At 69.5% G+C, this 110,101-nt stretch carries 108 protein-coding genes, 1 tRNA gene and 2 pseudogenes (2 of these 111 running past the window's edge); 57 read left to right on the top strand and 54 right to left on the bottom strand.

What is annotated here, in order from left to right:
• The 9 genes from ACOCEP_RS05465 to ACOCEP_RS05425 form a co-directional block, all read left to right on the top strand.
• A protein-coding gene (locus ACOCEP_RS05465) for a uracil-DNA glycosylase (protein WP_482336100.1) crosses the window boundary here: on the top strand, positions 1-569 show its 3' portion. The gene continues 124 nt to the left of window position 1, outside the view; only the last 569 of its 693 coding nucleotides appear in the window; its start codon lies off the left edge, out of view; its stop codon occupies positions 567-569.
• A gap of 84 nt (positions 570-653) precedes the next feature.
• Positions 654-1,982 carry an NAD(P)/FAD-dependent oxidoreductase gene (locus ACOCEP_RS05460; protein ID WP_005155795.1) on the top strand — a complete coding sequence of 443 codons (1,329 nt, stop codon included), beginning with the start codon at positions 654-656 and terminating at the stop codon, positions 1,980-1,982.
• Positions 1,983-2,059: 77 nt separating this feature from the next.
• A complete protein-coding gene (locus ACOCEP_RS05455) occupies positions 2,060-2,551 on the top strand; it encodes an SLATT domain-containing protein (RefSeq protein ID WP_482336098.1) in 492 nt (163 codons plus the stop codon).
• A 23-nt stretch (positions 2,552-2,574) separates the two neighbouring features.
• Positions 2,575-2,648, top strand: a tRNA-Leu gene (locus tag ACOCEP_RS05450).
• A gap of 206 nt (positions 2,649-2,854) precedes the next feature.
• On the top strand, positions 2,855-3,343 hold the full coding sequence (locus tag ACOCEP_RS05445; RefSeq protein ID WP_482336097.1) for a hypothetical protein: 489 nt from the start codon (positions 2,855-2,857) through the stop codon (positions 3,341-3,343).
• 90 nt (positions 3,344-3,433) lie between these two features.
• A complete protein-coding gene (locus tag ACOCEP_RS05440; RefSeq protein WP_482336095.1) occupies positions 3,434-4,669 on the top strand; it encodes a sulfite oxidase in 1,236 nt (411 codons plus the stop codon).
• Position 4,670: 1 nt separating this feature from the next.
• The gene (locus tag ACOCEP_RS05435; RefSeq protein WP_482336094.1) at positions 4,671-5,177 is read left to right on the top strand and encodes a winged helix-turn-helix domain-containing protein; all 507 of its coding nucleotides are present in this window, start codon (positions 4,671-4,673) and stop codon (positions 5,175-5,177) included.
• A 40-nt stretch (positions 5,178-5,217) separates the two neighbouring features.
• Positions 5,218-6,054, top strand: a complete 837-nt coding sequence (locus ACOCEP_RS05430; protein ID WP_482336093.1) for an alpha/beta fold hydrolase — start codon at positions 5,218-5,220, stop codon at positions 6,052-6,054.
• Entirely contained in the window at positions 6,054-6,638 is a 585-nt protein-coding gene (locus tag ACOCEP_RS05425) for a DUF7010 family protein (protein WP_482336092.1), read from the top strand. The genes ACOCEP_RS05430 and ACOCEP_RS05425 overlap by 1 nt, the downstream gene beginning before the upstream one ends.
• Here ACOCEP_RS05425 and ACOCEP_RS05420 read toward each other — a convergent pair.
• Together ACOCEP_RS05420 and ACOCEP_RS05415 are read right to left on the bottom strand one after the other, a co-directional pair.
• A complete protein-coding gene (locus ACOCEP_RS05420) occupies positions 6,611-7,258 on the bottom strand; it encodes a response regulator transcription factor (protein ID WP_482339590.1) in 648 nt (215 codons plus the stop codon). The genes ACOCEP_RS05425 and ACOCEP_RS05420 overlap by 28 nt on opposite strands.
• Positions 7,259-7,288: 30 nt before the next feature.
• Positions 7,289-8,479 carry a sensor histidine kinase gene (locus tag ACOCEP_RS05415; protein WP_482336091.1) on the bottom strand — a complete coding sequence of 397 codons (1,191 nt, stop codon included), beginning with the start codon at positions 8,477-8,479 and terminating at the stop codon, positions 7,289-7,291.
• A gap of 223 nt (positions 8,480-8,702) precedes the next feature.
• Between ACOCEP_RS05415 and ACOCEP_RS05410 the strand changes: the two genes are divergently transcribed.
• Together ACOCEP_RS05410 and ACOCEP_RS05405 are read left to right on the top strand one after the other, a co-directional pair.
• Positions 8,703-9,254 (top strand): DUF4190 domain-containing protein, encoded by a 552-nt coding sequence (locus ACOCEP_RS05410; protein ID WP_465411224.1) that lies wholly within the window; start codon positions 8,703-8,705, stop codon positions 9,252-9,254.
• A 77-nt stretch (positions 9,255-9,331) separates the two neighbouring features.
• The gene (locus ACOCEP_RS05405; protein WP_482336090.1) at positions 9,332-10,459 is read left to right on the top strand and encodes an acyl-CoA dehydrogenase family protein; all 1,128 of its coding nucleotides are present in this window, start codon (positions 9,332-9,334) and stop codon (positions 10,457-10,459) included.
• Between the two features lie 99 nt (positions 10,460-10,558).
• On the opposite strand, the gene ACOCEP_RS05400 is transcribed toward ACOCEP_RS05405, so the two are convergent.
• The gene (locus ACOCEP_RS05400) at positions 10,559-10,981 is read right to left on the bottom strand and encodes a MerR family transcriptional regulator (protein ID WP_482336089.1); all 423 of its coding nucleotides are present in this window, start codon (positions 10,979-10,981) and stop codon (positions 10,559-10,561) included.
• A 129-nt stretch (positions 10,982-11,110) separates the two neighbouring features.
• Here ACOCEP_RS05400 and ACOCEP_RS05395 point away from each other — a divergent pair, with 129 nt between their 5' ends.
• The gene (locus ACOCEP_RS05395) at positions 11,111-11,908 is read left to right on the top strand and encodes a TIGR03084 family metal-binding protein (RefSeq protein ID WP_482336088.1); all 798 of its coding nucleotides are present in this window, start codon (positions 11,111-11,113) and stop codon (positions 11,906-11,908) included.
• Positions 11,909-12,006: 98 nt separating this feature from the next.
• Positions 12,007-12,648 carry a histidine phosphatase family protein gene (locus ACOCEP_RS05390; RefSeq protein WP_482336087.1) on the top strand — a complete coding sequence of 214 codons (642 nt, stop codon included), beginning with the start codon at positions 12,007-12,009 and terminating at the stop codon, positions 12,646-12,648.
• Here ACOCEP_RS05390 and ACOCEP_RS05385 read toward each other — a convergent pair.
• The 4 genes from ACOCEP_RS05385 to ACOCEP_RS05370 all read right to left on the bottom strand — a co-directional run bounded on the left by ACOCEP_RS05385 (position 12,645) and on the right by ACOCEP_RS05370 (position 16,967).
• Positions 12,645-13,850: a cytochrome P450 gene (locus ACOCEP_RS05385; RefSeq protein WP_482336086.1), complete on the bottom strand. Its 1,206-nt coding sequence runs from the start codon at positions 13,848-13,850 to the stop codon at positions 12,645-12,647. The two genes, ACOCEP_RS05390 and ACOCEP_RS05385, sit on opposite strands and share 4 nt — an antisense overlap.
• A gap of 35 nt (positions 13,851-13,885) precedes the next feature.
• Entirely contained in the window at positions 13,886-14,590 is a 705-nt protein-coding gene (locus ACOCEP_RS05380) for a TetR/AcrR family transcriptional regulator (RefSeq protein WP_482336085.1), read from the bottom strand.
• 109 nt (positions 14,591-14,699) lie between these two features.
• Positions 14,700-15,629, bottom strand: coding sequence for a CE1 family esterase (locus ACOCEP_RS05375; RefSeq protein WP_482336084.1), 930 nt, complete (start codon positions 15,627-15,629; stop codon positions 14,700-14,702).
• 105 nt (positions 15,630-15,734) lie between these two features.
• Positions 15,735-16,967, bottom strand: coding sequence for a glycoside hydrolase family 3 N-terminal domain-containing protein (locus ACOCEP_RS05370; RefSeq protein ID WP_482336083.1), 1,233 nt, complete (start codon positions 16,965-16,967; stop codon positions 15,735-15,737).
• Between the two features lie 238 nt (positions 16,968-17,205).
• Between ACOCEP_RS05370 and ACOCEP_RS05365 the strand changes: the two genes are divergently transcribed.
• Entirely contained in the window at positions 17,206-17,781 is a 576-nt protein-coding gene (locus tag ACOCEP_RS05365) for a TIGR03086 family metal-binding protein (protein ID WP_482336082.1), read from the top strand.
• A 5-nt stretch (positions 17,782-17,786) separates the two neighbouring features.
• On the opposite strand, the gene ACOCEP_RS05360 is transcribed toward ACOCEP_RS05365, so the two are convergent.
• Positions 17,787-18,200 carry a MerR family transcriptional regulator gene (locus tag ACOCEP_RS05360; protein WP_482336081.1) on the bottom strand — a complete coding sequence of 138 codons (414 nt, stop codon included), beginning with the start codon at positions 18,198-18,200 and terminating at the stop codon, positions 17,787-17,789.
• A 67-nt stretch (positions 18,201-18,267) separates the two neighbouring features.
• On the opposite strand from ACOCEP_RS05360, the gene ACOCEP_RS05355 reads away from it, so the two are divergent.
• Positions 18,268-19,326: an alkene reductase gene (locus tag ACOCEP_RS05355; protein ID WP_482336080.1), complete on the top strand. Its 1,059-nt coding sequence runs from the start codon at positions 18,268-18,270 to the stop codon at positions 19,324-19,326.
• Positions 19,327-19,354: 28 nt separating this feature from the next.
• Positions 19,355-20,680: an amidase gene (locus ACOCEP_RS05350; RefSeq protein WP_482336079.1), complete on the top strand. Its 1,326-nt coding sequence runs from the start codon at positions 19,355-19,357 to the stop codon at positions 20,678-20,680.
• A gap of 498 nt (positions 20,681-21,178) precedes the next feature.
• On the opposite strand, the gene ACOCEP_RS05345 is transcribed toward ACOCEP_RS05350, so the two are convergent.
• From ACOCEP_RS05345 to ACOCEP_RS05330, 4 genes are all read right to left on the bottom strand, one after another.
• Positions 21,179-22,357, bottom strand: coding sequence for a cell division protein DivIVA (locus ACOCEP_RS05345; protein WP_482336078.1), 1,179 nt, complete (start codon positions 22,355-22,357; stop codon positions 21,179-21,181).
• 118 nt (positions 22,358-22,475) lie between these two features.
• The gene (locus ACOCEP_RS05340) at positions 22,476-24,467 is read right to left on the bottom strand and encodes an SDR family oxidoreductase (RefSeq protein ID WP_482336076.1); all 1,992 of its coding nucleotides are present in this window, start codon (positions 24,465-24,467) and stop codon (positions 22,476-22,478) included.
• Positions 24,468-24,566: 99 nt separating this feature from the next.
• Complete coding sequence (locus tag ACOCEP_RS05335; protein WP_482336074.1) at positions 24,567-25,259, bottom strand: class F sortase; 693 nt, start codon at positions 25,257-25,259, stop codon at positions 24,567-24,569.
• Between the two features lie 11 nt (positions 25,260-25,270).
• A complete protein-coding gene (locus ACOCEP_RS05330) occupies positions 25,271-26,740 on the bottom strand; it encodes a SpaA isopeptide-forming pilin-related protein (protein ID WP_482336073.1) in 1,470 nt (489 codons plus the stop codon).
• A gap of 314 nt (positions 26,741-27,054) precedes the next feature.
• Here ACOCEP_RS05330 and ACOCEP_RS05325 point away from each other — a divergent pair, with 314 nt between their 5' ends.
• The 4 genes from ACOCEP_RS05325 (at position 27,055) to ACOCEP_RS05310 (ending at position 31,656) form a co-directional block, all read left to right on the top strand.
• The gene (locus ACOCEP_RS05325; protein WP_482336072.1) at positions 27,055-27,891 is read left to right on the top strand and encodes a Bax inhibitor-1/YccA family protein; all 837 of its coding nucleotides are present in this window, start codon (positions 27,055-27,057) and stop codon (positions 27,889-27,891) included.
• Between the two features lie 71 nt (positions 27,892-27,962).
• Positions 27,963-28,499, top strand: coding sequence for an LppU/SCO3897 family protein (locus tag ACOCEP_RS05320; RefSeq protein ID WP_482336070.1), 537 nt, complete (start codon positions 27,963-27,965; stop codon positions 28,497-28,499).
• A gap of 138 nt (positions 28,500-28,637) precedes the next feature.
• On the top strand, positions 28,638-29,906 hold the full coding sequence (locus ACOCEP_RS05315; RefSeq protein ID WP_482336069.1) for a YeeE/YedE family protein: 1,269 nt from the start codon (positions 28,638-28,640) through the stop codon (positions 29,904-29,906).
• Positions 29,907-30,123: 217 nt separating this feature from the next.
• Complete coding sequence (locus ACOCEP_RS05310) at positions 30,124-31,656, top strand: DHA2 family efflux MFS transporter permease subunit (protein WP_482336068.1); 1,533 nt, start codon at positions 30,124-30,126, stop codon at positions 31,654-31,656.
• A 99-nt stretch (positions 31,657-31,755) separates the two neighbouring features.
• On the opposite strand, the gene ACOCEP_RS05305 is transcribed toward ACOCEP_RS05310, so the two are convergent.
• The gene (locus ACOCEP_RS05305; protein WP_482336067.1) at positions 31,756-32,976 is read right to left on the bottom strand and encodes an acetyl-CoA C-acetyltransferase; all 1,221 of its coding nucleotides are present in this window, start codon (positions 32,974-32,976) and stop codon (positions 31,756-31,758) included.
• Positions 32,977-33,145: 169 nt separating this feature from the next.
• On the opposite strand from ACOCEP_RS05305, the gene ACOCEP_RS05300 reads away from it, so the two are divergent.
• From ACOCEP_RS05300 to ACOCEP_RS05280, 5 genes are all read left to right on the top strand, one after another.
• Positions 33,146-34,516, top strand: coding sequence for a cystathionine beta-synthase (locus ACOCEP_RS05300; protein ID WP_482336066.1), 1,371 nt, complete (start codon positions 33,146-33,148; stop codon positions 34,514-34,516).
• A 233-nt stretch (positions 34,517-34,749) separates the two neighbouring features.
• Entirely contained in the window at positions 34,750-36,150 is a 1,401-nt protein-coding gene (locus ACOCEP_RS05295; protein WP_482336065.1) for a hypothetical protein, read from the top strand.
• A 152-nt stretch (positions 36,151-36,302) separates the two neighbouring features.
• Positions 36,303-36,863, top strand: a complete 561-nt coding sequence (locus ACOCEP_RS05290; RefSeq protein WP_465411086.1) for a hypothetical protein — start codon at positions 36,303-36,305, stop codon at positions 36,861-36,863.
• Between the two features lie 43 nt (positions 36,864-36,906).
• Positions 36,907-37,506, top strand: coding sequence for a hypothetical protein (locus tag ACOCEP_RS05285; protein ID WP_482336063.1), 600 nt, complete (start codon positions 36,907-36,909; stop codon positions 37,504-37,506).
• 51 nt (positions 37,507-37,557) lie between these two features.
• Positions 37,558-38,715, top strand: coding sequence for a cystathionine gamma-synthase (locus ACOCEP_RS05280; RefSeq protein WP_482336062.1), 1,158 nt, complete (start codon positions 37,558-37,560; stop codon positions 38,713-38,715).
• A gap of 131 nt (positions 38,716-38,846) precedes the next feature.
• On the opposite strand, the gene ACOCEP_RS05275 is transcribed toward ACOCEP_RS05280, so the two are convergent.
• The 8 genes from ACOCEP_RS05275 to hppD all read right to left on the bottom strand — a co-directional run bounded on the left by ACOCEP_RS05275 (position 38,847) and on the right by hppD (position 48,267).
• A complete protein-coding gene (locus ACOCEP_RS05275; RefSeq protein WP_482336060.1) occupies positions 38,847-39,125 on the bottom strand; it encodes a hypothetical protein in 279 nt (92 codons plus the stop codon).
• A 73-nt stretch (positions 39,126-39,198) separates the two neighbouring features.
• Positions 39,199-40,104 carry a ferredoxin gene (locus tag ACOCEP_RS05270; protein ID WP_482336059.1) on the bottom strand — a complete coding sequence of 302 codons (906 nt, stop codon included), beginning with the start codon at positions 40,102-40,104 and terminating at the stop codon, positions 39,199-39,201.
• 20 nt (positions 40,105-40,124) lie between these two features.
• On the bottom strand, positions 40,125-40,568 hold the full coding sequence (locus tag ACOCEP_RS05265) for a hypothetical protein (RefSeq protein WP_482336058.1): 444 nt from the start codon (positions 40,566-40,568) through the stop codon (positions 40,125-40,127).
• Positions 40,568-41,014: a hypothetical protein gene (locus tag ACOCEP_RS05260; protein WP_482336056.1), complete on the bottom strand. Its 447-nt coding sequence runs from the start codon at positions 41,012-41,014 to the stop codon at positions 40,568-40,570. The genes ACOCEP_RS05265 and ACOCEP_RS05260 overlap by 1 nt, the downstream gene beginning before the upstream one ends.
• The gene (locus ACOCEP_RS05255; RefSeq protein WP_482336055.1) at positions 40,998-45,950 is read right to left on the bottom strand and encodes a WXG100 family type VII secretion target; all 4,953 of its coding nucleotides are present in this window, start codon (positions 45,948-45,950) and stop codon (positions 40,998-41,000) included. The genes ACOCEP_RS05260 and ACOCEP_RS05255 overlap by 17 nt, the downstream gene beginning before the upstream one ends.
• On the bottom strand, positions 45,950-46,264 hold the full coding sequence (locus ACOCEP_RS05250) for a type VII secretion target (protein ID WP_126737519.1): 315 nt from the start codon (positions 46,262-46,264) through the stop codon (positions 45,950-45,952). The genes ACOCEP_RS05255 and ACOCEP_RS05250 overlap by 1 nt, the downstream gene beginning before the upstream one ends.
• A gap of 32 nt (positions 46,265-46,296) precedes the next feature.
• Positions 46,297-46,854, bottom strand: coding sequence for a YbaB/EbfC family nucleoid-associated protein (locus ACOCEP_RS05245; RefSeq protein ID WP_192743466.1), 558 nt, complete (start codon positions 46,852-46,854; stop codon positions 46,297-46,299).
• 213 nt (positions 46,855-47,067) lie between these two features.
• Complete coding sequence (gene hppD, locus ACOCEP_RS05240) at positions 47,068-48,267, bottom strand: 4-hydroxyphenylpyruvate dioxygenase (protein WP_482336054.1); 1,200 nt, start codon at positions 48,265-48,267, stop codon at positions 47,068-47,070.
• 120 nt (positions 48,268-48,387) lie between these two features.
• Between hppD and ACOCEP_RS05235 the strand changes: the two genes are divergently transcribed.
• Positions 48,388-48,861 carry an Lrp/AsnC family transcriptional regulator gene (locus tag ACOCEP_RS05235; protein WP_482336053.1) on the top strand — a complete coding sequence of 158 codons (474 nt, stop codon included), beginning with the start codon at positions 48,388-48,390 and terminating at the stop codon, positions 48,859-48,861.
• On the opposite strand, the gene ACOCEP_RS05230 is transcribed toward ACOCEP_RS05235, so the two are convergent.
• From ACOCEP_RS05230 to ACOCEP_RS05220, 3 genes are all read right to left on the bottom strand, one after another.
• On the bottom strand, positions 48,858-49,661 hold the full coding sequence (locus ACOCEP_RS05230) for an MBL fold metallo-hydrolase (RefSeq protein WP_482336052.1): 804 nt from the start codon (positions 49,659-49,661) through the stop codon (positions 48,858-48,860). The genes ACOCEP_RS05235 and ACOCEP_RS05230 overlap by 4 nt on opposite strands.
• Before the next feature lie 127 nt (positions 49,662-49,788).
• On the bottom strand, positions 49,789-50,289 hold the full coding sequence (greA, locus tag ACOCEP_RS05225; protein ID WP_016337198.1) for a transcription elongation factor GreA: 501 nt from the start codon (positions 50,287-50,289) through the stop codon (positions 49,789-49,791).
• A 199-nt stretch (positions 50,290-50,488) separates the two neighbouring features.
• Complete coding sequence (locus ACOCEP_RS05220; RefSeq protein ID WP_482336050.1) at positions 50,489-50,944, bottom strand: DUF4307 domain-containing protein; 456 nt, start codon at positions 50,942-50,944, stop codon at positions 50,489-50,491.
• 145 nt (positions 50,945-51,089) lie between these two features.
• Between ACOCEP_RS05220 and mca the strand changes: the two genes are divergently transcribed.
• Positions 51,090-51,983, top strand: a complete 894-nt coding sequence (gene mca / locus ACOCEP_RS05215) for a mycothiol conjugate amidase Mca (RefSeq protein ID WP_482336048.1) — start codon at positions 51,090-51,092, stop codon at positions 51,981-51,983.
• Positions 51,984-52,307 carry a hypothetical protein gene (locus ACOCEP_RS05210; RefSeq protein ID WP_482336047.1) on the top strand — a complete coding sequence of 108 codons (324 nt, stop codon included), beginning with the start codon at positions 51,984-51,986 and terminating at the stop codon, positions 52,305-52,307.
• A gap of 72 nt (positions 52,308-52,379) precedes the next feature.
• On the opposite strand, the gene ACOCEP_RS05205 is transcribed toward ACOCEP_RS05210, so the two are convergent.
• Positions 52,380-54,872: a polynucleotide kinase-phosphatase gene (locus tag ACOCEP_RS05205; RefSeq protein WP_482336045.1), complete on the bottom strand. Its 2,493-nt coding sequence runs from the start codon at positions 54,870-54,872 to the stop codon at positions 52,380-52,382.
• Complete coding sequence (locus ACOCEP_RS05200; protein ID WP_482336044.1) at positions 54,869-56,236, bottom strand: 3' terminal RNA ribose 2'-O-methyltransferase Hen1; 1,368 nt, start codon at positions 56,234-56,236, stop codon at positions 54,869-54,871. The genes ACOCEP_RS05205 and ACOCEP_RS05200 overlap by 4 nt, the downstream gene beginning before the upstream one ends.
• 63 nt (positions 56,237-56,299) lie before the next feature.
• Between ACOCEP_RS05200 and ACOCEP_RS05195 the strand changes: the two genes are divergently transcribed.
• A complete protein-coding gene (locus ACOCEP_RS05195) occupies positions 56,300-58,318 on the top strand; it encodes a thioredoxin domain-containing protein (protein ID WP_482336042.1) in 2,019 nt (672 codons plus the stop codon).
• Here the strand turns inward: ACOCEP_RS05195 and ACOCEP_RS05190 are convergent.
• Positions 58,299-58,769: a hypothetical protein gene (locus ACOCEP_RS05190; protein WP_482336040.1), complete on the bottom strand. Its 471-nt coding sequence runs from the start codon at positions 58,767-58,769 to the stop codon at positions 58,299-58,301. The genes ACOCEP_RS05195 and ACOCEP_RS05190 overlap by 20 nt on opposite strands.
• A gap of 163 nt (positions 58,770-58,932) precedes the next feature.
• Here ACOCEP_RS05190 and ACOCEP_RS05185 point away from each other — a divergent pair, with 163 nt between their 5' ends.
• The gene (locus tag ACOCEP_RS05185) at positions 58,933-59,493 is read left to right on the top strand and encodes a hypothetical protein (RefSeq protein WP_482336038.1); all 561 of its coding nucleotides are present in this window, start codon (positions 58,933-58,935) and stop codon (positions 59,491-59,493) included.
• A 79-nt stretch (positions 59,494-59,572) separates the two neighbouring features.
• Entirely contained in the window at positions 59,573-61,459 is a 1,887-nt protein-coding gene (locus tag ACOCEP_RS05180) for an acyl-CoA dehydrogenase family protein (protein ID WP_482336036.1), read from the top strand.
• A gap of 5 nt (positions 61,460-61,464) precedes the next feature.
• Here the strand turns inward: ACOCEP_RS05180 and ACOCEP_RS05175 are convergent, their stop codons facing one another.
• Together ACOCEP_RS05175 and trhA are read right to left on the bottom strand one after the other, a co-directional pair.
• Complete coding sequence (locus tag ACOCEP_RS05175; protein ID WP_482336035.1) at positions 61,465-61,914, bottom strand: pyridoxamine 5'-phosphate oxidase family protein; 450 nt, start codon at positions 61,912-61,914, stop codon at positions 61,465-61,467.
• A gap of 230 nt (positions 61,915-62,144) precedes the next feature.
• Positions 62,145-62,786: a PAQR family membrane homeostasis protein TrhA gene (gene trhA, locus ACOCEP_RS05170; protein ID WP_037342457.1), complete on the bottom strand. Its 642-nt coding sequence runs from the start codon at positions 62,784-62,786 to the stop codon at positions 62,145-62,147.
• Between the two features lie 131 nt (positions 62,787-62,917).
• Between trhA and ACOCEP_RS05165 the strand changes: the two genes are divergently transcribed.
• Positions 62,918-63,694 carry an isoprenyl transferase gene (locus ACOCEP_RS05165; protein WP_061986121.1) on the top strand — a complete coding sequence of 259 codons (777 nt, stop codon included), beginning with the start codon at positions 62,918-62,920 and terminating at the stop codon, positions 63,692-63,694.
• Between the two features lie 61 nt (positions 63,695-63,755).
• Here ACOCEP_RS05165 and ACOCEP_RS05160 read toward each other — a convergent pair whose 3' ends face one another.
• On the bottom strand, positions 63,756-64,004 hold the full coding sequence (locus ACOCEP_RS05160) for a hypothetical protein (RefSeq protein WP_482336033.1): 249 nt from the start codon (positions 64,002-64,004) through the stop codon (positions 63,756-63,758).
• Between the two features lie 727 nt (positions 64,005-64,731).
• Here ACOCEP_RS05160 and phoH2 point away from each other — a divergent pair.
• Complete coding sequence (gene phoH2, locus ACOCEP_RS05155; protein WP_340688566.1) at positions 64,732-66,018, top strand: RNA 5'-3' helicase PhoH2; 1,287 nt, start codon at positions 64,732-64,734, stop codon at positions 66,016-66,018.
• 51 nt (positions 66,019-66,069) lie between these two features.
• On the opposite strand, the gene guaB1 is transcribed toward phoH2, so the two are convergent.
• Positions 66,070-67,509: a GMP reductase gene (gene guaB1 / locus ACOCEP_RS05150; protein ID WP_482336031.1), complete on the bottom strand. Its 1,440-nt coding sequence runs from the start codon at positions 67,507-67,509 to the stop codon at positions 66,070-66,072.
• A 35-nt stretch (positions 67,510-67,544) separates the two neighbouring features.
• Here guaB1 and ACOCEP_RS05145 point away from each other — a divergent pair, with 35 nt between their 5' ends.
• Positions 67,545-68,015: a DUF309 domain-containing protein gene (locus ACOCEP_RS05145; protein ID WP_482336030.1), complete on the top strand. Its 471-nt coding sequence runs from the start codon at positions 67,545-67,547 to the stop codon at positions 68,013-68,015.
• Here the strand turns inward: ACOCEP_RS05145 and ACOCEP_RS05140 are convergent.
• On the bottom strand, positions 68,001-68,405 hold the full coding sequence (locus tag ACOCEP_RS05140; RefSeq protein ID WP_482336029.1) for a winged helix-turn-helix transcriptional regulator: 405 nt from the start codon (positions 68,403-68,405) through the stop codon (positions 68,001-68,003). The two genes, ACOCEP_RS05145 and ACOCEP_RS05140, sit on opposite strands and share 15 nt — an antisense overlap.
• Between ACOCEP_RS05140 and ACOCEP_RS05135 the strand changes: the two genes are divergently transcribed.
• The gene (locus tag ACOCEP_RS05135) at positions 68,397-68,771 is read left to right on the top strand and encodes a YybH family protein (protein ID WP_482336028.1); all 375 of its coding nucleotides are present in this window, start codon (positions 68,397-68,399) and stop codon (positions 68,769-68,771) included. The two genes, ACOCEP_RS05140 and ACOCEP_RS05135, sit on opposite strands and share 9 nt — an antisense overlap.
• A 74-nt stretch (positions 68,772-68,845) precedes the next feature.
• Positions 68,846-70,075 (top strand): NADH:flavin oxidoreductase/NADH oxidase family protein, encoded by a 1,230-nt coding sequence (locus tag ACOCEP_RS05130; protein ID WP_482336026.1) that lies wholly within the window; start codon positions 68,846-68,848, stop codon positions 70,073-70,075.
• Here the strand turns inward: ACOCEP_RS05130 and ACOCEP_RS05125 are convergent.
• Positions 70,019-70,720 (bottom strand): Pr6Pr family membrane protein, encoded by a 702-nt coding sequence (locus ACOCEP_RS05125; RefSeq protein WP_482336025.1) that lies wholly within the window; start codon positions 70,718-70,720, stop codon positions 70,019-70,021. The genes ACOCEP_RS05130 and ACOCEP_RS05125 overlap by 57 nt on opposite strands.
• A gap of 117 nt (positions 70,721-70,837) precedes the next feature.
• On the opposite strand from ACOCEP_RS05125, the gene ACOCEP_RS05120 reads away from it, so the two are divergent.
• The 3 genes from ACOCEP_RS05120 (at position 70,838) to ACOCEP_RS05110 (ending at position 72,543) form a co-directional block, all read left to right on the top strand.
• Entirely contained in the window at positions 70,838-71,647 is an 810-nt protein-coding gene (locus ACOCEP_RS05120; protein ID WP_482336023.1) for an NBR1-Ig-like domain-containing protein, read from the top strand.
• 87 nt (positions 71,648-71,734) lie between these two features.
• A complete protein-coding gene (locus tag ACOCEP_RS05115) occupies positions 71,735-72,169 on the top strand; it encodes a hypothetical protein (RefSeq protein ID WP_482336022.1) in 435 nt (144 codons plus the stop codon).
• Positions 72,166-72,543, top strand: coding sequence for a hypothetical protein (locus ACOCEP_RS05110; RefSeq protein WP_482336021.1), 378 nt, complete (start codon positions 72,166-72,168; stop codon positions 72,541-72,543). The genes ACOCEP_RS05115 and ACOCEP_RS05110 overlap by 4 nt, the downstream gene beginning before the upstream one ends.
• A gap of 55 nt (positions 72,544-72,598) precedes the next feature.
• Here the strand turns inward: ACOCEP_RS05110 and ACOCEP_RS05105 are convergent, their stop codons facing one another.
• Entirely contained in the window at positions 72,599-74,116 is a 1,518-nt protein-coding gene (locus tag ACOCEP_RS05105) for an ATP-dependent DNA ligase (RefSeq protein WP_482336020.1), read from the bottom strand.
• Between the two features lie 165 nt (positions 74,117-74,281).
• Positions 74,282-75,124, bottom strand: coding sequence for a helix-turn-helix transcriptional regulator (locus ACOCEP_RS05100; RefSeq protein ID WP_482336018.1), 843 nt, complete (start codon positions 75,122-75,124; stop codon positions 74,282-74,284).
• Positions 75,125-75,604: 480 nt separating this feature from the next.
• Here ACOCEP_RS05100 and ACOCEP_RS05095 point away from each other — a divergent pair.
• A pseudogene (locus ACOCEP_RS05095) lies at positions 75,605-76,435 on the top strand (DMT family transporter); the annotation flags it as partial.
• Here the strand turns inward: ACOCEP_RS05095 and ACOCEP_RS05090 are convergent.
• Positions 76,433-76,888 (bottom strand): SRPBCC family protein, encoded by a 456-nt coding sequence (locus ACOCEP_RS05090; RefSeq protein WP_482336017.1) that lies wholly within the window; start codon positions 76,886-76,888, stop codon positions 76,433-76,435. The pseudogene ACOCEP_RS05095 and the gene ACOCEP_RS05090 overlap by 3 nt on opposite strands.
• Positions 76,889-76,931: 43 nt before the next feature.
• Here ACOCEP_RS05090 and ACOCEP_RS05085 point away from each other — a divergent pair, with 43 nt between their 5' ends.
• Entirely contained in the window at positions 76,932-77,513 is a 582-nt protein-coding gene (locus ACOCEP_RS05085) for a TetR/AcrR family transcriptional regulator (protein WP_482336016.1), read from the top strand.
• On the opposite strand, the gene ACOCEP_RS05080 is transcribed toward ACOCEP_RS05085, so the two are convergent.
• Complete coding sequence (locus tag ACOCEP_RS05080; protein WP_482336014.1) at positions 77,510-78,907, bottom strand: class II fumarate hydratase; 1,398 nt, start codon at positions 78,905-78,907, stop codon at positions 77,510-77,512. The genes ACOCEP_RS05085 and ACOCEP_RS05080 overlap by 4 nt on opposite strands.
• 113 nt (positions 78,908-79,020) lie before the next feature.
• Here ACOCEP_RS05080 and ACOCEP_RS05075 point away from each other — a divergent pair, with 113 nt between their 5' ends.
• Positions 79,021-80,010, top strand: coding sequence for an NAD(P)/FAD-dependent oxidoreductase (locus ACOCEP_RS05075; RefSeq protein ID WP_482336013.1), 990 nt, complete (start codon positions 79,021-79,023; stop codon positions 80,008-80,010).
• 63 nt (positions 80,011-80,073) lie between these two features.
• On the opposite strand, the gene ACOCEP_RS05070 is transcribed toward ACOCEP_RS05075, so the two are convergent.
• The 6 genes from ACOCEP_RS05070 to ACOCEP_RS05045 all read right to left on the bottom strand — a co-directional run bounded on the left by ACOCEP_RS05070 (position 80,074) and on the right by ACOCEP_RS05045 (position 84,561).
• On the bottom strand, positions 80,074-80,853 hold the full coding sequence (locus ACOCEP_RS05070) for a S1 family peptidase (protein ID WP_482336012.1): 780 nt from the start codon (positions 80,851-80,853) through the stop codon (positions 80,074-80,076).
• A gap of 9 nt (positions 80,854-80,862) precedes the next feature.
• The gene (gene glpX / locus ACOCEP_RS05065; RefSeq protein WP_482336010.1) at positions 80,863-81,933 is read right to left on the bottom strand and encodes a class II fructose-bisphosphatase; all 1,071 of its coding nucleotides are present in this window, start codon (positions 81,931-81,933) and stop codon (positions 80,863-80,865) included.
• An 84-nt stretch (positions 81,934-82,017) separates the two neighbouring features.
• Complete coding sequence (locus ACOCEP_RS05060) at positions 82,018-82,239, bottom strand: exodeoxyribonuclease VII small subunit (protein ID WP_126737489.1); 222 nt, start codon at positions 82,237-82,239, stop codon at positions 82,018-82,020.
• A complete protein-coding gene (locus ACOCEP_RS05055; protein WP_482336008.1) occupies positions 82,236-82,637 on the bottom strand; it encodes a hypothetical protein in 402 nt (133 codons plus the stop codon). The genes ACOCEP_RS05060 and ACOCEP_RS05055 overlap by 4 nt, the downstream gene beginning before the upstream one ends.
• Entirely contained in the window at positions 82,634-83,899 is a 1,266-nt protein-coding gene (gene xseA, locus ACOCEP_RS05050; protein ID WP_482336007.1) for an exodeoxyribonuclease VII large subunit, read from the bottom strand. Before xseA ends, ACOCEP_RS05055 begins: the two co-directional genes overlap by 4 nt.
• Entirely contained in the window at positions 83,896-84,561 is a 666-nt protein-coding gene (locus tag ACOCEP_RS05045) for a lipid droplet-associated protein (protein WP_482336005.1), read from the bottom strand. Before ACOCEP_RS05045 ends, xseA begins: the two co-directional genes overlap by 4 nt.
• A gap of 151 nt (positions 84,562-84,712) precedes the next feature.
• Between ACOCEP_RS05045 and ACOCEP_RS05040 the strand changes: the two genes are divergently transcribed.
• Positions 84,713-85,726, top strand: coding sequence for a 4-hydroxy-3-methylbut-2-enyl diphosphate reductase (locus ACOCEP_RS05040; protein ID WP_482336004.1), 1,014 nt, complete (start codon positions 84,713-84,715; stop codon positions 85,724-85,726).
• Positions 85,727-85,816: 90 nt separating this feature from the next.
• On the opposite strand, the gene ACOCEP_RS05035 is transcribed toward ACOCEP_RS05040, so the two are convergent.
• Both ACOCEP_RS05035 and rmuC read right to left on the bottom strand, forming a co-directional pair.
• The gene (locus ACOCEP_RS05035; protein ID WP_482336002.1) at positions 85,817-86,710 is read right to left on the bottom strand and encodes a DUF6542 domain-containing protein; all 894 of its coding nucleotides are present in this window, start codon (positions 86,708-86,710) and stop codon (positions 85,817-85,819) included.
• Positions 86,711-87,177: 467 nt separating this feature from the next.
• A complete protein-coding gene (gene rmuC, locus ACOCEP_RS05030) occupies positions 87,178-88,092 on the bottom strand; it encodes a DNA recombination protein RmuC (protein ID WP_482336000.1) in 915 nt (304 codons plus the stop codon).
• Between the two features lie 178 nt (positions 88,093-88,270).
• Between rmuC and ACOCEP_RS05025 the strand changes: the two genes are divergently transcribed.
• Together ACOCEP_RS05025 and ACOCEP_RS05020 are read left to right on the top strand one after the other, a co-directional pair.
• Positions 88,271-89,422, top strand: a complete 1,152-nt coding sequence (locus ACOCEP_RS05025) for an exonuclease SbcCD subunit D (RefSeq protein ID WP_482335998.1) — start codon at positions 88,271-88,273, stop codon at positions 89,420-89,422.
• On the top strand, positions 89,419-92,370 hold the full coding sequence (locus tag ACOCEP_RS05020) for an AAA family ATPase (RefSeq protein WP_482335997.1): 2,952 nt from the start codon (positions 89,419-89,421) through the stop codon (positions 92,368-92,370). Before ACOCEP_RS05025 ends, ACOCEP_RS05020 begins: the two co-directional genes overlap by 4 nt.
• 67 nt (positions 92,371-92,437) lie before the next feature.
• Here ACOCEP_RS05020 and ACOCEP_RS05015 read toward each other — a convergent pair whose 3' ends face one another.
• Both ACOCEP_RS05015 and ACOCEP_RS05010 read right to left on the bottom strand, forming a co-directional pair.
• A complete protein-coding gene (locus tag ACOCEP_RS05015) occupies positions 92,438-92,938 on the bottom strand; it encodes a methylated-DNA--[protein]-cysteine S-methyltransferase (protein ID WP_482335995.1) in 501 nt (166 codons plus the stop codon).
• Positions 92,938-94,395 carry a DNA-3-methyladenine glycosylase 2 family protein gene (locus ACOCEP_RS05010; protein WP_482335994.1) on the bottom strand — a complete coding sequence of 486 codons (1,458 nt, stop codon included), beginning with the start codon at positions 94,393-94,395 and terminating at the stop codon, positions 92,938-92,940. Before ACOCEP_RS05010 ends, ACOCEP_RS05015 begins: the two co-directional genes overlap by 1 nt.
• A gap of 105 nt (positions 94,396-94,500) precedes the next feature.
• Here ACOCEP_RS05010 and ychF point away from each other — a divergent pair, with 105 nt between their 5' ends.
• Positions 94,501-95,583: a redox-regulated ATPase YchF gene (gene ychF / locus ACOCEP_RS05005; RefSeq protein WP_073844780.1), complete on the top strand. Its 1,083-nt coding sequence runs from the start codon at positions 94,501-94,503 to the stop codon at positions 95,581-95,583.
• Positions 95,584-95,884: 301 nt separating this feature from the next.
• Positions 95,885-96,352, top strand: coding sequence for a hypothetical protein (locus ACOCEP_RS05000; protein WP_482335993.1), 468 nt, complete (start codon positions 95,885-95,887; stop codon positions 96,350-96,352).
• On the opposite strand, the gene ACOCEP_RS04995 is transcribed toward ACOCEP_RS05000, so the two are convergent.
• Positions 96,340-96,708 carry a hypothetical protein gene (locus ACOCEP_RS04995; protein WP_482335991.1) on the bottom strand — a complete coding sequence of 123 codons (369 nt, stop codon included), beginning with the start codon at positions 96,706-96,708 and terminating at the stop codon, positions 96,340-96,342. The two genes, ACOCEP_RS05000 and ACOCEP_RS04995, sit on opposite strands and share 13 nt — an antisense overlap.
• A 42-nt stretch (positions 96,709-96,750) precedes the next feature.
• On the opposite strand from ACOCEP_RS04995, the gene ACOCEP_RS04990 reads away from it, so the two are divergent.
• The 4 genes and pseudogenes from ACOCEP_RS04990 (at position 96,751) to ACOCEP_RS04975 (ending at position 100,670) form a co-directional block, all read left to right on the top strand.
• Entirely contained in the window at positions 96,751-97,278 is a 528-nt protein-coding gene (locus ACOCEP_RS04990; RefSeq protein WP_482335990.1) for a hypothetical protein, read from the top strand.
• A pseudogene (locus tag ACOCEP_RS04985) lies at positions 97,275-99,241 on the top strand (DUF6357 family protein). The gene ACOCEP_RS04990 and the pseudogene ACOCEP_RS04985 overlap by 4 nt, the downstream one beginning before the upstream one ends.
• The gene (locus tag ACOCEP_RS04980; protein ID WP_482335989.1) at positions 99,238-99,597 is read left to right on the top strand and encodes a hypothetical protein; all 360 of its coding nucleotides are present in this window, start codon (positions 99,238-99,240) and stop codon (positions 99,595-99,597) included. Before ACOCEP_RS04985 ends, ACOCEP_RS04980 begins: the two are co-directional and overlap by 4 nt.
• A gap of 11 nt (positions 99,598-99,608) precedes the next feature.
• The gene (locus ACOCEP_RS04975; RefSeq protein ID WP_482335988.1) at positions 99,609-100,670 is read left to right on the top strand and encodes an ankyrin repeat domain-containing protein; all 1,062 of its coding nucleotides are present in this window, start codon (positions 99,609-99,611) and stop codon (positions 100,668-100,670) included.
• Positions 100,671-100,709: 39 nt separating this feature from the next.
• Here the strand turns inward: ACOCEP_RS04975 and ACOCEP_RS04970 are convergent, their stop codons facing one another.
• Both ACOCEP_RS04970 and ACOCEP_RS04965 read right to left on the bottom strand, forming a co-directional pair.
• Positions 100,710-102,071: a M20/M25/M40 family metallo-hydrolase gene (locus ACOCEP_RS04970; protein ID WP_482335987.1), complete on the bottom strand. Its 1,362-nt coding sequence runs from the start codon at positions 102,069-102,071 to the stop codon at positions 100,710-100,712.
• A 91-nt stretch (positions 102,072-102,162) separates the two neighbouring features.
• The gene (locus ACOCEP_RS04965; protein ID WP_482335986.1) at positions 102,163-102,537 is read right to left on the bottom strand and encodes a hypothetical protein; all 375 of its coding nucleotides are present in this window, start codon (positions 102,535-102,537) and stop codon (positions 102,163-102,165) included.
• Positions 102,538-102,675: 138 nt separating this feature from the next.
• Here ACOCEP_RS04965 and ACOCEP_RS04960 point away from each other — a divergent pair, with 138 nt between their 5' ends.
• Genes ACOCEP_RS04960 through ACOCEP_RS04950 form a run of 3 tightly spaced genes read left to right on the top strand, consistent with a single transcriptional unit; the run spans position 102,676 to position 103,612 of the window.
• On the top strand, positions 102,676-102,879 hold the full coding sequence (locus ACOCEP_RS04960) for a hypothetical protein (RefSeq protein WP_016337139.1): 204 nt from the start codon (positions 102,676-102,678) through the stop codon (positions 102,877-102,879).
• On the top strand, positions 102,876-103,256 hold the full coding sequence (locus ACOCEP_RS04955; protein ID WP_482335984.1) for a type II toxin-antitoxin system death-on-curing family toxin: 381 nt from the start codon (positions 102,876-102,878) through the stop codon (positions 103,254-103,256). Before ACOCEP_RS04960 ends, ACOCEP_RS04955 begins: the two co-directional genes overlap by 4 nt.
• 17 nt (positions 103,257-103,273) lie before the next feature.
• Complete coding sequence (locus ACOCEP_RS04950) at positions 103,274-103,612, top strand: winged helix-turn-helix transcriptional regulator (protein ID WP_482339587.1); 339 nt, start codon at positions 103,274-103,276, stop codon at positions 103,610-103,612.
• 377 nt (positions 103,613-103,989) lie between these two features.
• On the opposite strand, the gene ACOCEP_RS04945 is transcribed toward ACOCEP_RS04950, so the two are convergent.
• Positions 103,990-104,280: a 4a-hydroxytetrahydrobiopterin dehydratase gene (locus ACOCEP_RS04945; RefSeq protein ID WP_482335982.1), complete on the bottom strand. Its 291-nt coding sequence runs from the start codon at positions 104,278-104,280 to the stop codon at positions 103,990-103,992.
• Between the two features lie 75 nt (positions 104,281-104,355).
• Here ACOCEP_RS04945 and ACOCEP_RS04940 point away from each other — a divergent pair, with 75 nt between their 5' ends.
• Genes ACOCEP_RS04940 through ACOCEP_RS04930 form a run of 3 tightly spaced genes read left to right on the top strand, consistent with a single transcriptional unit; the run spans position 104,356 to position 108,091 of the window.
• Positions 104,356-105,408: a thiamine ABC transporter substrate-binding protein gene (locus tag ACOCEP_RS04940; RefSeq protein ID WP_482335981.1), complete on the top strand. Its 1,053-nt coding sequence runs from the start codon at positions 104,356-104,358 to the stop codon at positions 105,406-105,408.
• 47 nt (positions 105,409-105,455) lie between these two features.
• Positions 105,456-107,033, top strand: coding sequence for an ABC transporter permease (locus tag ACOCEP_RS04935; RefSeq protein WP_482339585.1), 1,578 nt, complete (start codon positions 105,456-105,458; stop codon positions 107,031-107,033).
• Positions 107,033-108,091 (top strand): ABC transporter ATP-binding protein, encoded by a 1,059-nt coding sequence (locus ACOCEP_RS04930; RefSeq protein WP_482335980.1) that lies wholly within the window; start codon positions 107,033-107,035, stop codon positions 108,089-108,091. The genes ACOCEP_RS04935 and ACOCEP_RS04930 overlap by 1 nt, the downstream gene beginning before the upstream one ends.
• A 19-nt stretch (positions 108,092-108,110) precedes the next feature.
• Here the strand turns inward: ACOCEP_RS04930 and ACOCEP_RS04925 are convergent, their stop codons facing one another.
• The 3 genes in view from ACOCEP_RS04925 to ACOCEP_RS04915 are tightly spaced (each overlapping or abutting the next) and all read right to left on the bottom strand, a layout consistent with a single transcriptional unit that may run on beyond the window.
• Complete coding sequence (locus ACOCEP_RS04925) at positions 108,111-108,989, bottom strand: ABC transporter permease (protein ID WP_482335979.1); 879 nt, start codon at positions 108,987-108,989, stop codon at positions 108,111-108,113.
• Complete coding sequence (locus ACOCEP_RS04920) at positions 108,986-109,981, bottom strand: ABC transporter ATP-binding protein (protein ID WP_482335978.1); 996 nt, start codon at positions 109,979-109,981, stop codon at positions 108,986-108,988. The genes ACOCEP_RS04925 and ACOCEP_RS04920 overlap by 4 nt, the downstream gene beginning before the upstream one ends.
• Positions 109,978-110,101: the end of a LolA family protein gene (locus ACOCEP_RS04915; RefSeq protein ID WP_482335977.1), read on the bottom strand. 962 nt of this gene lie beyond the right edge of the window; only the last 124 of its 1,086 coding nucleotides appear in the window; its start codon lies beyond the right edge, outside the window; its stop codon occupies positions 109,978-109,980. Before ACOCEP_RS04915 ends, ACOCEP_RS04920 begins: the two co-directional genes overlap by 4 nt.

Here is a 110,101-nt window from a genome sequence, read left to right as displayed (position 1 = left end):
ACTGGGCCCGGCCCGTGCCCGGCTTCGGCCCGCCGGACGCGTCGCTGGCGATCGTCGGCCTCGCCCCTTCGGCACATGGCGCGAACCGGACCGGCCGGCTGTTCACCGGCGACCCTTCCGGCGACGTTCTCTTCAAGGCGCTTCACCGCGTCGGGGTCGCGTCGCAGCCGACGTCGACCCATATCGGTGACGGTCTCGAGCTCCGCGGGACCCGGATGGTCTCCCCGGTGAGATGCGCGCCACCCGCCAACAAGCCCACACCTGAGGAACGGGAAACCTGCCGATCGTGGCTCGCGGCCGAACTCACGTTGCTGAAGCCGACGCTCAAGGCCGTCGTGGTGCTCGGCGCGTTCGGCTGGCAGGCACTGCTGCCGGTGCTCGCGGAGGCGGGCTGGCCGGTGCCCGCGCCACGCCCGAAGTTCGGCCACGGAACCGAACTGGAACTCGGCGACCTGCGGCTTTTCGGCTGTTATCACGTGTCGCAACGCAATGTCCAGACCGGTCGCCTGACCCTCGACATGGTGTGCGACGTCCTCGCCTCCGCGACCTCGGCGGCCGGCCTGAACTGAATCGGTGCGGAAACCGTGGCGACGCTGGTCACAGCCGGATGGGGTCTCCGAGCGATCTCAGCAGATGGGTGCGACTATAGAAATATGGCTGGTGTTAAGTCGGAACCGACACGGATCCTCGTCCTCGGTGGTGGGTACGTCGGGCTCTACACGGCGTACGGGCTCCAGAAGATGCTCCGGGCCAACGAAGCGTCCGTGACGGTCGTTGATCCGCAGCCGCACATGACCTATGCCCCCTTCCTGCCCGAGGCGGCGGCCGGTGCGATCGAACCGCGGCACGTGGTCGTGCCGCTGAGGCGCGTGCTCAAGCGCTGCCACGTGCTCACCGCGCGCGTGACGAAGATCGAGCACGAGCGCAAGGCCGTGACGGTCGAGGCCGCCGACGGGCACGTCGAGCAGCTGAACTACGACGTCCTCGTGGTCGCGCTCGGCGCCGTCGCGCGCATCCTGCCGATCCCGGGCCTGGTCGAGGAAGGCATCGCCTTCAAGACCATCGGCGAGGCGATCTACCTGCGCAACCACGTCATGACGAAGCTGGACGAGGCCGCCAGCACGCTCGACCCCGAGCAGCGCAAGCGCCTGCTGACGTTCACCGTCGTCGGCGGCGGGTTCGCCGGTATCGAGGCGCTCGCCGAACTCGAGGACATGACCCGGTTCGCGGTGGAGAACTACTACCCGAACCTCAAGGTCGAGGACATCCGCTGGGTGCTCGTCGAGGCCGCCGGGCGGATCCTTCCCGAGGTGCGCGAGACGCTCGGCGTGTACACCGTCGAGCAGCTCGAGAAGCGCGGCATCGAAGTCTATTTGTCGACAGCGGCGAAGTCGTTCGAGAACGGCCACGTCGTGCTTTCGGACGGCACCGAATTCGACACCGACACGATCATCTGGACCGCCGGTGTGAAGGCGAACCCGGTGCTCGCCAGCTCGGACCTGCCGCTGGACAAGCGCGGCCGGGTCGAGGCCACCGCCGCGATGCAGGTCGTCGGGCACCCCGACGTCTGGACCGCCGGTGACAACGCCGCCGTGCCGGACCTCTCGCGCACCGAGCAGGACCCGACCGCGACCTGCCCGCCGAACGCGCAGCACGCCGTTCGCCAGGCGCGTCTGCTGTCGAAGAACATCATCAAGGTGATCCGCGGCGGCAAGCCGAAGGACTACTACCACAAGAACCTGGGCGCGGTGGCCAGCCTCGGCCTGCACAAGGGTGTCGCCGACGCGCTGAACCTGAAGATCAAGGGCTTCCCGGCCTGGCTCTTCCACCGCGCGTACCACCTCAAGGCGATGCCGACGTGGAACCGCAAGATCCGCATCCTGTTCGACTGGATGCTCGGTGGCCTGTTCCGGCGTGAGGTCATCTCGCTCGGTCAGATCAACAACCCGCGCGAGGAGTTCGACAGGCTGTCGAAGTCCTGAGTTCGTAACGCCGTGAAGGCCTCCTTCCCTACGCTCAAGGTAGGGAAGGAGGCCTTCACGGCGTCTAAGGTTTGCTGGTGCAGGCATTCCGGAAGTCCGTACCCGCCGTCCCGCTCGCCACCGGCCTGACTCCGGCCGAACTGGCGAAGCACGTCTTGGAGAGGATCGAGCGCGACAACGCGCACGCCCGTTCCAGGAAGAGGCGCTTCCGCTGGCGCGCCGTGTCCATCAGGGTCTTCCTGCTCGCGCTGTCCGCTGCGTCCACGATCATCCTCGGCCTGCAGAACCTCAACGGCTGGACGGGGGTGGCGTTCGCCCTCGTGGCCGTGACGACCGTCGTCGGCGCGCTCGAGCCCTTCTTCGCCTGGCGCTCGCTGTGGGTCCTGATGGAGGAGGTGCAGTTCCGGCTCTACCGGCTGCGCGACGAGCTCAGCTTCTACCTCGCGTCGACCCCGCCGGACCGGATCGATCCCCGGCTGATCACCGAGAAGTTCGAGGAGTACCAGGCCGTCTGGAACGAGCTCGGCCTCCGTTGGCTCGAATATCGGCGTACTGAAGCCGCGAACTGAAGGGTATCGCCTAGGCTGTCGGTGCCCCGGTAGCCCAACTGGCAGAGGCAGTCGACTTAAAATCGACACAGTGCGGGTTCGATCCCCGTCCGGGGCACGTACGGCATCCACACAGTGCTCGGCGCTCGTGGGGAGGGCCTCGCGCAGTGCGGCAGACGGGCCAGGGGCCGAAGTGAGTGAACCGGCGAACCTCCGCGGCCGTTTGCGCCTGGACGAAAACATGTTGTTTCCCTGATCGCGCCGGGAGACGGTTGCTGATGCCGGTATCAGGCAGGCAATTGTTCTCGAAAGGGCGGTTTTGCCGTGCGCACTCGTTCGCGATCGATTCTGGCGTTGGTCGCCGGGCTGTCGATGATCATGGGGCTGTCACTTCAGGGGGCCGCCTCGGCGGTGGCTTCTCCCGGAGACGTCTCCGCGAAGGCCGACTGCTTCGTGTCGGACCCCGACAGGTTCAATGGCAAGAAATGGCGCGGAATCACGAACTCCGGGATGCAGACGCCGATCGGCTGGTTGCCCGACGGACATGCGGACTTCGCGGAGCACGGTGAAATCCTCACCGTGGTCGATAAGCACTCGAACGGGCGCCGCGTCGTCGTGGATTTCGATATCTGCTACGACGGCAAATGGCGGGAGTACAAGAACTACGACAGCGGCAAGGACGAAGGAGCCAATGATGTGAACCGATACAATTTGGCGTTCAAGGACGGTCGCAGTCTGCGCATGCGGGTATGTCAGGCCGACGGCAGCGGCGGGCTCAGGGACTGCGGCGCCATCACCTACATGGTGGCCTGAGCGGCGCACCGATGTGGCGCGGTCAGGCCACCGGTTCCGCTCTGTGGACGGCCTGGTCCACACGGACCGCCGCTGCCGACAATGACCCACATGACCGGAACCGGCCTGACCGACGAAGCCACCTACGACCGCACTCGGATCGAGCAATGGCGGGCGGGGAAGGCGTTGTCGCGGCGCGGGATGCTCCGGCTGACGGCCGGCGGCTCACTCGCGCTGACGGCGTTCGGCGCGCTTCCGTCCGGGACGGCGTCGGCGGCGACACCGATCGTGAAGCCGCTCCCACCGGAGATCTTCGAGGTCTACGGCACCAACGCGGAGACGCGCTGGGAGGCGCTGAGCGGCCAAGGCTATCTGACCCCGGTCGAGCGCTTCTTCGTGCGAAACCACACCGCCACCCCGACGATCGACGTCGGCACTTGGCGGCTGAAGCTCTTCGGGAGCGGGCTGCGTGGCGGGCCGGTCGAGTTCAGCTACCGAGACTTGCTCCGGTTGCCGTCGGAGACGATCACTTCCGCCATCGAATGCGCGGGCAACGGACGGAGCTACTTCACCAGCCAGCAAGGGCAAACGGTGTCGGGCACGGCCTGGAAGCTCGGCGCGATCGGCGTCGCGCGCTGGCGCGGGGTCCGGCTTGCCACGGTGCTGGCCAAGGCGGGCTTGACGCGGCACGCGGTGGACGTCCTGCCGGAGGGGCTGGACGCCGACTACGTCACCGGCGGGGTGAACCTCGGAAAGGTGCGCCGTCCACTGCCGGTCGAGAAGGCATTGCAGGACGTTCTGCTGGCCTACGAGATGAACGGACGTCCGCTTCCGCCGGATCACGGCCATCCGGTGCGGCTCGTCGTACCGTCGTGGGCCGGGATCTCGTCGATCAAATGGCTGGGGCGTATCGAAGTCTCGGACACGCCGCTGGTGTCGCCATGGAACACGCAGTACTACCGGCTGCTCGGGCCGGACTACCCGGCCGACGGCACGCTCGTGACCCGGCAGGTGGTCAAGAGCGCGTTCGAACTGCCCTGGAACGCCGAGTTCGCGGCCGGTGGCAGGCAGGTGCTGCGCGGGCGCTCCTGGTCGGGCAACGGCCGGATCCGGCGGGTCGACGTCGATACCGGCAGTGGTTGGCGGCAGGCGAAGTTCGTGGGCGCGGCCGCGGATCGAGGGTGGCAGCGCTGGGAGATCCCTTGGCGTGCCGGTGATCCCGGGAACCACACGCTTCGAGCCCGGGCCACGGACATCACCGGTGTCACCCAGCCCGACGTCACCCCGCACAACACCCAGGGCTACCTGTTCGACGCCGTCGTCCGGCATCCGGTCCGGGTGGTGTGAGATGACGCAGTCGATCGCGGTGAGCGTCGAGCCGACCGTCGAGCTGACTCTGGCGTTGCGGGTGAGCACGGACTCCGAACACGCCGCCACGATCGCCGCGCGGCTGCTCGAGTCCTTTGAGGACACTGTCGGCGTGACCTTGACGGCGCGGACCGTCCGGACCGGCCAGGTCGTCGAACTCGCCGGACGCCGGCGGTCCGGTGAGTCCGCCCCGCCGCTGCGCATCGAGCCGGATTCGCGGCGGGTGCTGCTGCGCGGCGAGGTACTGGAGTTCACCAGGCTCGAGTTCGACCTGCTGCTGTTCCTGAGCCGGAACCCGGACCGCGTCTTCGACCGCGGCACGCTGATGGAACAGGTCTGGGGCCTGTCCGGCGGCAACGGGCGGACCGTGGACGTCCACGTCCGCAAGATCCGGGGCAAGCTCGAACCCGTGCTGACGCCGATCGCGACGGTGCGCGGGGTCGGCTACCGGTTCGACGGGGGCGGCCAGGTGCTCATCGCGGGCTGAGCCGTCATCCGGGCAAAGCCGGGATGACAGGATACGAACCGTGACTCCGACTTACGTTCTCGTGCACGGTTCCAGCAGCGCCTCCTTCACCTGGGGCCCGCTGCAACGCGAGCTCGCGCTGCTCGGCCATCGCACCCTGGCCGTCGACCTCCCCGGGCACGGCTTCGCCGCCGGTTTCCACGCCGCTTACCAGGCGCCGCAAGACCTCGAAGCGCTGGCCACGGCGCCGTCGAACCAGGCGGGGGTCACGCTGGCCGAAGCCGTCGAGCAGGTGGTGGACGTCGTGCGCAAGGTCGCCGAGCACGGTCCGGTCGTGCTGGTGGGGCACAGCCGCGGCGGGCTCGTGCTCACCGGCGTCGGCAACGCCGTCCCCGAACTGATCGACCGGATCGTCTACATCTCGGCGTGGTGCTGCGTCGACGCGACGGTGGGCGAGTACATGCAGGGACCCGAGTACGCGAGCAGCGCGCTCAACGACGTCGGCGGGGTCGTCGTCGCGAATCCCGCCGAGCTCGGCGCGCTCCGGATGAACTGGCGTACGGCCGATCCCGCGCTGCTGGCCGCGTTGAAGAACGCGATGCTCGAAGACGGTACCGAGCAGGAGTTCTTCGCCTACCTCAACACCCTCGAGCCGGACGAGAGCCTCGACGCCGGAACCGAACTCGCCGTCGCGGCCACCTGGGGCCGGATCCCGCGCACCTACGTCAGGCTCACCGAGGACCGGTCGATGCCGCTCGCGCTGCAGGACCGGTTCGTCAAGGAGGCGGACGCGCTCACCCCGGACAACCCGACCGACGTGCGGTCGCTCGCGAGCAGCCACGTCCGGTTCCTCATCCATCCGCGGGAGGCGGCTTCCCTCCTCGCCGAGTTCGCGTGATGTCGGACGTGTTGTTCACCAAGGGGCATCTGGTCACGTTGCTGATCAGCTCCGCGATCGGCGTGGGATTCGGTGCGGGGTGGTGGTTCTTCGGTGCCTCCTCCGTTCCCGGCGGATCGACGCCGCTGGTCGTCGTGGGCCTCGCCGCGGTGCTGGCGCTGGCGGGCCGGCTCGTCCTGATCGCCCGCAGGGGAGCGGGGCTGCCCGCGGGCGGAGGCCGGGAAGAAAGCCCGTTCGGCAAACGCTATGGGATCGCCGTGCTGCTCATGCTGGTGGGGATCTTCGCCGGAGCACGGGTGCTTTCGGCGGTCTTCGAAGTTCCTGAAGCCGTGCCCGCGTGGGTGCTCTTCGTGGTCGGCCTGCATTTCCTGCCGTTCGCGAAGTTGTTCGGCTCACGGCGTTTCCTGGTGTTGAGCGCCCTGTTGTGCGCTGTCGCCGGGCTGGCCGCCGTGCTCGCGATCGCGGGCTGGGCGGCGGCCTGGCAGCTCGTGCCGGGGTTCGGCGGCGCCGTCGTCCTCTGGGGGACCGTCGCCGCCGGGTTGCTCGCGACGGACGTTCAGGGAGCGACGAGCCCGGCTTCGTAGGCGAAGATCGTCAGCTGGACCCGGTTGGTCGCGTCGAGTTTCGCGAAGATCCGGGTGATGTGGGTCTTCACCGTCGCTTCGCTCAGGTGCAGGGCCGCGCCGATCTCGGCGTTGGTCCAGCCCTGCGCGACGGCGGTGACGATCTCCCGCTCGCGTCCGGTCAGGGTGCTCAGCCCGGTTCGCGCCCGGTGACGGCGCGGGCTCGTCCTGGTCGCGACGAAATGCCCGATGAGTTTCCGGGTCGTCCGCGGCGAAAGCATCGCCTCACCCGCCGCGACCACCCGGACCGCGTCGATGATCTCCTGCGGCGAACCCTCTTTCAGCAGGAACCCGCTGGCGCCCGCGCCGAGCGCGTCGAAGACGTACTCGTCGAGGTCGTAGGTGGTCAGCACGAGGACCTTCGGCGGATTCGGCAGCGCGGTGACGGCGGCGGTCGCGGTGAGCCCGTTCATCCGCCGCATCCGGATGTCCATCAGCACGACGTCGGGCGCGTGCATGGTCACCTTCGGCACGGCTTCGTCCCCGTCGCCCGCCTCCGCGACGACCTGGATGTCGCCCGTGCTGGACAGGATCATCGACAAACCGGTTCGTACGAGCGGGTCGTCGTCGACGAGCAGCACTCGCAGTGGGCGCTGGTTCACCCGGACAGGTTAGTGGTGTCCCCACGGTAGCCAAGCCCGGACGGCGAATGTGCCCTCCTCGGTGGGGCCGGCGCTGGCGTTCCCTCCGGCCAGCGTGACCCGCTCACCGATCCCGGTCAGCCCCGCGCCGGCACCGGGTGGCTTGCCCGGGGCGGCCGTCGCGGGCACCGGATTGACCACCTCGACGGTGAGCCCGTTCCCGGGACCGCCGCGGACCGACACCTCGGCCGGCGCGCCCGGCGCGTGTTTCAGGATGTTGGTCAGCGATTCCTGGACGATCCGGTACGCGGTCGTGCCGAGCAGCGCCGGCGCGCCGCCCGCGTCGTCGAGCAGGATCGTCACGTTGACGCCCAGCCCGGCCCGCCGCGCGTTGGCGACCAGTTCGGGAAGGTCCGCCAGCGTCGGTTGCGGCGGCTCGGGATGCGAACCGTCCTCACCGAAACCCTGGCCATCGCGCAGGACACCGATGACCTGCCGCAGATCTTCGAGTGATTGGCGGGCCGTCGTGCGGACGGTTTTCGCGGCTTCGGTCGTCGCGGGCCCGTTGCTGACCTCGAGCGCGCCCGCCTGCAGCGATAGCAGGGAAAGCCGGTGCCCGAGGACGTCGTGCATCTCGCGCGCGATGCGGGTGCGTTCCGCGCGGCGGGTCATTTCGGCGCGGAGCTCCGCTTCCTTGGCCTCGCGGATCGCGATCGTGCCCTGCATCCCGCGGACGACGCCGACCGTGAGCGGTACGGCCGTCATCACGACGGCGACCGTCAGCGTCCCCATCAGCTGTACGGCGGAGAACTGCTTGCCGACGATCTGCCCCGCGACGGTCACGTCGGGATGGCGGTTGGCGTCGCCGAACAACGCCCACGCCGTCGCGAGGTAGACCAGGACGGAGCCGGTCCACAGGAGACGGTCGCGGCGGTGCGCGGCCAGCGCGGCGAGGGCGACCAACGCGGCCAGCGCGTCGGAGCGGAAACAAAGCGGCGGAACCAGGGCGATGCCGAGGACGAGTTCCGGCCATTTGTGCCGCCAGCAGAGCATCACCGCGGCCGCGATCCCGGTGAGGAAACCGAGCGTGGACCACCACGTCGGGACGAACGATCGCGTCGCCGGAAGGTAACCCTGGGCGCTGAAGACGAAAATGCTGCTGATCACGCACGCCGCGACCGCCACCACGGTGAGCACCACACCGAGCACACGCCTTGCCATGCGCCGAGCGTACGCAGGCCCGCTTGGCCGGCCGCATCAGCGGAACCGGTCCTTCACGACGCGTGGATTACGACTTTCGTCGTACCGGGTTCACGCGCCGAGGACGACGCGGACACTTCGCGATCGCTGGTTGTATGCCGCCTCGTTCATCCCTTTGGAAAGGAAAACCCCCGTGACCCAGCAAACCCCCTACACGCCGGCCCCGCAAGCCCCCGCCGGTCCGATGCCTCCCCGCAACGGCATCGGCGTCACGGGCTTCGTCCTCGGCCTGGTGGGGCTGGTCTTCTCCCCGATCCCGTTCGTCGGCGTCATCGCGTGGCCGCTGGTGATCCTCGGCCTGATCTTCTCGATCATCGGGCTGATCCGCGTCAAGAACGGGAAGGCCTCCAACAAGGGCCTCTCCATCACCGGTATCGCCTTGTCCGCGCTCGGGCTCGTGGTCTGCGTGGTGTGGATCTTCGTGTTCAACGCGGCGGTCAACGAGGTCAACAACGAGATCAACCGCACCGCGAAGGTGTCCTACGAGGTCACCGGTGACGCCACGAACGTCGAGGTCATCTACGGCGAGGTCCTGAACCCCGCCACCGAGACCGTCCCGGCGCTGCCGTGGAACAAGGAAGTCGAGAACAAGGGCGTCTACAAGGGCGGGACGCTCACCGTGACCACCGGCGAGACCGGTGGATCCGTCACCTGCAAGATCACCGTCGACGGCGCGGTCGTCTCGACCAAGACCGCTTCGGGCGAATTCGCCATGGCCGCCTGCACCGGAGTGTGACGGCCGGACCGTGAAAGGCCTCCTTCGCCATTCTCGGGGTGGCGAGGAGGCCTTCGCGATTCCGGCATGATGCGATCATGACCGAGCCCGTCCACCCGTTCGACCCGCCCGCCCACGAACGCCACTGGATCGAAACCGTCACCGAACTCGCGACGGACTTCGCCGCGAGCGCCGCCGAATTCGACGACACGGCCGAGCTGCCGATCGCCAACCTTCGCGCCTTGCACGCGACCGGGCTCGACAGGGCGACGTTGCCCGCGGAGCTCGGAGGCGAGGACCTCAGTTATCGAAGCTACGGTGAGATCGTCCGGATTCTCAGCGCCGCCTGTTCGTCCACCGCGTGTGTCTGGGTGATGCACATCGGCGCCGCGGCCGGGCTGGCGCAGTTGTCCGCTCCCGATGTGGGGCGCTTCTACGCCGAAGAACTCATCGGCGGGAAGCGGTTCGCCAACGCGCTGTCGGAACCGAGCAGCGGCAACATGTTCCTGATGCCGCAACAGGTCGCCGAACCCGTCGACGGCGGATACCGGCTCACGGGCGCCAAACGGTTCGTCTCCGGCTGCGAGGCCGCGGATCACTTCCTGGTCAACGCGCTCGTCGGCGGCGTGCCCACGTTCTTCGGTGTCCCGCCGGACGACACGATGACCTTCGTGCCCATCTGGGACACGATGGGGCTGCGCGCCAGCCGAAGCCAGCTCGTCTCCTTCGAAGGGACCCTCCTGCGGGAGGATCGCCGGTGCCCGCCCACGACCGTCCAGCGGCCGAACCACATCGCGGCGGGTCTCGCCTTCCTGTCCTTGGGGATCGCCGACGCGGCGGAGCGAGCGCTGATCGCGCACGCCCGGAGCCGGGTCATCCCCGCGACCGGGGAGCCGCTCGCCGGAATGCAATGGCTGCGATTCGAAGTCGCGGACGTCCATTCCCGCCTCGAAGCGTCGCTCATGTACGCCAGGAACATGGCGTGGCTGGCGGACCGGAACTCACCGGAGTTCCTGCCCGCGACCATGACGGCGAAGCTCCTCGCGAACGACATCGCCCGCGAGGTCGCCCAGCTGGCGCTGAAGGCGGGCGGTGGTTCGGGCTTCCTCCGCACTTCGCCGATCCAGCGGTTGTTCCGGGACGCGCAGGCGGGCGGTCTGATGGCCTATTCGGCCGAAGTCAGCAAAGACCGGATCGGGACGACCGTGCTCCTGCCGCAGGAGTGACCGGCCGGGTGACGTCAAGCCCGGCCGGGCCCGCCGAAGCGGGTCAGCAGCAGCCGCTGCCGCAGCAGTCGCAATCGCACCAGTCGTCGTTCCGCATGATCATCCACCTCCTTTCTCGGGGGTACAGCCGGGCGGGCACCAGGCACCGGGAACCGGATCGGCGCAGGTGGCACCGGACATCCCGGACAGCATGGAGGTGAGCTCGGCGTGCAGTTCGCCGAGCCGCGCCCTCTCCGCTTCGATCTCGGCGAGATGGCGTCGCAGCAGGGTTTCGGCGGGTTCGCACGGGCACACGCCGGTGTCGCGCACGCTCAGCAGGTCACCGATCTCCGTCAGCGTCAGCCCGAGCCGCTGGGTGCCGCGGATGAACCGCAGCCGGTCGATGACGCCCTCGTCGTAGCGCCGGTGGGCACCGGACGTCCGCGCGGGCGTGGGCAGCAGGCCGATGCGCTCGTAGTAACGCACGGTGTCCGGCCGCACTCCGGCGCGGGAGGCCACTTCGGACATGGTCAACGGCGTCATGCCACGAGCGTAGAACTTGGACCCGGCTCCAGAATCAACCTCGGATTTCGACGGGGCTCACGAAGAGAAGACGACGGCCGGACGCGTCCGCATCATTCGAGAGGGTGGAAACGGCGAGAGGACGGCACGGTGACTGACTTCCGGAACGTGATCAGGGACCTCACCACGGAGGCTGAACAGGTCGACGCCCTGGTGGCCGGCCTCGACGACGCGGGATGGGATCTTCCGACGCCCGCGGCGGGCTGGTCGGTCAAACACCAGATCGCGCATCTCGCGTTCATCTTCAAGATCGCCGGGTTGTCCGCGGGCGAGCCGCAGACGTTCGCCGAAGTCATGAAGCGGTCGATGGCCCGCGGTTTCGACGCCGCCGTCAACGCGGCCCTCGACGACTACCTCGGTGACCCCAACGAGGTCGTGCTGAGCCGCTGGCGGGCCGAACGCGACGCCGGTATCAAGGCGCTCGCCGCGGTCCCGGCGGACCAGGTCGTCCCGTGGCTGGTCAACCCGCTGCCGCCGGCCATCCTCGCCTGCGCCGGGATGATGGAACTGTTCGCGCACGGCCAGGACGTGGCGGACGCGCTGGGTGTGCGGCCGGAGCGGACGGACCGGCTCGCGTACCTCGTCGGCTTCGCCGTCCGGGTGCGGGACTTCGGCTACGAAGCGCGCGGCCTGACCCCGCCGGAGCAGGAGTTCCGGTTCGAGATCACCTCGCCGTCGGGTCAGGTGTGGACGTTCGGCCCCGAGGACTCGCCGGAGCGGATCACCGGAAGCGCGGAGGACTTCTGCCTCCTGGTCACGCGGCGCCGTCACCGCGACGATCTCGACGTCCGCGCCGAGGGAGCGCTGGCGGACCAGTGGCTGGACATCGCGCAGGCGTACCGCGGCCCCGCGGGCGAGGGACGCTCGCCGGGCCAGTTCGGCCGTTGAGGGTTCCGTCATTTTCGCGGTGATGGGGCATCCTGGAAGTCGCGAGCGACTCGCACTCGGTGCGATCGTCGACGCACCGGGGGTCTAGGAGGCGAATCGTGACGCGAGTGTGGCTGATCAGGCATGGGGAAAGCGAGTCCAACGCGGGACTTCCCGGCGGGGAGCCGGGGACTTCGGCGCTGACCGAACTCGGCAGGCGTCAAGCCGTCGAAATCGCGGATTCGCTGGCCGAGCCGCCCCGGTTGATCGTGACGTCGCCGTTCCTGCGGGCGCGGCAGACCGCCGAGCCGACGATCGAACGGTTCCCCGGCGCGGACCGTGAGGAGTGGCCTGTCCAGGAGTTCACCTTTCTCGGCGAACTCCATGGACAGGTCACCACCACCGAGACCCGTAAGCCGTACACGGAGGCCTACTGGGCCCGTGCCGATCCGCACCACGCGGTGAACGGCGCGGAATCCTTCGCGGCGCTCTTCGCCCGGACCCAGGATTTCCTGGCGCGGCTGGGAGAACGCGAACCCGGGCCGATCGCGGTCTTCACGCACGGGCTCTTCATCCGTGCGGTCATGTGGTCGTTGCTGACCGGGATCACCACGCCGGACAGTGAGGCCATGCGCGGATTCCGCACGTTCGCCGACACCTACCTCGTGCCGAACGGCAACATCACCGAACTGCGGTACACGCCCGGGAAGCGGGCCCCGCGAGTGGTGGTCCCGCTCGCCTCCCGGTACGCGGATCGCTAGGACTTCAGCGACAGCTGGAGCTTGTTCACCCCGGTCATGTTCGGGCTCGGGATGAACGACGGCGGAGCGGCCGGATCGGTGCGCAGATCCGGGAACCGGTCCAGCAGGACGTTGAGCGCCGTCTTGCCTTCCAGCCTGGCGAGCGGGGCGCCGATGCAGAAATGGACCCCGCGCCCGAAGGCGAGGTGGGGGTTGTGCGCCCTCGACGGATCGAAGGTGCCCGGATCCGTGAACGTCCGCGGATCCCGGTTCGCCGCCGCGACCCAGACGCCGAGCATGCTGTCCGGCGGGATCGTCTTGCCGCCCAGTTCGACCTCGGTCGTCGTGGCGCGGGCGACGAGCGCGAACGGGCTGAGGAACCGCAGCGATTCCTCGATGGCGGCGGGCAGCAGGGTCCGGTCCTCGCGGACGCGCCGGTACTCGTCCGGATGGGAATCCAGGCACAGCACCGTGTTCCCGAGCAGCATCGTGGTGGTGATGTGCCCGGCGAGCAGCAGCACGTTCGCGAAGTTGACGACCTCGTTCTGCGTGAGTTTCGCGCCGTCGACCTCGGCTTCGACGAGTTTGGTCAGCAGGTCCTCGCGCGGGTTCCGCCGCCGGTCGTCGACATGTCCGGCGAGATAGTTCGTCAGGTTCTTCACCTGCGCGGCCGTTTCCGCGGCGGCCTTCTTGTCCTCCTCGGTCTGCTTGATCAGCGACCGCTGCTGGCTGTTGCCCAGCAACGTGTCGACCCACTCCTTGAACAGGTCGCGATCGCTCGCCGGGATGCCGAGCAGTTCGGCGATGACGATCACCGGCAGCGGGTACGCCAGATGGGTCACCAGTTCCATCGAGTCCGCGCCGTCGACGGCGTCGAGGAGTTCGTTCGTCAGCGCGGCGATCCGCGGTTCGAGATCCGCGACGACCTTCGGTGTGAAGGCGTGGCTCACCAGCGTGCGCAGTTTCTTGTGGTCCGGCGGGTCCATCACGAGCAGATTGCCCTCGACGAACAGGTCCTTGTCCGGCGAGAGGTCCTCGGGGATCAGCCGGGTGGTGTCGGAGGAGAACACCTTGGGATCACTCAGGGTCTTCAGCGCCTCGGCGTGGCCGTAGACGTTCCACATGCCCGTCTCGGGATCGAAACGGACCGGCTCGGCCGGGAATTCCCCTCGAAGCCAGAACTGGCCTTCGTGGACACCCCAGTTTTCGGCGATCGTGGTCATCGCTTGCCCCCTTCTTCAGTGGTGGAGAGCCCGGGTCAAGCGGGCTCCTCGGAGCCGTCCTTCCGGTAGATCCAGGCGCGATAGGACGAGATCAGCTCCCGGAACGCCTGGATCACTTCGGCCGCGGTGGCGGCCACGTTCGCCGGGGACGGCGGCTCCGGCGGCTCGAACGCCGTCCGGATGATGTGCGCGAGAGCGTCGGCCTTCTCCTCGGTTTCGAGGCCGGCGCCGTCGGCGATGAAGCTGTCCATCAGGTAGAACCCCAGCGACGAGGCGCGCAGGGAGAACAGCAGGTTCGGGATGTCGTCGCGCAGCAGGCCCCGGTCCGTCATCGTCTTCAGGTACCGCTCGGTCACGACCGCGTCCTGATCCTGCAAGGGATGTTTCTTCAACCGGCCCAGCAGTTCGGTGTTGCCGGTGATGAGCGCGCCGAGCAACGGGTTCCGCTGGGTGTGGAGGAAGACCGCCCGATGGAACCGGTGCGGGACGACTTCCGCCGGGTCTTCGTCCAGCCGGGCGAGGAGGTTCTCGGCGGCCAGGAGGGATTCGCGCAGGAGCAGCGCGTGGAAGAGGGTTTCCTTGGTGGGCCAGTGCAGGTAGATCGTGCCCTTCCCGATGCCGGCCTGGCTCGCGATGTCCTCGATGGTCACCTTGCGATAGCCCAGCCGCGTCAGCAGGACGCCGGCCGCGTCGAGGATGCGATCGGCGCGGCCGGCGGTGCGGTCCGGACGTTCTGCCACGTGCGCTCCCAGTTTTCTGACTTTGTGACCAGATTTGCTCATCTGGTCACCCGGTCAGTTCGACGGTAGCGCCGGGTGGCCCGGTCCGGCAAGGGAAATCGACGAGTTCTTAACGCAGCCGGTGGGTGAGCAGGAACTTCCAGATCACCGGGGTCGCGTCGATCACGGTCGGAGTGGCGGAGTCGTTGTTCGGCGCGGTGCTCGGCCAGACGTGCCCGGCGCCTTCGATCCGGTAGTGCTGAAGTGCGCAGCCGAGCCAGCGCTGAACGGTGACGTCGGTTTTCGGCGAAGAGCGGATCGGGTCCGGGAAGCAGCCGTTCCGGTCCGCCCACGCGGAGAGCCAGTCCGGCAGCGCGGGCAGGCCCTTGGCGGGATTCCCGGTGTAGGGGATCGTCTTGTCGGCCGTTCCGTGGAAATCGAGAATGGGCGCGGGACGCGACGGGTGGCATGCGCCGCCCTGCGGGTAGAACGCGCCGGCGACGGGGGCGAACGCCGCGATCCGGCCAGGCATCCGGCAGGCGAGGACGCCGACGAACCCGCCGCCGTTCGACTTGCCCGTCGCGTAGATCCGCCGGGAGTCGACGCACAGTTCACGCTGGAGCGTGTTCAGCAGATCGCTGGTGAAGAGCACGTCGTCGGCGTCCGCCGAATACGGCGCGCCGGTCCACGCCGATTCGCCGTCCGTTCCCGGGAGCCCTTGCGGATAGACCGAAATGGCGTCGTAGGCGGAGAATCCGGACAGCTCCTCCTGATACTTCGACGTGCGTTTGTGCCCGTGGAACGACAACACCACCGGGTACGGCCGGGACGGCCGGTAGCCGGCCGGAACGTGCACCGTGTACTCGCGGACCAGGCCGCCGGACGTCAGCGTCCGCGCCGTCGTCGTCCCGGCGGGAACCGGGGACGGACGATGGCAGCCGGTCGTCCGCACCGGATGATCGATCGCCGCCGAGGCCGCCGGGGCGGCGACGAGGCTGAGTCCGGCGGCGGCGGTGGCCGTGAGCGCGAGGCGACGCAGGAACTTCGTGGGACCAGGCACGCGATCCTCCTTGATCGGGCGGCAGGGCGGTGATCAGGGTCACTCGTGCCGTCGGCCTGGTCAGCATTGTGTTCATTGAGTTTTCGGACCGGCGGTATCCGGCCGTCAGCCGCAGGCGCGTTTCGCCGTGAGCACCCGGGTCAACGCCTCGTCGACCCGGGCGGCCGGAAGGTCGCCGGACGCAAGCGCTTGCTCCAGGGTGGTCAGCACCGTCCCGACGTTGCCGCCGGAGGACCACAGCGCCTGATCGGCGCCCGCCTGCAGCGCCTTGAGCACGGCCGCCGGCAGCGGGTACTGCGCCGTGATCGCCTTCATCGCCCCGAGATCGTCCGTGATCACCGGGCCGTCGAACGCGTAGTCCTTCCGCAGCAGCCGGTACGCCGGTGCCGACAGGGTCGACGAGGTGCCGCCGGTCAGATCGGGTACGTCCAGGTGGCCGACCATGACGCCGATCTCGCCGTATTCGCCGATGTCGCGGTACGGCACCAGGTCGACCTTGCGCAGCGACGCCAGCGGTGGTGTTCGCACCAGTCCCTTGTGGGAATCCCCGGTGGCGTGCCCGTGCCCGGGGAAGTGCTTCAGCACCGGCTGCACCCCGGCGTCCCGAAGGCCCTGCGCGAACGCCAGGACGTACTTGCGCGCGACCTCCGGGTTCGCGCCGAACGATCGGTCACCGACGATGTCGCGGTCCGGCTGGTCGGTGATGTCGGCGTCGGGCGCGTAGTCGACGGTGACGCCGCGGGCCCGCATCTGCCGCCCTCGCTCGGCCGCCTTCGCCCGCACCTGCGCCGGCGTCAGGGTCGAGGCCATCTTCCGGGCGCTCGGCATCTCGCCGTCGAGGGCGTCGATCCGCTGGACGCGGCCGCCTTCCTCGTCGATCGCGACCGAAACCGGGACCTTCGCGGCGCGCTGCACCTCGTCCAGAGCCTGGTTCTTCAGCAGGGCCGTCTCGTTGCCGCCGAGGAAGATGCCGCCGACCTGCTGGTCGCGCACCAGCTTCACCGCGGCCTGCGGATCACCGGCGTTCACGCCGACCACCACCAGCTGGGCCAGCCGTTGCCGAGGGCTCATCCCGGCGATGACGGCTTCGCAGCCCGAAGCGGGCGTCTGCTCCGCCCTCGGCGAGGGCGCGGGCTCGCTGGAAGGCCGGCTTGAAGCCGCGCTGCTGCCGGGTGGAGTCACGGATCCCGCCGGCTGAGCGGAACCGGCCTCGTCGTTCGCCGTGCCGCACTGCACGCTGGTGGCCAGGACAGCGGCGGCTCCCAGGATTACGGCCGCCCATCGCTTCGTCGTCTTCGGTCGCCCGGAGTTCATCGGCTCGTTTCGTTCGTCGTCCATGCCGCTGTCGACGGTAACCCCAGTTGCCCTTTCGTACGCGTTCGCGTGCCCCTTCGGTACGCGACCATCCCTCTGGTCACGCGGTTCCGGTGCTTGACAAAGTCGATTCGACCAGCATAAATTACCGTTCGGTTATGGAACTTTGAGGTTATCTACTGCGGTCATCGCGCGAGCGGAAAGGAACAGCACGATGGGACGAGATCTCCGAGGCGAGGGCCGCTCTGGTGGAGGAGGCGTGATGACCGCCATCGCGGACCGTTATCGAACCCGCGCCGACGCCTTCGAGACCAAGGTCGCCGCGGTCCGGGCCGGGCAGTGGGAGAACCGGTCTCCGTGTGAAGACTGGAACGCCCGGGACGTCGTCGGCCATATCGTCGACATGCACGGCGCGATGCTGCGCCCCTTCGGGCGTGGTCTCGGGCCGGCGCCGTCACTCCGGGAAGACCCGCTGGGCGCCTTCCGTGCCGCGCGGGCCGACGTCGAAGCCGTCCTCGCCGACCCCGTTCTCGCGGCGACGGAACACGAGACTCCGATGGGGAAGATGACCGCGGAGCAGCACATCGACCAGGTCGTCAGCGCCGACATGGTGATCCACGGCTGGGATCTGGCCAGGGCCACAGGGCAGGACGACACGATCGATCCGGCGGAAGTCGCCCGGATGTGGCCCTCGGCGCGGGAGATCCCCGATCAGATGAGGATTCCCGGAGCGTTCGGGCCCGGCATCGTCGTCTTCGGACCGGAAGTGGAGGTGCCCGAAGACGCACCTTTGCAGGAAAGGCTGCTCGGGCTGATGGGCCGGGACCCCTACGCCTGACCAGGTCAGGCGTGGATACCGCGGTGCCGCCGGGCGGGCCGGGAAGGCACCGGTACCTCGGCGGTGTCGGTCCCCTTGGCGGCGGCCAGCACCCGTTCCAGCACCGACAAGGACGTGGTGAGCAGGGAGATCTGGTTCTGGATGCGGGCCTTGGCGATCTCGAGTTCGCCGGTCATCTCCGGTGAGGGCACCAAATGCGTGTGGTCCCCGGAAACGCCGGGAAGGAGTTCCGCGATCTTGCCGCTGCACAACCCCGCCGAATAGAAGAGCTGGATCTGCAGGACCCTGGCGACGTCCTCTTCGGCGAAGGTCCGATAGCCGTTGCCGCATCGAGCGGGACTCAGCAGGCCCTCCGTTTCGTAGTACCGCAACGAGCGGACGCTCACCCCGGTTCGCTTCGCCAGTTCCCCGATCCGCATGAGTCCACAGTAGCCGCGGGAACCGAGGTTGACCGTGACGTCGGCGTCAGGGTTTAGCTTCGCGTTCATGAGGTTGCTCGAAGCATTCCGCGGTACCGCGATCCGGCTGCCGAACCGGATGGCGATGGCCCCGATGACCAGGGGACGCGCGGACGATGTCACCGGCGTGCCGCATCCACGGACGGCCGAGTACTACGCGCAACGCGCGAGCGCCGGGTTGATCGTGAGTGAAGGCGTCTGGGTGAACCGGACCGGCAAGAGCGGCCCGGGCATTCCCGGGCTCGCGACGGAGCGACAGGCCGAGGCCTGGCGTGCGGTGACGTCGGCCGTGCACCAGGAAGGCGGCCGCGTCTTCGCGCAGCTCTGGCACGCGGGCCGGGTCTCGCACCCCGGTGTGATGGGCCGGACGCCGGTGGCGCCGTCGGCGGTCCGGCAGGCGGGGCGGATCTTCTCGGCCGGCGGCTGGACGGACACGGTCGAACCTCGCGCGCTCGGCGAGCAGGAGATCGGCGAGATCGTCCGGGACTTCGCCGCGGCCGCCCGGAGGGCCGTCGAGGCGGGATTCGACGGCGTGGAGCTCCACGGTGCCAACGGCTACCTCATCCAGGAGTTCCTCGCCGGCAACACCAACCGGAGAGAAGACCGGTACGGCGGTTCGGTCGCCGCCCGGCTTCGGTTCCCGCTCGAAGTGGTGGCGGCCGTGGTCCAGGAGATCGGTGCGGCCAGGGTCGCCCTGCGGATCTCGCCCGGAAACCCGGAGAACGACATCGTGGAAGACGACTGGAAGGAGGTATACGCACGGCTGGTCGCGGAACTACGCCGGTACGAGCTCGCGTACCTGCACGTCATCGACACTCCCGACGTCGAGGCGCTGTCGTATCTGCGGCCTCTGTGGCCGGGGACGCTCATCGCGAATCTGCGGTCCGAGGAGCCGACCACCCAGGCCGAGGGGGAATCCCTGATCGAGTCCGGACTGGCCGACGTGGTCGCATTCGGCAGATTGTTCATCGCGAACCCGGATCTGCCCGCCCGGTTCGCTCTCGGTGCCCCGCTGGCCCGGGCGGACCACGCCGTCTACTACGGCGCCAGGCTCGACGGCTACACCGACTTCCCGGCGCTCGCCTGATCTTCGCCGCCCGTTCTACAGTGCGGGGATGGTCAAGACGGCAGTGGAAATCGCGGCGGCTGTGCGTGCCAAGGAACTCGATCCGGTCCAGGTGACCCGGGAGGCGCTGGCCCGGATCGCGGCGGCGGACGGGGTGATCGGTGCGTTCCGGCGGGTGCGGACCGCGGAGGCGCTCGCCGAGGCGGCCGCCGTCGCCGAAAGCGCGGACCTGGCGGATCTGCCCTTGGCCGGGGTGCCGGTCGCGGTCAAGGACGTCGCGCCGATCGCGGGTGAGTACGCCTCGTGGGGGTCGCGCGCGGGTTCGTCGACGTTGTCCACAGAGGACGGTGAGATCGCCCGGCGGCTGCGTGCGGCCGGAGCGGTGATCGTCGGCCTGACCCGGGTGCCGGAGCTGTGCGTCTGGCCGTCGAGCGACGATCCGGACGGGACGGCGCGCAATCCGCGCAACCCGTCCTACGCGGCCGGCGGTTCGTCGGGCGGGAGCGCCGCGGCCGTCGCGGCGGGGCTGGTGCCCATCGCGCACGGTACGGACGGCCTGGGGTCGATCCGGCTGCCGTCCGCGATGTGCGGGATCGTCGGTCTGAAACCGGGGAGGGGCGTGGTCCGGGTACCGGGGGAGGACGGCTGGTTCGGCCTGTCCACACACGGTCCGATGACGACCACCGTGGCCGACGCCGCGGTGCTGATGTCCGTCCTCGCCGAACAGCCCGCGCTGGCGGACCTCGCCGCCCCGAAGCGGTCCCGCATCGCCCTGTCGACTCAGGTTCCGTTGACGAGGGCGCCGCTGCCGCGCGCGTTCAGCCGGGCCGTCGCGCGAGCCGGAGAGCTTTTCCGCGCGGCCGGGCACACCGTCGCTCCCGGCACGCCTCGTTACAGCGCCGGAGCGATCGGCGGCCTCCTGGCGCGCTGGGTCGCGGGTCCGGCCGAACAAGCGGCCGAGTTCGATCTCGCCGCGCTCCAGCCCCGGACGCGGACCCACGTCCGGCTCGGGCGCCTGATGGCCGACCGCGTCCGGGAGAGCACCCGCGAGCGCTGGCTGGAGCGTGCCGAAGAGTTCTTCACCGACCACGATGTCCTGGTCACGCCCATGATCGCGACGCTTCCGCTCAAGGCTCGCACCTGGCATGAAAGCCGGTGGATCGCGAACGTGCTGCCGTCCGTGCGGGTGGCAGGGTTCGCGGGCCTGTGGAATCTCGCGGGCTATCCGGCGATTTCCGTGCCGGTCGGGACGCATCCTTCGGGTATTCCGGCCTGCGTCCAGCTCGTCGCCGCGCCCGGCGGGGAAGTCCTACTCCTGGGGCTCGCTGCCCAGCTCGAAGCGGCCAATCCCTGGCCGCGCACGACCGCCTCCTGACAGCGCTCAAGGGACCTTTGCTGTCGCGCGGTGGGGACGTTGTGTGTCTCTGTTTCCGCACACTTCTTGCTCTGTGTAGTGGTGTTGGCTGAGTGTGTGGGTGTTGGTGTGTTGGGTGGCCGAATTCAAGGGACCTTTGCTGTCGGCCGGTGGGGGTGTGTGGAGATAGGGACGTTGAGTGTCCCTATTTCCACACACCCCTTGCTCTGTGTAGCGGCGTTGACTGACCGTGTGGATTTTGGTGCGTTGGATGACCCGAAATCCACACGATCACCTGGGGACAGAGCGCAAGGGACCTTTGCTGTCGCGCGGTGGGACGTTGAGTGTCTCTGTTTCGCACACTTCTTGCTCTGTGTAGCGGCGTTGGCTGAGTGTGTGGGTTTTGGTGCGTTGGATGACCCGAAATCCACACAGTCACCTGGGGACAGAGAGCAAGGGACCTTTGCTGTCACTCTCCAAAGAGAGCGATAGCAAAGGTCCCTTGCTACTTCCTGCAGGTCAGGAGCCGGTTTTGGCCGGTGAAGGCTTCTGCCCGTTCGTCTTCGGGCCGGTCTCGTTCTTCGGCGCGGCGGCGGCGGGCGCCGAAGGAGCGGGCTTGGGAGCAGGTTTCGCGGAGGCCGGAGCGGCGCCCGGAGCGGCCGCCGGAGTGGCGCCCGGAGCGGCCGACGGAGTGGCGCCCGGAGCGGCCCCCGGAGCGGAGGCCTTCGAGGCGGACGGCTCGGCAGGCTTGGCCGCCGGCTTCTTCTCCTCGGCCTTGCTGTCGCCACCGACGAGCTTCGAAGCGTGCGGGATCACCGACTCCTCGGGAAGCGCCGCGAGCATCGCCTCGCTGCCCTTCAGGACCTCGTCGGCCTGCATGAGGCTCTTCCGGGCCTGCTCGCGGATCTCCGCCAGCCGCTCGACCTTCCGCTGGGCGGCGGTCGTGCGCTGGGCGGCCGTCGTCGTGGCCTCGTCGAGCCGGCGCTTGGCCTCGGCCGTCGCCTCGTCGATGCGGCGCTTCGCTTCCGCGGTGGCCTCGGCGATCCGGCGTTCGGCCTGGTTCTTGCTGGCCGTCTGCTGGTCGGCGATGTGCTTCTCGTGCGACGCGCGCTGAGCCGCGATCGTCTGCTCGAACTCGCGCTCGATCTTCCGGCGCTTGCGCTCGGCCTCGTTGTCCAGCAGTTCCCGGCGCTGGGCGGCCTCGACGGTCAGCCGCTGGACCTCGGCCCGCGTCTCGGCGAGCGCGGACTCGTGCTCCGAGTGCAGCGCGTCCGCCTGCTTGTCCAGCTCGGCGACAAGCCGCGTGTAGCGCTCGCGGAGCTTCTTCGAAGCCTCGCTCGACGAAGCCCAGTGCTTCTCGGCGGCGACTTCGGCACGCTTCGTGATCTCCTCCGCGCGCGCCTGCGCGAGCGTGACGGTGCGCTGCATCCGCTCGTCGAGGTCTTCGAGCCGCTCCGGCGGCTTCTTCAGCTCCTCGATCCTGGCGTTCAGCTTCGCCACCTCGTGGCGGACGGTTTCGAGTTCGCGCGTGGCCGAGGTCGCCTGCGCGATCGCGGCGTCGCGGTCGGTGATCACGCGATGCAGCTGGGCTTCGAGATGATCCAGATACTGGCGCACTTCGTTCCGGTCGAAGCCGTGCCAGGCCTGGGTGTACTCGCGCCGCAGGGGCAACAGGCCGTTGTCTCGCTCGGGAACCATGGCCACGACGGTACCTGCGTACGCGGGGTCGCCGTTGTCAGGCTTGGTGATTCACCGACGTGTGTCGGCTCTCAGCTGCGATCCCTCACCTGAACGGCCGCCACCCGTGTGCGCAGTGTCACCAATGGAAGCCGCGGCTGAGCCGGGCGAGCGCCATCGCCGCGCGGGACAGATGCTGTTCGCCCTTCCCGATCTTGAGCCCGCCTTCGCCGCCCGCGGCCGCGGAGTCCGGGAACACCCGGAATCCTTGGTAGGCCACGGCATCCGTGAGTCCCGGCGTGAGCGTGTACGCGAGCCCGATCGCCTGCCCGGCGGGAGTGCCGATGTGCTTCGGGCGCTCCCGGAGCGCCTTCAGCACCATGTCCGCGGCCTGATCCGGGGATTTGGTCGGGAACGCGTCGTAGATCTTCGTCGGCCGGATCATCGGCGTGCGCACGAGTGGCATGTGGATGGTCGTGAAGGTGATTCCGTCGCCGTGGGTCTCGGTCGCGGCGATCCGGGAGAAATAGTCCAAAGCGGCCTTCGACGCCGCGTACGCCGAAAAGCGCGGCGCGATTCCCTGGACGCCGATCGACGAGACGTTGACGATATGCCCGAACTTCCGCTCGGACATATGCGGCAGCACCGCGAGGATCAGCCGCACCGCGCCGAAGTAGTTGATCGCCATCGCGCGTTCGTAATCGTGGAACCGGTCGTACGACAGTTTGATCGACCGCCGGATCGACCGGCCGGCGTTGTTCACGAGCATGTCGATCCGGCCGTGCTCGGCGAGCATCGCGTCGACGGCCTTGTGCACCGATTCCTCGTCGGTCAGGTCGGCCGGGTACACCGACGCCGTGCCGCCCGCGGCGATGATCTCGTCCCGCACTTCTTCGAGTTCGTGCTGCCGCCGTGCCACCAGCAGCGGCACCCCGCCCGCGGCCGCGACCTTGATCGCGGTCGCGCGGCCGATACCCGAGGACGCGCCGGTGATGATCACGCGGCGGCCGTCCAGTTCGCCGCGCGGACCGTGCTTGCGGGCGCGGAACGGGTCCAGGTGCTCGCGCCAGTAGCGCCACAGGGTGGGCGCGTAGTCCTCGATCCGGGGCACCTCGACACCCGAACCGATGAGTGCCTTGCGCGTCGACGCCGACGAGAACACCGACGGGAACGCCATGGTCTCCAGCAGCACCGGCGGGATCCCGAGCCGTTCCAGCACGGCGTCCCGCGCGATCGTGAAACCGGGGATGTGCTCGCTCAGTTTCACCAGGTTGACGATGCCCTTGGACACGCGCTCGTTGAGCTGCACGGAGATGGTCGGCGCGCCCGCCGCCTTCGCGAAGGCGTTGTAGACCGAGACGACCGGCTGCGGCTCCGGGTTGACCAGGTGGAACGCGCGCCCGTCGAGCCCCTTCGTGGTGATCAGCGCGTTCAGCGATTCGGCGACGTAGTCGACCGGGACGACGTTGGTGTCGCCGAGGTCGGGGCCGACGATCGGCACGTCGGGCAGCCCGGCGAGCCTGCTGATCGCGGGGAACAGGTAGTACGGGCCGTCGATCTTGTCCATTTCGCCGGTCTCGGAGTTCCCGACGACGACCGCGGGCCGGTACACCCGCCACGGCACGTCCTGCTGCTCGCGCACCAGCCGCTCCGCCTCGAACTTCGTGCGGTGGTACGGCGTGACGAGCCGCTGGCCGACGTCGAACATCTCCTCGGTGAACATGCCCTCGTGGTCGCCGGCGACGGCGACCGAGGACACGTGGTGCAGGCAGCCCGCGTTCAGGTCGGCGGCGAGCGCGATCACCTGCGCGGTGCCTTCGACGTTGGCCTTGATGCTGGCTTCGTCGTCGGCGGTGAGGTCGTACAGGGCGGCGAGGTGGACGACGTGATCGACGCCGCGAAGCCGCTCCCGGTCCTCCTGGGCGACGCCGAGCAGCGGCTCGCCGAGGTCACCGGTGACGAGGGTGACGCGTTCCGGATGCGGCCAGGCGTTCACGAGTTTCGCGAGTTTGTCCCGCGAGGACGCCCGGACGACGAGCGCGACCTCGTCGACGTCGTCCCTGGTGAGCAGCAGCCGGGTGAACTGGCGCCCGATCAGTCCGGTCGCCCCGGTCACCAGAAAAGTCGCCATCAGTCTCACCCTTCACCGTGCTCGCCCGCGTCCCCCGGCATTCTGCTGCATGAGGACGGCGAGGACCACCACGGCGCCGGTGAAGTTACTCACGGGTAACTAGACCGGGTCGGCGATGACGACCCGGTTCTCGGCGTATCCGGTCTCCCCGCCGACCCACCGGCCGCCGCAGGTGACGAGGACGATCCGATGTGGACCGGACTGGCCGAAGAGCTCGTCCGCGCGCTGTGGCAGTTCGTTCTTCTTCAGCGTGATCAGCTGGGAGACCTTGTACTGCCAGGACTTGCCCGCCTTGTCGACCACGGTGACGGTGCCGCCGACGCGTTCGGTCCACAGTTCCGCGAACGGACCCGTCGCGCCCTTCCAGTTCACATGCCCGGCGAACACGCTCGCCCCGGTGGCCGCGCTCAGCTCGGCGCCCCACCAGGTCACCTCGCCGAGGTTTTCGGGCACCGGGAGCTCCGCACCCGGCCCGAGTTCCTTGCGCACGAGTTTCGCCGCGCCGCCCGCCGGCAGCTTGATCGTCCCCGGGCCCTGCGGTTTCGGTGCGTCAGGCGCCTTCGACGACGACGCCGCCGGTGGGGCGGCCGTCGGAGTCGTGGGGACGACGTCCGGCGGAGGCGGGACCTCCTGCTGTGCGGGAGCGGCGGGCGCGCCGCCCGCGACCGTGACGGAGACGGCCTGAGCCGTCCCCGTCACCACTGTCGTCGGCGGCCAGATGAGCAGGGCCGCGACGAGGTCCGCGCACAGGACCGTGACGGCTCCCAGCGCGAACCCACGTCGTACTGACATCCCAGAACCTCTTAGCGTCGCGAGGACCGCCGCGCGGCCACGCCCACCATCAGCGAACCGAGCAGCGCGAGCGCGCCGACGCCGAGAATGCCGGCGGTCGACGCCGAGTTCTCGACGGTGCCCTGCATCATCGCCACCGGCCGGTCTCCGGCGGGGATGGTGCGCGGTACCTCGTTGGGCGTGTTGGCGACCTTGAGCGCCAGCGTCTCACCCGGCTTGAGCTCGCCGCAGGCGGACGGCGGATTCTTCGGGTCGAACGCGTTGGTGTAGCCCGGCGGCGCGCTGACCTCGACCACGCAGATCTCCTGCGGGGCACGCAGGTTCTCCACGGTGACGGTGCCGTTCTCGCCTTCGGTGGTGACGACGGCGGGTTTGCCGTCGGCGCCGTTGAGGGGCTTGCCGTCCTGGCCGACCGCGGCCGTCGTCTTGTCCTTCGCGGTGATCCGCAGCGCGGCGCCCGCCACGCCCTTGTCGGTCTTCGCGTCGACCTTCGTCACCTGGACCTTGCCCGGCTTCGCGACGACCGCGACACCCTGGGCCTTCAGTTCCTTCTCGCCGCCGGTCGAGACGACCTTCTGTACGCCGGTCCTGACGGGGAACTGCACGTACGGCCGGTCCGCCGGGGCCGACAGCGAGCTGGACAGCTTCGGCTGGTCACCGGTGGGCGTCACCTTGACCGTGACGGTGCCGTCCTCGCCGGTCTTCACCGTGGTGGCCTTCTCGGCCTTGGTGTTCGAGGTCGACGCGGGTTTGGTGCGCTCACCACCGTCGACGGTCGCGTTCGACGGAGTGAGCTGCACGGGTACGCCCGAGATGCCCTTGCCCTTGGCGTTCTTGACGCTGATCGTCCATTCGCCCGCGGTGCCGATGTGCTGGTCTTCCTTCGGCGGGGTGATCGCGGTGGTCCACGGGCCGCGGTTGGCTTCGGCGTCCTTGGTCAGCTTCTCGACGGCTGTGGCGGCATCGGCGTGCTGCGCCTTCAGCTTGCCGAGAGCGCCCTGGATGTCGTAGCCGATCTCTTCCGGCTTGAGGTCCGGCTTGAGGTCGGCGTCGGACCGAGGCTTCGACGTCCACGAGTGCAGCAGGTGCGCGAGCGCTGCCGCCTCGGCGTTGTCCTGCGTGCCGCCGTAGCGCAGGAGCAGATAGGAGATGTTGGCCGCCACATCCTCCGGCAGCTTCTGCCCCCACTTGTCGAGGAGTTCGTCGCCGGGCTTGTACTCCTCCGCCGAGCCCGGCGCCTTCAGCTGGAAGCTGACACAGAACACGTGCTTGCCGTTGACGACGTAGGAACCGAGCCAGTCGCGGTCTCTTGGCTGGCTGTCGACCGTCTGGCCAGGCGTGATCTTGTAACCGACGCCTTCGTTTTCGGCGGCCGAGGCCGGTGTCACCGCGACGGTGGCCGACAAGGCGCCGAGCAGGCACGTCGCGATCAGGCTGGTCAAGGCGCGCGAACGCACGCTCGGGCGTGTGGTCCACCCCATGGTGTGTTGACTCCTTTGGCCGTGTTCTGCCCCGGCGCATTTACGTCGGCGCAGGTCACACGATCGATAGGTTCCCCGACACGCCTTCGGTGATTATCCGAACACGCACCGTGGAGGGTGTCCTGTGATCAGGGTTTTTGGCAATACGGCATCAGGTGGGGTATCGGTGAACGGTCGGTGATCTGCGCCGCATACGGTGTGGGGGATGGGCGTCGCGCCGATTGTGAGTAAAGTCGTCTTTACTTCGACGGGAACCGGGCGGCCCACGTGGTCGTTGAACCCGATGCAGGTGCCAGTAGATCCAGGAGGATCAGGTGCGATCCAGTAGCAACCCGGCGTTCCGGAACCTGCCGCGTGGCGCGGCGCAGTACGGACCCAACGTAGGCTTCAACCAACCCCAGGGCGGCGTGCCCGGCTACGGCCCCCCGCAGACCTCCGCCGGCGCCGACGACCGTCCGATGACCGTCGACGACGTCGTCATCAAGACGGCGCTGAGCCTCGGCACCGCGCTGGTGACCGGTGTGCTCACCGCGATCTGGGCGATCAGCCAGCTGCCCGTGGACGCCGCGGGCCGGATCACCGGGATCAGCGGCGCCGTGATCGGCGCGCTCGTCGGCGGCATGATCGTCGGCCTCGTGATCTCGCTCGTGATCATCTTCAAGCAGAAGCCGAGCGGCCCGCTCACGCTGGCGTACTCGGCCGCCGAGGGTGTCTTCCTCGGTGCCATCAGCGGTCTCTTCGAAGCGCTGTACCCCGGGATCGCGCTGCAGGCGATCATCGGCACGGCGGGTGTCTTCGTCGCGATGCTGGTCGTCTACAAGACCGGCGCGGTCAAGGTCACCCCGAAGCTGACCAAGTGGATCATCGGCGCCGTCGTCGGTGTCGCGATCCTGATGCTGGTCAACCTCGTCACCAGCTTCTTCGGCTTCAACCCGCTGCGTGACGGCGGGCCGATCGCGATCATCTTCAGCCTCGTGGTGATCGGTGTCGCGGCGTTCAGCTTCCTGCTCGACTTCGACCAGGCCGACCGGATGATCCGCGAGGGCATGCCGTCGAAGTGGGCGTGGTTCGCCGCCTTCGGCCTCATGACCACGCTGGTCTGGCTGTACCTCGAGATCCTGCGGCTGCTGTCGTACTTCCAAAACGACTGACCCGGGTTTCGCGAAAGGGCGCTCCGAGCGATCGGGGCGCCCTTTTTCGTCGCCGCGAATACGCTGACCCCATGACCGAGCACAGCGGCGAACCCGCCAGGCCGAAGCGTTCCAAGTGGTTCTGGTTGGGCCTCCTGGTACCGGTCGCGATCGTGGTGCTGAGCGCGTCGTCGTGGATCGTCGGCTACCTCTCGAACACCGACGACGTCCGGGTGGGGGACTGCTACGCGGTCACCACTTTCGGTGACGTCGGCGAGGATCCGGTCAAGGCGGACTGCGGCTCGGCGGAGGCCAACGCGAAGGCCGGCGCGAAGACCGACGCGGGCGGCGCCTGCCCCACGGGCGAGTACGACCAGCTCACCGTCGACAAGACGTTCGCCTCGTACAAGCTCTGCATGATGATCAACGCCAAGCAGGGCGACTGTCTCGAGAACTTCCTGGCCGACAGCGTGGCCTATCAGAAGGTCCCCTGCTCCGACCCCACGCGGGACGCCGAGGTCGTGAAGGTGGTCGACAGCGTCGCGACCTGTGACGACACGGACGCGACCCATCTCAAGAGCTACTCGACACCGCCCTCGACCGTCTGCGTGAAGAGCACCAAGCAGTAGCAAGGGACCTTTGCTACCGCCGCCATCCGGCCCTGCGCGCGCCGCCGTTCGTCGCACAGTGTGGGACGGGCTGCGACCGGGCGGTCACGGGTCTTAACGTTGCTCGTCCCCAACCCCGCCGATCGACCTGGAGTCCTGGTGGCGACGACCGAAGCCCAAGCCGGTGAGAAGAAACTCCTCGACTTCCCGACCTCCTGTGCCGCTCCGGTCCCGCAACCGGAGGAGCCGGTCAAGGTAGTGCCGCTGGCGGTCGCGGGTGCTCTCGCGGTCGGGCTGACCTGGTACGTCTGGTCCGCGCACGGGGCGAAGTTCGGGGTCCTGCTCATCCTCGGCCTGCTGCTCGGCGTCGCGCTCTTCCACTCCCGGTTCGGGTTCACTTCGGCCTGGCGCCAGCTGATCGCGGTCGGGAACGGTCAGGGGCTTCGGGCGCACACGCTGCTGCTCGGCACGGCCGCGACGTTGATCGCGCTGATCGTGGGCACCGGATCCGGGCTCTTCGGCAGCACGCCGAATCCGACCGCGGGCGGGCTGGGGCTCGCGCTGTTCGTCGGCGCCACGATCTTCGCGATCGGCATGCAACTGGGTGGCGCGTGCGCTTCGGGAACGTTGTTCGCGGTCGGTTCCGGGCAGTCGACGATCGTGCTGACCCTCGGCGGTTTCATCACCGGGTCGGTCCTCTACACATGGGCGTATCCGCTGCTGTCGGGCTGGCCCGAGTTCAAGGGTGTCCTGCTCGCCGATCATGTGGGCTGGTTCGGTTCGTGGGCGATCACCATCGCCGTCCTCGCCGCGATCGTGCTGGGGACCCGGTTCGTGCAGAAGCGCCGCAACCCGCCGCCGGTCGACGTCGTGCCGACCGCGCGCGGTTTCGCCCGGATCTACCGCGGCTCGTGGCCGATCCTCGTCGGCGCCGTCGTGCTCGGGGTGCTGGCGGGCGCGGTCTTCCTGGTCTCCGGCGGGATCTGGGGTGTCACGAGCGCGTTCAGCCTGTGGGGCGCCAAGATCCTGCAGGTGTTCGGCCTGCACCCCGAGACCTGGGAGTTCTGGCGTCTCAAGGCGAACGCGGCGTCGCTGGCGGGGCCGATCTGGAAGGACAAGAACAGCCTCACCGACATCGGCATCATGATCGGCGCGGGGGTCGCCGCCGCGGCGGCGGGCGCGTGGAAGATCCACAGCTCGATCCCGTGGCGGACCGCCGTCGCCGCGGTGCTCGGTGGAATCCTGATGGGCGTCGGCGCGCGGATGGCGGGCGGCTGCAACATCGGCGCCTACCTCGGCGGCATCTCGGTCGGCAGCCTGCACGGCTGGCTGTGGGGTGTCTTCGCGCTCGGCGGCACCTGGATCGGGCTCAAGCTGCGTCCGCTGTTCGGGCTCGGCAACCCGGCGCCGACGGACAGCGTCTGCTGACACTCCGTACACAGGTCTGCCCCATAGGTCCGCCTACGGGGAAAAAGTTGGCAGGTAAAACCTGTGTTCGGCTACCCTCGGCTACGTACTGAGCTTGCGCATTAATGCACAAGCTCGATTGGGGAGGCTCGGCGCGAGGCCGGGCGTCGATTCCGTAGTCGCGACCGCGGGGGTTGTCGCGTCCCGGGGGACACTGAGCATCAGGGACGGATTTTTCATGTCAACGCAAAGCCCGGCCGCACCGGGCGGCGACAAACTCGACGCCGGCGTGCTCAAGATCGCCGGCGTCGTCATCCTCGGCGCGATCATGGCGATCCTCGACACGACGGTCGTCAACGTCGCGCTCCAGAAACTGACCATCGAGTTCCAGACCTCGTTCGACACCATCCAGTGGATCGCGACCGGCTACATGCTCGCGCTGGCGACGGTCATCCCGATCACTGGCTGGGCTTCGGACCGGTTCGGCACCAAACGGCTCTACATGACCGCGATCGGGCTGTTCCTGATCGGGTCGATGCTCGCCGGCATGGCCTGGGACGTCGAATCGCTGATCGTCTTCCGCGTCCTGCAGGGCTTCGGCGGCGGCATGCTGATGCCCGCCGGTATGACGATCCTGACCAGGGCGGCCGGACCGCACCGGATCGGGCGCGTGATGGGCGTGCTCGGGGTGCCGATGCTGCTCGGCCCGATCGGCGGCCCGATCCTCGGCGGCTGGCTGGTCGACGCGGTGAGCTGGCGCTGGATCTTCTACATCAACGTGCCGATCGGCCTGATCACCATGGCCATGGCGTGGCGCCTGCTGCCGAAGGACCGGCCGGAGCCCAGCGAACGGTTCGACTTCATCGGCATGCTGATGGTCTCGCCCGGCCTGGCGGCGCTGATCTTCGGCGTGTCGAACATCCCGGCGGCCGGCGGTGTCGGCGCGGTGGACGTCTGGCTGCCCGCGCTGGCCGGGATCGCGTTGCTGGTGGCGTTCGTGTTCCGGGCGAACCGGGTCACGAACCCGCTGCTCGACCTGAAACTGTTCAAGAACCGGTCGTTCTCCGTCGCCATGGTGACGATGACCTTCTTCTGCGTCGCGTTCTTCGGCGCGATGCTGCTCCTGCCGACGTATTTCGTGCTGGCGCGCGGCGAATCGGCGATGAACGCCGGTCTGCTGCTCGCCCCGCAGGGGGTCGGCGCGATGCTGACCATGCCGATCGCGGGCCGGTTCGCGGACAAGATCGGCGCGCGGAAGATCGTGCTGCCCGGTCTCGTGCTGATGCTCGCGGGCCTGATCGCCTTCACCCAGATCACCGCCGCGACGCCGTACTGGCTGCTGCTTTCGGCGCTGTTCGTGATGGGGCTCGGCATGGGCGCGACGATGATGCCGATCACCTCGGCCGCGTTGCAGACGCTCAAGTCCGAGGACATGGCGAAGGCGTCGACGGCGACGAACATCCTGCAGCAGACCGCCGGGGCGATCGGTTCGGCGGTGCTGTCGATCATCCTGGCGGCGCTGCTCGCCGGGAAGTTCGGCGTGCCGACCGCGCAGGGGCAGCTGGCCGCGACCGCCGCGGTGATGAACCCGGCGACGCGTGAAGCGGCTTCGGGGCTGACCGCGGACGCGTTCTCGACGACGTTCCTGTGGTCGATGATCCTGCTCGCGCTGTGCCTGATCCCGGCGGCGTTCCTGCCGAAGACCAAGCCCGCGCTGCCCGACGGCGCGGACGGCGAGGTCGCCGCGGCCCCGCCGATCATGACCCACTAGGCGCCCGGAAGGGAGCAAGGGACCTTTGCTACCACTCGCTTAGCCTGGCTAAGTAAGCGGTAGCAAAGGTCCCTTGCTCCCTTTTCGCAGGTCAGCGGGTCAGGAGAGGCGCTCCAGCACCATCGCCATGCCCTGGCCGCCGCCGACGCACATCGTCTCGAGGCCGAACTGCTTGTCGTGGTGACGCAGCGAGTTGATCAGCGTCGAGGTGATCCGCGCGCCGGTCATGCCGAACGGGTGCCCGACGGCGATCGCGCCGCCGTTGACGTTCAGCTTGTCGAGGTCGATCCCGAGGTCCTTGTACGACGGGATGACCTGCGCGGCGAACGCCTCGTTGATCTCGACCAGGTCGATGTCGCCGATCGACATCCCGGCGCGCGCGAGCGCCTGCTTCGACGCCTCGACCGGGCCGTAGCCCATGATCTCCGGCGACAGACCGGAAACGCCGGTGGAGACGACGCGGGCGAGCGGCGTCAGCCCCAGCTCCTTGGCCTTGGTGTCGGACATGACGACCACCGCGGCCGCGCCGTCGTTGAGCGGGCAGCAGTTGCCCGCGGTGATCCGGCCGTCGGGGCGGAAGACCGGCTTGAGACCGGAGACGCCTTCGAGGGTGACGCCGGCGCGCGGGCCGTCGTCCTTCGAAACCACCGTGCCGTCCGGCAGGGTCACCGGCGTGATGTCCTTGGCCCAGAAGCCGTCCGCGATGGCCTTCTCGGCGAGGTTCTGCGAGCGGACGCCGAACTCGTCCATCTCCTCACGCGAAACGTTCTTCAGCCGCGCCAGGTTCTCGGCGGTCTGGCCCATCGCGATGTAGACGTCCGGCAGAGCGCCGTTCTCACGCGGGTCGGTCCAGCTGTCGGCGCCCTCGGCCGCCACCTGCGCGGTGCGGGCCTCGGCGTCGGCGAACAGTGGGTTGTGCGTGTTCGGCCACGAGTCCGAGCTCCCGTTGGCGAAGCGGGAAACCGTCTCGACACCGGCGGAGATGAACACGTCGCCTTCGCCCGCCTTGATCGCGTGCAGCGCCATGCGGGTGGTCTGGAGGCTCGAAGAGCAGTACCGCGTGATCGTGCAGCCGGGCAGGTGGTCGTAGCCGAGTTCGACGGCGACCGCGCGGCCCATGTTGAAGCCCTGCTCGCCGCCGGGGAGACCGCAGCCCAGCATGAGGTCTTCGATCTGCGTCGGGTCCAGTTCGGGGACCTTGTCGAGCGCGGCGCGGACCATCTGCGCGGCGAGGTCGTCCGGGCGGATGCTCACCAGCGATCCCTTGCCGGCGCGGCCGATCGGGGATCGGGCGGTGGAGACGATGACGGCTTCGGGCATGGAACGACACTCCCTTGTTTTCGATCCAGACACACGCGCTAAGCGGTTGCTCACCTCGCATCCTCCACCGGAGCGAGGTGCGGGTCAAAGGTGAACGCGATCCACGCCACTCTTTCCGACGACACTGTCGAGTGGCCACATCGCGACCTGCGGCGTTTAGGCTGTGGGAGTGGAATACGTCGAGCACATCGTGGACCTCGTGGGCAACACCCCTCTGGTCAAGCTGAACGCACTGGCCGAGGGGCTCCAGCCGCTCATCCTGGCCAAGGTCGAGTACGTCAACCCCGGCGGCAGCGTCAAGGACCGCATCGCGCTGCGGATGATCGAAGCCGCGGAGCGTTCCGGCGAGCTGAAGCCCGGCGGCACCATCGTCGAGCCGACCTCCGGCAACACCGGCGTCGGGCTGGCCATGGTGGCGCAGCGCAAGGGATACAAGTGCGTGTTCGTCTGCCCGGACAAGGTCAGCGAGGACAAGCGCAACGTGCTCAAGGCCTATGGCGCCCGCGTCGTGGTCTGCCCGACCGCGGTGGCGCCGGAGCACCCGGACTCCTACTACAACGTCTCCGACCGCCTCGTGCGTGAGATCGAGGGCGCCTGGAAGCCGAACCAGTACGCCAACCCGGAGAACCCCGCCAGCCACTACCACTCGACCGGGCCGGAGCTCTGGCGTCAGACCGAGGGCAAGATCACGCACTTCGTCGCGGGCGTCGGCACCGGCGGGACGATCTCGGGCACCGGCAAGTACCTCAAGGAGGTCAGCGACGGCCGCGTCCAGGTCGTCGGCGCGGACCCCGAAGGCTCGGTGTACTCCGGCGGGACCGGGCGGCCGTACCTGGTCGAAGGCGTCGGTGAGGACTTCTGGCCGGAAACCTACGACCGGGACATCGCCGACCGGATCATCGCGGTGTCGGACGCGGACTCGTTCGACATCACCCGCCGCCTCGCGCTCGAAGAGGGGCTGCTCGTCGGCGGTTCGTGCGGTATGGCCGTCGCCGCGGCGCTCAAGCTCGCGGAGGGCCTCGGCCCGGACGACGTCGTCGTCGTGCTCCTGCCCGACGGCGGCCGCGGCTACCTCACCAAGGTGTTCAACGACAGCTGGATGTCCTCCTACGGTTTCCTGCCGCCGGACTCCAGCGGCCGGACCGTCGGCGACGTCCTGACGAAGAAGAGCGGCTCGCTGCCCAGCCTGGTGCACAGCCACCCGAACGAGACCGTCGCCGAAGCGGTGGCGATCCTCGCCGAGTTCGGCGTCAGCCAGATGCCCGTGGTCAGCGCGGAGCCGCCGGTCATGGCGGCCGAGGTCGTCGGCGCGGTCAACGAACGCGATCTTCTCGAGGCGCTCTTCACCGGCAAGGCCCAGCTGGCCGACCGGCTCGAGCAGCACATGTCGCCGCCGCTGCCGACCATCGGCGCCGGTGAGCAGGTGAGTGTGGCGATGAGCGCGCTCTCGGGCGCGGACGGCGCGATGGTCCTGGTCGACGGCAAGCCGGCGGGTGTCGTCACCCGGCACGACCTGCTCGCGTTTCTCGCGGGACGGTAAAGAAGCATTTCATCGGATGGTCGGGCCGGGGCGTTACGAGCGGCCCGACCGGCTATCCGATAGCGTGTCCGGTGAGTTGAACTTTTATGTCCTCGTCAAGGGGGTTCAAGACCCAAATGAGTGCTCCGCAGCCACCGAATCAGCCTTGGGGTGGCGCCCAGCCACCGCAGGGACCCCCGAGTGGCCCCCAGCCGCAGCAAGACAACCCGTTCGGTTCCCCGGAACCGACCCAGGTGGTGCAGCCCGGCCAGCCCGCGCAGCCCGACTACGGGCAACCGCAGTACGGGCAGCAGCCCTCCTATGAGCAGCAGCCCCAGGGAGGCGGGTTCGGCGACACGCCGGAGCCCACGCAGGTCGTGCAGCCGGTCCAGCCGGGTTCGGGTGACGCGAACGCGACCCAGGTCGTGCAGCCGGTGAGCGGAGGCGGGGAAAGCCCCACCGCCGAGTCCACCCAGCTCGTGCCGCCGGGTTCGCAGCCGCCCGCCATCCCGTACGCCCCGCCGCCGAGCGCGGCCGACAACCCGGCCGCCGGTGCCTACGGCGCCCAGGGTGGCGGCTTCGGTCAGCAGCAGGGCTTCGGCCAGCCGCAGCAGGGCGGTTTCGACCCCGCGCAGGGCCAGCAGCAGCCTGGTTTCGGCCAGCCGCAGCAGGGCTTCGGCGGGCCGCCGCAGGGCGGTTTCGGCCAGCAGCCCGGTTTCGGCGGCCCGCCGCCGGGCCACACCGCCGCGGGTTCCGGCGGCGGTGGGAACCAGATGTTCGGGTTCATCGCCGGCGGCGTCGTGGCGTTGCTCGGCCTGGTCGCCCTGATCGTGTCGTTCGTCTACTTCGGTGACGCCAGCGACTACTCGAAGGTCTTCGACGGCGCTCCGAACCAAGAGCAGATCGAAAAGTTCCTGGACGAGGCCGGTGTGGTCGGGCCGGGGGCGACCTGGTTCTACGTGATCATGCTTCTCGTCGGATCGCTCGTTTCGCTCGCCGGTGGTGTCGGGCTCGCCCTCGCGGGCAAGCTCCCGGGCACGGTGAAGAAGCTCGCGCCGATCGTCACCGCCGCCGGTGGTGCGCTGCTGGTGCTGTTCGGTGTCCTCCTGCTCGTCGGTTCGACCCCGTCGTCGGACTTCCTGGAGAAGCTGCCCGCTTACGCCAGGGAAGGCGCCGGTATCGGCGGTGGCCTGCTGCACCTGCTCCTCGGCATCGTGATCCTGATCGTGGGTGTGCTGGGCCTGATCCCGGCGACCGCGCAGTTCGTGGGTCTCGGTGGCGGCGGTTCGGTGCTGGGTGCCCCGCAGAGCGGCCAGCCCGGTGGTTTCGGTGGCCCGCCGCAGGGCGGCTTCGGCCAGCCGGGCCAGCCCGGTCCGTACGGCGGCCCGCCGCAGGGTGGCTTCGGCCAGCCCGGTCAGCCGTCTTCGGGTGGTTTCCCGCAGCAGGGGCAGCAGCCCGGCGGTTTCGGGCAGCAGCCCGGCCAGCAGGGCCCGCCCAGCGGCGGCTTCGCCCAGCCGGGCCAGCCGCAGGGCGGCTTCGGTCAGGCTCCGCAGCAGCCCGGCGGTTTCGGGCAGCAGCCGGGCCAGCAGGGTCCGCCCAGCGGCGGTTTCGGCCAGCCGGGCCAGCAGCCCGGTCAGCCCCCGCAGCAGTGGTGATTCCCCGCCACTGAACGGTTTCTCTCGGAGCACCCCCGGCCCGCGGCCGGGGGTGTTTCGTTTTCGCCCGGGTATCCCCGATTCGCCTGCCACGGCCAGGCCCCGCGGACTAGGGTGAGCGCCGTCAACCACACCTGGCCGACGGGAGCGACGTGACCGGTCCGTACGGATATCCCGCCCAGCAGCCTGGACCGCCGGCCTTCGGGTATCCCGCTCCGCAGGCCCGGCCCTCCGGGGCGACGGCGATCATCGCCGCGGTGCTCGGCCTCGTCGGCGCCCTCGCGTCGGGTTTCATCCCGATCCGCTACTTCATCGAGCTCCCGTCGGGGTTCAGCCTCTCGAACCTGCCGGGCTTCGCGCTCGTCGAGCTGGTGCTGTACCTGCTCGCCGCGTTGTTCCTGCTGATGGGCGCGTTGACGACGTTCTTCCGCTCGTTGATCGGCGCCATCCTGCTGATCCTCGGCTCGCTGCTCGCGATCCTGGCCGTCGTGCTGGAACCGATCGCCTTCCGTGTGCCATACCGGATCCACCTCGACATCCTGCTCCGGTTCGCCACCTTCGACGGCGTCCTCCGCCTGGCCATGGTCGTGTTCGGGCTGCTCGCGCTGCTGCTGGCCGTGCTCCCGCCGACCTTCCGGTACCTGCGCTGGCGGCCCGCTCCGGTGCAGCCGTACCGGCCGCAGAACCAGTTCCCCCAGCAGGGCGGATGGTGAGATCCGGCGTACTTTCCGGGCAAGGAATTCGACAGGGGGAGACATGACCTTCCAGCAGTACCCACCGCAGGGATACCCGCCACCCGGTGCCTATCCGCCGCCGGGCGCGGCACGGCAGCCGAGCGGGGCGACCGGGATCATCGCCGGGGTCTTGGCGATCCTCGGTGGGCTCTGGTTCCTCGCCGGGGTCGTGTCCCACGTCATCGAGCTGTCCCGTTACGTCATTTCGTTCCTGGTGGTCGGAGCGGCGCTGGACCTCGTCAGCGCGGCTTTGCTCCTGGGCGGCGGGATCATGCTGCTCCTGCGCAAGCGGGCCGGTCGGCTGCTGACCGTGATCGGAGCCGCGGGCGCGATCGGGTTCGTGGCGCTGACCTTCCTGTTCCGGGCGATCGGCTCGAGCTTCTACTTCTCGTACGGCGGGGTGATGCTGCATTTCGGCTTCGGCTGGCTTCTCTTCGTGGTCCTGATCCCGGCGATCGTGACCCTCGTGCTGGCGCTGGTCCCGCCGACCGGGCGCTGGCTGGCGGCCAAGCCACCGGGCGGCGCCGTTCAGCCGCCGAATTTCGGATATCCGCCGCCGCAGCCCGGCTATCCGCCGGCCCCCGGTGCCCAGCAGCAGGGACAGCCGCCCGGGCAGTGGTGAGTTCGATCCCAGACGATGGGATCCGGCAGGGGTGGTCGTACCCTTGACGGTATGGCCGACGATTACTCTCTGCTGGGCTTCGAGACGCGCGCGATCCACGCCGGGCAGACCCCTGATCCCCGGACCGGCGCGGTCATCGTGCCGATCTACCAGACTTCGACTTACGCGCAGGACGGCGTCGGCGGCACGCGCGAAGGTGACTACGAGTACTCCCGCACCGCGAACCCCACGCGCACCGCGCTGGAGGTCGCCTTGGCGGCGCTCGAAGGCGCGCGGCACGGCTTGGCGTACGCGTCGGGGATGGCGGCCAGTGACGTTCTGCTGCGGGCGACCCTGCGGCCCGGAGATCACCTCGTCCTCGGTAACGACGCGTACGGCGGCACGTTCCGCCTGATCGACAAGGTGCTCAGCCTGTGGGGCGTCGAGCACACGGTCGCCGACCTGGGGAACATCGACGAGGTCCGCGCGGCGATCCGGCCGGAGACGAAGCTGATCTGGTGCGAGTCGCCGACGAACCCCATGCTGGGGATCGCCGACATCGCCGCGCTGGCCGAGGTCGCGCACGGTGCGGGCGCCCGCCTGGTCGTCGACAACACCTTCGCCACCCCGTACCTGCAGAACCCGCTTTCGCTGGGTGCCGACGTCGTCCTGCACTCGACGACCAAGTACCTCGGCGGACACTCCGACGTCGTCGGCGGCGCGATCCTGACGAACGAGGACGAGCTGCGCGAGCAGCTGTTCTACCTGCGCAACGCAGCGGGTGCGGTGCCCGGCCCGTTCGACGCGTGGCTGACCCTTCGCGGGATCAAAACGCTCGCGCTACGGATGGAGCGGCACAGCGACAACGCCGAACTGATCGCCCGGATGCTGCTGAAGCACCCGAAGGTCGAGCGTGTCTACTACCCGGGCCTGCCGGAGCACCCCGGCCACGAGGTCGCCTCGAAGCAGATGCGGCGGTTCGGCGGGATGATCTCGTTCACCCACATCGACGGCGAGCAGGCCGCGCTCGACGTCGCGTCGAGGACGAAGCTGTTCATCCTCGCGGAGTCGCTGGGCGGAATCGAATCGCTCATCGAACACCCGGGCCGCATGACCCACGCGAGCACCGCCGGGTCCACCCTGGAGGTGCCGGACAACCTGCTGCGCCTGTCCGTCGGCATCGAGGACGGCAGCGACCTGGTCGACGATCTGGCCAAGGCCCTGGGCTGACCGCCGCCGAGCCCAGGGAGTGAGCAAGGGACCTTTGCTCCCACTCGCTTAGCCACGCTAAGTAAGTGAGAGCAAAGGTCCCTTGCTGCTTTCGCGCTGGTCAGCGCGGTGTGGTGGGAGGAATCGCCCGGTCAGGGGCGGTAGTTGCTGGGCGTGACGCCGCTCTTCGAGTCCGCTTCGTGCGAAGTCCCCTTCGGGACGGCGGGCAGCTCGGAGCCGTCGACGCAGCCGCCGACGAGCTCGATGTGGTTGTCGTGGCGGATGTACTGGCCCGGATCCACGCAACCGGCGCGGTCGACCGTGTAGACGGCGGCGCCGGTCAGCAGCGCGGCCGAGGTGAGCGCCAGCACGACCGGGAGCATCCCGGCGGAACGGGTCGCCCGGACCCTGCCGATGTTCCCCCGTGCCATGTGTGCTCCCTGCTCGCCTTCGCCGCCGCCGTCAAGAGTACCCGGACCGTGAACTTGCCACCTGACGTATCCGTCAGGTGGCATCATCCGGCCGCGAAATCGCTGAGTCCTCAGTGGACGGCTGGCCGGTGATCGCGGCGACCGCGAGTTCGCGTTCGGGCTCTCCGACCTCGGGCAGGGTGAACCGCAGTGCCCGGATATGACCGAGCAGCTCGGGGTCGGGCGCCACGTCGTGCTCACGCAGGTAGTAGGCGACCGCGCCCGGCCAGTACCACCGGCCGTCCGTGCGGAAGTTCAACGGCACCAATGGTTCTCTGTCGGGATCGAAGGCATCGGCGTCGTAACTCCGCGACGCCAGCACGACCGGGGCTCCGTCGAGGTACCGCAGCACGCGGTCCCGCTCGGCCGGGGAAAGTGGCTCTCGGTTCACCATCGGCCGCCCGGACTCGTCGAGACCGTCATGGACCCGCGGCGCCTTCAGCGCCTCCGGGGTCTCGGCCGGCGGAGTCGCCACCGAAGGCTCGGCCGCCGCGGGCTCGGCCGCGAGCCCGGCTCGCTGCCGCAACCACGGCGGGATGTTCTGCTCGGCGCGCGGGAAGAACCGCAGTTCGTCCTGGAAGCCGATCGGCGGCGGTGCCTGCCGCCACGGCGGCTCCACGTCCGCGAGGAAATCCGTACTGAGCACGGTCGCCGAACCGTAGACCAGGATCGCGCTCAGCCAGGTCCCGCGGCCGGGCTGGTACATGCCTGCCCTCAGGTTCCCGAGCAGCTGGACGGCTTCGGGACCCGGCTGAACCGGACGCGGCAGACCGTCCTGACCGGTGACGAGCAGGTCGACCTCGACATGCCTGCCCGCCGCCCGGTATTCGACGCGCATCTGCTGCCAGCCGGGCGGCAGCGGCGTCGCGAGGGCATGGCCGATCTGCCAGACGAGCTGCTGTTGCTGCTGCTGGTTCAACGGCTGTTGTGGTCGGCTCATGTCCCCTCGCTCACCGATGGTCAGTCCGCCTGGCCGGCGGCACGTCGCTGAAGCCACTCCGCGCGCTCGCCGGTCCGCGGGTAGCGCTCCAGCTCCTGGGCGAAGAACTCGGCGGGCGGGACGTGGTCCCAAACGGGTTCGTTGTCCCAGTTGTACTCGGCGGAGTACCCACCCGGGTGCACGAGGTGATAGCGGACCGAGCTCCACGCGCCTTCGCCCGGCTTCGCCATGCTGTCGCGCAGCTCCACGAAGAAGTCCGCGACGCCCTCCGGCGGTGTCCAGGGAGCTCCGGTGCCCATGACGGTCAGCACCTGGGCGGAGATTTCGTAGTAGTCACCGACAGAACGGAAGATGATGAACAGCTGCTCCCAGTCCGCGGGGACGGAGTGCACCATCCAGGTGGTGAAGTCCTTGAACAGCTCGTTCGCCTGTGCCGCGCTCGTGGGCACAACGGGCATCGGCATCAGTTCTGCTCCTTCTCTTTCGCCGCCGCGAGCTTCGCGTCGAGCCAGCCCGGGATGTGCTCGGGGTCCCTGGGGAACTTCTTCAGATCTTCGACGTAGTGTTCCGGTTCCATCGGCGGCGTGAGAACCGGTTCATAGTCGTTGTTGTAGTTGAAGAAGATCTGCCCCGGCGGGTTCAGCGAGATCCGCGCGGAGAACCACGTTCCGCGGCCGGGCTCGTACAGCAGCGTCCGCAGCTTCGCGAGGATCACGTTGAGCTCGGTGGGCGGCGTGATCTCGGGGCGGGTGCCGTCGTCCATGATCACGGTCAGACCGAGATCCTGGACGGGCACGGTCATCGAGCTGACCAGGTCGATGCGCCGCCAGCCTTCCTCCGGGACGAGGTTCAGCAGCGCGATGCCGAGCTGCTGGATCAGGTCCTCGTGACTCTCACCCCCGGAAGTCATCGGGCCAGAGTGGGTTGTTGTGGTCATTGGGGAAACTCCTGACGATTACCGAGATCCGGCCTTCGGCGTCCGGGCCGTAAGCCCGGTATTGGCGGGTGTGCGCGTCGTCGATACCGGCATCCCGAAGTTCGAACGTGTCCTCGTTCTCCAACCTACCCGCGAGGCCGCTGTCGTCCCGATCCCGCTCCATCCGGTACCAGCTGTCGTCCGGGTCGTAGGTCTCCTTGAGTTCCTTGGCGCCCGCGTTGCTGTTGTCCACCCGGCCTTGCGACCCTTGGTTGATCGCCTCGCCGGAGCCGCCGACGGACGTGCCGCGGTGGTGTCCGCCGTCGTCGATGTTCTTCCCGGACGCGTCCTTGCCGCCCTGACCGCCGACCTGGCTCTGCGCCGAGCCGTCACGCCGGATGTTGCTGGCACCACCTGGATCCGGCGGAGCCGATGTCACCACGGTGTTGCCTCGCGCGTCCGTCCGGTGGATCTCACCGGGCGACTGCCTGCCCAGCGGATTGCCGTTGGCGTCGTGCATCTCCAGGCCGTGGTCGACGCGGACCACCGCGTTCGGCGGCGGGTTGTTCATATCCGCGTTGAACGGCTGCCCGGTGTGCATGTGGGTGATCTTGCCGTCCGGCCCGGTCTGGAACGACCCGTACGGCAGGCCGTCCTTGTCCACCACGTGGATCCGGGTGTTGGGCGGCAGGTTGTCCCGGCCCGCGATCGGATCCTTGTGCGCGAGCTTGTCGCTGATCGCCTTCTGCTCGGCGGCGGTCATCGAGCTCGGGTCGCCGTCGGTGAACCCTCGCGGTTCCTTGTTCTGGTGGGCGGCCGCGTTCTCGCTCTTGGGCGGGACCTGGTGCGAGTACGTGACTTCGCGGTCGGGTGCGGGCCACGAATCCTGGACGTTCTTGGCGTTCCTGGTCCCGTAGTGACCGTCCTGGGTGATGTCCGCACCGTCCGGTGCGGCCCCGACCTCGGGGTTGGTCCTGGCGCGCTGGCCACTGGTGGTGTCGACGTGGCTGATGTGCCCGGTCCCGTCGGTCTGGAACTCACCCCGCGGATGGCCGAACTCATCGGTCGGGCGGTGCACGCTGTCCGGTTGGAGGGTGGGTTTCCCATCCTCGCCGAGCTTCGGGCTGCCGTCCTCGTTGGTGTGCTGGCGGTTGAACGCCTCGTCCTGTTTGACCGCGTTCGGGTGATCGACCGGGGTCCCCGTCGGCTGCGGCGGGTCGTAGGTCTGGCCGTGTTCCGGCCGCCCGTCGGGGCCGACGCGGTACTCCTGGTGGAGGGGCCCGCGGTCGACCCGGTAGTTGCTGTCGGGCAGCGGATTGTTCAGCTCTGGGTTGCCCGCTCCTTCGTGGGTGTCGACCCACTTGACCTTGCCGTGCTCGTCGGTCTGGAAGCTGCCGCGGGAATTCCCGTCCGCGTCGGTGACGTGGTAGCGGGTGTTCGCATCGAGATCGGTCCGGTGGCTGAACGGCTCGTCGGCCCGCGGCGCCCGCGGGTCGTCCGCCTCGATCCTCACCTGGTCACGAGGCTTCGGCGGCGACTCGATGTCGTCGATCCTCGTGATGTCCCGGGTGCCTTGGGGCGTCTTGACGTCCGTGTGTGTCACGGTCCGGACGTTGCCGTCCGGGCCGGTCGGATAGGTGTCGTGCCGGTGGCCGACCTGTACGCGGTAGTCCGAGTTCGGCGCCGGGCGCATGATCTCCGGGTTACCGGGGCCGCGCAGCGTGTTCGGCGCGACGGCGTCGACGTGCGTCACGTTGCGGTTCGCGTCGGTGTAGACCCGGCTGCGCACGTTGCCGTCCGCGTCGGTGATGTCGTACCGCGTGTCCGCGTCGAGCTTGCGCGGAGGCGTCGTCGGGTCGAAGAACGACTGATCGTCGCGTAGCTGAACGGAACGGGCGGGCGGCGTGAAATCGGGCTCCTCCCAGCGTCCTTCGATTTGATGCTGGGGGTTGAGGTCGTCGCCCTGGCCACGGTCGCGGGCGCTGTCGGCGTCCACGTCCTGCTTGTCCGCGTGCGAGGTGTCCGGGGTGAAGCCGTCGTCGCTCGCCCGGCGGGCGGTGCCGTCGGGGCTGTGGACATCCCATTCGCCGTTGGGCGGGATCTTGGGCCGGGGGCGGCCGTCGGGGCCGATCTCGTAGTCGGACGAGAAGACGCGCCCGTTCGAGTCGGTCCACGCCGGTTTGCTCGGCGCCATCACCTCGGTGTCGAGTTCCCGCGACAGACGGCGCGCGAAATCGTTCGAGCCGGCGTCACAGCCGATCAGGCGGATCGGACGGCCGTCGTAATCCCCGTTGCGCCGCAGGATGTCCGCGAACTCTTCCGGGGTGTAGGTGCGGTTGCCGATCCGGGCGTGCCCGTCCGGCGTGACGTGCACGTCGACGGTGTAGCGGCCGTCCGGATCCGGCTGGACGCGGTGCGGCAGGTCGCCCATGTCCGAGTCACCGCGGTGGTACGAGCTGCCCGCGGGAGTGCTCTCGGAATGCCGTTGGTTGACCTCGTCCGGCGTCAGCGGACGATCCGGCTCGCCGTCGGGGCCACGGTCGTGCGGTGTGCTGTCGGGGTTCCCGTTCGGGTCTTGGCGCGGCCCGTGCCCGTCGGGGCCGTGACCGTCCGGCGAACGCGGCGGCCCGGAGTGGCCACCGGGGCCGTGGCCGCCCGGGCCGGTGTTGCCGGGGCCCGTGCCGCCCGGCCGGTTACCCGGGCCGTGCGTGCTCGGTGAGCCGGTGTGCGGCTGGGCGCCGGGACCGAACTCGTTGCCCCTGGCGACCGGCTGCGGCTGGTTCGGCCGTCCGCCGGGACCGGTCTGGCCAGGACCGGTGTGGGTGTCGGGAGTGCGCGGGGCGTTCGTGTCCGGGGTGCGCGGCGAACCGGGCGTGCCGGTCCAGCCGCCACCCTGCGGCCTGCCGCCGGGCGAACCCGGGGTGCCGCCGGGGGCGCCACCCGGAGCGCCCTGCGGCGGCATACCGCCGGCGATCGGCTGGCCCTGCGGCGGGACACCGTGCGAAGCGTCGCCACCGGGACCGCCGCGCTGCGAAGGCACGTGGGACGGGCCGGCGTCGCCGAGGCGCGGCGCCGTGGGCGCGGTGCCGCTGGTCGTCGTTCCACTGTCGGTCGGCCGGGTGGGGCTGCCGCCGTCGTTGCCGCCGTGGTGGCCGGGTGACGGGTCGGACCGAGGGGTGGGCGAGCCGCCGCCGTCGCCGCCGTGGGGCCGGGGCGAGCCGCCGCTGTCGGGGGTGTGGTTGGGGGTGCCGCCACTGTCGGCGCGGGTGTGTGGTGTGGGTGAGTTGTCGGGGGTGTGGTTGGGGGTGCTGCCGGTGTCGGCGCGGGTGTGTGGTGTGGGCGAGTTGTCGGGGGTGTGGCTGGGGGTGCCGCCACTGTCGGCGCGGGTGTGTGGTGTGGGCGAGTTGTCGGGGGTGTGGCTCGGGGAGCCGCCACTGTCGGCCCGGGTGTGCGGAGCGGGCGAGCCGCCCGTGTCCGCGCGGTTCGGGCTGGGCGAGCCGCCATCGGACGTGCGGTTCGGGGCGGCGGAATCGCCGGGAGAGCCACCGTCGGACCGGGTGTGCGGCGTCGCCGTGTCGGAACGGGCGGTGCTGGGGGAACCATCGCCACCGGCGGAGTTTCCGTCCGATGTGGACGGTCCATCGCCGGCGCGGTTGGGCGAGCCGCCGTCGGAGCGGGTGGACGAGCCGCCACCGTCACCACCGCGGGTGGTGGTGGACGGGGTGTCGCCGCTGGAACCACCGTTCGGACCGGAATCGGTCGAACCGCCGGAGCCGTTGTTCGGGCCGCTGTTGGTGTCGCCGGAGTTGCCGCCGGAGCCGTTGTTCGGGCCGCTGTTGGTGTCGCCGGAGTTGCCGCCGGAGTTGTCGTTCGGGCCGCTGTTGGTGTCGCCCGAATTGCCACCGGAGTTGTCGCCGTTGGAGCCGCTGCCGGACCCATCGCCGCTGCCGGAACCGTCACCGGAGCCGCTGCCGGATCCATCGCCGGACCCGGAACCATCGCCGTCCGGGCCGTCGCCCGAGCCCGAGCCGCCACCGCCGGTCCCACCGGACCCGCCGCCGCTGCCGCCGCGCTGGATGAACCCGCCCGGCTTGATGTTCTTGGTGTTGATCACGTCGAGGCCGGTGACCTTGCCCGCGATCTTGCCGAAGATCTTGATGATCTTCTCGAAGACGTCGACCAGTTTGCCCAGCAGCGGCGATACCCGCCGCATGGCGTCGCAGAGTTCCTTGAGCTTGTCGGCGATCTTCGCGGCCCACTTGGCGATCGCGGTGACGGCCTGCGCGACCACCACGGGCGTGCCGAAACCGAGGGAGAACACCGTCTCCATGACCCAGGCGATGAGCTTGCCGACCGCGTCCGCGATCAGCTGGCGGATGAACTCGCGGACGAACGCGACGATCTCGCCGAAGATCATCACGACGGTGCTGATCCCGCCGGCGACCGTCGCCGCGCCGCTGATCGCTTCCGCCTGCTCCGCGGCCTGCTTGCGGTACTGGTCGGCCGCGTCGCCCGTCCAGCCGGACGTGCCGTTCTTGACCGCGTTCGAGAATTCGACCTGGGTGTCTTCCAGTTTCTTGGCGACGTTGCCCCAGGTTTCGGAATACGACTGGATGACCGGCGGATCACCGGCGACCGCGTCCAGCATGTCCTTCAGCGGCTGCATGTGCTCCATCAGGAACGACGCCACCGACGACATCAGGTAGCCGAACGGGTCGATCGCGGCGCTGGCCATCTCGCCGGCGAGGCTCAGCACGCCGAGCCCGCCGCCGATCCAGTCGCCGTTCGAGATGCCGTTGAAGGCGTCCATGGCCGACTCGGCGACGCCGATGCCCGCCGCGTAGCCGTACTCGCTGTTCCCGGCCGTCAGCGGTCCGGGGCCGTCGCCGTCGGTGGGTGCGTTCGCGACGAGCGGGTTTCCCTCGGGCATCAGTCAGGCACCTGCACGTTCTTGAATTCGGCGGCGAAGTTCTCGTCCTGCGTCTGGTAGGCGTTCGACGCGGACCGCACGTTGTTCGCCACCGTCGTCGCTGCCTCGACGGCCTTGTTCAGCGCGTTGATGCCGAACTCCTCGACCGGGTCGAGCATCATCCGGAACGGCTGGCAGATGATGCCGTACGCGTCGGTCGGCATGCTCACCTGCTGCGCGGCGTCGACCGCCGTGCGCAGGCCGTCGGCGATGCCGTCGATCTGCTTGGCGTGCGCGTCGAGGTCGGCGCCGAGCTCATAACCCTTGCCTGCCATGGTTTCTCCCCTCTACCAGGCCGGATGGACGTCTACGAAAGGATGCTGCCGCCGAAGTCGTCGTCATCGTCGTCCTGCGTGCGGCGGCGGCGCGGGATCGGCTTCGGCTGAGGTGGGTTCTGGGGCGGATTCGCCTGCGTGGACGGCGGCGGGGGCTCTTCCTCCTCCGGGCCGAAGCGGTGGTGCCGCTCGGGTTCCGGCGGTGCGAGGTTCTCCTCCGGCGGGGCTTCCGGGAAGGTGCTCTGTGCCTCCGCGATCACCCGGTTCGCCGTCTCGTCGGTGGTCCCGACCGTCTCGGCCATCGCCGCCTGCAGCAGCTCCGGGATCCGGGACTGCGCGAGCTGGACGAGGCGCATGACCTGCGACGAGACCTCCGCCATCCGTTTGCCGCTCGCGGCTTCGGAGATGACCAGGTTCGTGAGCAGGCCCTTCGAGTCGATCGTGACCTCGATGGTGTTGTCCTTCGACCGCTCGGTGACGGTCTGACCCTGCATGCGCGCGGCCATCGCCTGATAGCGCGCGGCGGTCTCCTGGATCTGCTTCGTCCAGTTGTCCACCATGCGTTCGCTGGCGTCGACGTTGTCCGGCATCGGGACCCTTCCAAAAGCTGCATGCTGACGTCTTCACACTGACGGTCCGAAGACGCCACCGGTTCCGGTGTGCTCGAAGTTTCGTCGAACAGCCTAGTGCTCATCCGGTGTACCACTCAGGGGCGACAAAGTCGGCCCCGTCACGCAGCGAAAGGGCCCCTCACCGCACGAAGTGCGATGAAGAGCCCTTTCACGCCCTGCGAAACCGCCGGGTCAGAGGTTTCCGCGGCGCTCCTGCTCACGCTCGATGGCCTCGAACAGGGCCTTGAAGTTGCCCTTGCCGAAGCCGAGCGAACCGTGCCGCTCGATGAGCTCGTAGAACACCGTCGGACGGTCGCCGATCGGCTTGGTGAAGATCTGCAGCAGATAGCCGTCCTCGTCGCGGTCGACCAGGATGCGGTGCTCCTTGAGCTTCTCGATCGGCACCCGGACCTCGCCGATCCGCGCGCGCAGCTCCGGGTCGTCGTAGTAGGAGTCCGGGGTGTCGAGGAACTCGACGCCCGCGGCGCGCATCGCCTTCACCGTCGCGACGATGTCGTTGGTGGCCAGCGCGATGTGCTGGCAGCCCGCGCCGCCGTAGAACTCGAGGTACTCGTCGATCTGCGACTTCTTCTTCGCGATCGCCGGCTCGTTGAGCGGGAACTTGACGCGGTGGTTGCCGTTGGAGACCACCTTGCTCATCAGTGCCGAGTACTCGGTCGCGATGTCGTCGCCGACGAACTCCGCCATGTTCACGAAGCCCATGACGCGGTGGTACCAGTCGACCCAGTAGTCCATCTTGCCGAGTTCGACGTTGCCGACGCAGTGGTCGACGGCCTGGAAAAGCCGCTTCGGCGCCCCTTCCGGGCGGACGACGCTGCTCTCGCGCGGTTCGTAACCGGGCAGGTAGACGCCGGTGTACTTCGACCGGTCGACCAGCGTGTGGCGGGTCTCGCCATAGGTCGCGATCGCGGCGACGCGCACGGTGCCGTGCTCGTCGGAGACGTCGTGCGGCTCCTCGAGGACGGTGGCGCCCTGCGAGCGGGCGTGCTCGATGCACCGGTCGACGTCGGCGACCTCGAGCGCGAGGTCGATCACGCCGTCGCCGTGGCGGCGGTGGTGGTCGAGCAGCGGGGAGTCGGGCCGGACGCCGCCGGTGATCACGAAGCGGGCCGAGCCCGACTTCAGCACGAACGACTTGCGCTCGAAGTTCCCGGTCTCGGGACCGGAGTACGCGACGAGCCGCATGCCGAACGCGACCTGGTAGAACCACGCGGTCTGCGTGGCGTTGCCCGCGATGAACACCACCGCGTCCATCGACTTCACCGGGAAGGGGTCGGTCGAAGAGTCGTGGTCGACGAGGCCGACGAGCTGACGCAGCTGGTCGTAGCTCACGTCGTCAAGAGCACCCTGGGGTTCCACTGTGTGCGTCATGTCTGAAGCATCCGAGCGCGTGACAAAATGCGCAATGGTCAAAGATTTCACTGAACACTATGATCAGTCGAGGCCGGGTCGGCGCGGTCAAAGTGGACAACCTGTTTAGGAGTAGACGTGATGCCGGAAGCGCTCGACGCGCTGGACGCGCGGCTGCTGCTGTTGCTCACCGACTCGCCCCGGCTCGGTGTGCTCGAATGCGCCCGTCGTCTCGGCGTCGCGCGGGGCACCGTGCAGGCCAGGCTGGACCGGCTGACCGAACGCGGGATCCTCGGCGGATTCCCGCCCGAACTCGACCTCGCGGCGATGGGATACGGCCTCACCGCGTTCGCCGTCCTGGAGATCGCACAGGGCCGCCGGGCCGAGGTGGCGGAGGCGCTGTCCGCGATCGACGAGGTGTGCGAGGTCTACGCGACGACCGGCCAGGGCGACCTCTTCGTCCGCATGGTGGCGCGCAACAACGACGACCTGCAGCGCGTGGTGGACGAGGTGGTCGGCGCGCCGTACGTGCGGCGGACGTCGACGTCGATCGCGTTGTCGACGCCGGTTCCGCCGCGCGTACGGCCGCTGCTGGAACGGCTGGCGCGGAGCTAGCCCACCTGGCTCAGGTACCGCTTCGCCGACCGCTGGACGGCCTCGTGCCCGTCGGTGCGGATGATCGCGTCCCACCAGGCGCCGTAGATCGCCTCGAACTCGTACGGTTCGAGCATCTCGGCGGCGCGGCGGACGACCTCGGGACGTTCCGGGATCAGGTTCGGGTAGCTGTACATCATGCCGACGAAGCGGCGGTCGGGGATGACCTGCAGGATGTCGCCCGAGAGCACCGCGCCGCGGCCGTTCTCGCCGTCCGGCCAGTGCAGCACGGTCCCGCCGGCGAAATGCACGCCGAGATTGATCAGGCGCAGGTCGGGGGCGACGTCGAGGGTCGCGCCGCTCCACAGCTTGATCGCCGGATCCGGCCTGCCGATCCACTGCTGGTCGCCTTCGTGCAGGTAGATCGGCACGTCGAAGGCGTGGGCCCACTCGACCATGGTGGTGTAGTAGTGCGGGTGGCTGATCGCGATGCCGGTGATCCCGCCCAGGTCACGGACCTTGGCGACGAGGTCGTCGTCGATGAAGCCCGCGCAGTCCCAAAGGAAGTTGCCGGATCCGGCCTTGACCAGCAGCGCTCGCTCACCGATGGCGAAGTTGGGAGTGGACCCGACCCCGATGAGGCCGGGGCCCTGCTCCTCGATACGGGCCGTGTACGTCCCGCTCGCGCGGACGGTGTTCAGATCGGTCCACCGCTGTCCGGCCTGCGGGACGTACTGACGTTCGTCCTCGCAGATCGGGCAGTCGGACCTGGGTTCCGCGTACTGCATGCCGCAGGCGACGCAGATGGGTAGTTCGCTCATCGTTCCCTCCAGAGTTCTCCGGAGGTCACGCTAACGGCTCATATGCGCGCCCGGCCATGTCGGGCCGGGCGCGCGACGGGCGAGTCTCCGTCGGGCGCTGGGCGCCTCGGGGAGACCAGCGGCGCACTTACTTGCCGGTGTAGGGCACGGCCTTGACGAGCGTCACCTTCTGGATGCTGCCGTTGGGCAGCTCGTACTCGCGGGTCTCGCCTTCTTTGGCGCCGAGCAGCGCCTTGCCGAGCGGGGACTCCGGCGAGTAGACGTCGAGGTCACCCTCGGTGCCCTCTTCGCGGGTCGCCAAGAGGAAGTTCTCGTCCTCGTCGTCGCCGTCGTAACGCACGGTGAGAACCTTGCCCGGTCCGGCGCTGCCGTCGTTGGCGGGCGGCTCGCCCACCTTGGCCGAGCGGAGGAGCTCCTGGAGGTGACGGATGCGGGCCTCGTGCTGGCCCTGCTCCTCGCGGGCGGCGTGGTAGCCGCCGTTCTCCTTGAGGTCGCCCTCTTCCCGGCTGTCGTTGATCTTCGCAGCGATGACCGGGCGGAGCTCGATGTAGTGGTCGAGTTCCTGCTTGAGCCTGTCGTAGGCATCCTGGGTCAGCCAGGTCACCTTTGTGTCGCTCACGGTCACCATCTCCTAGTAGGGCCTGCCAGGCTTGGGTGTACAAGCCGGCCACCGGGCCGGCATGGCGCGCCGGCCTGGCTGAGATAAAGGAAAAACACGGCCCGTCTTGGGCCGTGCCGGTAGATCAGAGTAACACGGCGCGAGGCATCGCCGCCGGTGGAATTCGGTCGCGCCTCGGCGTTGGGCGCCCGTTTCACCCCGTTGGCCGCTATGGCCTTGACAGGTACCGTGGTACGTCGTATGAGCATCCGAAGATATCAGCCGTGACCGGCCTTCCGATGCTCTTGATGGTGGTCGTCACCCTGCTGTTCTTCGAACCAGGCTGAATCAGGACCTCTTTACGGCCGCTTTCGGCCCCCGCCTTGTCCCGGACCCGGACGACGCAGACACCCGGACGGTTCACATCGTCCCTGGTCACGTTGATGGTGATCTCCATCGCGTCGCCCGGCTTCTCGTCGAACGAGACGCGTTCGCCCTCGATGGGCGCGCTGCCGAAGTTCGTGTACGCGACATAGGCGATCCCGCCGCTGACCAGCAGCGCCACCAGGCCGAACACCAGGCGCCGCCAGCGGGCGGGCTTCGCGGAGCGGGTTTTGCCGTACCGGTCCTCGGGCACGTCCGTCCGGGTGCTTTCCGCGCTGGGAGCGTCCTGTCCCGTGCTCAACCCGGGCCTCCCGGTAGGTCTCGTCGTGCTCGCAGGGACAATGGGGTCGTATGCGAGTGGTTCCCCTCGAGTATCCGCGCCCGGCCGGGCGGGCCGTCAGGCAGGGTCGCAGGGGAACAGGGAACGAGAAGGGGACGTTCGGAGCATGGTGCCAGCCAACGAACCGCCGAAGTCACGCCTCCGCCTGATGGCGGTGCACGCGCACCCCGACGACGAGTCGAGCAAGGGTGCCGCCACCATGGCCAGGTACGCCGCCGAAGGGCACGAGGTCATGGTCGTGACCTGTACCGGCGGCGAAGCGGGCAGTGTGCTGAACCCGGCCATGGACCGTCCCGAAGTACTGGCCAACATGACCGAGATCCGCCGCGAGGAGATGGCCCGCGCGGCCAAGATCCTCGGTGTGAGCCACGTCTGGCTGGGGTTCGTCGACTCGGGGCTGCCCGAGGGCGACCCGCTGCCCCCGGTTCCGGAGGGTTCGTTCGCGGTCATCCCGCTGGAGGAGTCCACCGGCGCGCTGGTGAAGGTCATCCGCGAGTTCCGTCCGCACGTGATCGTCACCTACGACGAGAACGGCGGGTACCCGCACCCCGACCACATCCGCACGCACGAGATCTCGGTCGCGGCCTTCGACGCCGCCGGCGAGGCGGAGCGCTATCCGGACGCGGGCGAGCCGTGGCAGCCGATGAAGCTGTACTACGTGCACGGGTTCTCGCGCGCCAGGATGACGGTGTTCCACGAGGCCCTGGTCGAGCGAGGCCTGGAGTCGCCCTACGAGGAGTGGCTCAAGTCGTGGGACCCGGAGAAGGCCGACGTCATGGAGCGGGTGACCACCCGCGTCGAATGCGGCGACTTCTTCGAACAGCGTGACGAGGCGCTCAAGGCGCACGCCACCCAGATCGACCCGAACAGCCGCTGGTTCGCCGTCCCGCGTGACCTGCAGCGCGAGGTCTGGCCGACCGAGGAGTACGAGCTGGTCCGCTCACTGGTGGACAGCACCCTGCCGGAGGACGATCTGTTCGCCGGCTTGAAGGAGGGCTAGATGAGTTTCGTGGTGCCGGCGTTCGCCGTCGTTCCGGTGACGGAGGCGTCGCAGTTCCTGGCGCAGCAGCCCGGCAACGGCGACAACGGCGGCCAAGGTGAGGACTTCGGCAAGTCGTCGCCGGTGGGTTTCCTGATCCTGATCCTGTTCCTGATCGCCGTCGCGCTGCTGGTGCGGTCGATGACCAAGCACCTGAAGCGGGTACCGGAGAGCTTCGACGAGCCCGCGGAGGCTCCCGCTTCGGCTGAGGAGACTCCCGAAGCCCCGAAGGCCGAGAGCGAGCCGGTCGCGAAGGCCGAGAAGCCGACCGCCAAGTCCGACTGAGCGCTGCTATGAACGGTCCGTTCCTTGCAAATTTTGCAAGGAACGGACCGTTCATGGCATTTTCGAAGCGCGTCAGAGGCGAGGGTCGACCGGATCCGACTCCAGCGCCAGCACGGCGAACACGCACTCGTGCACCCGCCACAGCGGTTCCCCGCGCGCCAGCCGGTCCAGCGCCTCCAGCCCCAGCGCGTACTCGCGCAGCGCCAGCGCCCGCTTCCGGTTGAGCCCTCGCTTGCGAAGGCGCGCGAGGTTCTCCGGCAGCGTGTAGTCCGGCCCGTAGATGATCCGCAGGTACTCGCGCCCGCGCACCTTCACTCCCGGCTGAACCAGTCCGCGTGTGCCCCGCGTCAGGTTCGCCGCCGGTTTGACGACCATGCCCTCGCCGCCCGCGCCGGTCAGCTCCAGCCACCACTCGACGCCCCGCGCCACCGACGCCGGGTCGGTGGTGTCCACGGCCAGCGTCCGCGTGCGCGTGAACCGGTCGCCGGTGAGCCGGTCCAGCAGCGAAAGATGCCACTCGTGCGGACGGTCGTGGTACGCGTGTCCCTCCGACGCCAGGAGCTGGAAAGGCGCCAGCCGGACGCCGTCGAGGCCGTCGGTCGGCCAGCAGTAACGCCGGTACGCCTGCCGGTACGCGTCCACAGTGGACTCGCGAGTCCTGGTGCGCGCCACCAGCTCCGACACGTCGATCCCGCGAGCGGCGGCCGCGTCCAGTGACGCGACGGCGGCGGGCAGCACGGCTTGGGTCGCCGCACCGACGGCCGCGTACTGGCCTGAGATCAGCGACCCGGCTTTCGCGCTCCACGGCAGCAACTCCGCGTCGAGCAGCAGCCAGCCGGTGTCCAGTTCCTCGAACAGTTCCGACGCCGCTTCGCGCACATCGGCGAGCAGCCGCGCGTTCTGGTCCGGAGTGAAGAACGGACGGCCGGTGCGGGTGTGGACCGCGCCGGGTCCCTGGATCCCGAACCGCGCGGGAGCCACGTCGTCGTCACGGCACACGAGCACGACGGCCCGCGAACCCATGTGCTTCTCCTCGCACAGGACGTGATCGACACCCGCCGCGCGGAACTCGGCGAAAGCCTCCTCGGGATGTTCCAGGTAGCCGTCCGTGTCGGACGTCGAGCATGGCGCCATGGTCGGCGGCAGGTACGGCAGCCAGCGCGGGTCGACGGCGAAGCGGCTCATCACCTCGAGCGCCGCCGCCGACTGCTCGGCGGAGACTCCGACCCGGCCGTGGTGCCGGGTCTCGACGATCCGCTTCCCGGTGACGTCGCCCAGTTCCAGCACCGCGGGCTCGCGTCCGCCCAGCGGCCGCGCTGGTTCGAGCGGCCGGGCCGGCTCGTACCAGACCTTCTTCGCCTTCACCGAGACGACTTCCCGCTCCGGGTAACGCAAAGCGGTCAGCTTGCCGCCGAACACGCAGCCCGTGTCGAGACACATGGTCCCGTTGATCCACTCCGGTTCCAGTGTCGGTGTGTGTCCATAGAGGACCATCGCCTTGCCGCGGTAGTCGCGTGCCCACGGCAGCCGCACCGGCAGTCCGTACTCGTCGGTCTCGCCGGTGGTGTCGCCGTAGAGCGCGGTGCTCCGGACCCGGCCGGACGCGCGACCGTGGAACTTCTCGGGCAGGCCCGCGTGTGCCACGACGAGCTTGCCGCCGTCGAGGACGTAGTGCGCGATGAGTCCATCGCAGAAGGCGTGCGCCTTCGCGCGGAAGTCCTCGTCCTGCGCCGAAAGCTGTTCGAGGGACTCCGCGAGGCCGTGCGCCACCTTGACCTTGCGCCCGTTCAGCGCGCGGACCAGTTTCTGCTCGTGGTTCCCGCAGACGACCAGCGCGCTGCCCGCCTCGGCCATCGCCATCACCCGGCGCAGCACGCCCGGCGTGTCGGGGCCGCGGTCGACCAGGTCGCCGACGAACACCGCGGTCCGGCCCTCCGGGTGCACGCCGTCGACGTACCCCAGTTCGGTGAGCAGTTCGTCCAGTTCCTCGCGGCAGCCGTGGACGTCGCCGATGACGTCGAACGGCCCGGTCAGGTCGCGGCGGTCGTTGCGTAGCGGCTCGACGACGATCTCCGCTTCGGCGACCTCGGCTTCGCTCCGCAACACGTGCACGCGACGGAAACCCTCGCGCTCCAACGACTTCAGCGATCGGTGGAGTTCGCCGCGCTGACGCCGGACGACGTGTTCGCCGAAGTCGCGGTCGGGCCTGGCCTCGTTGCGGTCGTGGCAGACCTTCACGGGCAGATCCAGCACGATCGCCGTCGGAAGGACGTCGTACTCCTTCGCCAGCTTCAGCAGGCTCGCCCGCGACGCGCGCTGGACGTTCGTCGCGTCGATCACCGTGACCCGGCCCGCTTCAAGCCGCTTCGCCGCGACGTAGTGGAGCACGTCGAACGCGGCGGCCGACGCGCTCTGGTCGTTCTCGTCGTCGGCCACCAGACCGCGGAAGTAGTCGCTGGACAGCACCTGTGTCGGCGCGAAATGCGTCCGCGCGAAGGTCGACTTGCCGGAGCCGGAGGCACCGACGAGCACGACGAGGGACATGTCGGGAATGGTCAGTTTCATGCCACGGCCTCCTTTCGAGACGTGAAGACCGCCATTTGGGTCGGCGGTCCTGATTCCTGGGACTCCGGTCCCACCGGCAGGAGCCGGACGTCGTAGCCCTGTCGTTCCGCGACGCCGCCCGCCCACGAGCGGAACTGCTCGCGTGTCCACTCGAAACGGTGGTCAGCGTGCCGGAATCGGCCTTCTCCGAGGAATTCGAAGTGCCGGTTGTACTCGGCGTTCGGCGTCGTGACGAGCACGGTCCGCGGCGCGGCGACACCGAACACGGCGTGCTCCAGAGCGGGCAGACGCTCCTCGTCGACGTGCTCGATCACCTCCATCAGCACGGCCGCGTCGTAGCCTGCCAGCGACGGGTCCGCGTAGGTCAGCGCGGACTGCTTCAGGGTGATTCGCGACTTGTCCTTGAGCCGCTTGTCGGCGATGTCGAGCGCGCTCGCGGACACGTCGACACCGACGATCTCGGTGAACGACGGCTCCCTCTGCAACACGCGCAGCAGCGCGCCACCGCCGCAGCCGAGGTCGAGCACACGTCGCGCGCCCGCCGCCCGAAGCGCCGCGAGCACACTGCCCTGACGCTGGACGGCCAGCGGTTCCGGCCGGTCCGGCAGTTCGGTGACCCGGGCCTCGGCTTCGGCGGGCACGTCGTCGGCTTCGGCGAGCCGGTCGAGCGCGTACGAGACGATCTGGCGGCGTCGTTCGAGGTACCGGTTGGTGATCAGGTCCCGTTCCGGATGCCCGGCGAGCCAGCCTTCGCCGACGCGCAGCAGCTTGTCCGCTTCGTCCTGGCCGATCCAGTAGTGCTTGTCGCCGTCGAGGGCGGGCAGCAGGACGTACAGGTGCCGCAAAGCGTCGACGACGCGCTGGGTGCCGGTCAGCCGGAGATCGACGTAGCGGGAATCGCCCCATTGCGGGAATTCCGGGTCGAGCGGGATGGTCTTCGCTTCGACGTGCCAGCCGAGCGGTTCGAACAGCTTGTGGACGACCTCCGCGCCGCCGCGCGCGGTCAGCGACGGGACACGGATCTCCAGCGGGAAGCGCTCGTCGACGAGTTCCGGCCGGTTCGCGCACCGGCCGGCCAGCGCCGTGGTGAAGGCGGCCCGCAGCGCCACCGCCAGGTACGACCCGCCCGCGTACGGGCGGTCGTTGACGTACTGGGTCAGCGACGTGCCGCCACCGCGCACGAGGTCGACCGGGTCGATCTCGACCAGCAGCGCGACGGTGCAGCGCTCATCGGACGCCTCGGGGTAGAAGACGTGCGCCGTCCCGGCCGAGAGCGTGAGCGATTGCGCCTTCTCCGGATGTTTGTGCAGGAGAAAGCCGAGGTCGGTGGCCGGGTTCCGGGTGGTCGTCATGGTCAGGAGCACCGGAAGAGTGTCGCGCAGACGGCCGTTCCGCGCCCCCGCTTTTCCGCATGCGACCCTGGTGACATGTCGAACCGCCTGAAGGCCGCGACCAGTCCGTACCTGCTGCAGCACGCCGGGAACCCGGTGGACTGGTGGCCCTGGGGCGAGGAGGCGCTGGCCGAGGCGAAACGGCGGAACGTGCCGATCCTGCTTTCGGTCGGCTACGCGGCTTGCCACTGGTGCCACGTGATGGCGCACGAGTCCTTCGAGGACGAAGCCACCGCGACGCTGATGAACGCGAACTTCGTCAACATCAAGGTGGACCGCGAGGAGCGCCCGGACATCGACTCGGTGTACATGGCGGCCACGCAGGCGATGACCGGCCAGGGCGGCTGGCCGATGACGTGTTTCCTCACACCGGAAGGGGAGCCGTTCCATTGCGGCACCTACTATCCGCCGTCGCCGCGGCCGGGGATGCCGTCGTTCTCGCAGCTGCTCGTCGCGGTCGCCGAAGCGTGGGGCGAGCGCCCGGACGAGCTGCGGTCCGGCGCCCGGCAGATCATCGCCCACCTCACGGAGAAGAGCGGGCCGCTGCCCGCGTCCGTTGTGGACGGTGCGGCGCTGGACGCCGCGGTCGCGACGCTGCGCAAGGAGTACGACACCGCGAACGGCGGTTTCGGGGGAGCGCCGAAGTTCCCGCCCACGATGGCGTTGAACTTCCTGCTGCGGCACCATGAGCGCACCGGATCCGGCCTCGACATGGTCGAGCACACCGCCGAGGCGATGGCGCTGGGCGGGCTGAACGATCAGCTCGCGGGAGGGTTCGCGCGCTATTCGGTCGACGCGCGCTGGGAAGTGCCGCATTTCGAAAAAATGTTGTACGACAACGGTTTGCTGCTGCGCTTCTACGCGCAGTTCCACGGCGTGACCGGGTATGAGTACGCGCGGCGGACGGTCGAGGAGACCGCGGAGTTCCTGCTGCGCGACCTCGGAACGGCCGAAGGTGGTTTCGCCGCTTCGCTCGACGCGGACACCGACGGCGTCGAGGGGCTGACCTACGTCTGGACGCCCGCGCAGCTCGCCGAGGTCCTCGGCGAGGAGGACGGTGCCTGGGCCGCGGAGCTGTTCCAAGTCACTGAACGGGGGAACTTCGAGCATGGTGCTTCGACCCTGAGGCTGCGCGAGCCGCATCCAGAGGACGAAACGCGGTATGAGCGGGTCCGGCGTGCGCTGCTGGCCGCCCGCGACGAGCGTCCTCAGCCGGCCCGCGACGACAAGGTGATCGCCGCGTGGAACGGGCTCGCCCTCGGCGCGCTCGCCAAGGCGGGCGCTCGGTTGAATCGTCCACAATGGATCGAAGCGGCGGCTCGTGCGGCGGCTTTCCTGATGGGCACCCACTTCGTGGACGGACGGTTGCGCCGGACTTCACGCGGCGGCGTCGTCGGACCGACGGCCGGGGTGCTGGAGGATTACGCGTGCCTCGCCGAAGGCCTGCTCGAACTCCACCAGGCGACCGGTGAGCCGCGCTGGCTCGCCGACGCGCTCACCGTGCTGGACCTCGCCTTGGCCCACTTCGGCGTCCCGGACGCGACGGGCGCCTACTACGACACGGCCGACGACGCGGAAGTCCTGGTGCAGCGGCCTTCCGATCCGACCGACAACGCGAGCCCTTCGGGTGCTTCGGCACTGGCGAACGCCTTGCTGACCGCCTCCGTGCTGGCGGGACACGACCGGGTGGGCCGCTACCGGGAGGCGGCCGAACAGGCCTTGGCACGTGCGGGACGGCTCGCCGCCCACGCGCCGCGGTTCGCCGGGCACTGGCTCACGGTCGCCGAAGCCGCCGCGGCCGGTCCGGTTCAGGTGGCGGTCGTCGGTCCGGACGCGGCTTCCCGCGCGGATCTGCTGGCCGCCGCCGTCGCGTCGTCACCGGACGGCACCGTCGTCGTGAGCGGCGTATCGGACGCGGACGGAGTGCCGCTGCTGGCCGATCGGCCGCTGGTGGAGGGCGCCGCCGCCGCGTACGTGTGCCGCGGCTATGTATGCGAACGCCCGGTCACCACCGCCGAGGACTTGCGCGCTCAGCTCACCAGTCCCACGCCATAGGGGCGAAAGCGCCGCCGCCGGTCTGCGGCGCCCCCGCCGGCTTCACCGCGACCTGCGGTGCCTTCGGTTTGGTCGTGGTGGGCTTCGGCGGTTTCGTGGAGGTGGGCGGCGTTCCGACGATGGTGAACGCACGGGAGGTCTTCGTGCCGTCCAGGCAGGTGAACGTCGCCGTGTACTTGCCCGGCGTCTTGCCTGCCTTGCCGTAGCCGGCGGACTTCCCCCAGTTGCCGCCGATCGTCCACTGAAGCGGCGCCGCGAACCCCGGCGACGTCACCGGGGTCGCCGGTCCGCAGCCGCCCATCGCGGCCTTCGTCTCGGCGTAGATCTGCCCGCCGGGTTCGACCTCGGTCGGCTGCAGGAACCAGGACACGTCCTTCGCCTCCGCCGGCGCGACCACCGCCAGCTGCGCCGCTCCGAGCACGAGAGCGCCGATCATGGCCTTCTTCAGCATGAGGTTCCCCTTCCTCGTGGACTGCTGGTGGGAACACGTCCGCGCAGGTCATCCGGTTGCCCCGGGTTTCGCCGGGGGAGAACAGGCGTGAAAACCGGTTCTTGCGGGCGTAGCGTCGGTAGGGTCGTAATCATGTAATCACCTACCCAGGGCGGCGAGGCATATGGGACGCGGAAGCTGGAAGAGCCGGGGCGGCTGGCAGCAGGCGGACATCCCGTCGGCGGACGACGCGGCCGCGTGGTTCGGCGGACGGCTCCCGGAGGGCTGGTTCACGGGAGATCCCCAGGTCACGGTGGATCGCGAGGAGATCGTCATCGTCGGCGAGCTCCAGCCGCTCACCGGTGAGTACTCCGACGACGCCGCCCGTGCGGCGGCCGAGGACGGCCGGATCAGCCGGTTCCGCGAGGAGACCCGCGACGAGCGGATCGAGATCGCGCGCCAGGCCGAGCACCGGTATCAGCGCAAGGTCTCCTGGGGCGCGAGCCTCGGCGGCACGAGGCACCTGTTCACCACGCATTCGGCACCGGTCATGACCAGGCTGCGGCAGCGGGAACGCCTGGTCCTCGACACCCTGGTCGACGCCGGCGTCGCGCGGTCGCGGTCGGAGGCGCTCGCCTGGGCGGTCCGGCTGGTCGGGGAGCACGCGGACGCCTGGCTCGCCGAGCTGCGGGAGGCGATGACCAAGGTCGACGATCTCCGCGCACAGGGGCCGGACCTTTCCTGAACGCGCGGTCCCGGCTCGGGCTGCGGCCCCCGATGCGGTGCGGCAGGCTGAACGCAGACCGCACCGCATCGGAGGAATCGTGGACACACCAGGCCTTCCCGCGAAGATCGACCCGGACGCGCTGACCACCGTCCTCGATGGACGGTGGGCCGGGCTTCGCCGCGCGGTCCGCGAACAGATGGCCGCGGAGGTCTTCGAAGACGCTGTCGATGTCGACACCGAAGCCCATCGCGCCCAGGTGCTCGAATGGCTGCGGCTGCTCGCCCGCACCGACCGTCCGGGGCTCGGCTTCGACCCGGCGTACGGCGGTGGCGGAGACGTCGGCGGCGCGTTGACGTCGTTCGAGATGCTGGGCTTCGGCGACCTTTCGCTGATGGTCAAGGCCGGTGTCCAATGGGGCCTGTTCGGCGGGGCGGTGCAGCTGCTCGGCACCGAACGCCACCACGAGCGCTACCTGCGCGAGATCAAGGATCTGGAACTGCTGGGCTGTTTCGCGATGACCGAGCACGGCCACGGCTCGGACGTCCAGCATCTCCGCACCACCGCGACCTACGACCCGGCGACGCGTGAGTTCGTCGTGCACACGCCGGACCGGGGCGCGACGAAGGAGTACATCGGCAACGCCGCCCGCGACGGCGAACTCGCGGTGGTGTTCGCGCAGCTGATCACCGGCGGCGAGTCGCGCGGCGTGCACGCGTTCCTGGTGCCGATCCGCGGCGAGAAGGCGCGTGGCGTCGAGATCGAGGACTGCGGCCGCAAGGCGGGTCTCAACGGCGTCGACAACGGGCGGCTCACCTTCACCCAGGTGAGGGTTCCGCGCGAGGCGCTGCTCAACCGGTTCGGTGACGTCGCCGAGGACGGCACGTACACGAGCCCGATCGAGAGCGACGGCCGCCGGTTCTTCACGATGCTCGGCACGCTCATCCGCGGCCGGGTCAGTGTCGCGGGAAGCGCCGGCAGCGCGACGAAACGCGCGCTCGCCTTGGCCATCCGGTACGGCGAGCGGCGGCGGCAGTTCGCGCGGCCCGGCGGCGAGGAGGTCGTGATCCTCGACTACCGCGCCCATCAGCGGAAACTGCTGCCTGCGCTCGCGACGTCGTACGCGCTGCACTTCGCGCAGGAAGCACTCGTCTCGAAGCTGCATGACATCGCCGAGGACGCGCCGGAGGAGGAACAGCGCGAGCTGGAGTCGCGTGCCGCGGGGATCAAGGCCGTCTCGACCTGGCACGCGACCGCGACCATCCAGGCCGCCCGTGAGGCTTGCGGTGGCTCCGGCTATCTCTCGGAGAACCTGCTCGCCGGGCTGAAAGCGGACACGGACGTCTTCACCACCTTCGAGGGTGACAACACCGTGTTGTTGCAACTGGTCGCGAAAGGCCTGCTGACCAGCTACAAGGATCATTTCGAAGACCTCAGCCCGCTCGCGACCGCACGGTTCGTGGCGGAGCAGCTCGTCGAGGCCGTGATCGAACGGACGGCCGCGCGCAGGGTCGTCGAGCGGTTCACCGAAGCCGACGACGGCGATGTCCTCTACTCGCGCGAATGGCACCTCAAGCTGTTCGAAGACCGCGAAGAGCACGTACTCGGCGGTGTCGCGCAGCGTCTGCGTAAGGCTGCCTCGGACCCCTTCGGCGTCTTTAACGACGCCCAGGATCACGTGCTGCGCGCCGGACGTGTGCACGTCGACCGGGTCGTGCTCGAAGCGTTCATCGACGCCATCGAACGCTGTGCCGATACCGAGGCCCGTGAGCTGCTGGAGCGGGTCTGCGACCTCTACGCGCTCGCGAACATCGAGGCGGACCGGGGCTGGTTCCTCGAACACGGACGCCTGACCTCCGGGCGCTCGAAGGCCGTCACCGCCGCGGTGAACGCGTTGTGCGCCGACCTGCGCCCGCACGCGCGGACGCTCGTGGACGCGTTCGCCATCCCCGAGCAGTACCTGGCGGCTCCGATGCTGCGGGACTGACCGCGTCAAGCGATGTCGAGGGCCGTTCCATAGAGTTTGTCGGCCTTGAGGGTGATGTAGAGCCTTCGCTCCGCGGCGATGGTCTCCAGGAACTCCGCCTCGTCTTCGGGCTTCTGCCGTTGTGCGGCGAGATATTCGAGGCCCGCCGCGTCGCCGGGTGACCGGGTGACTTCGGAGAGTTCCGCTTTCCCTTCCACGACAGCGAATTTCCAGTGGTCTGCGCTGGAGACGTAGAGGGACGCGGTCGGGTTGTTGCGGATCTGCTTGACCTTCAGACGGTCTTCGGTCGTGCTCACCCGGATCTCGCGCGTCTCGGGGTCCCACGTGTAGACGACGGTGGAGAGATGCGGACTTCCGTCGCGCTTGAGGGTCGCGAGTGCCCCGAAGGTGTGCTCGGTGAGGAAGTCGCTGAGGGCCGCGTCGTCGAGGCGGCGGGGCGGTGCGTTCTTGGCCATGGGGTGATCATGGCTCGACGGCGAGGGCGCCGGAAGAAGGCACTTTCTTGTGCCAGAGGGAACACGGTTGTGTCCGTCCTGGTCACGCCGGTGCCGCACTCGTGATCAGAGACGTAACTCGCGTGATCAGAGACGTAACTCGCGTGATCAGAGACGTAACTCGCGTGATCAGGCGCGCCACACGTGAGTTACGTGTCCAAACACGCGAGTTACGTGCCTGATCACGCGAGTTACGCGTACATCGCCAGCCAGATCGCGATGTAGTGGGACACCGCGGCGAGCACCGTGCAGGCGTGGAAGTACTCGTGATACCCGAAGGTGTCCGGGAAGTGGTTCGGCCACTTCACCGCGTAGAACACCGCGCCCAGCGTGTAGAACAGCCCGCCCACGCAGAGCAGGACGAGCGCCGCGACGCCGGCGTGCGTGGCCAGTTCCGGCAGGACGAAGACGGCGACCCAGCCCAGCGCGATGTAGATCGGCACGCCGAGCCAGCGTGGCGCGTTCGGCCACAGCATCTTCAGGGTGACGCCGCCGATCGCGCCGCCCCACACGATCGCGAGCACGATGTACCCGGTCGGCTGGGACATGGCCAGAAGGGTGAACGGCGTGTAGGTGCCCGCGATGAACAGGAAGATCATCGAATGGTCGGCGCGCTTCATCCATTCGTATGCTCGTGGGCTCCACAAGCGACGGTGGTACAGCGCGCTGACGCCGAAGACGCCGAGGACGGTCAGGCCGTAGACCGAAGTGGACAAAGCAGCGATACCGGACACAGTGGACGCCGCGAGACTGATGAGGGTCGCCGCTCCGGCGACCGCGCCGAAGAAGGACCAGAAGTGGATGTGCCCACGCAGCCGAGGACGCGTGTCCACTACGGGCGTGGGGCCGGACGGCTGGGGTTCGGTCACTACGCTCACTCGCCCAGGTTACGGCACCGTAGGTTTTTCGCCAGTGTCCGTGGCGCGTCCCACTGGGGCTCGCGAGGTGACTAGTCTCCACTGGCGTGAGTCTTCGGTCCTTCTTGTCAGACGTCGTGTACAGCGCCTACGGCAGGCGCTTGATCCAGCAGGCCAAGGGGCGTCATCCACGCCATATCGCCATCATGCTGGACGGCAACCGCCGCTGGGCGCGCGAAGCGGGCTTCACCGACGTCGCCGACGGGCACCGCGCGGGCGCCAAGAAGATCGCCGACTTCCTGAGCTGGTGCAACGAGGCCGACGTCGAGGTCGTCACCATGTGGCTGCTTTCGACGGACAACCTGGGCCGCGCGGCCGAGGAACTGAGCCCGCTGCTGAAGATCATCACCGACGTCACCGACGAACTCGCCGCGCCGCACACGCCGTGGCGCCTGCGCATCGTGGGAGCGCTCGACCTGCTGCCGCCGGAGGTCGCGAAGGCTCTCAGCGCGGCCGCCGAGCGCACCGAGGGGCGCACCGGGATGGAGGTCAACGTCGCGGTCGGTTACGGAGGGCGCCAGGAGATCGCCGACGCGGTCCGCAAGCTACTGCTCCAGCACGCCGACGAGGGCACCTCGATCCGGGAACTCGCGAAGATATTGGACGTCGACCACATATCCGAACACATGTACACGTCGGGCCAGCCGGATCCGGATCTGATTATCCGCACCTCGGGTGAGCAGCGGCTTTCCGGATTTCTGCTCTGGCAATCGGCGCATTCGGAATTCTGGTTCACCGAAGCTTATTGGCCCGCGTTCCGCCGGGTCGATTTCCTGCGGGCGATGCGCGATTACGCGTGGCGGCACCGGCGCTTCGGTTCCTGACCCCGGACATGACGAAGGCCCCGGCGTGCACTCCGGGGCCTTCGACGTCCACGTCCGAAGATCAGTGGTGGTGGTGCTCCAGCGAGTGGGCGATCAGCGCCGGGGTGAGGGCGATGCCCGTGTAGGCGCCGGCGACCAGGGAAGCGGCACCGTAGCCGAGCGCTCCGCCGCCCTCGATGAACGTGTTGTAGGCGTCGCCGAACGTCGGGTCCGGGGTGCCGGTGGTGTCGCCGGTGGCGGCGAACGCGGTCCCGCCGACCATCATGATGCCCGCGGCGACGGCGGAAACGAAACCAGCCTTCTTCAGCACTTCGCACTCCTAGGTAGAGATGTTCAGGGATCGGGGGCACCGAATCCGGTGGGGGTGTCCCGCAGTGAGAAAATTACTCGCTATTCAGGATTTGTGACCGTCTCGTAAGCCCATTGTGTGAGGCGGAAAAGGCGCGTTTCACTCGGTCCGGTTCTCTGTCTCGGGCACAAAATGCGTCCAGCGACGACGCGTGGTAGAACCTGCCGTCTCTTCAGGTGAACGCCCTGCGTCGCGTTAATCCATCCGGGTCGCAACGACGAGCGTCCCTGAATGGAGATCATCACTACACACCGTGACGGTGACCAGGTGTTCATGTCACGCGACCGACAGTGAGATGACGGTTTGGCGAATCACCGTGGTGGCTGCCTGCGCGATCGGCCGGACGCAGGTACCTTCCGGAAGTGAGGGTTCGCGTCCCATGCGGACTCTCGCGGGAGGCCCTGGTCGTGGCGGTTGTCGACAGGGCGGCACAGCCGCCCAGTGGATGCACGAGGGGGCCGGCACCCGGCCCTCGCGGCCGTGCCGACTGACGTTGAAGGACGTCAGAAGGAGCGGTTAGCCAGGGAGGTGCCCGGCCCAGCGAGTGCGGGCGTGGTGCCACGCCCACGAGGGAGATGCCGTCGTGACTGCGCAGCGTTCACCCCGCAAGGCCTCTGGCCGTTCTTCGACCGGTGCCTCTGGCCCGGAGAAAGCCTCGATCTCGCCCGAATCCCAGCGGTCCACTTACGTGCTCGACACGTCGGTCCTGCTCTCTGACCCCTGGTCGGTGACCCGTTTCGCCGAACACGCGGTCGTGCTCCCGCTGGTCGTCATCAGTGAACTGGAGGCGAAACGTCACCATCCCGAACTGGGGTGGTTCGCGCGCGAAGCGCTCCGCATGCTCGACGACCTGCGTCGTCAGCACGGCAGGCTCGACGCGCCGATCCCGATCGGTGAGCACGGCGGCACCCTGCAGGTGGAGTTGAACCACTCCGACCCCACGGTGCTCCCGGTCGGCTTCCGCACGGACTCCAACGACCACCGCATCCTCGCCTGCGCGCTCAACCTGGCGGCGGAACGCGCGTCGGTCACGCTGGTGACCAAGGACATCCCCCTGCGCGTCAAGGCGGGCGCCGTCGGCCTCGAAGCCGACGAGTACCGCGCGCAGGAGGTGACGCCCTCGGGCTGGACGGGCATGGCGGACGTGGACGTCCCGCAGACCCTGGTCGACGCGTTGTTCAGCGGGTCGTCCGTGGATCCGGCGGAGTTCGGGATGCCGGAGGTGGGTGAGCTGCCCTGTCACACCGGGCTCCGGCTGCTCGCGGGCAGTTCGAGCGCGCTGGGACGGGTCACCGCGGACAAGCGGATCCGGCTCGTGCGGGGTGACAAGGAGGCGTTCGGGCTGCACGGCCGGTCGGCCGAGCAGCGGGTGGCGCTGGATCTCCTGCTGGACTCCGACGTCGGCATCGTCTCGCTGGGCGGACGAGCGGGCACGGGCAAGTCGGCGCTCGCGCTCTGCGCGGGCCTGGAGTCGGTGATGGAACGCCGCCAGCACCGCAAGGTGGTCGTGTTCCGGCCGGTGTACGCGGTCGGCGGCCAGGATCTGGGCTACCTGCCCGGTTCCGAGAGCGAGAAGATGCAGCCGTGGGCGCAGGCGGTGTTCGACACCCTCGGCGGGCTGGTCAGCCAGGACGTCCTCGACGAGGTCTTCGACCGCGGCATGCTCGAGGTGCTCCCGCTGACCCATATCCGCGGCCGGTCGCTGCACGACACGTTCGTCATCGTCGACGAGGCGCAGTCCTTGGAGCGCAACGTGCTCCTGACCGTGCTCTCGCGGCTCGGCACGGCTTCGCGGGTCGTGCTCACGCATGACGTCGCGCAGCGCGACAACCTGCGGGTCGGGCGGCACGACGGCGTTTCGGCGGTGATCGAGAAACTCAAGGGTCACCCGCTGTTCGCGCATATCACGCTGACCCGCTCCGAGCGCTCGCCGATCGCGGCGCTCGTCACGGAGATGCTGGAGGACCACGGATAGCCGAAACCGGGGAGTCCACTTGAGACAGTCTCAAGTGGACTCCCCGGGATTTCACCAGCCCGCGGGCAGTGGACGTCCTTCCGCGAAACCGGCGGCGGACTGGATCCCGAGCAGCGCGCGCTCGTGGAACTCCTCCAGGGTGCGAGCGCCCGCGTACGTGCAGGCGGAGCGGACGCCGGAGCCGATGGAGTCGAGCAGGTCCTCGACGCCGGGGCGAGCCGGGTCCAGCGCCATCCGCGACGCCGAGATGCCCTCTTCGAACAGGCCCTTCTTGGCGCGCTCGAAGACGTTGTCCGTGCGCGTGCGGGCGCCGACGGCACGCTTCGACGCCATGCCGAACGACTCCTTGTACGGCTTGCCCTGCTCGTCGTAGCGCAGGTCGCCGGGGGATTCGTGGGTGCCGGCGAACCACGAGCCGACCATCGCCGCCGACGCGCCCGCGGCCAGCGCGAGCGCGACGTCGCGCGGATGCCGCACGCCGCCGTCCGCCCAGACGTGTTTGCCCAGTTCACGAGCCGCGGCCGCGCATTCGGCGACGGCGGAGAACTGCGGGCGTCCGACGCCGGTCATCATCCGGGTCGTGCACATGGCGCCGGGGCCGACGCCGACCTTGACGACGTCCGCGCCCGCGTGGATCAGGTCGCGCGTGCCCTCGGCGGTGACCACGTTCCCGGCGACCACCGGCACCTGGGGGTTCACCGACCGGACGGCCTTCAGCGCGGAGATCATCTTCTCCTGGTGGCCGTGCGCGGTGTCGACGACCAGCACGTCGACGCCCGCCGCGAGGACGGCCTCGGCCTTCGCCGCGACGTCGCCGTTCACGCCGATCGCCGCGGCGACACGCAGGTTGCCGCCGTCGTCGACGGCCGGGGTGTAGATCTCCGCGCGCAGCGCCGCGATCTCGGTCAGGACGCCGGCGAGCCTGCCGTTTTCGTCGATGCCGAGTGCGAGACGGCCGCCGTGGTCGTGCAGACGCTCGAAGACCTCACGCGGCGGCGTGTCCAGGGGGACCGTGACGACCGCGGGCTCCGCGACGTCGGCGAGGCGCGCGAAGCGGTCTACACCGGCGCAAGCCGCTTCGTCGACGACGCCGACGGGCTTGCCGTCCTCGTCCACGACGACGACGGCGCCATGGGCGCGTTTGCCGACCAGGTTCAGCGCGTCGGCCACCGCGTCTCCACCGGTCAGCACGAGCGGGGTGTCCCACACGGTGTGACGGCTCTTGACCCAGGTGACGATGTCGGCGACCGCGGCGACGTCGACATCCTGGGGGAGGACGACGAGCCCGCCGCGCCGGGCGACCGTCTCGGCCATCCGGCGGCCCGCGACGGCGGTCATGTTGGCGACCACGATCGGGATCGTCGCGCCGGTGCCGTCCACGGTGGACAGGTCGACGTCGAAACGGGACTCCACGTCCGACCGGTTCGGCAGGAGGAACACGTCGTCGTAGGTCAGGTCGTGAGCGGGCCGATGCCCGTCGAGAAAGCGCACGATGCCTCAGAATACCCGCGTGGGACACTGTCGGCATGACCGACCGGGACCGTGACGAAGCCGGACGAGCCCGCAACGCGCGCCCGCGGGACGGTCTCGGCAGGCCGCTCCCGTACGGCGCCGACGGTGTCGAAAGGCAGCCCGAGGGCATCGAGCGGGCCCCCGGGGACACCCTCTCCGAGGCGCAACGCCTGCTCGACGCCGGCCGCCCGTTTCACGCGCACGAGGTGTTCGAGGACGCGTGGAAATCCACCGACGGGCCGGAGCGGGAGCTGTGGCGCGGTCTCGCGCAGCTCGCCGTGGGCCTGACCCACGTGGCCAGGGGCAATGGGAACGGCGCGGCCTCGCTGCTGGAGCGCGGCGCCGAGAACATCGAGCCGTTCCGCGAGGCACGGCCGCACGGGATCGACATCCCTGGTTTGCAGGCCTGGGCGCGGACGATGGCCGACGAGGTGAAGGTGCGGGCTCGGGTGGAGCCGGTCGCGCCTCGCCTACTGGGCCAGTAGCGCCGAGCCGGAGCGATAGAGCTCGATCAGCAGCGGCCGCAGTTCCAGGCCTGCCGTGGTGAGCCGGTAGCTGGTCCGGCTCGGGAAGCCCGGCAGCTCCTCGCGGACGGCGAGGCGTCGCGAGGTCAGGTCCCCGAGGCGTTCTGTCAGCACCTTCGCGGACAAGCCGGGTAATGCCGCGCGGAGGTCACTGAAGGACTGGGGGCCGCCCATCAGTTCTCGCAGCACCAGCGTGGTCCAGCGGCCCGAGATCGCGGTGAGCGCGACCTCGACGGGACAGTCCGGCTCCGGCCGCCGCGTGCGGCCGCGCGCGTCCGGGACGAGTTCGCGGTCGAAGGTTTCCGTTTGGTGACCTGCTTCGCGGTCCGTTTCGCTGTCCGCATGACGCATTCCCTCAGTGTGCCTTTGACGACCGACCCCGCCGAACATCCCTTCGTCTTCCAAACCGCTTTCAACACCGGATCCGCCGAAATCCTCGACACGGTCTACGAGCCGGACGCCGTGTTCGTCCGCCGGGACGGCGTGCGGGTGAGCGGCGCGGAACGCCGGGCCGCGAACGGCGGGATCCTCGCGCTCGGACAGCCCATCAAGGTGACTCCGCGCCAGGTGCACGTGGCCGGTGACCTGGCCCTGCTGATCGTCGACTGGGTCATCGAGGGCCACCTCGCCGCGACGGCCACCGACGTCGCGCGGCGTGGTGAGGACGGGCTTTGGCGCTACGTGATCGACAACCCCTTCGGCGTCGGCGCGCCTTGAGCGCACGACATACCGCGAGTATGTTACTTCGAGTAGGGATACTGTCCAGTAGGTAGCGGCGGGAGGAAGCGCGGATGAGCGAGCCCAAGGAACTGCTGGCCGAACCGCTGAAACTGCGGTGCGGCGCGATCCTGCCGAACCGGCTGGCGAAGGCCGCGCTCAGCGAGCAACTGGGCGATCGCCGCAACCGGCCGACCGCCGAACTGGCCGAGCTGTACCGGACGTGGTCGCGAGGCGGTGCCGGGACGCTGATCACCGGCAACGTCATGGTCGATCCGACCGCGCTGGGCGAACCGCGCAACGTCGCGGTGCCGCGGGAGCCGGACGCGACCGAGTTCAAGCCGTGGGCACGGTCGGCGGACGGGACCGAGAGCCGGTTGTGGGTCCAGCTCAACCATCCCGGCAGGCAGAGTCCGCGCTTTCTCTCGCGGCAGCCGGTCGCGCCGTCGGCGGTGCCGTTCGGTGACCGCGGCATCCGGTCGGTGTTCGCGACGCCGCGGGCGCTGACCGTCGGCGAGATCGAGGCGATCATCGATCGGTTCGGGGTGGCCGCGCGGACCGTCGTCGACGCGGGATTCGCCGGTGTCCAGATCCACGGCGCGCACGGCTACCTCGTGTCGCAGTTCCTTTCCCCGCTGACCAACCAGCGCGCCGACGGCTGGGGCGGCGACGCGCTCCGGCGGCGCCGGTTCCTGTTGGAGGTGGTCGCCCGCGTGCGCGCCGAGGTCGGCGACGCCGTGCCGATCTCGGTCAAGCTCAACAGCGCGGACTTCCAGCGCGGCGGATTCAGCGAGGAGGACTCGCTCGAAGTCGTCCGCGAATTGGGCGAAGCGGGCATCGACCTGCTGGAAGTCTCCGGCGGGACCTACGAGAAGGCCGCCATGATGGGTTCGGCGAAGGCGAGCACTCTCAGCCGCGAGGCTTACTTTCTCGACTACGCCGCGAAGGCGCGGCAGGTCTCCGACGTCGCGCTGATGGTCACCGGCGGCTTCACCAGCCCGGAGGGCATGGCGGAGGCGCTGCGTTCCGGGGCGTTGGACGTCATCGGTCTCGGCAGGCCGCTGATCGTCGACCCGGCACTGCCCGGACGGCTGCTCGGCGGCGAGGACGTGCGCGCGCGGCGCACGGCGCCGAAGACCGGCCTCCGGCTGGCCGACAGCCTGCTCGAGATCCAGTGGCACACCCAGCAGATGCACCGGGTGGCCGCCGGGAAGCCGGTGGACCGGCGGCTCGGCGCGGTGCGGACGCTAGTACGTGCCGGCGTCGCGGATCCGCTCAACGCTTTCCGGCGGGTCCGGGGCTAAGTAGTCGTCAACGTCGTCCTTGCGGCCGAAAGTGCGGTCGAAGCCGACCGCGGCCGCCGCGAGACCGATGAACAGCACCCCGATCAGCACGCAGTTGAACGCGACACCGCCGTAGCTGTTGATACCCGGGTCGACGAACGGGTACGGGTAGAACCCGATCATGGCGCCGCGCACCAGCGTGACGGCGAGCCAGGCCAGCGGGTACAGGAGCGACCACCACAGCACCCGCCACGACAGCTGGCCGCGCGGTCCGAACAGCAGCCAGCCCGCGACGCACATCAACGGCGACACCTTGTGCAGCATCGTGTCGGCGAACACCGCCCAGCCGTGCAGCTCATAGAGATCGGCGAGCGCGACCTGGAAGACGACACCGGTCACGGTGATGCCGACGAGTCCGGTGAGCCGCAGCACGCCGAACAGCGTCGACCGGCCCGCGACGCCGAGCGCGAGCAGCAGGCTGCCGATGCCGACCAGGATGTTCGAGTCGATGGTGAAGAACGCGAGCAGGTTGGCCACCCGGCCGGCCGGGGTGTGGAAGGTGCCGCCGGTGGTGCCCGCGGAGACCGGGATCTGCGCGGCGAGACCGGCGATCACCACCAGCGCCGTCAGGCCGAACCAGGCACGCGCGATCTTGGAAGCCTGCATTCGCCCACTTTATGGGTGATCGGGTGGGGACGTCCCGTCACCATCGCACGTCGCCACTCGATCGGGGGCGGGACGCCGCCGGGTCTTCCCGGCCATCGGGTCATATCGTGGGAAACGATGGACGTCGAGCGGACGCCCGGACGCCGCGGCCGGGTCGCGCGGGGTCCGGCGGAGGACAGTGGACCCGTCGCCGGGTTCGCGCGACGGCTGTGGGAACTGAAGCGGGCCGCCGGTGACCCTTCCTACGACCGGATGCGTGACGAGTACGGCGCGCTCGCGTCGAAATCCGCGCTTTCGGCCGCTGCCCGTGGTGAGCGGCTGCCCAGCTGGGAGACGTCCTGGGAGTTCGTCCGCGTGCTGGCCGTGGGCGTGCTCGGCGGTGACGAGGACGAGGTCCGCCACGAATGGCGCGGCGAATGGGAACGCGCGCGGGACGCGCTGACCGCCGGGCCCGGACCTGTCGCCGTGAAGCCGCGCCGGACGGCGTTCGTCCTCGCCGGAGCCGTGGCGGCCGTCCTCGTCGCGGCGCTGGTGTTCGTCTTCGCCGCGCCGTTCGGATCCGAGCCGGCCGCCCCGGCGGGCGACGCGTCGGAATTCGTCGCCGACGTGACCGTGCCCGACGGCAGCGAGGTCGCGGCCGGGTCGGTCTTCGTGAAGACCTGGGAGTTCCGCAACGCGGGAACGGTCGGATGGGTCGGCCGCTATCTGGTCCGCGCCGGATCGTTCGGGAACCCCGGCGAATGCGCCACGCCCGGACGTGTCCCCGTGCCGCAGACCGCGCCCGGCGAGCGGGTGCGCGTCTCCGTCGAGGTGCGTGCGCCCGACGCGCCCGGGCATTGCCAGGTGTACTGGAAGATGGCCGACGAACAAGGGCACATCCTGCTGCCGAACACCCGCGCGGTGTTCTTCTCGGTCCGCGTCATTTGACTTTCCTGGCCGATGGCCAAAGCGCTGACCTGCGTGGACATTGTCTTTTCGGCCATGGTCGTTTCGTGGCCGTGAATCGCTTCCGAAGTGGATTCGGCGGCCTTTAACGTCATCGGCGTCCGGGAATTCCGGACGGGGATTTTCCGAAACACTCTCACATTATTTGCGGAAAGGGAATCCATGCGTCCGTACGTCAAGGCCGCCGCGGTGGCCGGGGCCGCGCTCACCGTGGCGCTCCTGTCGGTCACCGCCGCACAGGCGGCTCCGGCGCCCGCCTCGGGCAGTGATCCGATCATTACCTGCGAATCCGGTTACCACGGCTGGATGCGCCGGGCCGGGAAGGACGCGATCTGCCTCAAACCGGGCACGCGCACCTGGGACGTCAAAGTGTTCGAATGCGCCGGGGATCTGACGGTGCATTTCAAGAACGGCGAGAAGGCTTACTGCGGGGGAAACATGAAGATCGGCCTCGATCTGGCCGTCCAGTCCAATGTCGTCAAGACCGTTGTGGGGAACCGATGAAGAAGAAGCTGTTCGCCGTCGTCCCGGTCGCGCTGGCAGGCACCCTGCTGATGGCGCCGTCCGCTTCGGCGGCGTCAAAGGTCTGTGAAGGCGGGCCGCTGATGGGCGGGAAGACGAAGGTCGTCGAGGTGAGCGCGGGGCAGAGCATCGACGTCACCGTGCACAACCACGACTACCGGGGAATGCTCGTCCAGATCATCGACGACGTCTTCGACAAGGGCCTCTGGAGCGGGGCGATCGCGCCGGGCAAGGAACGCACCGTCAAGCACGGCGTGCTCGGGGAGCCGCCGGTGTATCACAAGATCCGCTTCGAGGTGACCTCCAACCTGTCGAACAACTACACGTACAAGATCTCGTCGGACCGCTGCTACTGACGCGTTTCGTCCTCTGGATGCGGTAGTTGCACGCGCAAGGACCGCATCCAGAGGACTAATCGCCGGGCTTGAGGAGGCCGCGGACGGTGTCGATGGTGTCGGCGTCGGCGGCCTCCTTGTCCGGGCGGTAGCGGACGACCCGCGCGAAGCGCAGCGCCAGCCCGCCCGGATACCGCGTGCTCACCTGGGCCCCGTCGAGCTCGATCTCCACGACGAGCTCCGGCCGCACATGGACCGCCCAGTCCGTGCGGTGGGTCTCGATCTCCTGGAACGTCTTCGTCTGCCAGGCCAGCAACTCGTCGGTCATGCCCTTGAACGTCTTGCCGACCATGATCGGCGGCCCGCCGTCGGGGTCGCGCGCGCCGAGATGCAGGTTCGACAGCGTGCCGGTGCGTCTGCCGTGACCCCATTCCGCGGCGAGGACGACCAGGTCGATCGTGTGCACCGGTTTCACCTTGAGCCACGCGCGCCCGCGGCGGCCCGCCGCGTACGGCGACGCGAGGTCCTTGACCATCACGCCTTCGTGCCCGGCGGCCATCGCCGCTTCCAGCACCGCCCCGGCCGAGGCCGGCGCGACCTCACCCGGGATGACGTGTTCGCCCGCGACCTCGCGCAAGGCGGCGTTCCGTTCGGAGAGCGGCGCGTCCAGCAGGTCTACGCCGTCGAGGTGCAGGCAGTCGAAGAAGTACGGCCGCAGCAACAGCGCCTTGACCTGCTCCTCCCGTGTGCTGCCGAACCGGCTCATCGTCTCCTGGAACGGCCTCGGCCTGCCCTCGTCGGTCAATGCCAGCGTCTCGCCGTCGAGCACCACCGACGTGCACGGCAGGGAACGCACCAGATCCACCAGCTCGCCCACGCTGCCGGTGATCTCCCGCAGCGTCCGCGTGTAGACGTGCACCTCGTCGCCGTCGCGGTGGACCTGGATCCGCGCACCGTCCATTTTGTACTCGACGAGCGCCTCGGCGTGCTCGGTGATCGCCTCGTCCAGCGATTCCGCCGGGGAGGCCAGCATCGGCCGGATCGGCCTGCCCAAGGCCAGTTTGAACTCCGCCAGCCGCTCGCGGCCGCCCGCCATCGCGGCCAGGGCGGTCACCGGGAGCTGACCGGACAGCATGAACGCCCGCCGGACGTCCTCGGCCGGGATCTCGGACGCCGTCGCGATGGCGTCCACCATGATCCCTTCGAGCGCGCCCTGCCTCAGCTCGCCGGTGAGCAGCCGGATCAGGAACTCCTGCTCCTCCTTGGTCATCTGGCCGAACAACGCCCGCAACGTCTCCGCGCGCAGCTTCACCGACCCCGAACCCGACGCCGCCCCCACCGTGCCGAGGGCCGTGTCGACCTCGGCCACGGTCAACGACGGCTCGGCGGCCGGGGCCGTCTTCAGCTCGGCCAGCGTCCGCCAGCCGGCGCCGATGCGGCCCTGCGTCGGCTGGCCGGTGAGGAACGCGACGACCGCGGGCAGCTCCAACTCGCCCGCGGCGCGCAGGACCGCGGCCAGGGTGGCGATCTTCGCCTTCCTGGACCTCGTGGCGGCCAGCTCGGCCGACGCGGTCACCACCTCGGTGAGCAACATGGATCCATCATGGACCCGGGCACCGACAGTTTCGCGCCGAGCGGGGTTCGGGCGGCGACGCGAAGTCCGTGAAGGGAGCCTTCACTACCTTGAGAGCCAGGGCCCGGCAAAGTCGGTGTGACGGCGACTTCGCTGGACCTGACCCCGAAAGCGGCCTTCGCGGAGCTAGGCGTGCGCGGGATCGGCGACCCAGCTGGCGAGCAGCCGGAGCGCGCGTTCGCTGTCGGAGCCGGGCTCGGCGGTGTAGATCACCAGGGCCTGGTCCGGATCGGCGGGCAACCGCAGGGTCTCGTAGCGCAGCCGGAGTTCACCCACGATCGGGTTGATCATCACCTTCCACGCGTGCGCCTTCTCGCGCACGGTGTGCTTCGCCCACAGCTTCCGGAACTCCTCGCTGCCGAGGGAGAGCTCGCCGACCAGCTGGGCGAGGTACGGGTCGTCCGGATACCTGCCGCTCTCGGAGCGCAGGTTCGCCACGATCTCCTTCGCGACCGTTTCCCACTCCGGGTGCAGCCCGCGAGCCTCCTCGTCGAGGAAGAAGATCTTCGGGACGTTGCGCTCACCCGCCGGCCGCGCGGCGAAGTCGAAGGAGAGCGAGCCGCCCAGGGAATTCCAGGCGAGTACGTCTCCGTAACGGCCGAGGACGATCGCCGGGGACTGGATGGCGTTCAGCATCAGCTGGAGTTCGGGGCGGATCCGCTGCGCCTTCGGGCGTGCGACGCGCCTGCGTTTCGGGGCGGCCAGATTGCGCAGGTAGGCCTCCTCGTCGCGATGCAGCCGCAGCGCGCGGCTCAGCGAATCGAGGACGGAGTCGGACACGTTGCGCGCCCGGCCCTGCTCCAGCCGCGTGTAGTAGTCGACGCTGATCCCGGCCAGCTGCGCCAGCTCCTCGCGGCGCAGCCCGGCGACCCGCCGCTGGTTGAACCCCGTCGGCAGGCCGAGGTCCGCCGGGTCCAGCGCGGCCCTGCGTGCCTTGAGGAATTCGCCCAGTCCGGCCGTCTCGGTCATGTCTTCGAGTATCCCGGTCTCGTGGAGTGGGTGCCTGGTCCTGGCAGACCCAGGCTGGTGGCGGGGCCTGGCCGGTGGCGGCCGAGGCGTGTCGCGAAAGCCACTTTCGCGACGTCTGATGTCCCGAAAGTGGCTTTCGCGACGTGGCCGCGGCGGCTGAGCGGGGCGCGGCGGCGTCTTCGCCGGATTGCGGGCCGGCCCGGAACGAAGTGTCCACAAAGGACAAGGTGCGCCGACTGCGCGCCCGTTTTACGGCGTTATGTCCGGTTGTCGCGAGGGTTGTGAGTGGCAAAGAGGGTTGGAACGACCCTTGTCACTCACGACAGTCGCTCGAAACGCCCAATTCGGACAAAGTTGTCCTTTGTGGACAGTCCTGGACAGTTCTGGGCGCGCCAGGCCCTGCGGCGGCTCTTTATGGCCCTGTCCAGAAAGCGTGATTTGGCTCTTCGCTATGGACCATAAAGCGGCCATCGTGAAGACATGGACAACGAACGAAGAGCCGTGACGATCGGCGTACTGGGGGTGCTGATCGTCGGCGCCTCCGTGCCGGTGACGGGAATGCTCGACGGTTACCCCGTGATCACCGGACAGGCATTGCGGTACGCCCTGGCGGGGCTGCTCCTCCTGGCGTGGGCGCGCTTGAGCGGACGCCCGTCGCCGTTGCCGGGAGCGCGCGACGTGCCGTCGCTGATCGCCCTCGCGGCGACCGGGATGATCGGGTTCCAAGCCTGCCTGCTGTTCGCGCAGCGCTATGCCGAACCCGGTCTGGTCGCCGCGTTCCTCGGCGGCACGCCGCTCGTGCTCGCGCTGGCGGGCCCGCTGGCCAAAGGAAAGCGCCCGTCGTGGGCGCCGGTGACCGGGGCGGTGCTCGCCGGGCTCGGGATCGCCGTGCTTTCCGGTGGCGGCGCGGCGCGCTGGCAAGGGCTGGTGCTCGCCGCGCTGGCCATGGTGTGCGAAGCGCTCTTCACGCTGCTCGCCGTCGGAGTGCTCGAAAGGCTCGGGCCGTTGGCGACCGCGACCTGGGGGTGCTTCGCCGCGGGAGCCGGCGGCGCGGTCGTCGGGACGATCATCGACCCGTCCGGCGCCTGGAGATGGCCGGACGGGCGTGAGCTGATCGCGCTCGGCTACCTGACGGTCGTCGTCACCGCGATCGCGTTTCTTCTTTGGTACTCGGCGGTTTCCGTGCTCGGTGCGGACCGGGCCGGGGTGCTGGTCGGGTTGATGCCGGTCTCCGGGCTCGCTGTTTCGCTCCTGCTGGGAATGCAGGATTTCCGTTTCTCTCAGGTGATCGGAGTCGCGCTGGTGTCCTCAGGCGTCGCGATCGGCCTGCGCCGTCGTAAGCTCGGCGAGCCTGGCGCACTTGACGTCGAAATGCTTCACGACGTCGCCGCCGATGATCGCGACCATGACCGCGCGCAGCGGGCCGGTGAGGGTGACCTTCTGGACGAACTCCGTCCCGCCGTCCACGGCGCTCAGGCTCAGCACGAGATCCATGGCACCGAGGGGAATCGGCTGACGAAGGGCGATCTCGCGGTCCTCGGCGAGGGACGTGATCGTGAACGGCTCGGCGACCCGTGAGTGCACGCGGCCGCGGAATCCGTTCGGCACGAGGAAACCGGTCGAGCCCACCGCCGCGGGACCGTGCAGTTCGACGCCGGCGAGGTCGGGATCCCAGCCGGGCCACCGGCTGAAGTCGGCCAGCGTCGCCCAGATCGCGGACGGCGGACAGGGGAGGATTTCGCGAGAGGTCCTGGTCCAGGTCATACCCGGACGATATACGGAACTGTCAGTCTCGTAAACTGGGGTCATGGCGAGAGGCAGGCCGAGGGAAGAAGGAATCGACGACGCGGTCCGCGAGGCCGTGCGGGCGTTGCTGGCCGAAACCGGTTACCAGCGCTGCACGATCGACGCGGTCGCGGCGCGCGCGGGCGTCGGCAAGGCCGCGGTGTACCGGCGGTGGCGGTCGAAGGCGGAGCTCGTGTTCGCCGCGGTGATCCATCCGGTCGAGCTCGAACCGCCGTCGGACACCGGTACGCTGACGGGGGACGTGGCCGCGGTCCTCGAGGTGATCCAGTCCTCTTTGGACAGTACGGAACTCCGGCAGGCGTTGCCGTCGCTGCTCGCCGACGTGCGCGCGGATCCGGCGCTGGAAACGCGGTTCGGCGAGGTGTTCCTCGGTCGCGAACGCGGCTATCTGGTCCGGATGCTGGATCGGGCCGTCGCGAGAGGGGAACTCTCACGACGGCCCGATCCGGCTCTCGTGCACGCGATCCTGCTCGGTCCGGTGCTGACGTGGCTGCACCTGTTCACCGAGACACCGCCTTCGGGCGGGCTGGCGGCTTCGCTCGCGTCACCGCTTCACGCGGCTGTGGTCGCTCTCGGCGCTTAGCGTCCTCCGCGCGCCATGCGGAGAACGTCGAGAGCCTCGTCCAGCTGCGCTTCGGTGAGCTTGCCGTTCGCGACGTGACCGCGTTCGATCACGACCTCGCGGATCGTCTTCAGCTCTTTGAGTGCCTGCTTCGCGATGGCGGCGGCCTCTTCGTAGCCGATGTACTTGTTGAGCGGCGTCACGATCGACGGCGAGCCCTCGGCGTACTCGCGCGCGCGGTCGCCGTTCACCGTCACGCCGGCGAACACCTTGTCCGCCAGCAGTCGCGAGACCGCGGCGAGCAGCCGCGCCGATTCGAGCACGTTGCGCGCGATCACCGGCAGGTTCACGTTGAGCTGGAAGTTGCCCGCCGCGCCCGCGAACGCGACCGCCGCGTCGTTCCCGATCACCTGGGCGACCACCTGCAGCGTCGCCTCCGGGATCACCGGGTTCACCTTGCCCGGCATGATCGACGAACCCGGCTGGAGATCCGGCAGCGCCAGTTCGGCGAGGCCGGTGCGCGGGCCGGATCCCAGCCAGCGCAGGTCGTTCGCGATCTTGTTCAGCGACACCGCGACCGTGCGCAGATGCCCGGACGTCTCGACGACGCTGTCCTGCGTCGCCTGCGCCTCGAAGTGGTCGCGCGCCTCGGTCAGCGGAAGACCGGTCACCGAAGCCAGCTCCTGGGAGACCGCCGCGCCGAAGCCCTCGGGCGCGTTCAGCCCGGAACCGACCGCGGTCCCGCCGATCGGCAGCTCGCCGAGCCGCGGCAGGCCCGACTTCAGCCGCTCGACCCCGAACCGGACCTGCGACGCCCACGCGCCCGCCTCCTGGCCGAAGGTGATCGGCACGGCGTCCATCAGGTGCGTGCGACCGGACTTCACGATGTCCGCCCATTCGCCCGCGCGCGTCTCGATCGCGGTGGCCAGGTACTCCAGAGCGGGAATCACATCGGAGAGCACTGCTTCCGTCGCGGCGACGTGGATCGTCGTCGGGAAGGTGTCGTTGGAGGACTGCGAGGCGTTGACGTGGTCGTTCGGGTGCACGTCGCGGCCCAGCGCCTTCGACGCGAGTGTCGCGATGACCTCGTTGGCGTTCATGTTCGACGAGGTCCCGGAACCGGTCTGGAACACGTCGATCGGGAAGTGCGCGTCGTGCTTGCCCTCGGCGACCTCGTCCGCGGCCTTCGCGATGGCCTCGGCGACCTCGGCGTCCAGCACGCCGAGCCGCGCGTTGACCCGCGCCGCGGCGGCCTTCAGCAGGCCGAGCGCGCGGATCTGGGCGCGCTCCAGGCCCCGGCCGGAGATCGGGAAGTTCTCGACGGCGCGCTGCGTCTGCGCGCGGTAGAGGGCGTCGACGGGGACGCGCACCTCACCCATGGTGTCGTGTTCGATCCGGTATTCCTGTTCAGCCATACCCCAAGTCTCGCGCAGCGCCTCTCGGCGCGCTCCGTGTCTTTCGGCACGCGAGGGCTAGGATCGAATGTGTTCTCGATCACGCCGCCCACCACCGGCCGGGAGAGTGCCGAATGAGCGAGTCCGCTGGGGAAACGTCGTACGACCTCGTCATCATCGGGGCCGGTCCGACAGGTCTTTTCGCCGCCTACTACGCGGGATTCCGCGGCCTTTCGATGGCCGTCGTGGATTCACTGCCGGAGGCGGGTGGCCAGGTCACCGCGATGTACCCGGAAAAGATGATCTACGACGTCGGCGGGTTCGCCGAGGTCCGCGGCCGCGATCTGGTCCGGGGCCTGCTCGACCAGGCGGCGCCGTTCAAGCCCGCGTATCTGCTCGGACGCAAGGCCGAGAAACTCGAAAGCGTCGAAGGCGGTATCACCGTCACCCTCGACGGCGGGCAGGTCCTGCGCGCCGGCGCGGTGCTGATCACCGCCGGGATCGGCGAGTTCACGCCGCGGCCGCTGCCCGCCGGCGACGGCTGGCTGGGCCGCGGCATGGTCCATTTCGTGCCTGCGCTGAAGGCGCACCAAGGGCAGCACGTGGTCGTCGTCGGCGGCGGGGACTCGGCGTTCGACTGGGTGCTCGCGCTGCACCCGGTCGCCGCGAGCGTCACCCTCGTGCATCGGCGCGCGAAGTTCCGCGCGGCCGAGTCGATCGTGCGGCAGGCGCGGGAACTCGGCGTGCGGATCGTCACCGACGCCGAGGTCACCCGGTTCCTCGATCGCGCCGGCACGCTGGCGGAGGTCGAGATCCAGGTCAAGGGCTCCGAGCCCGAGATAGTGCGCGCCGACACGGTGGTCGCCGCGCTCGGTTTCACCGCGGATCTCGGGCCGATCGAAAGCTGGGGACTCCAGATCGATCACCGCGCGATCGCCGTCGACTCGACCATGGCGACCCCGCGGGAGCGGGTCTACGCGGCGGGCGACGTCGCGGCGTATCCGGGGAAGGTGAAGCTGATCGCGACCGGGTTCGGGGAAGCGGCGACGGCGGTGAACAACATCGCGGTCATGCTGGACCCGGAGGCGCATCTGTTCCCCGGTCACTCCAGCAACGCGGAGTAGCGCGTGCCATGAACGGGACGTTCCTTGCGAAATTCGCAAGGAACGTCCCGTTCATGGCATCTCTCAGGCGGGCGGAGCGGGCGTAGGCGGCGTGATCTTCTCCGCGATCCACTGTGCGTAAGCGACCACCGAAGTCGCGATCGACGGCGAGGTCGCGCACACCGGATCCGCGTTGCCCGGCCGGCTGATCGTGCCCAGCAGCACCCACTTCTCGTCGACCTTGGCGATCTCCGGCCCGCCGGAATCGCCGTAGCACGAACCCGTGTTCCCGCCGGGGTTGTCGGTGCACAACTCCACCGCCCCGTCGAACTTCGCGGTGCAGCGCGCGCCTTCGACGATCTTCGTGTCCAGCTGCTGCAACTTCGCCGGACCCTTGCCGCAGCCCGAAGTCGGGCACGTCTGGCCCCAGCCGAGCAGCCGCGTCGGCGTCCCGGGCGCCACGACGGCCCCGATCGGGATCGGCGCCGCCTTCACCGGGGCGGCCAGCCGCACCAGCGCGAGATCGCCGCCCGCGTGTTCGGGTTCGGGGTTGTACGAAGGGTTCACGACGATCTCGGCGAGCTTCGCGATTTCGCCGCCCTGGGTGTTGTCGGTGCTGCCGATCCGGGCGGTCAGGTTCGCCGGGTTCTTGCCCTCGACACAGTGCCCGGCCGTCACCAGCCAGTCCGCCGCGATCAGCGACCCGGCGCAGAAAACCTTGCCGGAGGCCGAATGCAGGGACGCGATGAACGGATACGGCTCGTCGGCCTCTCTGCCGCCGACGAGGTCGCCCGCGCCCGTGGCCCGCCCGGCCGGCGTGAGGAGCATCGCCGCGAGCAGGACCACGAGCACGCGCTTGAGCACGGTTTCTCCTTAGGGGAGCGGGGGAACCACGTCGGCTTCCAGCGAATCGTCGAGGTGGCCGTCGAAGTTGACGGACGAGTACGAGCGGAGCTTGGTCAGCCGGTGGTAGCCGTCGATCATCCGGACCGTGCCGGACTTCGACCGCATCACGATCGACTGGGTCGTGGCGCCGCCCGCGCGGTAGTGCACGCCGCGCAGCAGGTCGCCGTCGGTGACGCCGGTGGCGCAGAAGAACACGTTGTCGCCGCGGACGAGGTCGTCGTTGCCGAGCACGCGGTCGAGGTCGTGGCCCGCGGCCAGCGCCTTCTCGCGCTCCGCGTCGTCCTTCGGCCACAGGCGGCCCTGCAGTTCGCCGCCGAGACACTTCATCGCGCAGGCCGCGATGATGCCTTCGGGGGTGCCGCCGATGCCGAGCAGCATGTCGACACCGGTGCTCGGCCGGGCCGCGGCGATCGCGCCCGCGACGTCGCCGTCGGAGATGAAGCGGATCCGGGCGCCCGCCTCGCGGACCTCCTTGATCAGCTTTTCGTGGCGCGGCCGGTCGAGGATGCACACGGTGACGTCGGAGACGCTGGAGTTCTTGGCCTTCGCGACCCGGCGGATGTTCTCCGCGATCGGGGCGGCCAGGTCGACCTTGCCCGCGGCGTCCGGGCCGACGGCGAGCTTCTCCATGTAGAACACCGCGGACGGGTCGAACATCGCGCCGCGTTCGGCGACCGCGAGCACGGCGAGCGCGTTCGGCATGCCCTTGGCCATCAGGGTCGTCCCGTCGACCGGGTCGACCGCGACGTCGCAGTCCGGCCCGTCGCCGTTGCCGACCTCTTCCCCGTTGAACAGCATCGGGGCTTCGTCCTTCTCGCCCTCGCCGATGACCACGACACCGCGCATCGACACGGTCGAGACCAGCTGGCGCATCGCGTCCACCGCGGCACCGTCCCCGCCGATCTTGTCCCCGCGCCCGACCCAGCGGCCCGCGGCCATCGCGGCGGCTTCGGTCACGCGGACCAGTTCCATCGCGAGGTTGCGGTCGGGGGCTTCAGGGCGTCGAGAAGAGATGGCGGACGAGGTGGGGGTGGGCATGCGGCCTCCCGGGTCAGGAACTCGGCGGGGTCCCAGTCTCTCAGATACCCACGGTGGTTCGGTGGCACCGGAGCATGGTGAACGTCACTGACCGTCGCCGGTCTCGTCCTCGACGGACGAAAGGGCCGCCTCGATCCGCTCGCGCGCGCCCTCGAGGTGGTGCTCGCAGACCTTCGCCAGCTGCTCGCCCTTCTCCCACAGGGCGAGCGACTGTTCCAGGGACAACCCGCCCGCTTCGAGCTCGCGGACGACCTCGACGAGCCTGTCGCGGGCCTGTTCGTAGCCGAGTTCGGCGGTCTCGCTCACGCTGTGCTTCCTTCTACCGGACGTCGGTGCTTGCCGATACCCGCGCACACTACCGCGCCCGCCATGGCGTTGTCGTAACCCACGAAGGCGAGAGCGAACTCCTGGCCGTCACCCTCCGCGATCGCGGCGACGAGGTTCTCCTGCGCCCGCGCCACCCGTTTGCGGTGCACGGAACCGTCCGCGAACCACCATCGGGTGCCGACGTGCTCGGCCGTCGCTTCGGAGAGTTTGCGCAGCTGGGCGTCGAGACCCCGCTTGGTGGCGAAGTCGCATCCGGCCAGCAGCACCGTCCAGCACTCACCGGCCGCGCGGTCGGCCAGCAGCGCGTTGCGCAGGACCTCGGGCGCGTCCGCACGTCTCGCGGCGTCGAGGGTCAAAGGCAGGAAACTCGCCGTCAACGCCCCTCCTCCGGCTCTCCTGAGACGACGGCGCCGAGCGCGCCGTCGACCACGCGGACGCGCAGTTTCGCGCCGTCCACGACCTCGGAGACGGACCGGAGTACCTGGAGGTTGCCTTCGGAATCGGTGTACTGCACCACGGCGTAGCCGCGTTCGAGGGTCGCCGCCGGGCCGAGCGCGGTCAGCCGCGCGCGGGCGCTGGCGATCTCGGCCTGGTCCTTCGCGAGCAGGGTGAGCATCGCGCGGCGACCGCGTTCGCGATGGATCTCGACGTCGTCCGAGCGCCGCTGGACCGGGCCGAGCGGATCGGCGAGCACGGGGCGGCTGCGCATCTGGTTCAGCAGCCTGACCTGCGTGTCCACCCAGCCGTGCAGGGCCCGGCGGCCGCGATCGCGCATCTGGCGGACGCGCTGGGTCTCCTCGCGCACGTCGGGCACGATCCGCTTGCTGGCGTCGGTCGGCGTCGAGCAGCGGAGGTCCGCGACGTGGTCGAGCAGCGGGGTGTCGGGCTCGTGCCCGATGGCGCTGACCACCGGGGTCCCGGCGGCGGACACGGCGCGGCACAGCGCTTCGTCGGAGAACGGCAGCAGGTCTTCCACGCTGCCGCCACCGCGCGCGATCACGATGACGTCGATGTCCGGGTCACGGTCCAATTTGGACAGTGCCTGGAGGATCTGCGGGACGGCCAGCGACCCCTGGACGGCGGTGTTGATCACCTTGAACGCGACATGCGGCCAGCGGGCCTGCGCGTTCACCAGCACGTCGCGTTCGGCGGCGGAAGCGCGACCGGTGATCAGCCCGATTCCCTTGGGCAGGAACGGGATCTTGCGTTTGCGCTCCGGCGCGAACAGGCCCTCGGCGGCCAGCAGCCGTCGCAGCCGCTCGATCCGCGCGAGCAGCTCGCCGATGCCGACCGCGCGGATCTCGTTGGCGCGCAAGCTCAGCGAACCGCGGTTCATGAAGAACGTCGGCTTCGCGTGCACCACGACGCTCGCGCCCTCGCGCAGCGGCGGTTCGATCGTGCGCAGCAGGCCCATCGGGCAGGTCACCGACATCGAGACGTCCGCGGACGGGTCACGCAGGGTCAGGAACGCGGTGTTGGTGCCCTGACGGGCCGAGATCTGCGTGACCTGGCCCTCGACCCAGACCGCGCCGAGCCGGTTGATCCACTCGCCGACCTTGCGGGCGACCGTGCGGACCGGCCACGGGTTTTCGGCCGTGGTGGACGGACCCGCCGTCGCGGAGGTGGGTTCGGCGCTCACTGGCCTTCCGCGCTGTCGCCGTCGGCCTTCTTCACGTTGCCGATGCGCCGCGCGAGCATGCCGACGAACGAAGCCCTGTCGGCGTTCGCCTTTTCGTAGGTCAGCAGCTCTTCCAGCTGAGCGAGGTCGAACCGGCGCAGGCGGGCGCGCAGCTGCGGCAGGGTGAGCATGTCGTAGTCGTCGAGCCCGGCCGGACCGGAGGTCACGGGGGCGCTCGCGCCGGCAGCACTGTCGAACTCGCCGTCGGCGTGGTCCTCGGCGAGCGCGCGCTCCTCCTCGGCCCACGGGTCTTCGGTGAGCGCTTCGAGGTCGTGAAGATGCCCGTTGGTCTCGGCGCGCGGCTCGGGGACCTCGGCGTCTTCCCTCAGCGGGATGACACACGAGTCACGTTCGTATCGGCGTTCACCCAGGTCCGGCGGGAGGTCTTCGTCGAAGGTCGCCCAGCTGGGCGTGTCCTCGACCGGGCGAAGGCCCGACAGGGCGTCGTCACCCTTGATCGCGAGCTCGGTGACGTGCTGCTGGACGCGCATGGAGAACTGGAGCACCTGGCTGACCACCGTGACGGGGAGCCCGGTGAGCTGCTTGGGGAGTTCGCGAACCCGCTCGGCGGTGGTGACGGCGAGGCCCGCGGCGACCCGGAGGGGGAGCGGGAGAGGCTTCATGCGTCTAGCCTGCCGTATCCGGGCCATCCTGCCCAACCGAACGGGTGGGTCGGCTCACCGGACGTGACTCCCCGCACATCCTTTGGTGGGGTTCCCTGGTCACCTGAACGTGAGTGCGAGGAGCCCCCGGGGCAGCCCGTACCCTGGAGGCATGAGTTCTGCGAGTCCCGGAATCACGCCCGCCGGCAGTCCGACGATCACCGAGTCCGGTGTGCCGGCAGGTGGCAAACGTGTCCTGCTCGCCAAGCCACGCGGCTACTGCGCCGGTGTCGACCGCGCGGTCATCGCCGTCGAGAAGGCGCTCGAGCTCTACGGCGCCCCGGTGTACGTGCGCAAGGAGATCGTGCACAACCGGCACGTCGTGGAGACCCTGCGCGACCGTGGCGTGATCTTCGTCGACGAGACCTCGGAGGTGCCGGAAGGCGCGCTGGTGGTGTTCTCCGCGCACGGCGTCTCGCCCGCGGTGCACGCCGAGGCGGCCGAACGCAACCTGCGGACCATCGACGCGACCTGCCCGCTCGTGACGAAGGTGCACAAGGAAGTCAACCGGTTCGCGAAGGACGACTACGACATCCTGCTGATCGGTCACGAAGGCCACGAAGAGGTCGAAGGCACGGCCGGCGAGGCTCCCGACAAGGTGCAGCTCGTCGACACCGCCGAGGACGTCGACAAGGTCGAGATCCGCGACCCGTCGAAGGTCATCTGGTTGTCGCAGACCACCCTTTCGGTCGACGAGACCATGGAGCGCGTCGATCAGCTGCGGGACAAGTTCCCCGGCTTGGCCGACCCGCCCAGTGACGACATCTGCTACGCCACCACGAACCGCCAGGTCGCGGTCAAGGCCATGGCCGCCGAGTGCGACTTGGTGCTGGTGGTCGGTTCGCAGAACTCGTCCAACTCGAAGCGGCTGGTCGAGGTCGCGCTGAAGGCGGGGGCGCGCGCGTCGCACCTGGTCGACTTCGCGCACGAAGTCGACGAAGCGTGGCTCGAAGGTGTCGAGACCGTCGGTGTCACGAGCGGTGCTTCGGTGCCGGAGGTGCTGGTCATGGACCTGCTCGCGTGGCTGGCCGAGCGCGGCTGGGACAGCGTCGACGAGGTCACCACGGCCAACGAGAAGATCGCGTTCGCGCTGCCGCACGAGCTGCGCAAAGCCGCGAAGGCCTGACGTTCCTTACGAGAAAGGGCCGTCCGAGGAAGTCCTCGGGCGGCCCTTTCCGCTGGTCAGCGGACTAGGTGGTAGCAAAGGTCCTTTGCTTCAGCGCTCGTCGTCCCACGGCCGGCGGCGGGGCGGCTGGCCTCCGCGGCGCGGGTCGTCGGCGCGCGGCGGACGGCGGCGCGGGGCGCCGGGGGCGCTTTCGCCGCGAGGGTCGCGACGGCGCGGTTCACCGTCTTCCGGCGGACGCGGCCGCCGGGGCTGACGGCCCGGCGGCGGCGGTTTGCGGGCGCCGGGCTCGGCCTCACGGCGGGGGCGGCGCTCGTCGTCGACCGGTGGGCGGCGGCGGGGCGGCGCACCGTCGCGCGGCGCGCTGTCTCGCGGAGCGCCGCGGCGGGAAGGCGGGGGCGGGGTCTGGCCGGTCCGGGACGTGGGGCGGCCACGGCCAGGCGCGGCGGCCGCGGCGGGACGGGCGGCGGGTTTGCCCTCGTCACGACGTTCGGGTTTGGTACCCGGCTTCACCTTGACCGGAGCGTCGGGATCGCGCTCGCGGTAGATCCGGAAGACGCCGATCGCCAGGGTGACGCCGGTGGTGATGGCCATCGTCGGGAAACCGTTGATCAGCGGGGTGCCGACGTCGAAGGCTCTCGACAGCAGATCCGTGCCCTTGCTGCCGTCCGAGGTCAGGAGGATGACCCCCGGGACGGTCACGGCGAGGACCAGGGGCGGCTGCACCATCGGGCCGAACAGCCCGCGGCGCTGGACGGCCACCACCGCGGCCACCGCGCCGAGCGCGTAGCAGGCCTTGAACAGCAGGCCCAGGTCCTTCTGCATCATCATGTCGACGAAGGCGCCAAGGATGGCGAGCCCGAAACCCACCAGGACGGCCGCCCACCAGGGCAGCCCGCGCCTGGCGCCGACGAGCGGACGCTCGTCCCAGGCAACGGGGACGTCGTCGGCATCAGGATCGCTCTGGCGATCGCGAATCGCGGTCACAGGTCCCACCGTATATCCAAGCTGCGGGCATACCGCCAACAGGCGGTGTGTCTATCGCCTGGTAGTGGTCATTCCGGACCACCCGGACGGACTGTCCGGGGGCTTACCGGAAGTACTACGAGTGAGTGGCCGGGAAGGTTGCCGGACGAGCTGAAACGGAGCAGGGGATTCCGGAAACCGCTGGTGGGCGGTGCGGCCCGCATCCAGCTCTTGAGTGGTCAGGACGGTTGTCGGGGGGCGGGCGAGGAGGTGTGGTCCTTGAGATCGGCCGCTGAGGGAACACACCTTCGCCCCCCGGTGGCTACTCGACGTGCTCGGTGTTACCGCGAGTGAGAGGTGTGTGGAAATAGGGACAGTGAACGTCCCTATTTCCACACACCCTCGCCTCACGAGCCGCGTCACGCGGGACTGTGTGGATTTCTGGTCATCCAACGCACCAAAACCCACACAGCGGATGTGTCCGCACCTCACTGGGCCGGGAGTTCGTCCGCCTTCCTGATCAGCGGGACCGGCGCCGGGCTGCCCGCGGCGTCGGTCAGCGGTGAGACCGTGCTCCGGAAGCTCTCGAGCGCCTCCAGCTCCCGCCGCCGGGCCGAGATGAAACGCTGCAGATGGGTGCTCGACAGGTTCAGCGCGTCGACCGCGTTGCCCGCGGCCCGGTGCGCGGCCGCGGCGCCCGCCCGGACCTGCTCGACGTCCTCGACCAGCGCCCGTTCGGTCGCGGCGAACAGCGCGGCCGAGGCCAGCACGGCGAACCCGGTCGGCCCGCAGAGGAAGACCCGCCGGTCCAGCATCCAGCGCAGCAGCTCCGGATCCGTGTCCAGCGCGGCCACCACGGCCGCGTCCGACGGGACGAACATGATCGTCCCGTAGATCGCGTCGGCCCAGCGCTGGTAGCCCTTGCCCGCCAGCTCGGCCGCCCGCGACCGGAGCTGCCGGACGTGGACCCGCAGCGCGTCCAGCCGTTCTTCGGGGTCGTCGGTCTCGACGGCCTCGGCCCAGCAGGCCATGCTCGCCTTCGCGTCCACCGGCACGGTCCGGCCGCCGCCGACGCGCAGCACCATGTCCGGTTTCGCGGCGCCGCCGCCCGCCAGATCCGTTTGCAGCGTGAAGTGCAGCTCTTCGCGAAGCCCGAGCGCTCGTGCGGTCTCCAGGAGCACCTGCTCGCCCAGCTCACCTCGGCCGCTGATCGAGGCGAACGCGACCTCGTACCGGCGCAGCGCGAGCTGCTGCTGATCGGCCTTCGCCCGCTCGGCCGCGACCTGTTTCGCCGCCGCGTCCGCCCGCCGCATGCCGTCGTTGTACAGCCGCCACAGCAGCGCGACGGCCGCGAGCAGCAGCAACGCGAGCACGACGGCCGCGGTGGTGATCACCGTCGCCACCGGTACCTCCCCTCCGGATCCGAGTCGGGGACATCATGGCGGAACCCACCGACAAGAACGGGACCGCGCGGTCGCGCTCCGTATCTGACCTGCGCCGTCCCCGGCGTGTCGGAAAGCGCGGTGCCGTCAAGGGCGCGCCTCCCCTCTCCGGCCGGTGCGCGGCCCTACCTTGGGCTGCGTGAAGCTCCTGCACACCTCCGACTGGCATATCGGCCGTACCTTCCACGGCGCCGATCTGCTCGCCGAGCAGGAAATGGTGCTCGGCCATCTCGCCGACCTCGTGGCCGCCGAGTCGGTCGACGTCGTGCTCGTGTCCGGGGACATCTACGACCGCGCGGTGCCCTCGGCGGAGGCCGTCCGCGTGGCCACGACCGCGCTGGGCAGGATCCGTCAGGCAGGCGCGGAACTGGTGATGACACCGGGCAACCACGACTCCGCGCCGCGGCTGGGCGCGTTCGCCGAGTTCGCCGCGGCGGGCGGGCTGCACCTGCGCGCCACGATCGACGGGCTCGCCGAGCCGGTGCTGCTTTCCGACGAGCACGGCGACGTCGCCCTCTACGGGATCCCGTACCTCGAACCGGAGCCCGCCCGTCACGCCCTCGGCGTGCCCGAGTCCCGCGGCCACACCGGCGTCCTCACCGAAGCGATGCGGCGGATCCGTGAGGATCTCGCCGGACGGCCGTCCGGAACGCGGTCGGTGGTGCTCGCGCACGCCTTCGTCACCGGCGGCGAGCCGACCGAATCCGAGCGGACCATCGCCGTCGGCGGCGTCGAGCAGGTGCCGGGTTCGGTGTTCGACGGCGTCGACTACGTCGCGCTCGGCCACCTGCACGGCCCGCAGACCCTCGCCGAGCACCTGCGCTATTCGGGCAGCCCGCTGGCCTACTCGTTTTCCGAGACGCGCCAACGGAAATCGGTCTGGCTGGTGGAGCTCGGCGCCGACGGGCTCGCCGAGGTCCGGCGGCACGAACTGCCGGTGCCGCGCCACCTCGCGATGTTGCGGGGCGAGCTGGCGGATCTCCTTTCCGATCCGGAGCACGACGGTCTCACCGAACATTTCCTCTCCTTCACGGTCACCGATCGCGTCCGCCCGATCGACGCCATGCGCAAGCTGCGCGAGCGGTTTCCGTACGCGGTGCACATGGACTGGCAGCCGGAAGGCGGCCACGACGGTGTCGCGCTGAAGTACGCCGAAGCCGTCCGCGGGCGGTCCGACGTCGAGATCACCCGGAGTTTCCTGGAGGACTGCCGCGGTTCCGCGCCGTCGGAGAGCGAGGAGCGGCTGGTGCTGGCGGCGCTGGGCGCGGCGGGCAGGGAGCGCGAAGTATGAGGTTGCACCGGTTGGAGGTCGCCGCCTTCGGTCCGTACGCGGGCCGCGAGGTGGTGGACTTCGACGTGCTCGGCGCCGACGGGCTGTTCCTGCTCCACGGTGACACCGGCGCGGGGAAGACGACGCTGCTCGACGCGATCGCGTTCGCGTTGTTCGGCACCGTCCCGGGCGCGCGCGGCGAGGTCAAACGGCTGCGCTGCGACCTCGCCGAGCCCGACCAGGTCACCGAGGTAGTCCTCGAACTGACCGTGCAGGGCCAGCGGATGCGGATCGCGCGCAACCCCGAGTACCAGCGGCCGAAGCGCCGTGGCGAGGGCATGACCCTCCAGCAGGCGAAGGCGGTGCTGAGCTGGGTCGGCACGGTTCCCGCCGGGCACGTCGCCGAGGGCATCACGCGGATCGACGAGGTCGCGCGCACGGTCGAGCGGCTCATCGGCATGACCCACGAGCAGTTCTTCCAGGTGGTCTTGCTGCCGCAGGGCGAATTCGCGCGGTTCCTGCGCGCGAACACGGCCGAGCGTGAGGAGCTGCTGGAGCGGCTGTTCGGCACCGAGCGGTTTTCCGACGTCGAGCACTGGTTCGCGAATCTGCGTGCCGAGCGCGGTCGCGAGTTGCACGCGCGGCAGCAGACGCTGCGGGAGTGGGTCGCGCGGTTCGCGCAGGTCGCGGGGCAGGAAGCGCCCGAGGAAGGGCAGGCCGAGTGGGTCGGGGAGGTGCTCGCCGAGTCGGCACGCCGCGTCGCGGAGGCACAGAAACGCGACACGAAGGCCCGCACGGCGGCCAAGAGGGCTGAAGCGGTCTGGCAGGAGAACCGGTCGGTCGCCGAACGGATCCGCCGGGTACGCACCGCCTACACACGGCTGTCGGTGATCGCCGAGCAGGCGGGTCAGCGTGCGGAGTGGGCGGAGGAGGTCGAGGCGGCGCATCGTGCGGCGGGTGTCGTCGCGGAGGCGGATCTCCTCGAGCGACGGCTGGACCAGCTCGCGGAAGCCGAAGCCGCCGAGGCGCTCCGGGCTCGGGAAGTGCCGGACGCGGCGGAAAGCCCGGCCGCTGAGCTTCGCGCTCGCGCCGGCAGGGTGAGGGAAGAGGCGGGTGCGCTCGCCGAGCTCGTGGCGGAAAGCGAGCAGCAGCAACAGGACCTGATCCGCCGCGAGCAGCTGAACGCCGTCGCCGAGAAGGCGAAGAAACAAGCCGAGGACTTCGCCGCCGAGCTGGGCGCGGCGCCGGAGAAGGTCGCGGCTTTGCGGGCCGAAGCCGCCGCTGCCGCCGAAGCCGCCGCGAAGCTCGAGGGCGCCCGCGTTCGCGTCGACGAGCTGACCGCGCTGGCTCGCGATGCCGACGAGGTGCCCAAGACACGTCAGGCCGTCGAGCGGGCACGTGCGGCGGTCAGCGAGGCCGTGGACGGCCATCAGCAGGCCCGTCAGCACCGGTTGGATCTGCGGGAACGGCGCCTCGAAGGGATGGCGGCGGAACTCGCCGCCGGGCTGAAGCCGGGCGAGGACTGCCCGGTCTGCGGTGCGGCGGACCACCCATCGCCCGCGACGCACACCGGCGGCTTGGTCGATCCGGCGGACGAACGCCGGGCCGAAGCCGCGGAACAGCGGGCGCACGGGCGGCGCGAGCAGGCGAAAGCCGCGTTGCAGGAAGCCGAAAGCCGTCTGACCGTGCTGGTCGAGCGGTTGGGCGAGCACACCGCCGAGACACTGCGGGCGGGGCTCGCCGAAGCGCGCGACCTGGTCGACACCCTGTCGGATTCGGCTCGTCGAAAGCCCGTTCTCGAGACGCGGCTGTCCGAACTGGAACGGAAGATCGAGCAGCTGACCGACCAGCGCGGGGCGGCCGAACGCCGCGCGGTCGAGGTCGCGACCGAGGTGCGCGGGCTGACCGAGCGCCTGGCCGAGCGTGAACGCCGGTTGGAGACCGCGCGAGGCGAGTTCGCCGACGTCGCCGCACGACGACGGCATCTGCTCGGCTTCGCGACCCGCCTCGACGCGCTCGCCGAAGCGCGGCTGGCTGTCGCGGGTGCCCGAGACCGGCGTGACGAGCAGGCGAAACTGGTCAAGGAAGCGTTGCTGGCCAAGGGTTTCGCGGACCTCGACGAGATGCGGGCCGCGTCGCGGCCGGAAGAGCAGATCACGAAACTGGAAGCCAGCCTCGCCGACGCCAAGGTGATGGAGCGGGCCGCCCGCGAGGAACTCGCGCAGCCCGAGTTGTTCGGTATCTCGCCGGAGGACGAGATCGACGTCGGTGCTTCGGCGGACGCCGCGCAGGAGACGCGAGCCGAGGCCGAGCAGGCTTTCGCGGCACTGCGGACGGCGAAGACGCGGCACACGGACCTGACCGGGCTGGCCGAGCGGACGACGTCCCTGATGGCGGAGCTGGCGCCGGTCGAGGAGGGGTATCTCGAACTGAAGGCGCTGGCCGAGGTGGTCAACGGCCGCGGGCAGAACGCGCGGAAGATGTCGCTGCGTTCGTACGTCCTCGCCGCGCGGTTGGAGGAAGTCGCGGTCGCGGCAACGGCTCGGCTGCGGACGATGAGCCAGGGCCGCTACTCCTTCGTGCATTCCGACGCGGCGGGTGCGCGGGGCACCCGCGGCGGGCTCGGCCTCGACGTGCTCGACGACTACTCCGGCACCGTCCGGCCCGCGAAGACACTTTCGGGCGGCGAGTCCTTCCTCGCGTCACTCTCGCTGGCCCTGGGCCTCGCGGACGTCGTCGCCGCCGAAACCGGCGGAGCGCTGCTGGACACGCTGTTCATCGACGAGGGCTTCGGCACGCTGGACGCCGAGACGCTCGACATCGTCATGAACATCCTCGACGAGCTTCGCGCGGGCGGCCGTGTGGTCGGGCTGGTGTCGCACGTGGAGGAATTGCGGCAGCGGATCCCGACGCGGCTGCGGATCCGGAAGGCGCGGACGGGGTCTTCGGTGGAGATCCACGCCGCCTGACATGACCGCGATGGGGCTCGTGAGTGGTAAGGACGGTTAGAACCGTCCTTACCACTCACGAGGCGGTTCAGGCGGCTTCGTGGGTCAGCAGCCACTGCTTCGCCGGAACACCCCACCGGAAGTTCCCCACGCCGCCGCCCGTCCGCACCACCCGGTGGCACGGCACGAACAGCGCCGCGGCGTTCTTGGCGCACGCCGACGCGGCCGCCCGCACCGCCGCCGGATTCCCCGCCAGCGCCGCGTATTCCGCGTAGCTGACCGGCTCGCCCGCGGGCACCTTCCGCAGGATTTCCCAAGCGTGCTCCCGGAAAGCGCCGGACCGCTGCCGCACCTCGACATCGGCCACCGCGTCCAGGTCGCCGTCGTGATAGCGGCGGATCGCGGTGCTCACCGGGCCGAGGTCCCGTCGCTGCTTCACCTCGCCAGGGACGAGCGACGGCGAGATCAACGGCGTCAGCTCGCCGACGTCGCCGGTCCAGCCCGAGGCGAGCACGGCACCGTCACCCGCCACGACGGCGGTGAACGGGCCGATCTTCGTGTCCATTGTGGACCAATACGCGATGCTCATCATTCTCCCTTTTCGGCGCGCCACAGGTACATGCCGGCGTACGAGGACCAGGGCTGCCAGGCCCGTCCGCGCTCGGCCAGCGTCTTTTCGTCGTCGGGGATGCCCAGCGCCGCCGCTCCCCGGCGCAGCGCCGGATCACCGGTCAGCAGGACGTCCGGCGTGCCCAGCACGCGCATCAGGACGTGGTCCGCGATCTCCGGGCCGATTCCCGGGAGCTCCAGCAGCTCCGCCCGCAACTCGGCTGGATCGCGGCCGACGTGGACCGCCACCCCGTCCACCAGCGCGCGGGCCACCGCGGCCACCCGTTCCGGGCCGTGTTCGGCGACCTGGGCCGCCGTCGGGAACAGCGTGGTCAGCCCGTCGAGTGACTCGTCGCAGCTGGGCAGGCGTTCGCCGAGTTCGACGGCGACGGCGGCCGCCTCGGCGGGCGACAAGAGCGCGCGCAGCACGAACTCGTCGCCGTCGACGGTGCCCGGCACCCGGATCCCGGGGATCGCCTCGACCAGCGGCGCGAGGGCGGGGTCGGCCCCGAGGACCCGCGCGACCGCCTCCGGGTCGGCGTCGAGGTCGAGCAGCCGCCGCACCCTGGCCACCGCGCTGCTCAGGTCGCGCAGGTCGGCGAGCCGCAGGTCGCAGCGGACGTGGTCGTCCTTCGCGGTCAGCCACACGACGGCGGAGCCGTGCGCGAGCCGCAGCGTGCGCCCGTATCCGGTCACTCCGGAATCGTCGCGCGTCACGTGCTCGACGCCTGGCACGGCCTGCCCGGCCAGGAAGTTCAGCACGCCGGCCGCGTCGAACGGCTTGCGGAACGGCAGCCGCAGGCTCAACCGGGTCCCGGTCGGCAGCTCCTCGGCCTTGCGACGGCGCAGGCTCGCGGCGCGAAGCTGCGAAGGCGTCGTCGCGAAGACCTCCCGGATCGTCTCGTTGAACTGGCGGACGCTGGAGAAGCCCGCGGCGAACGCGACGTCGGTCAGCGGGAGTCCGGACATCTCGATCAGCAACCGCGCGGAGTGCGCCCGGTGAGCCCTGGCCAGCGCCAGCGGTCCGGCACCGAGTTCCGCGGTGAGGACGCGGCCGAGCTGCCGCTCGGAATACCCGAGGCGCCGCGCGAGCCCAGGGACGCCGTCGCGTTCGACGGTCCCGTCCGAGATGAGCCGCATCGCCCGCGCGGCGAGGTCCGCCCGGATGTCCCAGTCGGGCGAGCCGGGGACGGCGTCGGGCAGGCAGCGGCGGCAGGCGCGGAAGCCGTTGGCCTGCGCGGCCGCCGACGTCGGGTAGAAGCGGACGTTCTGCTGCTTCGGCGTCGACGCGGGGCAGGACGGGCGGCAGTAGATCCCGGTGGTGGCGACGGCCATGATGAACTGGCCGTCGAACCGGGAATCACGGGCGGCGACGGCGCGGTAACACCGTTCGGTGTCGCGCCACACGGCCCGTTCGGCCAGGGTCTGCTCGGTCATGACATCGATCGTGCCACCAGGTCGGAGGCGTGGCTGGCGGAAATCCGACACGACGATCAAGGCCTCGGCGGATGGGGCGGCAGGCGGCACGTAGACTTCTGGCCCGTGAGTCTCACCCTCGGCATCGTCGGCCTGCCCAACGTCGGCAAGTCCACCCTGTTCAACGCGCTGACCCGCAACGACGTGCTCGCGGCGAACTACCCGTTCGCGACGATCGAGCCCAACGTCGGTGTCGTCCCGCTGCCGGATCCGCGGCTGGACCAGCTCGCCGAGGTCTTCGGCTCCGAGCGGACCGTGCCCGCCGTCGTGTCCTTTGTGGACATCGCGGGCATCGTGAAGGGTGCCTCCGAGGGGGCCGGTCTCGGCAACAAGTTCCTCGCGAACATCCGCGAGGCCAACGCGATCTGCCAGGTCGTCCGTGTTTTCGACGATCCGGACGTGATCCACGTCGACGACCGGATCGACCCGGCGAGCGACATCGAGACGATCAACACCGAGCTGATCCTCGCCGACCTGCAGACGCTCGACAAGGCACTGCACCGGCTCGAGAAGGAGGCGCGGACCAAGAAGGAAGCCAAGCCCGCCCTCGACAACGCGGTGAAGGCCAAGGAGATCCTCGACGGTGGCCGGACCCTGTTCCAGGCGCAGAAGGAGGTCGACTTCGAGGCGCTGCGCGAGCTGAGCCTGCTCACCACGAAGCCGTTCCTCTACGTCTTCAACGCCGACGAAGGCATCCTCACCGACGAGTCCCGTCGAGAAGAGCTGGCCAAGATGGTCGCCCCCGCGGACGCGGTCTTCCTCGACGCGAAGGTCGAATTCGAGCTGCTCGAACTCGACGACGAGGAGTCCGTGCGCGAGCTGCTGGAGTCCGTCGGTCAGCAGGAGCCGGGCCTCTACTCGCTCGCTCGCGCCGGCTTCCACACCCTCGGCCTCCAGACGTACCTGACCGCGGGCCCCAAGGAGTCGCGCGCCTGGACGATCCCGCAGGGCGCGACCGCCCCGCAGGCCGCGGGCGTCATCCACACCGACTTCGAGCGCGGCTTCATCAAGGCCGAGGTCGTCTCGTTCGACGACCTGATCGAGAACGGCTCCATGGCCGCCGCCCGGTCGGCGGGCAAGGTGCGCATGGAAGGCAAGGACTACGTGATGGCGGACGGCGACGTCGTCGAGTTCCGCTTCAACGTCTGAGACGGCACGTCAGTTCTCAAACGAGCGTGGGATAACCGCTCCAGGTGTTGTTTGATTTCGGAACATGGCCTCAACGTTCTGGCCTGTTCCCCGTCGCAACTTGTGACGCACGGTCGCTGCAAAGAGTGACTGTTCGGTGTTCGGTATCGACCGAACACCGAACAGGGCGGAGGAGATCGACGACTTGAGGTTGGTCGGTGATCTGCTCGTCGGGGCGCTCGACCGTCGGTGAGACCGCTTTGGCCGGTGCGTGGCCAGGTGACGTTGTTCCAGTGGTTGCCCCCGATGGAGTTCCGCTTCAATGCCTGACGTCCACGTGCGGGAACTTCCTTATCTCTTCGGCGACAAGTCGGTGTGGGAGCCGGTAGAGGATCGGCCTCACCGCCGGCAGGGCCGCGGGCGGAGCTGGATTCACCACGGAGGTAAGGGCATGAGTGCCGATCGCGACGTCTGGTTCATCGATCGTTGGGGCGCGCAGATCGAAGACGGCATCTCCGTCGAGGCCTTCGCCGCCCTGCTCGACGCGCTCAACGACGACGATGCCGAGCACGTCGTCGTCGACATCAACGACAGCGACGACTGGTTCGTCGAGTTCACCCGCCGCTCTGTCTCTTTCCAGCAGGCGGAACGCGGTGGGGAAGCCGTGGGCACTCTCGACTATGCCGACCGCGCCCAGGCGCTCGCGATCGCCAAGGAGTTCATCGACGGCGACTTCGAGGCGCTTCGCGCACGCTCTTGGAAACCCGACGGGGTGAATCACACGCCGTAGTAGTCCTGGAACATCGTCGCGGGCGCCTCGCCATGCCGCTCCGTGTAGGCCGCCACGATCTCGTCCGTCGTGTCCTCCCCGGACTGGAGACGGACCAGATACGGCACCACCCAGTGCAGATCCGCCTCGTCGAACTGCTCCGCCCAGTACGGACCGAGTCCGGTCCGGGACTCGTCGAGCACAGCGGAGAGCGCGACCTGCCCGCCCGCGTTCACCGGATGCGGGCCCAACGAGATCGAGACGCGCGAAGCGGCGCCGGCCGGGTGCACGGCCACCTCCATGGGGTGTGGGTGACGCCCGGGTAGCGTGCGTGCGATCACGAGGAACCGCAGGGGCCCGCGTTTCGTCTTCTTCATGCGGCCATTCGAGCACGCCGCCACAGACCGAGGATGAACCGCATGACGAGCCCCGCCCTCTCCCCGCTCGCCCGTGTCCTGGCGTGCACGGACTTCGCGGAGGACTGGTACCGCTGGTGTGACGCGAAGCGCGATTGGGCGGCCGAGGCGACGGGTGCCTACGACGAAGACTCCCTGCTGACCGCGACCGGCGGTTTCGCCGCACTCCCCGTAGGTGAATTCATGCGGGCGTATCGCGCGGCCGGCGCCAAGGTCTCGCGAGGCTCGACAGGCCGTCGGTCGTTCACCGTGGAGATCGCCGAAGGAGACGTGGTGTGCGGCCTGACGGTCCAGCTCGGACGGGGGCTCAACTCCCAGGAATGCCGCCTGGCCGTGTTCGCGGACGGTGAGCGGCAGGGGGAGCCCGAGATGCTGCACGCGCTGGCACTGGCCATCCGCCGTTCCCAGGGGGAGCCCGATCCGGATCCGCCGTACCCTCGGCCGATCATCGGTAGCCGCGGCCAGCTGGAGGTCGTGTCCCGCGGCATCGTCGACGTCCTTGGCCAGGTCGCCCGCGGCTGGGCCTCATGAGCGAGGTCCTCTTCATCCGCGAAAACCCCTGGATGCCGCGAGTGATCCGCGCGGAGGGTGAGCTCAGGCTCGAACTCGACGCCGGAGCCAACGCCAACCACGACCCTCGCCGGTTCGATTTCCCGGTCTCCGAGGCACACCTCGAGGTGATCCGGGACGACCTGACCCGGCACCTGCTGCTGTGGAGCGCGATCCTGCCGCTGTGTGACGCTGCCGGGGTCCGGGGTCCTCTCGACGAACGAGCGGCGGTCGCGTTGCTGGACCCGATCCTCCTCGGCGCGCCCGCCGACGTCGAGGCGTTTTTCCGGGACATCCGCTGGGACGTCCGCAGGCTCGTCGCTCAGGGCGCGGACGTCGAGCAGCTCGAACGCGGGCAGCTCTTCGAGGCGTTGCGCCCCGCGAGCGCCTGGTCCGATTGGTCGCTCGTCCACGAGTACGACGCGAACCGTCAGCGCGCCAGGCTTGCCCCGCTCGACAAGGCGCTTCTCAAGTACACGGGCGGGAAGGTACCCGCCAGGGATCCGGGAGCCGTCGATCCCGGCCTGCTCCCCGAAGTCCTACGGGTGATCGCCACCGCGGAGAAGGCGTGCGCCGGGATGCGGATCGCCCGTGACCGGCGAAGAGGCGAGCACGCCGTGAATCAGCGTGACTGGCGACGAATCGAGGAGAAGGTCCAGCGTGCGGTACGCAGCGCCTTCCCTGCTCTCACCGGTGAAGCGGTGCGCACGGTGAGCTTCCTGATGTGTTCCGAGGCCGCCGACCAGGCCGGAAAGCAAGGACGACGATGAGGCCGCTGACCTTCAGTGACGACAAGGAAAACGAGCAGAGGTGGGTTCCGGGCGGCGCGCTGTCCGCCCCCGACGCGTTCCGGGAGTTCGTCGACCGGCACCGTGCCGACGACAACGCGACGTTCTGCGTCGAGGACGAAGAGAACGAAGAAGCGCTGCTGCTCATGTTCGACGCCGGAACCATCTGCCGGGTCAAGGGAGCGGAGAACTCGCGGGTCGAGTACCGCCTCGTCACCAACGGCGGCGATTACCGGAGCCACGTGGCCGACTTCGTCCGTGGCGGTACGGCCGCGCTCGACCGTAGTGGCCCGTGGTGGCCGGACGTCGCCGCCCTCAGCCGGGCGAGGCTCCGCTTCGAGTTCGACGGATCCGTGTTGCGACGGACCCACCCGCGCGAGCTGCGCCGACGGCTGGGGATCCTGACCGTCATCGACGGACACGAGCCGACGACGATCGACGGGGTCACGCACTTCGGCTTCGGCAACGGCGGCGACACCGTCAACGCCTGGTTCACCGCCGAGGGCCGCGGGCTCGTGGTGACGTTCGACCACACCAGCCCGCTGAACTTCTACGAAGACCCGCGGGCGCAGGCAGCGCTCTACGACGGGGTGCCGGCAGACCTTCTCGCGCTGGTGACTGAAGCGGACACGACGCTCGAAGTCCCGCATCCGGACGGCGGCACCGTGGTGGCCGCCACCGGCGTCTTCACGTTCTCCGGACCCTGCGCCATGGCGGACGGGCTGGTGGCCCGGTTGCAGGAGACGCGGCTGGACGTCCGGGACACCGGGGTCGGCTGGCTGCTGGAGGGCCTCCTCTCGCTGGAGGACTTCACCCCCGCCGCCGTCGCGGACGAAGTGGCGTGGTGGAGCGCGGAGGAGATCGAGAAGGGGTTCGCCGCCGGCGGTCAGGAGCAGGCGGCGCCGTTCGACCGGGAGACGGTGGATCGCTTCTGCCGGATCTGGGCCGACTCCGGGTACAACGATCGCTGGGACGTGCACTACGTCCTCTTCGACAGCTACTCCATCGAGGACGCGGGCGAGGCTCGCGACGAGCTCCTGACGCTGGTCCGGACGCTCGGGCTCGAGCGCGTGGACGCCCCGCCGGGAGCCGCCGGCGGTGAGGTCTGGGTCCGCACCGACCCGCGTATCGACGCAGAGCTGGAGCGCTGGTCATGACCGCCGATCTCGTCACGTCGCTGGTCGACGCCATGGGACCGGTGGACGGCTGGGAATCGCTGGCGGTGATCCTGGAGTTCGGCGAAGGGTTTCGCAGTGCGCACGGGTACGCGTACTCACCCGAAGGCGTCACGCCCGTGGCCTGCAAGTGGTCCAGCATCGAGGCGGCGGTCGACGCCTACCTCGGCGGCCACTACCGGCCCGGCGACAAGCTGCCGGTGAAGATCCTCGTGCAGTTCGACCGCACGTCCGGGAAGTACGAGGTGACCTTCGAAGACACCGACGAAGAGCGTTGGGCCGTGAAGCCGAGGAACTTCCGGCAGATGCGCGAGCAACTGCGGCCGAAGTTCGACTGAGGAGAAGCAAGATGGCACGGAAGCGGAAGACCCTTCCCAAGGACTTCGAGGAGATGCTGACCTCGGCCTCGGTGGAGGAACTCAAGGCCGTCTTCGGCAAATGCGAGATCGACGCGCGGGGCGGCTATTCCAAGGGCACCGCCATCGGCTTCCCGAAGTGCCCGGACGAGCTCATCGTCTGGCTGATCGGGCAGGGGCTCGCGGTGGACACCCCGGACAGCTACGGCAGGACCCCGCTTCACACGCGGGCTTCCCGCGGTGCGGCGAAGCAGATTCCTTTGCTGCTCTCGCTCGGCGCGGACATCGACGCGGCAGACACCTCCGGGAAAACGCCGCTTCAGGCGGCGGTGGAGAGGCTGAGGACCGAATCCGCGCGAGTGCTGATCGAGCACGGCGCGTCGACCGGCGTTCTCGACGGGCGCGGTGACACGTTGCTGATGAGATGCCTGATCAGCACCGAAAACGCCTACCTCCGCGAGTCCGCCGAGTTGGCGAAGCTGTTGCTCGGCCGGGGCGCGAGCGTCACGCCCGAGATGCGCCGGAAGGTCGAGCGGATCGGTAGTGGTTTCGAGTTCCACCGCGAGACCTTCAACCGCGACATCCTCGAAGAGACCGACGCCGCGCTCAGTGAGCTGTACCGGCTCTTCGAGGTCGAGCCGGTCGCCCCGCGGTCGAAGCACGACGGGGTGTCGCCGATCGTCGTCCCCGACGGGTCCTGGCAGGAGCGGCACAAAGCGCTCTGGGAGTTCCTCGTGCCGTCGAGGGGTGCGGGCGAGACGGTGCAGTGCGAGGTCGTCCGTGTCACCGGCCGGATCTCCGACGAGATGTTCCGGAACGGCGGGGCGAACTGGGATCGCGACTATCGTGCGATGGCCGACGCGTTCCCGGGTTTCCTGGCGCGTGGTGAGCCTCTTGGCGAGGAAGAACTCCAAGAAGCGAAGGAGATCGCCAAGCAGGTCAGGTCGGGCCGCGGCTGGGAAGACCACCTCGATCGCTTGAGCGAGCTGGCCGTCGCCTGGGTCGCGAAGAATCCGGCCCCGATCGCCCTGGGGCCGGTGGACTACACACGCTGAGGAGTGCCGGGTGTCCCCGACGAGGACACCCGGCGAGCCTCACTTCCGCAGCAGGCTGTACGCGGCGGAGCCGATCAGCTCCAGCGAAACCTGAAGCCGTTCAAGGGAAACGTTGTCCTTGATGGTGTCTTCCGGCGTGTGGTAGGTCGGCTCCAGCAGCGCCGGGCCGGTCTCGCCGCGCCAGCTGAAGTTGCCCGAAGCGATCCCGCGTTCGAAGAACGGCACGTGGTCGCTCGAACCGCGCGCCACCGGGCCCTTGACCCGCGGGTCGTAGCCGAGCCGCTTGGCGGCGGCGTTGACGGCCGCGGTCGTGGCGTTGTCGGCGCCGTCGACCGAAAGCAGCCAGTACGTGACCGCCGGGTCCCAGCTGGTGGCGACCATGTCGTTCTGGAAGCAGCCCGCGATCCGCTTCGCTTCCGGGTCGGACAGGTTCTTGACGTAGTGCCGCGAGCCGATCAGCCCGTATTCCTCCGAGCCCCACAGCGCGAACCGCAGCGTCTTGTTCGTCGGCAGATGGCGCAGGACACGCGCCAGTTCCAGGCACAGCACGGTGCCGCTGCCGTCGTCGTTGGCGCCGGGGGAGCCGGGGACGCTGTCGTAGTGCGCGGTCACCATGACCACGCCGTCGTCCTTGCCGGGGAACATGGCCGGCCGTTCCGCGATGACGTTGTACGACGTCAGGTTCTTGTGGTGGGTGGCCGTCGCCTTCACCGTGACCGAACCCTTGGCGAGCCGTTCGCGCAGCCGCTCCACCTGCACCTGGGCCAGGCCGAGCACCGGGATGGTGACCGGGGTGGCCAGCGTCGGGGAGAACGCGGACAGCTTGCGTGCCGGGTCGGCGCCGATGCGGCCGAGCAGCACGGCGTCCGCTCCGCGCTGCGCGGCGATCAGGTACGCGTCGGCCTTGTTGGTCACGGCGGCGATCAGCACGATCTTGCCGGTCAGATCGTCGGGCAGCGTGCTGCCGTCGCCGGCGTCGACGACGACGGCCTCGCGCGTGACGTCCTGCGCGCCCTGCGGCGACGAGCCGGTCTGCCAGCTGTCACGTCCGACCGACAGGCCGCCGAGGAACTTGTCGGCGATCGGGAACGGCTGCAGCGTGACCTGGTAGCGCAGGTCCCGAAGCACCTTCGCGATGTAGTCCCGCGCCCGCAGTTCGCCTTCGGTACCGGCGATCCGGGGGCCGATCTTGTCGCTGAGCACCCGCAGGTGCTCCAGCGCCCGCCGTGAGCGGACCCGCGCGACCACGGGGTAGTCGCCGAACTCCAGCGACGGCGGGAACTGCGCGCCCGGACGTTGCTGCGTCGCCGCGGCGGCCGTGCCGGGGTTCAACCCGATCGTCGCCGCGCCCGCCAGTGCCACCGCGCCCGCGAGCACCTCACGTCTGCGCAGACCTGCCATGGAACACCCCTCACTTCTCGGAGAAACTCGTTCGAGTAGCCAATAGTGCGCCGGTCACCGGAGCAACCTCCGATCGTCCCCTTTTTCCGGTTCAGTGCGCGGCGGTCCGGCGATAGGCGTGCGAGACGGCGACGGCGCCGGTGATCGCCGCGGCGATCACCCCGCCGATCAGCAGCGCGGTCCCGAGGAAGGGCTCGAAGTCGCCGAGGTCGGCGAGCCGTCCCCAGAACGACCCTTCGAGCAGGGCGCCGACGAGGATGAACACCGGTGCGGCGATGCCGAGGAAGAGGATCCATCGGTACTTGGCGGCCAGTGTCAGCACGAGAATCCCGCTCACGCCGAGGATGAACGGGCCGGGTGGGATGTCCGGAAACCCGGGGACATCCGAAGCGATCTGGATGATCAGGCCGGCGACGCCGACGAAGAGGAAGAAGGCGTTGGCGACGGCGGCGGTGGCACGGTTCATGGCGAACTCCTCACTGGATTTCAAGACCACTGAAGAGTCCTGCGCGCGGCGGCTCAGGGCGTCGGCCCCGAGGCGGCATTCGCGGCTACGCAGGTTTGCGTACGGGACGGTTGCTACCAGAGTGGTATCATCCACGGCATGGCCATGACCCTGAGGTTGAACGACGAGCAGGAGCGCGCGCTCGCCCTGCTGGCGGAGGCCGACGGCGTGAGCAAGCACGAGGCCACCGTTCGCGCCATCACCGAGGCCGCCGCGCGCCGCGTCCGTGACGATCGTGTCCGGGCGCTGTCGAAGGACGGCCGAGAGCGCTACGCCGCCCTGCTCGACCGTCTCGCCCAGTGATCGAGTACCTCACCGTCGAAGACCTCCTGACGCTCGCGGAGGACCTCCGGGTACCCAAGATCCGCGATCTCGGCCTGCTCGACTCCGCCGCGCACCGGCCCCAGTCCTCGTTGATGGGGCAGGACGCCTATCCGACGCTGCACGAGAAGGCGGCGGTGCTGCTGGAGTCGGTCGTGCGCAACCATCCGCTCATCGACGGCAACAAACGCCTGTCCTGGATGGCGACGTTCGTCTTCTACGGCCTCAACGGGTATGACCTCGACGCGCCGGAGGACGACGCGTACGACCTGGTGATCGCGATGTCCACCGGCTCACGCACCTATCAGGAAGCGGCGGTCGAGCTGGCGGCGTGGGCGAGGGTAACTTCGGACGGGTGAAGCCGTTGAGTCCCGACATGTTCGCGCCCGGCTGCCCGTCGAACCTGACCCCGTTCCGGATCGGCGACAAATGGGCGGGCCTGGTCGTGCAGTGCCTGGAAGAAGGGCCGCGCCGGTTCTCCGAGCTGCGGGTGCCCTTGCGGGGAGTCACGCCGAAGGTGCTCACGGAGACCCTCAGGGCGCTGGAGCGCGACGGCATGATCACGCGGACGGCGTACGACGAGACGCCGCCGCGGGTGGAGTACGAGCTCACCTCGCTCGGCCGGACGTTGTTCGAGCCGATGGAGGCGTGCCGGAAATGGGCGGCGGAGCACCTTCCGGAGCTCGTCGCCGCCCGTGAGGCTTACCCGGGTTAACCGAGGAGGCCCAGTACGACGATCGTCAGCAGCGTGATGGCGGCGGCGAACGTGGTCACCCAGGCGCGCTGGGCGGCGGTGATGGAGGCGTTGTTCACGGCGGTTCCCCGGGGGCGAGAAGCGACAGGTCCGCCGGGAACAGCGCGTTGATCAGGCTCCGCGTTACCTGCCGGACGCCGGTGTGATCAACGTCACTGGTCGTGCTGGTGATGCCGATCGCGCGCCGTGTACCAGAGCACTCCGGCGGCGGCCGCCACCATCGCGCCGAACGCCGAGAACCCCACCACGATCGCCTGCGTCATCACTCGTCCTTTCTCGTTGTGTCCCTACCGGGGTGACGTCCGAGGAGCGGAGTTGTGGCGCGGTCGTAGCGGACGTCACATCTCCGCGAGTACCCCGTCGATCTGCGACGCGAGCGAGAAGTCCTTCTCCGTCAGCCCTCCGGCGGAGTGCGTGCTGAGCCGGAACGTCACCGTCCGCCAGCGGATGTCGATGTCGGGGTGGTGGTCGGCCGCCTCCGCCAGTTCGGCCACCTTGTCCACCGCTTCGATGGCTTTCGGGAAGCTCGGCAGCTTCGCCGTCCGCTCGATCGTCACGCCGTCGCGCGTCCACCCGGAGAGCTTGGTCACGGCTTCGTCGGCCTGCTGGTCGTTCAAGATTTCCGCCATGACTCCATGGTGGTACGCCGTCGGCTACGCTGCACGTTTGCCACGGGTCCCCCCTTGAAGAACGCAGGAGGCTAGATGAAACGCGCCCTCCGCACGGTCGTTGCGGCTGGCACGGTGGCCGCCCTCGTCGCGGGCTGCTCGCTCTCCGGGAACACGGGGAACGACCCGCAGGCGCCGGCGACGGTCACGCTCGTGACACACGACTCGTGGCTCGCCCCCCAGGAGGTCCTCGACGCGTTCGAGCGGCAGTCCGGGATCAAGATCTCCGTGCTCAAGCAGGGGGACGCGGGCGCGCTGACCAACAAACTGGTGCTGACCAAGGCGAACCCGATCGGGGACGTCGCGTACGGCATCGACTCGACGTTCGCCTCGCGCGCGCTCACCGAGGGTGTTTTCGAGCAGTACACCAGCCCGGAGGCCGATCGCGGCCCGCAGCGCTACTCCGTCGACCCCGAGCACCGGCTCTCCGCGGTCGACCTCGGCGACGTCTGCGTCAACATCGACACCCGGTACTTCGCGGAGAAGGGGATCCCGGAGCCGAAGTCGTTCGCGGACCTGACCGACGCCAAGTACAAGGACCTGATGGTCGCCGAGAGCCCCGCGACGTCCTCGCCCGGGCTGGCGTTCCTGCTCGGCACCATCGCCCAGTTCGGCGAGCAGGGCTGGCAGGGGTACTGGACGCAGCTGAAGGCCAACGGGCTCAAGACGGTCAGCGGCTGGGAAGAGGCCTACTCCAAGGAATTCTCCGGTTCCTCGGGCAAGGGGCCGCGCCCGATCGTCGTCTCCTACGCCTCTTCGCCCGCCGCCGAGATCGGCGACGACGGCAAGCCGCGCACGAAGGCGCTGCTGGACACCTGCTACCGCCAGGTCGAGTACGCGGGCGTGCTGAAGGGCGGCAAACAGGTCGAGAAGGCCCGCAAGGTGGTGGACTTCCTGCTGTCGCAGCAGTTCCAGGTGACGGTGGCGAGCAACATGTACGTGTACCCGGCCCGGCAGGGCGTCGAGCTCCCGCAGGGCTGGGCGCAGGCCGCGCCGCTGCCGCAGCAGCCGAAGACGCTCGAACCGGCCAAGATCCAGGCCGGGCGCGAGCAGTGGATCGCCCAGTGGCGCACGCTACTCGAAGGCTGAACACCGGCAGGCCGACTTTCCGTGGAGCCGGGCTGGCCGCACTCGCCGTGCTGCCGCTCGGTTTCCTCGTGGTGTTCTTCGCCTGGCCGGTCGCGGCGATCATCGGGCGGGGCTTCGGCTCCGGCGGCGTCGGCACGGCCATCGGTGACCCGCTGACCTGGAAACTCGCGGGATTCACGGTTGCCAGCGCCGGGGTTTCGACGATCGTCGCGGTGCTGGCGGGCCTGCCGGTCGCGTTCCTGCTCGCGCGCGTGCGGCTGCCGGGGGTCTCGCTGGTCCGGACGCTCGTGCTGGTGCCGTTCGTGCTGCCGACCGTCGTGGTCGGCCTGGCGTTCCGCGCGCTCTGGCCCGACGGCGGGCTGCTGCCGCTGGTGCTGGCCAACGCGTTCTTCAACGTCGCCGTCGTCGCGCGCACGGTATCCGGGCTGTGGAGCCATCTCGACCCGCGCACCGTGGACGCGGCGCGGGCACTCGGCGCGTCGCCGTGGCGCGCCTTCCGGTCGGTGACACTGCCCGCGTTGGCCCCGGCCATCGCGTCTTCGGCCGCGGTGGTGTTCCTGTTCTGCGCCACCAGTTTCGGGGTCGTGCTCATCCTCGGCGGGGCGAAGTACCGCACCCTGGAGACCGAGATCTACCTGCGCACGGTCGAACTGCTCGACCTGTCCGGCGCGGCCGCGTTGTCGCTGGTGCAGTTCGCCGCCGTCGTCGCCGCGCTCGTCGTGGGAGCGCTGGCCAGGCGGCGGCGGGAGAACGCGGTGCGCCTGCGTTCGCGGAGTGAGACGGCGCGGCGGCCGAGGGGCGGCGAGTGGTGGGCGGTGTCCGCCGGGCTCGCGGTGATCGCGCTCCTGATGACGCCGATCGTGGCGCTGCTGGTCGAATCCGTGTCCACTTCGGACGGTTTCAGCCTTGCCGGGTACGCGGCGCTCGCCGGGCAGGGAGCCAGTGGCGCGCTCCAGGTCTCGGGATGGGACGCGGCGTCGATGTCGCTGCGGACGGCGTTCGACGCCACGACCCTCGCGATGATCGTCGGCGTACTGGCCTCGGTCGTGCTGGTGGCGCTGCGCCGCACGCCGGGCAGGCTGGCCAAGGGCATGGGCGAGACGATGGACGCCGCGCTCATGTTGCCGCTGGGCGTGTCCGCGGTGACCGTCGGGTTCGGCTATCTCGTCACGCTCGACGCGCTGCCGGGCGACCTGCGGACGTCGCCGCTGCTGGTGCCGCTCGCGCAGGCGCTGGTGATCATCCCGCTGATCGTGCGGATGGTGCTTCCGGTGCTGCGGTCGGTCGACGTCCGGCTGCGGCAGGCCGCGTCGACCCTCGGCGCGAGCCCCGGTCGCGTGTGGCGCGAGATCGATCTCCCGCTGACCGCGCGTTCGCTGGTCGCGGCGGCGGGTTTCGGGTACGTGGTCGCGCTCGGCGAATTCGGGGCGACGAGCTTCCTGTCCAGGCCGGACGCGCCGACGCTGCCGGTCGCCGTGGCGACGCTGATCTCGCGGCCGGGGGAGCTGAACAACCAGATGGCCTACGCGGCCTGCGCGCTGCTCATGATCGTGACCGTGGTGGCGGTGGTGCTGATCGACCGGTTCGGCGCGGTCCGCGGGCAGAATTCGGTAGGGGAGTTCTAGTGTCGCTGTCGGTACGGGATCTGACCGTCCACTATGGATCTTTCGCGGCCGTTAAGGACGCCCGGCTGGACATCGCCGACGGCGAGGTCCTGGCGCTGCTCGGCCCGTCCGGATCGGGGAAGTCGACGCTGCTGCGGGCGATCACCGGGCTGGAGCCGCTGACGTCGGGCACCGTGCGGTGGGACGGCGAGGACCTCTCGGGTGTCCCGGTGCACCGGCGGGAGTTCGGGCTGGTGTTCCAGGACGGGCAGCTGTTCCCGCACAAGGACGTCGCCTCGAACATCGCGTTCGGGCTGCGGATGCACGAGGTGCCGCGCGCCGAGCACGCGGACCGCGTCCGTGCGCTGCTGGAGCTGGTCGGGCTCGTCGGCTACGAGCGGCGGAGGGTGACCGAGCTGTCCGGCGGGCAGGCGCAACGCGTGGCACTGGCCCGCGCGCTGGCGCCGGAGCCGCGGTTGCTGCTGCTGGACGAGCCGCTGTCCGGTTTGGACGCCGGGCTGCGGGAGCAGCTGGCGATCGACCTCGCGGCCCTGTTGCGGCGCAGCAAGATCACCGCGCTGCTGGTCACGCACGATCAGGAGGAGGCGTTCACGCTCGCCGACCGGGTCGCCGTGCTCGAAGACGGTGAGATCCGGCAGGAGGGTGCGGTGCGCCGCGTCTGGCGGCAGCCGGTGGACGAGGATGTCGCACGGTTCCTCGGCGTGACCACGTTCGTCGACGGGGAGGCTTCCGGCGGTGTGGTGCGGACGCCGCTCGGTGACGTCACACTGCCCGACGTCGAGGACGGCGCGGTGCGGCTGGGATTGCGGCCGCACGGCCTGCGGGTTTCCGCCGAAGGTGTCGAAGGCGAGGTCGTCGCCGTCGTGCACCGGCGGGAACACGTCCGGCTCGTGGTCGCACCCGGCGGTGATCTGTCCACTGTGGACGCCGTCGCGCCGGTCACCGCCGACCTGCGCCCCGGCGACACCGTCCGGCTCGCGCTGGACCCGGACGGCGTCGCCCAACTCCGCGTTTCGTCCTCTAGTTGCGGTACTTGCACGCGCAAGTACCGCAACTAGAGGACGAAACGCGTGGGAGTCAGCCGTCTCGCGTGGTCAGGCGCGCGTAGGCGATCGAAAGCCCGATGGCGATGTAGCAAGCGGCACGCAACGCGCCTTCGCCGAGCAGGGCCGTGTCCACCGGGTCCATCAGCACCGAGGCGGGCGCCTGCGACCAGTTCTCGTTGAGCAGGAACGGGTGCAGCCACGAGACAGCGTCCAGGAAACCGAGGATGGTGAACACGATCGTCCCGGCCAGCACCGAGGCGACGACCAGCATCGGATGCTCGGTGAACGCCGAGATCGCCAGCGCGACCGCGCCGACCGCCCACAGCTGCAGCACCACCCACGCGGCCACGAGCAGGACGCGGCCCAGCGCGTCCCAGACGCTCAGCGTCGAGCCGGTGAGGGTGAACATCGAGTCGGTGCCGCTGATGATCAGGCCGGTGACGAAACCGGTGAACGTCATGGCCAGCACGGCGACCGTCGAAACCGTCGCGACGCCGAACGCCTTGATCGCGAGCAGCCTGCCCCGGCCGACCGGCGCGATCAGCCAGCCTCGCAGCGTCCCGTGGGCCGCCTCGCCGGCGATCGCGTCCGCCCCGGCCATCGCCGAAGCGAGCGGGAGCAGCAGCCCCAGCGTCATGGTCAGCGCGGCGACCGGCAGGATGAACCCGTTGCTGACCGCGGACGCGAGCAGCGCGCCGTCCCCGCCGCCACCGCCGTTGTTCGTCTCCGTCGGGTCGACGAGCGTCAGCGCGATTCCGATGATCACCGGGATCAACGCGAGCAGGCCCAGCACGGCGAGCGTGCGCGGCCGCCGGAAGATCCAGCGCAGTTCCGCCCGGTACAACCGGAGCAGGCCGACACTGTCCTGCCCGGTCCGTGCCGCGGGTGCCGCGGCCAGAGCGTGGGTCACGACTCCCCCTCACCGTCTACAGTGGACTCCGGCTGGGTCAGCCGGGCGAACAGGTCTTCGAGCCCGGTCCGTGCCCGCGCCGCTTCGTGCACGGCCACTCCGGCCGTCACCAGATGACGCAGCACGTCGGGGGCTTCGGCGGCGGTCAGGTCGACGCGGACGCCGTCCGGCGTAAGCCTGCTGCCGATCCTGTTCTCCCGCAACGTCTCCACCGCGAGTTCGGCGTCCGGCGTCCGCACCAGCAGCGCCGCGTTCCCCGACTCCAGCAGCTCCGAGAGCTCGCCCTGGGCGATCACGTTCCCGGACTGGAGCACCGCGACGTGCGTGCAGGTCGCCTCGACCTCGGCCAGCAGATGCGACGACACCAGCACGGTGACGCCGTCGGCGTGCAGTTCGGCGATGATCCGGCGGATCTCCCTGGTGCCCGCCGGGTCGAGGCCGTTCGTCGGCTCGTCGAGCACGACCATCCGCCTCGGCACGAGCAGCGCGCTCGCCAGGCCCATCCGCTGCTTCATCCCCAGCGAATAGCCCTTGTAGCGCCGGGTGGCGGCGCCGGTCAGGCCGACCCGCTCGAGTGCCGCGTCGACCGCTCCGGGGATTCCCGCCGAGGCCAGCCGCGGTTCGGCCGCGGCCACGCGCAGCAGGTTCTCCCGGCCGGAGAGAAAAGGGTGGAAACCCGGCCCTTCGACCAGCGCGCCGACGTCGGGCAGCGCGTGCGCCGCCTCGTCGGGCATCTTCTTGCCGAAGAGTTCGACCTCGCCCTCGGTGGGCCGCACGAGACCGAGCAGCATCCGGATGGTCGTCGTCTTGCCCGAACCGTTGGGGCCGAGCATCCCCAGCACGGCGCCTTCGGGAACGTCGAGATCGACGTGGTCCACGGCCACCGTGCGGCCGTAGACCTTGCGCAGGCCCCTGGTGCGGGCCGCCATGGGTACCGCCGGGGCGGACGCCTCCTGGGAAGCGTCCGCCCCGGCTTCGAACGTGGTGGTCACTTCGCGGCCAAAGCCTCGAAGAGGACCTGCTCCGGCACCGCGCCGGCGGCGTAGCGGCCGTCGTCGGTCAGCACGCCGCTGCCGACCTTGGTGGTCACCAGCCAGCCGCTGCCCCAGGCA

The sequence above is a fragment of the Amycolatopsis sp. CA-211722 genome, from assembly GCF_056828465.1.
Note: the sequence above shows the minus strand (reverse complement) of the source record. Positions and strands in the feature narration are given on the sequence as shown.

Excerpts from the sequence above, each read along its gene's own strand:
- ACOCEP_RS05435 (WP_482336094.1), top strand. The coding sequence starts at position 4,671 with ATGACGCAGTCGATCGCGGTGAGCGTCGAGCCGACCGTCGAGCTGACT.
- ACOCEP_RS05205 (WP_482336045.1), bottom strand. The coding sequence starts at position 54,872 with ATGAAACTGACCATTCCCGACATGTCCCTCGTCGTGCTCGTCGGTGCC.
- ACOCEP_RS05175 (WP_482336035.1), bottom strand. The coding sequence starts at position 61,914 with ATGGCCAAGAACGCACCGCCCCGCCGCCTCGACGACGCGGCCCTCAGC.
- ACOCEP_RS05270 (WP_482336059.1), bottom strand. The coding sequence starts at position 40,104 with ATGAGCCGACCACAACAGCCGTTGAACCAGCAGCAGCAACAGCAGCTC.
- ACOCEP_RS04995 (WP_482335991.1), bottom strand. The coding sequence starts at position 96,708 with ATGAAGAAGACGAAACGCGGGCCCCTGCGGTTCCTCGTGATCGCACGC.
- ACOCEP_RS05440 (WP_482336095.1), top strand. The coding sequence starts at position 3,434 with ATGACCGGAACCGGCCTGACCGACGAAGCCACCTACGACCGCACTCGG.
- ACOCEP_RS05305 (WP_482336067.1), bottom strand. The coding sequence starts at position 32,976 with ATGCCCGAAGCCGTCATCGTCTCCACCGCCCGATCCCCGATCGGCCGC.
- ACOCEP_RS05230 (WP_482336052.1), bottom strand. The coding sequence starts at position 49,661 with ATGAGCGAACTACCCATCTGCGTCGCCTGCGGCATGCAGTACGCGGAA.
- ACOCEP_RS05340 (WP_482336076.1), bottom strand. The coding sequence starts at position 24,467 with ATGGCGACTTTTCTGGTGACCGGGGCGACCGGACTGATCGGGCGCCAG.
- ACOCEP_RS05355 (WP_482336080.1), top strand. The coding sequence starts at position 18,268 with ATGAGGTTGCTCGAAGCATTCCGCGGTACCGCGATCCGGCTGCCGAAC.
- ACOCEP_RS05370 (WP_482336083.1), bottom strand. The coding sequence starts at position 16,967 with ATGGACGACGAACGAAACGAGCCGATGAACTCCGGGCGACCGAAGACG.
- hppD (WP_482336054.1), bottom strand. The coding sequence starts at position 48,267 with ATGACGCACACAGTGGAACCCCAGGGTGCTCTTGACGACGTGAGCTAC.
- ACOCEP_RS04970 (WP_482335987.1), bottom strand. The coding sequence starts at position 102,071 with ATGGCAGGTCTGCGCAGACGTGAGGTGCTCGCGGGCGCGGTGGCACTG.
- ACOCEP_RS05085 (WP_482336016.1), top strand. The coding sequence starts at position 76,932 with ATGGCGAGAGGCAGGCCGAGGGAAGAAGGAATCGACGACGCGGTCCGC.
- ACOCEP_RS04940 (WP_482335981.1), top strand. The coding sequence starts at position 104,356 with ATGAAACGCGCCCTCCGCACGGTCGTTGCGGCTGGCACGGTGGCCGCC.
- ACOCEP_RS05140 (WP_482336029.1), bottom strand. The coding sequence starts at position 68,405 with ATGCGTCATGCGGACAGCGAAACGGACCGCGAAGCAGGTCACCAAACG.
- ACOCEP_RS05100 (WP_482336018.1), bottom strand. The coding sequence starts at position 75,124 with ATGACCGAGACGGCCGGACTGGGCGAATTCCTCAAGGCACGCAGGGCC.
- ACOCEP_RS05460 (WP_005155795.1), top strand. The coding sequence starts at position 654 with ATGGCTGGTGTTAAGTCGGAACCGACACGGATCCTCGTCCTCGGTGGT.
- ACOCEP_RS05365 (WP_482336082.1), top strand. The coding sequence starts at position 17,206 with ATGACCGCCATCGCGGACCGTTATCGAACCCGCGCCGACGCCTTCGAG.
- ACOCEP_RS05040 (WP_482336004.1), top strand. The coding sequence starts at position 84,713 with ATGAGTTCTGCGAGTCCCGGAATCACGCCCGCCGGCAGTCCGACGATC.
- ACOCEP_RS05185 (WP_482336038.1), top strand. The coding sequence starts at position 58,933 with ATGGGACGCGGAAGCTGGAAGAGCCGGGGCGGCTGGCAGCAGGCGGAC.
- ACOCEP_RS05135 (WP_482336028.1), top strand. The coding sequence starts at position 68,397 with ATGACGCATTCCCTCAGTGTGCCTTTGACGACCGACCCCGCCGAACAT.
- ACOCEP_RS04965 (WP_482335986.1), bottom strand. The coding sequence starts at position 102,537 with ATGAACCGTGCCACCGCCGCCGTCGCCAACGCCTTCTTCCTCTTCGTC.
- ACOCEP_RS04975 (WP_482335988.1), top strand. The coding sequence starts at position 99,609 with ATGGCACGGAAGCGGAAGACCCTTCCCAAGGACTTCGAGGAGATGCTG.
- ACOCEP_RS05145 (WP_482336030.1), top strand. The coding sequence starts at position 67,545 with ATGACCGACCGGGACCGTGACGAAGCCGGACGAGCCCGCAACGCGCGC.
- ACOCEP_RS05285 (WP_482336063.1), top strand. The coding sequence starts at position 36,907 with ATGACCTTCCAGCAGTACCCACCGCAGGGATACCCGCCACCCGGTGCC.
- ACOCEP_RS05260 (WP_482336056.1), bottom strand. The coding sequence starts at position 41,014 with ATGACTTCCGGGGGTGAGAGTCACGAGGACCTGATCCAGCAGCTCGGC.
- ACOCEP_RS05110 (WP_482336021.1), top strand. The coding sequence starts at position 72,166 with ATGAAGAAGAAGCTGTTCGCCGTCGTCCCGGTCGCGCTGGCAGGCACC.
- glpX (WP_482336010.1), bottom strand. The coding sequence starts at position 81,933 with ATGCCCACCCCCACCTCGTCCGCCATCTCTTCTCGACGCCCTGAAGCC.
- ACOCEP_RS05330 (WP_482336073.1), bottom strand. The coding sequence starts at position 26,740 with ATGGGGTGGACCACACGCCCGAGCGTGCGTTCGCGCGCCTTGACCAGC.
- ACOCEP_RS04950 (WP_482339587.1), top strand. The coding sequence starts at position 103,274 with ATGTTCGCGCCCGGCTGCCCGTCGAACCTGACCCCGTTCCGGATCGGC.
- ACOCEP_RS05320 (WP_482336070.1), top strand. The coding sequence starts at position 27,963 with ATGACCGAGCACAGCGGCGAACCCGCCAGGCCGAAGCGTTCCAAGTGG.
- ACOCEP_RS05015 (WP_482335995.1), bottom strand. The coding sequence starts at position 92,938 with ATGAGCATCGCGTATTGGTCCACAATGGACACGAAGATCGGCCCGTTC.
- ACOCEP_RS05255 (WP_482336055.1), bottom strand. The coding sequence starts at position 45,950 with ATGCCCGAGGGAAACCCGCTCGTCGCGAACGCACCCACCGACGGCGAC.
- ACOCEP_RS05195 (WP_482336042.1), top strand. The coding sequence starts at position 56,300 with ATGTCGAACCGCCTGAAGGCCGCGACCAGTCCGTACCTGCTGCAGCAC.
- ACOCEP_RS04945 (WP_482335982.1), bottom strand. The coding sequence starts at position 104,280 with ATGGCGGAAATCTTGAACGACCAGCAGGCCGACGAAGCCGTGACCAAG.
- mca (WP_482336048.1), top strand. The coding sequence starts at position 51,090 with ATGGTGCCAGCCAACGAACCGCCGAAGTCACGCCTCCGCCTGATGGCG.
- ACOCEP_RS05345 (WP_482336078.1), bottom strand. The coding sequence starts at position 22,357 with ATGGTTCCCGAGCGAGACAACGGCCTGTTGCCCCTGCGGCGCGAGTAC.
- ACOCEP_RS05335 (WP_482336074.1), bottom strand. The coding sequence starts at position 25,259 with ATGTCAGTACGACGTGGGTTCGCGCTGGGAGCCGTCACGGTCCTGTGC.
- ACOCEP_RS05385 (WP_482336086.1), bottom strand. The coding sequence starts at position 13,850 with ATGACCACGATCGCCGAAAACTGGGGTGTCCACGAAGGCCAGTTCTGG.
- ACOCEP_RS04990 (WP_482335990.1), top strand. The coding sequence starts at position 96,751 with ATGACGAGCCCCGCCCTCTCCCCGCTCGCCCGTGTCCTGGCGTGCACG.
- greA (WP_016337198.1), bottom strand. The coding sequence starts at position 50,289 with ATGGTGACCGTGAGCGACACAAAGGTGACCTGGCTGACCCAGGATGCC.
- ACOCEP_RS05360 (WP_482336081.1), bottom strand. The coding sequence starts at position 18,200 with ATGCGGATCGGGGAACTGGCGAAGCGAACCGGGGTGAGCGTCCGCTCG.
- ACOCEP_RS05045 (WP_482336005.1), bottom strand. The coding sequence starts at position 84,561 with ATGAAGCCTCTCCCGCTCCCCCTCCGGGTCGCCGCGGGCCTCGCCGTC.
- ACOCEP_RS05310 (WP_482336068.1), top strand. The coding sequence starts at position 30,124 with ATGTCAACGCAAAGCCCGGCCGCACCGGGCGGCGACAAACTCGACGCC.
- ACOCEP_RS05130 (WP_482336026.1), top strand. The coding sequence starts at position 68,846 with ATGAGCGAGCCCAAGGAACTGCTGGCCGAACCGCTGAAACTGCGGTGC.
- ACOCEP_RS05120 (WP_482336023.1), top strand. The coding sequence starts at position 70,838 with ATGGACGTCGAGCGGACGCCCGGACGCCGCGGCCGGGTCGCGCGGGGT.
- ACOCEP_RS05280 (WP_482336062.1), top strand. The coding sequence starts at position 37,558 with ATGGCCGACGATTACTCTCTGCTGGGCTTCGAGACGCGCGCGATCCAC.
- ACOCEP_RS05210 (WP_482336047.1), top strand. The coding sequence starts at position 51,984 with ATGAGTTTCGTGGTGCCGGCGTTCGCCGTCGTTCCGGTGACGGAGGCG.
- ACOCEP_RS04960 (WP_016337139.1), top strand. The coding sequence starts at position 102,676 with ATGGCCATGACCCTGAGGTTGAACGACGAGCAGGAGCGCGCGCTCGCC.
- ACOCEP_RS05275 (WP_482336060.1), bottom strand. The coding sequence starts at position 39,125 with ATGGCACGGGGGAACATCGGCAGGGTCCGGGCGACCCGTTCCGCCGGG.
- ACOCEP_RS05245 (WP_192743466.1), bottom strand. The coding sequence starts at position 46,854 with ATGCCGGACAACGTCGACGCCAGCGAACGCATGGTGGACAACTGGACG.
- ACOCEP_RS05075 (WP_482336013.1), top strand. The coding sequence starts at position 79,021 with ATGAGCGAGTCCGCTGGGGAAACGTCGTACGACCTCGTCATCATCGGG.
- ACOCEP_RS05125 (WP_482336025.1), bottom strand. The coding sequence starts at position 70,720 with ATGCAGGCTTCCAAGATCGCGCGTGCCTGGTTCGGCCTGACGGCGCTG.
- ACOCEP_RS05400 (WP_482336089.1), bottom strand. The coding sequence starts at position 10,981 with ATGACGCCGTTGACCATGTCCGAAGTGGCCTCCCGCGCCGGAGTGCGG.
- ACOCEP_RS05350 (WP_482336079.1), top strand. The coding sequence starts at position 19,355 with ATGGTCAAGACGGCAGTGGAAATCGCGGCGGCTGTGCGTGCCAAGGAA.
- ACOCEP_RS05000 (WP_482335993.1), top strand. The coding sequence starts at position 95,885 with ATGCCTGACGTCCACGTGCGGGAACTTCCTTATCTCTTCGGCGACAAG.
- ACOCEP_RS05235 (WP_482336053.1), top strand. The coding sequence starts at position 48,388 with ATGCCGGAAGCGCTCGACGCGCTGGACGCGCGGCTGCTGCTGTTGCTC.
- ACOCEP_RS04980 (WP_482335989.1), top strand. The coding sequence starts at position 99,238 with ATGACCGCCGATCTCGTCACGTCGCTGGTCGACGCCATGGGACCGGTG.
- ACOCEP_RS05190 (WP_482336040.1), bottom strand. The coding sequence starts at position 58,769 with ATGCTGAAGAAGGCCATGATCGGCGCTCTCGTGCTCGGAGCGGCGCAG.
- ACOCEP_RS05410 (WP_465411224.1), top strand. The coding sequence starts at position 8,703 with ATGCCTCCCCGCAACGGCATCGGCGTCACGGGCTTCGTCCTCGGCCTG.
- ACOCEP_RS05105 (WP_482336020.1), bottom strand. The coding sequence starts at position 74,116 with ATGTTGCTCACCGAGGTGGTGACCGCGTCGGCCGAGCTGGCCGCCACG.
- ACOCEP_RS05425 (WP_482336092.1), top strand. The coding sequence starts at position 6,054 with ATGTCGGACGTGTTGTTCACCAAGGGGCATCTGGTCACGTTGCTGATC.
- ACOCEP_RS05265 (WP_482336058.1), bottom strand. The coding sequence starts at position 40,568 with ATGCCGATGCCCGTTGTGCCCACGAGCGCGGCACAGGCGAACGAGCTG.
- ACOCEP_RS05010 (WP_482335994.1), bottom strand. The coding sequence starts at position 94,395 with ATGACCGAGCAGACCCTGGCCGAACGGGCCGTGTGGCGCGACACCGAA.
- ACOCEP_RS05020 (WP_482335997.1), top strand. The coding sequence starts at position 89,419 with ATGAGGTTGCACCGGTTGGAGGTCGCCGCCTTCGGTCCGTACGCGGGC.
- ACOCEP_RS05405 (WP_482336090.1), top strand. The coding sequence starts at position 9,332 with ATGACCGAGCCCGTCCACCCGTTCGACCCGCCCGCCCACGAACGCCAC.
- ACOCEP_RS05080 (WP_482336014.1), bottom strand. The coding sequence starts at position 78,907 with ATGGCTGAACAGGAATACCGGATCGAACACGACACCATGGGTGAGGTG.
- ACOCEP_RS05090 (WP_482336017.1), bottom strand. The coding sequence starts at position 76,888 with ATGACCTGGACCAGGACCTCTCGCGAAATCCTCCCCTGTCCGCCGTCC.
- ACOCEP_RS05250 (WP_126737519.1), bottom strand. The coding sequence starts at position 46,264 with ATGGCAGGCAAGGGTTATGAGCTCGGCGCCGACCTCGACGCGCACGCC.
- ACOCEP_RS05415 (WP_482336091.1), bottom strand. The coding sequence starts at position 8,479 with ATGGCAAGGCGTGTGCTCGGTGTGGTGCTCACCGTGGTGGCGGTCGCG.